The organism is Tannerella forsythia 92A2 (assembly GCF_000238215.1).
GTDB classification, from domain to species: Bacteria; Bacteroidota; Bacteroidia; order Bacteroidales; family Tannerellaceae; genus Tannerella; species Tannerella forsythia.
Map to the genome: position 1 here is coordinate 922,742 of NC_016610.1, position 115,343 is coordinate 1,038,084.

The window sequence follows — 115,343 nt, forward strand, 5'->3', positions numbered from 1 at the left end:
AAGTTGCCGACCATCCGCAACAGCGGACGTACAACAGTAAACATCATCAGGATGTACACGGCTGCGGAAACGATATTATAAACTGCGCTCAGCATCGTACCGGCCTGTGCCACTGCCACCACGATAGCCAGCAGACACCACGCCGTAACATCGCCATTGGCTGCGCTGGCCAGCGCCACCGTGCCCAGATGGGTACGCGTCAGACGATGCTCCTGAATGATGCGTGCCAGCACTGGGAAAGCCGTAATACTCATCGTGATGCCGATGAACAGGGCAAAAGGCAGAAAAGGCGTATGCTGATCGGCATACCGGTCATAGACAAGATAGGCGGCCAGCATGCCGAGGAAGAACGACATCAACATGCACGTATAACTGATCATCATCGTCTCCCGCAATTTCTTGCGTACCACTCCCATGTCTAATTCCATCCCGATGGTGTACATGAAAAGCATCAGTCCGAACTGACTGAACAGGTTGATGTTCGATAACGATTCTTTGGGAAACAGGAACTGTGAAAACTCCGGTGTGAAATGCCCGAGCACAGACGGCCCCAGAATGATTCCCGCCAAAATCTCACCGATCACCATCGGCTGTCCGATCTTCTTGAAAAGCACTCCGACAATGCGGCATGTAATCAGAATGACAATGATTTGCAGCAACAACAATCCGAACGAAGAGTGAACATGCTCAGACACCAGTTGCAGAAAAACGGTAAACCCCTCAGCCAGATTCCTCGGCGCATCCGCCTGCACAACTGCCTCCGTCACCCTCTGATGGCTTTCGCCTTCGCGGATGACGACATACATCAACGACCCGAAAACCAAAATCATCAACGCATAAAACGTGAAACTTTTCGCTCCTTTTTTCATCGACGGATGCTATTTTAGGACAAATGTACACGATAATTTCCAAATTCCGTACTTTTGCATACTTCAGAATACAGCATATTCATGACGAAAAAAACGATACAACAATTACTTGACGAGCGCATCCTGATCCTCGACGGAGGGATGGGGACGATGATACAAGGCTTTAAACTGACCGAAGCGGATTACCGTGGCGAACAGTTTGCCAATTTCACCGGAGCGCTCAAAGGCAATAACGACCTGCTCAACATCACGCGCCCCGAAGTCATCCGTTCGATACATCGGCAATATCTCGACGCGGGTGTCGATATCTTCACTACCAATACGTTTAATGCCAACGCCATTTCGATGGATGACTATGGCATGGCCTCTCTCGTGCGTGAGATGAATCTTGCAGCCGGACGACTCACACGCCAACTGGCCGACGACTACATGAACGAACATCCCGAACGTTCCATTTTCGTGGCCGGATCGCTCGGACCGACAAATAAAACCGCCTCGATGAGCCCCGATGTGAGTGATCCGGCTTTCCGAGCCGTCTCATACATGGATTTGTTCCGAGCTTACCATGAACAAGTAGAGGCGCTGATCGACGGTGGCGTAGACCTGATCCTCTTTGAAACAACGTTCGATACGCTGAACGTAAAAGCCGGCCTCGAAGCTGCATTGGACGTGATGCGCACCCCAAACCGGGAACGTCCCATTATGCTTTCCCTGACTTTGTCCGGACAGGGAGGACGTACATTCTCCGGTCAAACACTCGCTGCTTTTCTGGCCTCCGTCCAGCATATTCCACTGATGAGCATCGGGCTGAACTGCTCATTCGGAGCAGCCGATATGAAACCGTACCTCAAAGAGCTGGGCGACATTGCCCCATACTTTATCAGCGCTTATCCGAACGCCGGTCTACCTAACCAGTTCGGACGATACGACGAGACCCCGGAGAAGATGGCTGCGCAAATCAAAGACTTCATCGACGAGGGACTGGTAAATATCGTCGGGGGATGTTGCGGGACAACCCCCGAGCACATTGCCCAATATTCCGAACTCATCCTCCATGCACGTCCGCACATGCCCGTACCTCCACCGGATGCGCTTTGGCTCTCCGGGCTCGAACTGTTGGAAGTCAAGCCGGAAAACAACTTCCTGAATATCGGCGAACGCTGTAACGTGGCCGGTTCACGCAAGTTCCTCCGCCTGATCAAGGAGAAGAATTACGAAGAGGCGCTGACCATCGCCCGCAAACAGGTTGAAGACGGCGCGCAAGTGCTCGACATCAACATGGACGACGGACTGCTCGATGCCGTAGAAGAGATGAAAACATTCCTCAACCTGATCGCCTCCGAGCCCGACATCTCACGTGTGCCCGTGATGATCGACTCATCTAAATGGCAAGTCATCGAAGAAGGGCTCATGTGTGTGCAGGGTAAAAGCATCGTCAACTCCATCAGTCTAAAAGAAGGAGAAGAAGAGTTTCTGATACGTGCCGCGAGGATACGGCAATTAGGGGCGGCAACCGTTGTGATGGCGTTCGACGAGCAGGGACAGGCAGACGTTTTCGAACGCAAAATCGAAGTCTGTGAACGCGCTTACCGTCTGCTGACCGAAAAAATCGGGTTTCCTCCACAGGACATCATCTTCGACCCGAACGTGCTGGCTATCGCGACCGGTATGCCCGAGCATAACGGCTACGGTCTCGACTTTATCCGCTCTGTAGAATGGATCAAAAAACATCTGCCCGGAGCGAAGGTAAGTGGCGGCGTAAGTAACCTCTCGTTCTCATTCCGCGGAAACAACTATGTGCGCGAAGCCATGCACTCCGTCTTTCTCTATCACGCCATTCGCGAAGGTATGGATATGGGGATCGTGAACCCGTCGGCATCGGTCACGTACGAAGATATTGAACCATCGTTCCGGAACCTCCTCGAAGATGTGATCTTGGCACGTCGTCCCGAGGCGGCCGAAGAACTGATTGCCTATGCACAGAGTCATATCGAGCAGGCCTCCGGCGAGCAGGAAAAGACACATGACGCATGGCGCGACCGGTCGCTCGACGAACGACTCGAATACGCGTTGCTGAAAGGAATCGGCGATTTCCTTGAAACAGACCTGAAGGAAGCTCTGCAACGGTACGGACAAGCCGTTGCCATTATCGACGGGCCGCTGATGAACGGGATGAACCGCGTCGGCAAATTGTTCGGTGCGGGAAAAATGTTCCTGCCGCAAGTCGTGAAAACGGCACGTACGATGAAGAAAGCCGTCGCCATCCTTCAGCCGGCCATCGAAGCGCAAAAAACATCGTCCGGTGCGGCCAAAGCCGGCAAGGTCGTCTTTGCCACCGTTAAAGGCGATGTGCACGACATCGGCAAAAACATCGTCTCTATTGTACTGACATGTAATAATTACGAAGTGATCGACCTCGGCGTGATGGTGCCGGCGGAAAAAATCATCGAAACGGTACGTAACGAAAAGCCCGACCTGCTCTGCCTGTCGGGACTGATTACCCCGTCGCTCGAAGAGATGGTACACGTAACCGACGAGATGCAGAAGGCCGGCTTCTCTACCCCGATTATGATTGGTGGCGCCACCACCTCGAAGCTGCATACCGCACTGAAAATAGCACCGCATTACGACCATCCCGTGATTCATGTCGTTGATGCCTCGCAAAATCCACTGATTGCCGCCAAGCTGCTCAACCCCGCCACGCATGATGCATATGTGAGTGAACTGACGGATGAATACGAGCGTCTGCGTCAAGCCAAATCGAACGAGGAGGTAAAACCCCTCTTGCCGTATGCCGAGGCACAGAAGCTCAAGTTACAGACGGATTGGGCGAACTATACGCCTGCCGAACCGAAGAAGAAAGGCTTACAGCTGCTCGCCATCCCTGTGGCCGAAATTGTGCCGTACATCAACTGGGTATTCCTCTTTACGGCATGGCGGATAACCGGCCGTTACGACGATCTGATGCAACTGCATGACTGCCCGGCATGCCGTGCTGCGTGGCTCGAAAAACGTCCGGAGGCGGAACGTGCCAAGGCGAAAGAAGCGCTTAAACTCTATAACGATGCACAGGCTCTCTTGAAGCGGCTGATAGCAGGAAACGCTTGCTGTAAGGCTCTTTATGAGATTTTTCCATCGGCAAGCGAAGGCGACAATATCCGCATTGCCGACACAGTCATCCCTGTCTTGCGCCAACAGTTGCCGAACGACAAAGGACAGTGCCTCTCATTAGCCGATTATGTCATGCCGGCTTCGGAAGGACGGAACGATTATGTCGGTGTATTTGCGGTAACGGCTGGTGATTGCATGGAAGAGTTGCGTGCACGGTATGAACAGGAAGAAGACAGTTATCACCTGATGTTGCTCCAGACTCTCTCCGACCGGCTGGCCGAAGCATCCGCCGAATATCTGCATACGAAAGTGCGTCGTGAATATTGGGGATATGTACCGGACGAAGAGCTTTCCGTCGACGAGATGTTTCGCGCCCATTATCGAGGCATCCGGCCGGCTGTGGGATACCCTTCCCTTCCCGATCAGGGATTGATATTCAGTTTAGACCGATTGATCGGAGTCGACCGCATCGGGATCGCCATCACCGAGAACGGAGCGCTCTCACCCACGTCGTCCGTGGCAGGCTTCTATTTTGCACATCCCGAATCTCGTTACTTCATGATCGGTCGCATCGGAGAGGACCAGCTGACAGATTATACGGCTCGCCGGGGTGAGACAGTCGAACATATCAGGAAATTTCTGGGGAAAGTAACGGAATGAAGGAAACGGAAAAACCCAATCCTTCTCCGTCCCGCTTACTTTACGATCCGCATCTCACAACGCCGACAATCGAACTCAAGCCTTAAAGAGGTGTCTTTATATTTGAGGTAGAAAGGTTCTCTATACGGCGATTTCCGTTTGTGATGCACCGGACACCAACCCATGCTGTAACGCAGGCAATGTTTGGTGTACATCAGCGGAACGCCGTCAAGCGGTCTTTCTTCGTATGCACGCTCAAGCCGCTGCACGCCGTGCCGGCGATAAAACGCTTCGGCTTGTGCGTTATAAATGTTCGCCGTATAATCGAGCGTCGTGGAAGGGAATGCAACGGTTTCATTGCACACCGGACGCTTGGCATACCGACGGGGATAGCGAATCCGACGCACGGCGAGCAGTTTTTCTACCGCCTCGCGACGCATCTCGCCCAAAAACGATGAAGGCACGAAATAGTTTTCGCGCATCGTCACCGTAATATCTTCGGCCTCGAACGGTGTCTCTCCGAGTTTCGATAACTGCATGCGGATATTGTCGGACTGCGGCTTCCGTGCCGACTCATGCGCAAACGGCCGAACGACGGTTACGCAAGCATCCGTCTCGTCCGTTATCGTCAAAGCAAACCCTGCGGGACAATCGCTCCATTCCATCGTGACCTTGATCTTACGTTCGGCCGACGGCTTCGCCAGCACCGCCTCGAAATCATGATCGAAATTGCGGTATAGAACCGTCTTCGATCTTACGGACGGCATCTGAGCGGGAAAGATGCGATGAGCTTCCGTTCGGTTCACGCGAAATCCTTCCAGCTCGCCCCGTGCATTGAGGAAGACAAGGCCGTCGCCGTTATGTAAAGGCTTCAATCCCGATACGGTCAACGAACGTCCCTGCACCTCTTTCACCGTTCCGACCGGTTCACCGATCGATTTAGGCGTATCAAACGACGTGATCTCCGCCTCCCGACCGTGCAGAAAATATCCCGTAAAGCTCCGGTTGAAACTCTTCTCCGGACATGGTTCAAACGTGAAAGACGAACGTCCGGCAGAAGCGCGGAAGAACATCGGATACTTGGCCATGATGACATCTAAGCGGCGACGGTAAAATGCCGTGATGTTCTTAACATACGACATATCTTTCAGGCGTCCCTCGATCTTGAACGACGTAATGCCGGCATGCAGCATCGCTTCGAGATCGTCCGAGCGGTTCATATCGCGCAGTGAAAGCAAGTGCTTACCGGATGCGATCGTCTTGCCATCCGCATCAACCATCGTATAAGGCAGGCGACAACATTGTGCGCAGGCACCACGATTGGCGCTGCGCCCCGTAAGCGCCTGACTCAGGTAACAGCGACCACTGTAACTGACGCATAATGCACCGTGCACAAACGCTTCGAGCGTCACGTTCGGGGCATGCGCGGCAATCTCCCGTATCTCTTCGAGCGTCAACTCACGCGCCAACACCACCTGCTCGAAGCCTATACGGCCGAGAAACGCCACTTTTTCAGGAGTACAGTTATCCATCTGCGTACTCGCATGCAACGGAATCGGCGGGATATCGAGACGTGTAATCCCCATATCCTGCACAATCAAAGCATCTGCACCGGCATCATAAAGCCGATGGATCATCCGTTCCGCATCCGTCAACTCCCCGTCTCTAAGGATCGTATTCAGAGCAACGTAAATCTTTACATTATATATATGAGCAAAGTCACACAGCGCACGGATGTCGTCGAGCGAATTACCGGCCGCCGCACGCGCGCCGAACTTCGGCGCACCGATATATACGGCATCGGCCCCGTGAAGCACAGCCTCCTTCCCACAGTGCAGGTCTTTGGCCGGCGCAAGTAATTCTATCGGTTGAGCGATCATCATTCAGGCATTAGGGCACGACAAATCTCCGAGCCGGCCGATGTCGGCAGCGCAAAAAGGAGTCTCCTGATAGACATAGTAGTTCAGCCAGTTGGCAAACAGCAAGTTCGCATGCCCGCGCCAACGCACCAAGGGGGGCTTCGACGGATCGTCGTCCGTATAATAACCGACAGGCTTTTCAATAGGTAATCCTTTGGCCACATCGCGCTTATATTCGCCGTCGAGCGTATCGGGCGCATACTCCGAGTGACCGGTAATGAAGAACTCGCGTCCTCCGCGTGCCATCATCATGTAAACACCGGCTTCCTCACTCTCGGAAAGGATTTTCAACTCACGAACTTGCATGATATCTTCGCGTCGCACCTCCGTGTGGCGACTGTGGGGGACGTAGAACTCATCGTCAAAGCCCCGGAAAATGGAGAGAAACGGATCATTCAGGGTGTGACGGAAAATACCGAATTGCTTCGCGGGCAAGTCATGCTTCGGTACTCCGTAGAAATGATACAAGGCCGCTTGTGCCGCCCAGCATATATATAAGGTAGAAGTAACATGTGTCCGAGCCCATTCGAGAATCTGCGTCAACTCATTCCAGTAGGTAACCGCCTCGAAAGGCATCTGCTCGACAGGAGCGCCGGTGATAATCATCCCGTCATAAAAACACTCGCGCATCTCATCAAAGTCTTTGTAGAACTCACGCATATGCTCGATCGGAGTATGTTTCGGGGTATGTCCCTTGATCTTCATAAGCTCCAACTCGATCTGCAAAGGCGAATTGCTGAGCAATCGTACGAGATCGGTTTCCGTTGTAACCTTCAACGGCATCAGATTGAGCACGATCACACGCAACGGACGAATATCCTGCTTCGTTGCCCGTAACGAATCCATCACGAATATCCGTTCTCTCTTCAACAGCTCAATGGCCGGTAAGTTAGGAGGTAAGTTTAACGGCATAAAATATTGAATGAATTATATAAACGGTTATATCGGCAGAGTCCATTGACGCTATGGTTGACGATCTCTCATCTCGTTCAACAGCATAAGCAGAGACATGTTCACTGTCCGGCGAATATTTTGATCACGAACGTTCGAGAAACGAAATTCGTTGGAAACGACATCGTCTCCGTGAGCGACAGCGATCCATACCGTTCCAACGGGCTTCTCCGCCGTACCGCCTCCCGGCCCCGCAAGACCAGAAGTGGCCACCGCATAATCGCAGCCCAAAACCCGCAAGGCTCCGCGTGCCATCTGCTCGACCACCGGCCGGCTGACAGCCCCGTACCGCTCCAGATCCGTTTCGGAGACATTCAGAAGTTTATGTTTCAATGCATTCGAGTATGACACCACACCGCCCACATAATAGTCCGAACTTCCGGCTACAGATGTCAGCGCCGCGGCAATGGCACCGCCGGTACAACTCTCAGCCGTTCCGACCGTCTGTCCTCGCGCACGCAGACGCTCACCGACCAGGACTTCGATATCCTTGTCTCCTTCCGGATTGATCTGTCCGTGCAATCTCTGTTCAAGCTCTTTCCGCAAAGCCGCAAGCGTTGTTTCCGCTTCTTCCGACGTCCGGCTATATGCCGACAGTCGCAGACGGATGATACCGGCCTGCGGCAAATAAGCGAGTTTTACAAACGAAGGCAGACGCTTCTCAAAATCGGCCAATTCAATTGCCAAAGCCGACTCGGTATACCCCGTCACCCAACATGTATCATGCTTGATATACAAATCTTGACGGAATCTTTTTTTCAGACGGGGAATAACTTCATGCGTCATCAACCACTTCATCTCGGCCGGAACACCGGGCATCGAAACAAAGACTTTGCCGTCGCGCTCGAACCATGTGCAGGGAGCTGTCCCTGCTTCGTTCCGAATCACAGTCGCTTTGTCGGGCACCAGAGCCTGATTCCGGGTCAGTTCGTTCATCGTCAAATTCCGACGTGAGAAAATCTTTTCAATATGGACATACACCTCTTCCGAAAAACGTAACGATGCGCCGAAACAGTCGCATAGAGCGTGCAATGTCAAGTCGTCCGAGGTTGGCCCTAATCCTCCGGTAATCAAAATCACATCGGCACGACATCCTGCCGCATTGACGGCTGATACGATATTCTCTGCCTTATCGCCTGTAACCGTCTTATGTACCACCTCGAATCCGTTATCATTCAATAGCGAACCCATCCATGCCGAATTCGTGTCTACCACCTGTCCGATAAGCAGTTCATCTCCGATCGTTATAATCTCTACAGTCATTTCTTTGTACAATTAAGATTTCGCTTCCCCGACTACAATTCCACCCGCGCGAATGGCGTAGCATCCATCGGACAAAAGATCCGATCCCAATATTTAAAATATCCGGTCATGGCCACCATCGCCGCATTATCGGTCGTAAAAGCGTTCGGCGGCAAGTAAATCTTCCAGCCAAACCGACGGGCATGGTCATGAAACGCATCGCGCAGACCCGAGTTGGCCGAAACCCCTCCGGCCACAGCAACCTCATAAATGCCGAAATCATCGACAGCCTTCCGCAATTTGTTCATCAGGATGTCGATGACCGTAGCCTGAAGCGAAGCGCAGAGGTCGGCTTTCCGTTGTTTGATAAAATCGGGATTCGTCTTCAACTCATCACGTAACGTATAGAGAAACGATGTTTTCAATCCGCTGAAACTGTAATCGTATCCGGGAATATGCGGCTTGCTGAAAACAAACGCTTTCGGGTCGCCCTCATTCGCCAGCCGATTGACGACCGGCCCGCCCGGATAACCCAGCCCCATCACTTTGGCACATTTGTCGAACGCCTCTCCGGCAGCATCGTCGATCGTTTGGCCCACCACTTCCATCCGGTCGTAGGCATCCACCTTGATAATCTGCGAATTTCCTCCGGACACCAACAGACAGATAAAAGGAAATGACGGGTGATCGTGATCTTCGGGAGACTGCTTGATAAAATGTGCCAACACATGAGCTTGCAAATGATTGACCTCAATCATTGGAATCCCCAGCGACAAAGCCAGTCCTTTGGCAAAAGAAGTGCCTACTAATAACGAGCCTAACAAGCCCGGCCCGCGCGTGAAAGCAATGGCGCTCAATTCCGATTTGTCAATGCCCGCCCGTTTGATCGCTTCCGAAACGACCGGTACAATATTTTGCTGATGCGCCCGCGACGCAAGCTCCGGCACAACACCGCCATACGCCTCATGTACTGCCTGACCTGCAATCACATTCGAAAGCAGCACCCCGTCACGTATCACGGCGCATGATGTATCGTCGCACGAAGATTCAATCCCCAATATCGTTACATTATTATTTGTCATACTAAAGTCTTCGGTTTCGCTTAACGAAAATTAGGGTACAAAATAACAAAATCTACGGCGATAATGATTAGTTTTGTGAGTTAAATTTGATTTTCAGGCCGTTCATATAAACAGATCGCAATATTAAAGCTTTAAAATACATCGTTATATCAGCACTCATCATCGGGTGGATAGGCTATGCGTTTCCCGCATTGCTACTGCATATCCCGATGGTACAGGAGAGGATTGCATCGGAGGCGGAGAAAGAACTCTCCGCCCTGCTCCACGCGCCCGTTACCGTAGGCAGAGCCGATATCGAATGGTTAAACCGTCTCGTGTTGGGAGATGTTTCAATCGACGATCAAAACGGACAGAAGATGTTTGAAGCTGATCATATCTCGGCCGGATTCAAAATCTGGCCGTTACTCCACGGACAATGGGTTTTCACGACTGTCCGCCTGTTTGGTTTCTCGCTGAACATCGAACGGGAGACGCCCGACAGTCCTTTAAACCTTCAATTTGTTATGGATGCCTTTGCATCAAAAGATACGCTCTCCAAAACGAGTATAAACCTAAAAATCAATTCAATTATGATTCGTCGGGGGCGACTGAGATATGATGTGCTTAATGTACCCTTTCCGGATAATCGATTTAGTACCGGACATATTCATTTAGACGACATCAACGGAAAAATAGTATTGCCGACCTTGCACGCTCCGACCTTTTCGGTAGAGATTCATAAACTCAGTATGAAAGAACGATCGGGATTCCGGTTGAATAAGTTATCCGCTTTCGTAACCGGTAACCAGGACAGTGTTACTGTTCGTCAGTTAAAGATACTCTTGCCACAGACACAATTGCATATTGCCGGCGCTTCCGTCCGAAGCAGCATCGACCGACTGCTGAAAGGACAGACAGAAGCCCCCTTAGCGATACAAATCGAACCTTCTCAAATCAGTCTCAGAGATTTGTCCGCATTTGTGCCGGCCTTTCAACATGCTTCGGAGCCTTTCCGGCTGTCGGCTTCCGCATCGGGAACAGTCGACAATCTGACAATTAACAACTTAACAGTAACGCAGGGCCGTACCCTATCGCTGAAAGCACAGATGAACCTGAAAAATATCCGGCATCCGAAAAAAAGCTATTTATTCGGAAAGGTAAGCAGCTTACAACTGGCGTCAGAAAACTTAGGACGGCTCATCCATAACTTTCAAGAAACGCCCGTCTCGCTTCCTGCCCCCATCAACCGGCTCGGGATGATCCGTTTTACCGGAGAAATTTCCGGATTTATCGATCAGTTAGTGGCTTTCGGGAAGCTGTCTTCCAACATCGGATCGCTTGAAATGGATCTGCTCGTCGGACAGCAGAAGGAACACCGATCTGCGACGTATCTGAAAGGTAAAATCGCATCTTCCGAATTGGATATCGCACCTCTGTTCAACGAAAATAGTCCCTATGGAAAAGTTCAATTCAATGCGGAGTTGGATGCCTCCAAGCCGGCCAACGGTGCATTTTCCGGCACCGTTCAGGCCAAAATCGACCGGTTTGAATACGAGAAGTATACGTACGCAAATATCTCACTTTCCGGGGGCTTCCGTCCGAAAGAGTTCAACGGTACCATCCGCATCGATGACCCGAACGGAAAACTTCATGCCGAAGGGCTCTTCAAAAGCAACGGAGAACAGTCAGAATTCAATTTCTCCGCCACGTTGGAACATTTCCGTCCGGACAAACTGCACCTCATCGAAAAATATGACTCGCCCGAACTTTCGTTTCGAGTAAACAGCAACATCATCGGCAACCATATCGATAACTTCCAAGGACAGATCACCATCGACAGTCTGACGTTCCTGACACGTTCCGATACTTTTCTGCTGAATACGGCACGCATTCAGGCCTCAGGAGTATCCTCCGAACGGAAACTGACGGTCTCTTCGGACCTTTTGGAAGGAGAAATCACCGGGTCCTATTCTTTTACTCACCTTCTTCCTTCCATAGCGAATCTTGTTCGTCCTTATCTTCCTTCGCTGAGCACGGCCTTCCCACCAAGCGCTCCTACCAGAGTAGACAGCTATTCCTTTACGATGAACATTGAGAATACCGAGCAACTCTCTAAAGCGCTGAAACTCCCGGTCGCCTTGTTAGCTCCGTCGCACATCTGCGGGCGCTGCGATAGCCCAAATGGTCGGTTTTATCTTGATGCTTCATTGCCTCGGCTTAAGATTTCCCAATCGATCTTCGAAAACGGCTCAGTCGTGTTAAACAATCCGAATGGGGCTATGGAGGCAGAAATACGAACGACTCAACTGCAACAGAAAGGCTCTCGGAATCAAATCCACATCAAGGCCGATGCCGCCAACGACCGATTGAGGACTTCTTTTACACTGGAAAACAACCGGAAAGACGGAGTTAAAATAGCCCTCTCTTCTTCCACGCAATTTTCCATAACGGAAGAAGACGGAAGCCAAAGGCTGCTTTCGAAAATTTCTATCGAACCAAACAGAATCATCGTCAAAGATTCCACCTGGGATATCCGGCCGGCCTCCATCACCATTGATAAAGAAAAGATATTCGTAGACAACATTCATCTATCTAAAGGCGATCAGTACCTCCGAATCAACGGGACAATCTCTTCTTTCAGCCCTCAGGAAACCCTCACACTCGATTTGAACGACATTGAGTTAAGCTATATTTTCGACATTGTCAACATTCCCGCTCTGCAATTCGGCGGACGGGCTACCGGAACTTTCCGCCTGAATGATCTTTACGGAAGCCGCATCATCAATACCAATCTTGAAGTGCACGATTTTTCGTTTAACCGGGTCGTGCAGGGGCGCCTGAATCTTTTCAGCGAATGGGATAACGACCAGAACGGCATCCTGCTGCTGGGCACCATCTACAAAGACCGGTCTACATGGACGGATGTGAACGGATACATTTACCCTGTCGGCGAAAAAGAGGGACTTTCTCTTTATTTCGATGCAAAAGATTTAGATATCGGTCTGTTACGTCCATACCTCAGCTCTTTCACCCAAACCTTTGAAGGCAGTTGCTATGGGAACCTCCATCTATATGGACCTTTCTCCGACCTCTCCTTCAAAGGAAAGGCGTTGATCCGGAATGGCCGTATTGGAGTCGATTTTCTTCAAACGGCATATTCTTTTTCCGATTCGATATTTCTGACTCCGACCACCATCGAAGGCCGAAATATTGTTATTCACGATAAACATGGAAATAAGGGAGCTGTCGACTTTACCGTACAACACCATCACCTTCGGGATTTCGGTTTTTCAGCCGACATCAAAGCAAACAACCTGTTGTTATACGATGCTTCGGAAAGAATAAACCCCAACATTTACGGAGTCTTATACGGAACGGGAAATGCCAGTCTTCGAGGCAACGAACGACTTATCCATATCAACGCCAATATGCGAAGCGACCGCAATACGAAGGTCGGCTTCAACTTTGCCAATGGGTCCTCTGCCGAAGAGTACGATTTTATCCGCTTTAAGGATAATCCGGCCGTAAAAGACAGCGTCCTTACGGGAGCCATTGCACCGTCTGCCAATGAAGGTGACAATGAAGGAACGGAAATACGCATCAACATCGTTGCCGACATAACCCCGGATGCCAAATTGGAACTGATAATGGACCCTGTCAGCGGTGACAAAATAAAAGGCGACGGAAACGGAAATCTGCAAATCCAATACGGAACAAGCAGTAATTTGACCATGTATGGAGGATATACGATCCACGAAGGAAACTACAATTTCAGCTTGCAACAGTTAATCCGCAAGGACTTTAAGATTCGGGAAGGGAGCCGGATCGATTTTCGTGGCGACCCGCTGAATGCACTGCTCAATCTGGATGCAAGCTATCACGTGAAAGCCAATATCCAGGATTTGGATGAACGATTGGCACTGGAAAGCGGCACTCAACGCAACATCCCTGTAAATTGTCTGCTGAAACTGAACGGACGACTACAAAACCCGACGATCTCGTTCGATATGGAGTTTCCGAACTCAAGCCATGAGCTGGCGAGGCAAGTACGTTCCTTCATCGGTACGGAAGATATGATGACGCGGCAGATCGTCTACCTGCTTGTGCTCAACAAATTTTACACTCCGGACTACTCGAAAAATGCGTATCGGTCAAATGAGTTCAGCGCCATGGCGTCTTCGGCTTTGTCGTCGCAGCTCTCCGGCATCCTGAACAGTCTGACCGATAAGGTGCAGATCGGAACGAACATCCGCTCTCGTCAGGATGGTATTACCGACACCGAAGTGGAAATGCTTCTTTCAAGTCAGTTATTGAACAACCGGTTGTTGTTTAACGGGAATCTCGGTTATCGCGACAATTACATTCAAAATAATGCTTTTGTCGGAGAATTTGATCTGGAATATAAACTGACTCCTTCCGGCGAAATACGTCTGAAAGCGTACAGCCATGCCAACGACATGTATTATCGGTATAATATGAAGTCACCGACCCGGCAGGGGGTGGGGCTGATGTTTCGCAAAGATTTCTCTACGCTGCCGGAGATTTTCCGGAGACGAAAAAAGCATACCGCAAATACGTTTTAAGTAAACAAGCCTTCTGCTCTCTTTTAGAACAGAATCCCTACCGACATGCTCAGCCCGTTCAGGTATTTGCTGATACGCATCGCTGAGGCTTTCTCCCTTCCCCCCGAATGATATGAAAACGGATCGAAATCAGAATGCAAGCGATTCAGGCCACATTCATAGCCGATATCGAAAGTCAGTTTGCCAATCAGTACTTCCATCGCCGTGTAAGCCGCCCAATGATAAGGAGAGGTGTCTCCGCGATATGAAAAAGAAGTATGCGGACCGTTCGCCGTAAACTGTATGTCGTAGTTATATTTTAACTTGACTCCCCCCATGAGGCTGAATACATACGGATGTTGTTTAATCAAATGATAGCCTACCACCACAGGCACTTCAAACGATTTGATTTGCATCGTCATCGACTGGGGAAATTCCACGGCTGATTCGTTTGTCTGCTCCGATGCGGGACGAATCACATCGAACCGTATGTCTCCGCTCGAATAATTCCAGAAGGCAGACGGCTGAATAAAAAAACGGTCGACATTGACCCGTATCAGAAAACCGGCCATATAACCTACATTGTGTTTGAGGTGGATATCTTCGAGCCTGACCTCATCCATGTCAATCGATGAAATATCCGACTGTAAAGCCCGCAACCCGACCTTTACTCCCATATTCACCACCTTATGATCCGGCTTGATAAGTGACTGCGCCAGTGCCGAAACACAATACATCACACTCAAGATCAACAGGATAAACACCTTCATGTGCTTATTTTTTCTTTTTTACCGACCAACCGAAGAAGCCGAGCAAGTCTCCCATTCCATAGTATTTACCATGCACATACGTCAGTAAATCTGCCTTCTGCATATCGAAAGCACCGGTCTCGGGATGAAGGTATTTCTCATCGGCCTTCACATTGACTACCTCAGAGATAAACATGTCGTGCGAGCCAAGTCTCATCACTTCTTTGACCCGGCATTCGATGCAAAGCGGCGATTCCTCGATCAACGGAGCCCGAACGATAGAAGCCCGTCCGGGAGTAAGTTTCATCTCCTCGAATTTACAATGGTCCTTCCCCGAAACAACGCCGCACCAGTCTGTTGCAAATGCCATATCACGAGTCGTCAGGTTAATCACGTATTCCATATTCTTTTTCAGAATGGGATATGAAAAGCGTTCGGGACGCACCGAGATGTAGCACATCGGCGGGTTCGAGCAGATTGTTCCCACCCAGCTTACAGTCAAAATATTATATTCCGACGGATCACTTCCGCACGAAATCATCACCGCCGGTAGCGGATAAATCATAGTTCCCGGTTTCCAGTCCTGTTTCATAATCGTTTGTTTTACAGCAAAATTTCCTCGCAAGCCGGCATCGACTTACTATTTAATTGTAATTTCTTCCTGATTCGTTTTACGTTCACAATAACGGCATTTGACGGCGCCTGTCTCTTTATCTGTCACATAGAAATGTGATTTCATCGGTTCATTGTTCGTGATACATTTAGGGTTGTTGCATCGGATGATATCAATCAGTTCATCGGGCAGACGAACACATTTCTTTTCTACGACTTCATAATCTCGGATGATGTTGAGCACAACATTCGGTGCAACAAGTGCGATTCGGTTGATCTCGTCTTCCTCAAAAAACTTATCCGCAATCTTAATCATGCCCTTGCATCCCATCTTCTTACTTTCAAAGTTGTTACCGATCGTAATGCGGTTGTCCATCTTATCAAGTCCAAGCAATTCGGCCACCTTAAACAATTGAGCCGGGGGGATATGGTCTATCGCCGTACCGTTTTCAAGTGCGGCCACCTGCAATTCTTTTCGTTTACCTTTGTTTGACATCTTTATCTCTGATTAATTGTCGATTTTCGTCTTTATATCAATGCCCAGCACATCGCAGATAATCGCCTCGCGGGTAAAAAGACCGTTCCGCGCCTGCTGGATGTAATACGCCTTCGGATTACCATCCACATCGTAAGCGATCTCGTACACGCGCGGCAGCGGATGTAATACGCGCAGATTCGGACGCGAATGTTCGAGCATCCTGTTATGCAGAACATAAACATTTTTGACCCGTTCGTATTCAACAAGATCTGTAAAACGTTCCCGTTGTACACGCGTCATATAAAGAATATCCGTCTGGTTGATAATATCTTCCGAAAAGACGGTATGTTCATGAAACCCGATGTCGTGTGTACGACAGAAATGCTTCTGTTCTTCCGGCATCTTCAATTCCTCCGGAGCGATAAAATGGAATGTCGGATGGAAGTGCGACATGCCGACAATCAGCGAATGAATCGTACGTCCGTATTTCAGGTCGCCTACCATCGTGATGGTCAGGTTATCAAGTGTCCCTTGCGTCTTTTTGATCGAATAGAGGTCGAGCAGCGTCTGCGAAGGGTGTTGATTGGCGCCGTCACCGGCATTGATGATAGGTACCTTCGTCACTTCGGAAGCATAACGGGCAGCCCCTTCAAGATGGTGGCGCATGATGATCACATCAGCATAATTGCTGACCATCAGAATCGTGTCTTTAAGGGTCTCCCCTTTCGACGAGCTGGTGGTCGAGGCGTCCTGAAAACCGATAACACGTCCTCCCAAACGATTCACCGACGTCTCGAAACTCAGACGTGTACGTGTCGAGGGTTCGAAAAAGAGTGTGGCCGCGATCTTACCTTCAAGCAGGCGGCGGTCGGGATTTTCTTCAAACTTCCGGGCGTTCTCAAGAATACGCAGAATATCTTCTTTCGTACATTGATCAATCGATACTAAACTTTTATTCAACATAACGGGATGATTGTATGACCACAAATGTAAGAAAAAAAAATGATCCGCTGCGAAGATGTGAAAATAAGTTTCTCGTATGCAAAAATACGTGCCTCATTACGGATATATGCCCAATGAAGCCGTTTCTGACAATCCGACGCCTTCCCAAGCATCGGGAACCGATGAGGAAGACTGTTCTTCGTCGGGTATCTTCCAGTAAGCTTCCATATCTTCATCCGGTTCTTCGTCTTCGCCTTCAAAAGGATCGGGTGGAGGCGGCGGGCCCCAACGACGTACATAGATCGCCAGAACAATACCCGAGACCAAGCCGGAGAAATGTCCTTCCCACGAGATGGTTGTATGCCTGTAAAGCGAAGGAAAGAATGCCCATACGAATCCACCGTACAGAAAAGCGACTAACAGGGCGAAAGCCATCTGCCGGGGTACTCGCCGGATCATGCCGGTCACGAAATGGAACGCCGCCAAAGCATAGATCACTCCACTGGCTCCGATATGGACGGAACCGGCCGAAGCAATACTCCACGTGAACAATCCGCTCATCAAATAGAGGTAAGCAAAAATCGTCCGGCTTTTTTCACGATAGAACAAAATGAGTCCGAAAGTGAGCACCCATAGCGGCGGCATGTTGGAGAGCAGATGATCCCATCCCGCATGCAGCAACGGCATCGTAAGAATGCCGGACAATCCTCGAAGATCATGCGGGGCCAGCCCAAAACGTTGCAGCCGCAGCGAGAAGCACGCATTGACGATATGTACCACACAGGGTACAGCGACCAAAAGACTTGCATACAACGCGGCGCGTCGTGTTTCTTTCTTATCGTTACCTTCCTTCACGAATGTACCATTGTCTCCCACCACGGAACAAAGATACGATTTCCGAATCTATTCTCGCTACGATCACAAGTGTGGGACAAGGCTCGCGCTATTGTACATTGTGCATGGCCGAAAATTGTTTTTTCTTTTGTTTATGTACCGCATGCGGTTATTTCCGTTGAATCGTTTATTTTTGCATCCGGAATTTAAATACAAGAATAAAGATGAGATTGATACGGGCAGGCGGTCTGTTGTTAAGCATTGCATGGTGCTCCTGTTCTGCAGCAACAGCGCCGGATGAGCATGATACGAACAGGGTCTCCGAAGAGGAAAGTATCTCTGTTTTATACAAGCCTCTGAATGGCTTGTATGCACCTGCTATGCTGCTTAATCTTAGGATTTGGACGTTTTAGTCACTTAGGCAGTATTTTTTCTTTGTTATTTATCGATGCAAAACAGGGTTATTTTATTGACAGACAAATTAATAAGAGCGTTTTTGCCATACAAAAGCCCTACATATGTTGTATAACATATTTATATATTGAAGATATATGCATTAAAAGAGTATTTTTGCAAAAAGATTTTTACTAACCAATAAATTGTTGTATTAATATGGGGAAAAAGAAGATTTTGAGCAAGATTAAACTGAATCAGCTCGGTAACAATGAAATGGATAGGCGTATTATGAATATGCTAAAAGGTGGAAAATGCAGTTGTATGGGTGGAGGAGGAGCGCGTGAGTATTGGTGCAAAGCAGTACCTGCAAGCAAGTAATTTTATGCAGCACGCCTTCATGAGTATCCACTTTAAGATTTAAACGGGTAATTATTATCGTCAATTGGTAATAGAAATTGTCGATTGGCGATAATTTTATAACATTCATATCATGATACAAACATTTATTCATTCTACAGAGAATAACAATTTCTATATTTATGATGATCAAAGCAGATTATCAATGTTAATACACCCAGAATTACAAAAAGCACATATGGGAGAAGTTGATGTTTGCTTATATTACTCAAAAAAATACGCATATTTAAAAGAACATGGCTTCTTTAATAAGGCTAAGCATCCTCATTTTGAAAGACTAAAAGAGGCTAACGTAATGGAAAGCATCATACAAACCACTCAGATTGTATTTGAAGTGACGGATGTATGTAATTTAAAATGTGAGTATTGCGGGTATGGCGATTTATACCAAGTAACTGATAAAAGAAATCATAACAAGATAGATGTAGATAATGCAATAAAATTACTCAAATACATTTTTGATCTCAAAATTAAAAGCAATAAAAATAAACTAATGATAGGTTTTTATGGGGGTGAACCTCTTTTAAATATTGATTTTATAAAGCATATCGTAAAAGAAGTAAACCAATTGAATTTAAAAAAGAACCTTGATATTGAATATTCGATGACCACTAATGGAACTTTAATAAACAGAAATATTGACTTTTTAGTATCTAATAAAGTACATTTGGTGATTAGTATAGACGGTAATGAAACCAATCATAGCTATCGGAGTTGGGCCGGAAGCAAAAGAAACTCCTTTAAAGAAGTGATTAAAAACATAAATTACATACAACAAAATCATCCTATTTACTTTGAAAAATATGTAAATTTTATATCCGTTCTACACGACAGGAACTCTGTAAAAGAAATTTACGAATACATTCACACATATTATCAAAAAATCCCTGCAATCATAGAATTAAACACAACAGACATTAAGCCTAACAAAAAAGAGAGATTCAACAAAATGTTTTGCAGCAAGCGGGAAAGTGAAAACAAGTATCAAAATGAAACTATATCTAAAATACCTGCAACGCGATATGAAACCTCTTTTTTTCGCGAATTAATAGAGTTTGTAAAATATTTTAATATTAATCACTACATCTCAAATAAGGTATCATTATTTAATCATGATGAAAAGTTCTTTCCTACTGGAACCTGTCTACCGTTCTCTCTCAAAATCTTTTTAACCACTCAAAACAAGTTATTACCATGCGAAAAAATAAATTTTAAATATGCATTAGGAAGTATCGACAAAAACATACAACTAAACATTCAAGAAATAACAAAAAAGTACAACAATTATTTTGATCATTCCATAAAGATTTGTCAAGATTGCTATAATTACAAATTTTGTGGAGCTTGTGTATTTCATTTTGATAATTTAGATAAATTGGAAACAGAGGATTTGATTTGTGCTTATTTTCAAGATCAGCAGAGTTTTGGGGAATGTCTGCGTCGTAAATTTTCTTTTTTTGAACAAAACCCAAATGATTTTTTCCATATATTAGAAAGTGTAGGAAATCTTAATAAAGACACAACTATATAAATGATTGATTTATGGAGCTAAAAGACTCTTCCATTAATTATTGGTTTACAATAGAACCTTATGTATTTGTCGGCTTTCACGAAAACAAGGCATTGTTGTACAACACATTAGATGGGTCCATTTTAAAATCTGATAAAACAGAAGTAATAAAATTATTATGTGAAACCTTTCAAAAAGATAATTGCGGTGTTGTTTTGTTAACCAATGAGAGGTACAATCAAAAGGATATTAATCTATTTATAAATCAACTTCGTGATAAGTTTATGGGTGATATTATAGATATAAATTTATCTAAAGGCAAACCTGTTCAGCTATTCCCCTATTATAATTATTTGGATAAAAAAGTCACATTGAAAAGTATCTATTCTAGTGAAAACAAAAATATATTAGAAAATTTGTTTGAAATCAGTTTGCATTTTGACTCTTCAACAAAAACAATGCAACTTATTTCTCTTATACGATCAATTCCTAATATGGCGGTTTTTAATCTTGTTGGAAAGATTAAGGATATTATAAAACATCGTGAACTGTTGTCATCTTTAGGGCATCTATCTGCAAACAAATATATATTCTGTTCATACAAAGATATCGTACCTATCCAACTTGTTTTAGAAAACACATTCGCATATAAAATAGTAGTCCGATTTCCAATAGATGCAAAAAAATGGAAAAACACAAAAGAAATATTACTCAATCAACATTTGTCATATGAATATGTGTTTGAAGTTTCTTCTGATGAAGATTGTTTAATTACTGAAGAATTAATAGAAAAACACCAAATAAAAAAATATAAGTTAACTCCAATTTACAATGGGAATAATATTGTTTTTTTTGAAAAAAACGTGTTTCTTTGCGAAGAGGATATTTTATCTTCAACTATATCTATTAAAGATTTTTTCATCCGCCAATCAATGAACATTTATGATTTTGGTAAAATTACTATTATGCCAAATGGCGATGCCTATGCGAATGTGAATCAGCCTATGTTAGGTAATATTTTTTCACACAGCATTTACGAGATAGTACAAAAGGAAATGGATGAAGGAAAATCTTGGTTTCGTATCCGAGATCAAGCCCCTTGTAATAGGTGCATATATCAATGGCTTTGTCCCTCTCCATCTACTTTTGAAATAATCCTTGGTCGCTCAAACCTCTGTCATATTAAACCTCAACCATAATAGATTGAATGGTTTAAGTAGATGTTGAAAATTAATTTATATGAATATCCGTATATTTGCCCAGAAATAATTATCTTTGCAAAAAAATAAGGCAATGACACTGATCGATTTTTTATCTCACTTTCCGGACGAAGAAAGTTGCAAGCAAAAGTTTAAGGCATATCGCGACCAAGTAGGAGTTGTTTGTTCCAAATGCGGAGGCACGGATCATTATTGGAAAAAAGACAAGGAGCAATATGAATGCAAACACTGCAAAACGCGCACCACGCTAAAAAGCGGAACGGTAATGCATAAATCGAAACTTCCATTTCGTTATTGGTTTATAGCCATGCATCTGCTCACGTCAACGAAAAAGACATTTTCGGCCAAAGAAATCCAACGTCAATTGGGACATAATCGTTATCATCCTATTTGGCATATGGTTCACAAACTTCGCGAGGCCATGGGTAAAAGAGATGATGAATATGTCCTTGCGGGTTGTATAGAATTGGATGAGGGTTATTTTTCCACAGAGATGAGTCAAGAGGAAAAAGATAAGCCCTTGAAGCGTGGACGTGGCAGTCAAAAGAAAAGCAAAGTTTTAGTAATGGCAGAAAGTGAAATGGTTGAATTTCCGAAAACCGGTCAAAAACCACGAAGAGTCGGCTATTTGAAAATGAAAGTAATCGATGACTTGAAGAAAGAAACGATCAATAAGGCGGTTAAGGAATTAGCCTCAGATGTGCGGGAAGTTGACACGGATCATTCTACCTCTTATGTGGAATTGAAAGATTTTGTACCTAAAGACACCGCTCTCAGGTTATCCCCAAAGAGAAAGTGGGCGAGGTCTTGCCCTGGGTCCATATCGCCATCAGCAATGCCAAGAGACAGTTGATAAATACGTTCCATGACATCAAACCCGAATTCTTACAAAATTACTTAGATGAATTCTGTTACAAGTTTAATCGCCGATATTTGGGAGAAGCTCTCTTTGGAAGATTGCTCGTAGCTTGTGTAAGCTATAGAAATGAGTTTAGGTATAAGTGCGGATAATCATATTAATTTATATCAGAATTTTTGCGTATCTATGCATAAACACATAAAGAAACACCACTATCGCAAAGATCAAAGTTATAGAACTGACAGACAACCAACGTCTGCAATTGGAGGAAGGCTTTCACAAAGGCAAGAGCCACGCATTCTGTATGCGCTGCCGCGCCATACTCTTGAAAGCCGACGGTCTGACATCCAAAAAAGTTGGGGAGCAGACCGAAATGACACATATATCCGTGAATTCCTGGGTCAAGCGGTTCGAGACCGAGGGTATCAAGGGGTTGGAGACACGTCCCGGACGAGGTCAAAAGCCGATAATGGACTGTTCGGACGAGGACGCTGTACGCAAAGCCATCGAGAACGACAAGCAGAGCGTGAGGAAAGCGAAAGAGGCATGGCAACAGGCTTCGGGCAAGGAAGCAAGCGAAAGTACCTTCAGGGCTTTTTTATCCGCCTTGGCGCGAGATATAGACGCATAAGGAAACGTCCCAAGGGGAAACCCTCGCCGCAACTCTATGCGTATAAGACCGAGAAGCTGCAGGAACTCGTACAACAGGAGAAAGAGGGTCTCATCGGCCTTTATTATGGAGATGAAAGCCATATCTGTACCGAGGGATATGTGTCATATGGATGGCAGTTCCGCGGTGAAGATGTTTACATCCCCTCCGAAAGAGGTCTCTGGCTCAACATATTCAGGATGATAGACAGCAAAAATAGATATGAGGGATTCACTATGACTAAGAATATGACTGCCGATAAGGTTGCTGACTTTCTTGACCGTATGTCGCTCCGTATCCGCAAAAACACGTTTGTAGTCCTTGACAACGCAAGCGTACACAGATGCAGGCTTATGCGAAAACTTCACCCCATATGGGAGAAACGCGGGCTGTTCCTTTTCTTTCTCCCTTCTTATAGCCCACATCTTAATATTGCTCAGACTCTTTGGCGTATTCTCGGGGGGGGGGCAAATGGCTCAGGCTGTGGATTATCTCTCCACAGACTCCCTGCTTTATGCAACCAACCGAGCCTTGGCGGCTATCGGGGATGAACTCAATATCAATTTTGCCCATGTGGCTTAGTATAAATTATTTCTTACGAACTACTTAACAAAATTAGTTTAAATGATAACATTCAGCCGAAATAAGCGTTTTTCCAATATTAATAGCAACAAGATACATGGGTACATGGAGTATCTTTTGACATGGCTCCACCGCAATCATCAGGAATACCTGAACCTGATCGTCGAGACTTCGACCGCCGAGACTCTAAGGGGCTGAAGCCACAAGATAGAAAACTGTTCACCACTGTGCTGAAGATGTATCACCAACAAAAGGAGATGTTCTACTACGACGAGCACCGGTGTCCGGAGCAGATCGTCAGCATCTTTCAACCGCATAAGACCTATAGTCAGAGGCGAGGCCAAGGTGAAGTTCGGGGCAAAGATTGGTGCAAGCATCATGAAAGGTTATACCTTCATCGACTGTCACAGCCGCGAAGTCTACAACGAATGTGAGGATCTGATGATACACCTGAAGAATTACAAGAGGCGTTTCGGTTTACTGCCCAAGAAAGTGGAAGCGGACAAGATTTACTTCAACCGAAGGAACCAGGTGATATTGAAGCTGTTGAAAATAAAGATAAGCGACAAACCTCTCAGATGGCCGCCAAAGGAACAATAAACTGCAGCACATCAAGAACAAATGGCTAAAAATGTTGGGGAGCGCAACAAGATAGAAACCACCTTTGGCACGAGTAAGCGGGTTTACAGGGCAAACAATAACAGGGCAAAATGCCTGATACGGAAGCATCGTGGACTGCAGCATGCTATTTTACGAAAAACGTGATGAAGTTTCTAAGAAAGTTTCTTCATTCTCTTATCCAAAGGATGCTGACCGTTATTTTTGGAGACGGTATACATGAGGAATATGAAAACAAAGAACTCCGGGTTGACAGAAATGAATTTTTTACAACTCTTTATAGAGTATAATTCAGTGAACCCTAATCAATAACATACATTCACATAAACTAAAAAAAGAAAAAGAATGAGCTCTTTTCCGACATTCATTCAACTTGATTCCATGGACTGCGGTCCTACCTGTTTGCGCATGATAGCCAAGCATTACGGGAAGCATTATAGTCTGGAAACGCTCCGTCAACATTCGTTTATTACACGTGAAGGAGTTTCCATGTTGGGTATAAGCGATGCTGCGGAATATATCGGGTTTCGCACATCGGGAGTAATGATTTCATTCGAACAATTGGTGGAAGAAGCCCCGTTGCCCTGCATCGTACACTGGAATCAGAACCATTTTGTGACGGTCTACGATGTTAAAAGAAATAAAAAAGGATATCGTATCCGTGTTGCAGACCCCGCGTTGGGATCAGTTACATATCATGAAGCGGAATTTAAAAAATGCTGGCTGAGTACAAAGAAAGAGAACGAAGATAAAGGAGCTGCTCTGCTTCTGCAACCCGGGCCGGAGTTTTACGATCGCGAGGATGAAAAAGAAAACCGTAATCGCAGTCTCCGGTATTTCCTACGATACTTGACACCTTATAAGAGTGAGCTTGTTCAACTAATACTGGGAATGGTTGTGGTGAGTCTTCTGCAACTGATTTTTCCATTTCTCACTCAGTCCTTAGTGGATATCGGTATCCGTGACGGTAACATGAGTTTTATCACGCTGATTCTGATTGCTCAACTCATTATTTTTATCGCCCGCCTTTCCGTGGAGTTTATCCGCAGCTGGATATTGCTGCATATGAATACACGGATAAACATCGCCTTGATTTCGGATTTTTTAGCCAAATTGATGAAATTGCCTCTTCGCTATTTCGACACAAAAATGACAGGTGATATCATGCAGCGTATCGGTGATCACGGACGTATCGAATCGTTTCTTACGGGCAATTCCATCAGTACGCTTTTTTCATTTGTCAATTTCTTTGTGTTCGCTTTTGTATTGGCTTATTATAATTTAGTTGTTCTTGGTATTTTTCTTGTCGGTAATGCCTTGTATGTGGTATGGATACTCTCTTTTATGAGGTATCGCCGCGAGTTGGATCACAGACGTTTTGCCCAATCCGCCGGAGAACAGAGTAATATCATACAGCTAATCACCGGCATGCAGGAAATCAAGCTGAATAATTGTGAGAAGCAGAAACGATGGCAATGGGAACGAATCCAGGTAAAGCTGTTTAAGATAGGTGTTAAAGGGTTAGCTTTGGGACAAATGCAACAAGTCGGCTCAGTCTTCTTTACTCAAACCACGAATATCATTATTTCGTTTATTGCAGCCAAAGCTGTTGTGGATGGACAGATGACACTCGGTATGATGATGTCGCTCACTTACATTATCGGCCAGTTATCCTCTCCGGTGGAACAGTTTATCGGCTTTGCCCGTTCATTCCAGGATGCTCAAATCAGTTTAGAGCGGTTGAATGAGGTACATGGAAAAGAAGATGAGGAGGAAACTATTGAAAATAAACTGACGATTTTGCCGGACAGACGCGATATTACATTGGAAAACGTGTCGTTCAGTTACGACGGTGCCGACCGTGATTATGTATTGGACGACATCAGTCTGCATATTCCACAGAACAAAGTTACGGCTATTGTGGGGGCCAGCGGCAGCGGGAAAACGACCCTCATTAAGCTCTTGCTGGGTTTCTATGAACCCAATAAAGGGAGCATTAAAATCGGTGAGACCCCGCTGACCGTTATCAATCCGCACCTCTGGCGCAGTAAATCGGGCTCGGTGATGCAGGACGGATTTATATTCTCCGACACCATCGCACAGAATATCGGTGTGGGCGACGATTATGTGGATATTGAGAAACTGCGTCATGCGGTTACCGTAGCCAATATCCGGGACTTTATCGACTCTCTGCCGTTGGGATACAACACTAAAATCGGGATGGAAGGAAACGGCATCAGTCAAGGACAGCGTCAACGTATCCTGATCGCCCGCGCCGTGTATAAGAACCCCGAATTTATCTTTCTCGATGAAGCCACCAACGCGTTGGATGCCAATAATGAAAAAGAAATCATGAAACACCTGCACGAGTTTTACAGGGGTAAGACGGTTGTGGTGGTTGCGCATCGATTAAGTACCGTAAAAGATGCGGATAAGATCGTGGTGCTTGATCAAGGTAAAGTAGCTGAAGAAGGTACACACGAAACATTGACGGCATTGAAAGGGAAGTATTATGAATTGGTGAGAAATCAGTTGGAGCTGGGGAGATAACGAATGGAGTATGGAAAAGGAAGAGAAGAAATACAAAGAGATCGAGCTTCGTAGCGAGGAGGTGCAGGAAGTTATGGGCGAAATTCCACCGTGGATTCTCCGATGGGGGATTACCACACTTTTTGTTATCGTGATGGCTCTGTTGACCGGCAGTTGGTTTTTCAAATACCCCGACACCATAAAAGCAGAAATAACGGTAACCTCGTCCGACCCGCCCGTCAGCATTATTGCCCGCTCTTCGGGGAAAATAGATGATATCTTTATCAAAAACAATGAGGCGGTTGAATGTCAGGCGATATTGGCAGTGATCCAAAATCCGGCAAAAACCGAAGACATGCTGGAACTGATAAGTAGGATGAAAGCATGGAATATCTACGGATATTCGGAAGAAACCGTGCGAAGATTCTTTAACGGCCCCTCCTTGTCATTAGGGAATATTCAGGCTGCTTACGCCTCTTTTTTAAGCAGTTTAAATGATTATCGAAACTACAAAACGCTGAACTATTATCCTCAAAAGATCGCATCCCAAAAAGAGCAGTTGGTTACTCAAAGAGAATATTATAATCGCATTCTCAAACAGGCGCCTGTCATGAGCGAACAGTTTCGGACATCAAGGAATATCTTTGACAGGGATTCTATTCTTTTGTCTAAAAACGTTATTTCGGAGAATGAATATGACATCTCCAAAAACAGTTTCCTGCAGAACAAACAGTCTTATCTCTCCTTCAGCGCTTCATTGAAACAGTCGGAAGTTCAATTGATGAAGGGAGAAGAGAATTTGCTCGATTTGCAGCAACAGGCAACCGAGTTGGAACGGAAATACCGGCTATCGCTCCAAAATGCCGTAGAAGCATTGAGTGCGCAAATCAAAACGTGGGAGCAGAATTATTTGTTGGTAAGCCCCATTGCAGGTACGGTTAATCAAATGGGCGTGTGGAGCAACAACCAGAACGTAAATACGGGAGAAACCGTTTTCACGGTTATTCCCGCACGACAAGACCAACCCAAAGGTAAAGCGTTGCTACCCGTTCAGGGAGCAGGGAAAGTAAAAGTCGGTCAACGGGTCAATGTGCGCATCAACAATTTTCCCGACCAGGAGTTCGGTTATCTTATCGGGAGAGTGGAGAGTGTTTCAAATGTCCCTACGGCAGAGGGGTTTTATGTGGTGGAAATAGATTTTCCGAAAGGAATGGATACGAATTACGGAAAGACGCTGCCCATCACCCGCCAGATGTTGGGAAGTGCGGATATTATTACCGAAGATTTGCGGTTAATCGAACGCCTCCTTATGCCGATAAAGAAATTATTAAAAAATCAACAATAACATGGAAAAACAACGTGAGTTCTTAAAGAATTATACCGATCGTCTGATAGAGAAAGGAAAATGTTTCCCCAATATCGGCCTTTGGGACGGTAAAATGGGGATTGCCGTTTATCTGCTGCATCTTGCCCGGATAACGGGAGAGGAGAATTACGAACGTCAGGCAGATGAATTTATGGATACGGTTTACGAACAACTGGCCGAACGAACCTCTTTCTTTTACGGTGACGGATTGTTGGGGATCGGATGCGGTATCGAATATATGATCGAACACGGATTCATCGAAGGAGACAGTGATGAAATTCTTGCGGAGATAGATATTGTCGCACGAAATATCGTCGACAGAAGACCGATAGAATCCCTCCCTTTGCAAGACGGCGTTTGCGGTGTGGGATATTATTTATACCGGCGACTGAAGAACAAACCGGACAATGACGAAAGCATGCTAACACTTAAATTCAAAGAATACCTGATTTATCTGATCGATTGGATAGAAGAGTTATTGCTGAAAACGAAAGAGGAAGATGACTATAACGATGCCTATTTCCTGTTGTGCCGATTGCATCGGTTGGATGTATTTAACCACAAGATAGAGCGGATGATGGGGCTTTGTCTTCGGAAGCTGATTGATTTTAACTGTCGCATATCCGATCCGTATGAATTATTGGGAATAGAATCACTGAAAATTTTAAAGTCATGGATATAACCTCGGAACTTACGATTGTCATTCCCGTACGTATGGATAGTAAGGAACGGGAAGAAAACTTGAGAGCAATCCTGCCTTATCTTATTTCCTATACCTATGCAACAATCTTGGTTATGGAAGTAGATGAAGAGCAGAAGTTTTTTCTGAAGAACACAGATAAGAGAATAAAATATTATTTCCAAAAAGATACGGATGTCATTTTTCATTATACCCGGTACAGAAATGAATTACTTATACGATCGGAGACGAATATCGTTGCGATTTGGGATGCGGATGTTTTTCTGACAGTATCTCAGCTAAAGGCAGGGATTGAGTGGGTGAAGAAAGGGGTTACGATGTGTATACCATACGACGGACGGGCATTTTATTTATCTCCGGAGGATAGCATAAACGCCCGAAAGAATCTATATCGTTATATCAATAACTGTGAAGAAGAGAGCTTAATACCTCTATTGGGCCGTCCCTCTGTCGGAGGAGTATTTATCATAAATAAACAGCGTTACCTGCAAGCCGGCGGTGAGAATGAAAACATTTACGGATGGGGGCCTGAAGATGCCGAACGTGTCAAACGCATGGAGATTCTGGAGGAACCTGTGAAACGGGGCTCCGGTCCTCTGTTTCATCTATACCATCCGAGAGGGATCAATTCGACCTTCGGATACGATGAGAGAGATCGAAATAACGTGAATGAACTGATAAAAGTATGCCGGATGAGTACCGAAGAACTTCGCAAATATATCCAAACATGGAAGTGATTATGGATATCGATACCCCGGATGATATGGCAAAGTTCCAATTCCTTAAAGAATATTTTACCTATTGAGCATTACACAAATCGTACATGTTAATAAAGAATCATTGCTGTCGTACATTTGCACTATTACTGATTTTAACGTGAGTTCGATCTAAGCGGTCATCAATCTTGAGTTATCCATAATCTCCTGATAGAGGTTTATGGAGGGTTTCTTCTCAAAGAAAGAAATTGTCAAGTAACTGTCTTTTATTTCTTTTCAAACAATTGCAGCAGAGTTTTTCTCTACGGTACTTCTACGGCGAAAGTGCCCATGCCATCAAGATACGGATATGGGTTACCCTTATAGCAAATCTTCTGCTGATGGTCATACAAAAGCGTATCAAACGCACATGGGGCTTCTCCGAACTGGCGACAATGGTGAGGATTATGCTGATGTATTATGTGAACTGTTACATTCCTTGAAAATCCCGAAAAAGATTGGGCAAAAATGCTTGAAGGAGTAAGAGATGTGTCACCTGATACGCAACTATTTGACTAAAAGATACTTACTTTTTGAAAAACATATCCGCAACCAATAGTATCCTTATTTTTTGGGGGGGAGGTATGCGAGTTCTTAGTCCGGGAGTGGAATAGCTCCGAGACTATCAACTTTTGATTTTCGAGAGATGTTTGCCTCAACTTTCCCAACAAAAATCTTACACAGGACAGGCTATGCGTCATTACTGAGCTTATATCTTGAATGGTACTCCAAATAGAAACCACTGTATGTGAAACCATATGTACGGTGATGTGAGAGGTCGGAAAACGAACGTGAAAAGAAAACTGCTTCGTTTTCCTCCTGCCTAACCAATACCATATTTATAAAAAAAACACAATAAAATAAAAAATCAAAAAAAATGGAAGCTCTGATAAGAAAAAGTTTTATAACTTTGGAGGTGAAAAAATTGCATTTACATCTTTTATGCTTCGATGGACTTTTCGGCAAGATAGCATATTTTCTCAACACAATGAGAACTTATAAAAAAGTAGCAATAAAAGAGTTACATTGCAAACTAAATTTTTTATTGATATGAACATGAATCTATTAAGACAGTATTTAAAAACAGGTTTTCGTGTTTTTTTGAAATATAAAATACAATTATCTATCGCGATTTTGGGACTCGCCTTTAGCTTGGTATGTTTTATCCCGACTGTTTATTGGCTACATTACGAAACGACCTACGATCGTTTTTATTCGGATGCAAAGGAAATATACCGCATATATGCTGTCGAAAAAGGCTCCGGTAAAGTGAATGAACAGGTACCCGGGCTTTTAGGCAACGAGTTACTCAAATACTTTCCTATATTGGAGGCTACTGCCGGTTTTGTCACGGAACAATTAGATTACCAGACAGAAGAAAACGATTATATCCAGTTAAAGACACTATGTGTTGACAGCGCCTTTCTAAACGTTTTTCAACAGCCGTGTGTTTACGGAGACATGAAGCAAGCGTTACAGATGGCGGGAAATATCGTTTTAACCGAAACTGTGGCTTCGCGTTTATTTGGCACTGCAGAAAAGGCGATTGGACAAAAACTGGAGCATTCTTTATCCAGAATTTTCGGTCCTTGTACAGTAACGGCCGTCGTTCAAGATTCGCCGGCAAATACGAATCTGCCATTCGATGCCATTTTTAATTTTCCCGCCTTACAAGATGCATCTATGATCATGAGCACTTCCGAACAATGGCAATATTACAATAACAATCTATACGTGAAGTTTTATCCTCAAGCAAATAGCAAAGGGTTTGAACAACAGCTTCGTAATTTCACTTCAAGAACAAACAAGAATACCGATATTGAGCTAAGGATGCTTCCGATTAGCGATGTTCGTCACAAACTAAACAGCGACCAGCTTTTTACCTTGAACTTCATACGATTGCTGGTGATTTCAAGCATCTTGTTAATGCTCAGCGCACTCTTCAATTTCTTAAATTTGTATCTTGGCCTTTTCCGTCAACGTATCAATGAGTTCCGTCAACGCATGATTCATGGAGCTACAAGCCGACAAATTATCACGCAAATGATGTTCGAGTTAACTTGTGTTGTATTGTCGGCATTACTGATTGGAACTTTCTTCATTTTCCTTACTCGACCTGTCGCATCCAATCTATTAGGAATAGTCATGCCTACACCGCAATTGATTTATTTTTCTCTGCTTTCCGGTCTGGGCATAATGCTGTTCGTATTGCTTTTCAGCCTGATCCCCTGTTGGAGGATGAATCAGCTGATTACAAGAAATATGGCAGAAAGAAAAGCGTCTAATCAACCTATGTTACAGCGAATCGCGATATCTTTTCAACTCGCAGTCAGCATCGTTTTTATTATTGCCGCTTCGGTCACAATGATGCAAATGCGTTTCATCAATCAAAAAGATTTGGGATTCGACCGGGGGGGAATCATTCAATTATATAGCGAAAACATGAAGCTGGATGAACATAAAGCTACCATAAAACAACGCCTTGAAGCAATCCCTCAAATTATGAACATTTCTGCTACGGACTATTCTCCCGATAAAAATGCGACCGTGACAACCGAGGTAGAATGGCCGGGAAAACAGTTGCACAAAAAACCTGTTTTCCAATGGCTCTTTGCCGATGCTAATTTTGCTAAGACTTTCCGATTAAAACTGATTGCGGGTCGATGGTGGGAAGAAGGTCAAAACGAAAATCATAAAGTCGTTCTTAACGAAGAAGCGGTCAAGGTTATGGGGCTTAGTGAACCGATAGGTTCCATTATTCGAATGAATCCTTTTTTGATTACTAATGATGGCGTTGCTCCCATGGAAGAATATGAAGTGATAGGTGTGGTAAACGATTTTCACTCTCATTCTCTTCGAAGTCGTATTCATCCGACGATTATTAGAACCGGTTTAGAAAACATCTGGTATATCCGTGTCGTGCCCGGACAAGAGCAGGAAGTGATGCAGCGAATATCTTCGATACTGACAGATATAGATATCCGTTTGACGGATACTCGTCTGACTTTGCTTGATGAAGTATACGACCGGTTAGATTATTCGGAACAGATCGGTTTAAAATTATTTTTCATATTGGCGATCGTTTGTCTTTCAATCTCTTTGTTCGGAATTTATGCCATAGCAAGATCAACGACTCAAAAGCGTCGCAAAGAAATAGCGATTCGCAAGATATTTGGAGCTGATATACAAAATGTTGTTCGCATGTTTGTTTGCGAATATTCTCTATTGGTTGTTTTTGCAGCCGCAGTAGCTCTCCCGATCGCTCATTATGTTATGTACCGCTGGCTGCATGGATATGCTTATCACACGAATATTCCATGGTGGTTACCGGTAATGGTGTTTACGGGTAGTATTACGCTCGTATTATTTACAGTGTTAGGACAAGTGCTAAAAGCAGCCGGCAGTAATCCTGCAAAAGTCATAAAAAGTGAGTAAGCTTATATTATTAGAGTTTACGTAAATTAGTTTCTGTATGTCCACGGTTCGATTTTCATCCTCAGATTATGCAACACAGCACATGTAGCAAAAAACCGTTCAACGAAAGAGTTTGTTCTGAGCCTGCATTCATCTTTGACAATCCTCATGAACTTGGCTCTGCCGATGACATGTTCCACCCGTACCCTGATACGGGAAATCTCTCTATTGAACGCTTTCGGGTCATCAGAAAGCGCCTTTCCCCTGCTTTTCTTGACAGGTTGTATAATTGTGCCCCCTTGGAAAGTATATCCCTGATATCTGGTGTCCTGATACAAAGTGCACGGAACCGGAAAGGAGTACATAGTATCGGCCATCTTCTTGTCATGTGTCTTTCCGGAAACGCTCCGACTGACAAAGAGAATCTGCAGGATACAGTGATGATGACTGCATTCTTTATCGTATGCCGCTTCTTTTTCCCACTGTATTGCTTTTTCTGTTCATCGGTAGTCTACTGGATGAGGAATCTCCCTTTCTGTCCCGTCATGAAGCAATATGGGCTGAATTTCCTCTTAGGAAAGTCCGACAAGCGTTCGGAAAGTTCCTTGTCGGTCTGTGCGGGGATAAGGCCCATTGTTTTATGGCCGGAACGAAGAATATGCGTCAAGCAATGCACGAAAGTATTGCAATGCTTCTAACCCATCCCGAAACAAGCCGTATGGTACTCTTGCATAGGGTTATTCTTCAGATAGACAAGGATAAAGAAAAGACGTTCGGTAACATCCGGCAAAGGACTGTTCTTGTAAATACAGAAACTGCAACGGTTGGTGTGGAGTTTATCAGTCATATCATATTCAGACAGATAGTCATAATGAGCAGCCTCAAAGTAAGAAAGAAGACGAGAGAACTGAACATGGCTCAAGCCGGTGAGCACACGGAAACTCATGGGATTATCTCTATGTTCGTTGTAAGCCATGCGACAAAGATACACGCATACGCGATATATAACAAATCTAATTTACATTAACTCTATTATAAATGAAGGCATATGTAGAAGAACTAAATAAAAGACTTTTGCAATCAATAGATGAGTATTATCCTGTTGGTTTGGCTCAAGGTCAAATAGGAATAAGTATCTATTTCTACCATTTATTTCGAATAGAAAAGAATGAGAATTATAAAGTGATTGCGGACCAACTATTAGATAATTCATTAGTTAGCATATCATTGGATTCATCTATTTCTGTTGAAAATGGTCTTGCTGGAATAAGTTTGGGTATTATATATTTGATAAAAAAAGGCTTTGTAAAAGGAGATTTAAATGAATTGTTGGAGAATATCGATAATGTTATTTTTAAACATTTAGCCTTTACTCAATCTAATTTGTCTTTCCAAAGAGAAGAGTTGTTGCATCTTATTTATTATTTATCCGTAAGGTTACGTGACCAAAAAGAGAAAAATGATATTTATATATATCAAGAACTTATTATTAAAACCATCAACATTTTTACTGATAAATTAAGTGACAATTTTTTCAATGAAGGATTTTCTTTTTCAGTATACAATTTTCACTTGCCTTTATTCACTTACATCTTATCATGTTTATTGAAGCTAAATTTCTATAATAATCGCATTTACAAAATTTTGGAAGAGTTTGAGTACTCTATCTTATCTAAAATACCAATACTACATGCTAATCGGTTATTCATGCTTTGTGGAATACTTCCACTTGTTCCTTATATGAAAAATCCAAAATGGGAACTACATGCGCAACTACTCCATAGAGAAATAAATTTGCAAGTTATTTTCAACAAAGAAATAAACAACAAACATATATTTGTCGGAAATGGATTGCCTTTAATATATTTACTGCTTTATTATTTGGAAAATTATCACCCAAAATACAAAATATGTTACAACCCTCAAGATTTTCAAGATAAAATTATTTCTTCTGAAGCTTGGGAATCGCTGTTCGCACAAAATAACTTTTTTGAGGCTCATCAAGGACTATTAGAGGGCTTCCCAGGAGTACAATTAGTCCTTTCACATATTCAAAAACGAGGCATATGAAAACTGATTTAAACGATACAACATTTATAATTCCGATACGTTTAGACTCTATTATTCGTTTGGAGAATCTAATACTTACAGTTGATTGTATTCAAAGTTTTTTTAATACTAATATTATTATTTTGGAAGCATCATCATATAGAAATGATATAATACCATCTCTATGTAAGAATATCACTTATTGGTTCATAGAAGATAAAGACCCCATTTTTCATAGAACCAAATATTTAAATAAAATGACAGAAAAAGTAAAAACAGAGATTATTTCAATATGGGATAGCGATATTATCTTGGAAGCTGAACAAATACAAGACTCTGTGTTGCAATTACGTGAAAACAGTTACAATGTGGCTTATCCTTATAATGGAGATTGTTTAGATACCTCGGATATTTTAAGAAATCATTATTGGAAATATAGAGATATTCAGTTTTTAAAAAAACATAAAGATAAGATGACCCCTCTTTATGCAAATAATGGGAGGGGGGCAGTTGGTGGTGCAGTCTTATTAAAAACAGAAGACTATGTAACTTCAGGGATGGAAAATGAAGATTTTTATGGTTGGGGATTAGAGGATGGGGAGAGGTACTGTCGTTGGGTAGAATTTAACTTTAAAATTTATCGAAGTAAAAATTGTATGTTTCATTTGTCTCATCCACGTGACAAAAATGGTATGTTTCATTCGATGAATCATAAAAATAAAGCAATGCATAATTTTTATGAGATTGTTAATCTTGGAAAAGAAGAACTTAAACGAAAAATCACAAGTTAATTCGGCATTGTTAATTAGATTCAATCAAGTATCCATCTGCCGTTGCTTAGGCGTATTTGATAAGAATAATTTGCAACAAATCCCTCTCCATGAATAACGACCGGTGTGTTAATTGTTTTAAAAGGAATAAAAATTTCCCGGGTAATGCTTCCATTCTGTTTTGATATAATCATATGGTATGATCCGCCTCTATCTTTTCCTTTACTATGATAGTCCGACATATCATAACAAATCAAATTATATTTGTCATAATCAAAAACGGACGAAACGTCCCGATCAAGATCCAAATATCTTATAAATGTTCCGTAAAGGTCGTATACGACAATTTTATTTCCTTGCGACTTTACAAATATTTCGCCATTGCTTTCATCAAGAACAATCTCATTAATCCTTGTATATTCTTCGGGACCTTGCCCCTGTCGGTTTATCTTCCTTAATCCTTTACCGGTTTTTCTGTCAAAAACAAAAATATTCCCATCACTATTCTTGTTTTTTAACAGCAAGTATTCTTTCCCTACATCTTGTACCAAACCTTGAGTAACAAACTCGTCGGTTGTTTCCAAGGGAATATACTCTACACTCATAAAATCCTGAAGAACGAGTTCTTTTTTAGGGTAGCTTCTCGAAACATCAACGATAATTAAATCTTCGTTTGATTGTTTGTTTCCTTCACACGCCACCAATAGCACAAACAATATGACCGTTAGAAATACATTTGTTTTTTTCATTATCTTATTTTTTTATGTGACAAAGATTACTACGACCAATATTTATTTCATAGTCAGACGGCGATGGGCAAAACCACTGATAGACATAACTATTACATATAAGTAAAATGCAATATTATATTATAGAGTATAGCTTCCGCCATCAGACGAATGCACCGCATTTGATTGCTGTGGGCCGCTTGCAGTATTTACGCCACTACTACTTCCAGCACAATAACAACCAATACAAGCACATGAGGATCCCCCTCTTAACAAATCCAACCTTCGTTGGTCTAATTCACTCATGCTGATTTGATTCAGCCTAATTTTTTTTCAAATTTCTCATTGTTGTAAAATTTAAGTAAATACAGGGAACAAAAATAGTTGCCCTAACATCCTTCTCCAAAATATTAATCCACTTTTCTAACGAACGGTAGCATTTTTCCTAATAAACGGTATATTTACCCTTGACTGCTGTTTTAATTAACACAAACACAAGCTGCCTTTATCCGGAATAAAGTTACGTCGTAAACCTCTTTACAAGAGAATGGATATTATTACGTGAGTTCGGGATAAAAATTGACCTGCACACATGCCTCACGCAACTGACCCTTGAAATAGGATGACTTGGACAGAAACTCATTCATAAACAAAGTGCTATCCGACATACTCTTGTACTTTTGTCATACATGTCTTCTCCGTTATGGAGCAACAGGAACCCGGTTCCACCCAAAAACACCGAGGTACCGCATGCGGTTATTTCCGTTGAATCGTTTATTTTTGCATCCGGAATTTAAATACAAGAATAAAGATGAGATTGATACGGGCAGGCGGTCTGTTGTTAAGCATTGCATGGTGCTCCTGTTCTGCAGCAACAGCGCCGGATGAGCATGATACGAACAGGGTCTCCGAAGAGGCGATATCCGCTTTCTTTGCCGACCGTCTGGCAGGTAAAACAGCCACTTTCGCAGGAGAGAAAACTATGAACCTATGGGAGGTCGAGCAGCAGCGCCAATGGGTGTGGGAGATATGGAAAGCAGCCAACGAAGCCTTTGCCGAAGAAAAACTAATCGACTTGAAGCCTTTGTCGGAAACGTCGTTGGGGCGCTGGGTATTACCCGAAAACCTGGAACGTGATGCCGTCATGCCCTACTATTGGGGAACAAAAGGAAACAATAAGCCCAAGGACGGTTTTCCGCTCTACCTGTATCTGCACGGTTCGGGCGATAAGCATCAGGAATGGGCAACAGGGCTGACCCTTTGCACCCGGTTCGACGATGCTCCTTCGGCCTATTTCATCCCTCAGATACCGAATGAAGGCGAATATTATCGCTGGTGGCAAAAGGCCAAGCAGTTCGCATGGGAGAAGCTGCTGCGACAGTCACTCGTATCGGGGCAGATCGATCCCGACCGGATGTATATCTTCGGTATCTCCGAAGGGGGATACGGCAGTCAGCGGCTCGCATCGTTCTACGCCGACTATCTGGCCGGCGCCGGACCGATGGCGGGAGGAGAACCGCTCAAAAACGCTCCGCCCGAGAACTGCCGTAACATAGCATTTTCCTTACTCACAGGCGCGGACGACAAGGGTTTCTACCGGAATACGCTGACATCGTATGTGCAAGAGGCTTTCCGACAACTCCATACGCAAGACCCTGAACATTTCATGCATCGCATCGAACTGATTCCCGGCAAAGGACACAGCATCGACTACCGTCCTACGACTCCGTGGCTAAAACAGCATGTACGAAACCCGCATCCGAAGCATGTGACGTGGGAAGACTATGAGATGGACGGCCGGCACCGTCCGGGCTTTTACAACCTTTACCTTCCCGAACGGGCAGATAATGCCGGACGGAAACGTTACGAGATGAATATTACGAACAACACGATCACCCTGCAAATCGACGATGTAACCTATGAGACAGTTGAGACCGATCCGCACTGGGGCATCGAAATGAAGTTCAAGAAACATTATACCCCTTCGCGTAACGGGAGACTGATACTCTATCTGTGCAACGAGCTGGTCGACCTGAACCGTGAAATAACCGTAACGGCAAACGGCGAGCAAGTATTCAAAGGTACCGCCACACCCGACCTGAAACATTTAATAAACAGTTGTGCCCGATTCTTCGATCCTCACCGGCTCTATCCCGTTGCGATCGAAGTAGCCTGGTGATCCCAAAGCGAACGGGAAGTATAATCTGAAAAAAAAGGATTATTTTTGCGGCACGGTTTCCCGACGCAAACGGACATGGACATACGGACAAAAATCATCTCTCCCTTTTTTGCACGACGACAACACGCAATCGAATCGTTCGGAAAGCGGACTGTCGACATCCAGCGGCAGCAGTTGCGTTACCTGCTCGGCAAGGCACGCAACACCACTTGGGGGAAGCGTTATGCTTTCGCGGAGATCTCGGGATACGACACCTTTCGCGAACGTATCCCGCTTCAGAGTTACGAAGACTTGCACCCGTTCATCGAACGGATGATTAACGGAGAGAAAGACGTGCTGTGGCCCTCGACCGTGCGATGGTACGCCCAAAGCAGCGGCACAACGAACGACCGCAGTAAATACATCCCCGTCACGTCCGACATCCTGCGCCGCTGCCATTATGCGGGAGGCTTCGACACCGTTGCGCTTTACCTGCATAATTGCCCCGACACGCGTTTCTTTTCGAAGAAAGGGTTGATCCTTGGCGGCAGTCACAGCCCGTCGCCCCTGAACAGGCGGGCACATTGCGGCGACCTCTCGGCCGTGCTGCTGCAAAAACTGAATCCGCTCGTCAACCTGATACGTGTGCCGCGCAAAGAGATCATTCTAATGGACGAATGGGAAAGAAAGATCGAGGCGATTGTGGAAAATACATGGAAGAAGGATGTAGTCAGTCTTTCCGGCATTCCGTCATGGATGCTTGTGCTGATCAAAGCCGTTTTGCAGCGAGCAGGCAAACAGACACTGCCCGAAGTATGGCCGAACCTCGAAGTCTTTTTCCACGGCGGGGTCGGGTTCGAACCGTACCGCACACAGTACGAACGACTGATACCGTCGGACCGAATGCACTATATGGAGACGTACAACGCTTCGGAAGGATTCTTCGGGTTACAGGACGACCCGTCGGACAAAAGCATGCTCCTGATGCTCGACTACGGGGTGTTCTACGAATTTATCCCCACGGGCGAATCCGGGCGTCCGGACGATGGGATCGCTATCCCGCTCGAAGCGGTCGAGACCGGCGTGAATTATGCGATGATCATCACCACAGCCGGCGGACTGTGGCGCTACCGCATCGGCGACACGGTGCGCTTCACGTCTACCTTCCCGCACAAATTCGTGATCACGGGACGTACCCGTTTTTTTATCAATGCTTTCGGCGAAGAGTTGATGGCGGACAATACCGAGAAAGGCATCCGAAAAGCTTGCGAAAAAACAGGCGCCTTAGTGAGGGCGTATACAGCCGCCCCCTTGTTCCTGCTCGACAAGGCAAAAGGACGCCATCAGTGGGTGGTTGAGTTTGAGACACCGCCGCCCTCCATCGAAACATTCGCCACCGTGTTGGACGATGCTTTGCAGACACTTAATTCCGACTATGCCGCGAAACGTTACAAGGAAATCTCCCTGCAACCCCTCGAAGTAATTCCCGCCCGCGAACATTTGTTTTACGACTGGCTCAAGAAACGCGGCAAATTGGGAGGACAGCACAAAGTACCTTGCCTGAGCAACAGCCGGGACATATTGGAAGAACTCTTGTCGATGAACGGCTAATCACGAAAAGAATATCTCACATAAGGTCGGAAACTATCCGTATTCTTCGAGTAGAGTACGAATATAAGCCATTTTGTTCTCCTGATCCCACGAATAGGTTTTGCTGTTCTGTTGCAAAAATTCGAGCAGAAGCAATGCTTTCTCCAACAGGTCGTAGCGCAGGGAACCCTCTTTTTTGATCAGTGCGTCACGATAGAGCAATTCCGAGAGCATGCGCATTTTGGCTAACGCTTTCTGTTCACTGTTTTCCGTCCACAGGTCGTTAAGCAGGTCTTCTTTTTCGATTTCATAGAAATGATGTGCCGGACAACGGAAAAAATGCTCGTAGATGGCATTATAACGCGCCTGCATGTCAGCCGTAGCAGCCTCGTCATCCTCATCACTGCGCCGCACCACTTTGGCGATGGCCTCGAAGAACTCCTGTAAGATCTTCAGGATGTAATCTTGTTCTATCATTGTCCCTGTCGTTTATTTTATCTACCGAAACACAAAAATATGAAACATGGTAAGATTTGCCAAATCCCGGTACGGCAAATCGGTTTGCCCATATTGGCATGTCCTGCCGCTCTTTGCAGGACGAAACACGATACAGTCAAATGCGAAATACCGTATTTTTTCTACCTTCGTTGTAGCAAATCGCCCTTTGCCTCGTTATAGGGATGAACAGTCAAACGAATGGATAACGAATATAAGAACCTCGTCGATGGCGTGCGAAGATGCGAGCAACAGGCGCAGATGGCTTTCTACGACCGCTTCTTCCGTCCGGTTTATCAGAGTGCCGCAGCTGTTGTCGGCAATCGCGACGAAGCCGAAGAGATCATGCAGGACACTTTGCTGAAGATCTTCGTCCGTCCCGAACTGCTCAACGACGATCCGCAGGCGATGGAACGCATCCTGCGACGGATCGCAACAAATGCGGCCATCGACACCGTACGAAAGCAGAAGAACTTTTACACTTCAATCAACGAAGAGCAGGTGTCGGAACCGGCCGACGAAGACGAGCCGGCCGATGAGCAGCCCGACATCGATGAAATACGTACCGGCATCGGACGCTTACCTGTCGGTTACCGAAGCATCCTCAGCCTGCGTCTGTTCGGCGATATGAACTTCGCCGATATCGCCGCAAGGCTACAACTTAATCCATCCACCGTGCGTGTGCAGTACACGCGGGGATTGTCCCGGTTACGAAACTTATTGAATCAGCCCCAACGGATATGAACAAGAAGAATAACATATTAGAACATACGATCAAAACGCATTCGCACGAAATTTTTGCCAGTGGCGAACCGAAAGACGGACACCGCGAACGCTTTGCCCGACGACTCGAAGCGTTGCATGCCGAAACGATATCGGAAGTCGAGACGGATATATACGTAACGCACGAAGCGAAAGCGAACAACGGACGGAATCGCGTCTTGCGTGTCCTTATCGGAGCCCTCACAACGGCTGCCGCCGTGATGACCGCCTTCTGGCTGTTCACTTCACGACCGGAGATGACCGAACCGATCTCACCGGAAGACTCGCCGGCCGATGTGCAAAACCATTATGCCATGCTGTTTGAAAACGAATTGGAAACAACGAAACAAATGCTTACCTTAATGAACGGAAGCGAACGCTCTAAAGTACTCCAAGAGTTAGAGACGATGAAAACGGAGCCGGTACCGGAAGTCCAGATGCCCGATGAAAATAAGATTACATTGATCGTCAGCATCTATTCGTCCAGAATTAGTGCTTTGCAGCAAATACAAATGAATTTAATAACCTCTCAAATAGAAACATCATGAAGAAAATTCTGTTTATTTTGGCCATCACCTTGCTGGCAACCGAAGCTTTCGCCGCGCGGAAAGAGTATAAAAGAGAAATCGTCAAGGAGTTTACCGTCGGCGACAATCCCATTCTTTCCATCGAAAACAAATACGGCAACATTCGGATCATCGAAGGAACGAACCGCAAAATTACGTTCAAGATCGAGATCAGAGGCGAAGGACGCACCGAGGAGGCCGCCCGAAAATATGCCGAGAGCGTATCGGTCGATTTTTCCCACAGCGGCAATCAGGTTTTGGCCCGGACCAAGTTTGAACCGCTCAACTGCAACAACTGCGGGCGTTCGGTACATTATATCGTTACCGCTCCTAAGAGCGTCATTCCTCTGCTGGAGAACAAATACGGGAATATTTACCTCGATAACTTCGTGCAGCCGCTCACCGTCGAATTAAAATACGGAGATCTTTTCGCAAACGCCCTCAATAAAGCGACGATCGACATCAGTTATGGCAAAGTGACGATGAACAAATGCAAAAATCTTTCCATCGAGAGCAAATACTCCGGGATCAAAATCGACGAAGCCGGGCAAGTTGTAGCCGATTCGAAATACGATAACTACCGGATCGAATCAGTGAGCGACTTCGAAATCGAAACCGGCTACACCGATGTGCGAATCGGCAAGTTGAACAAACGCCTGACGGCCGATCGGTTGAGATACGGAGGGTTGAAAATCTCCGAAGTAGCGAAAGATTTTTCGGAAATCCGGGTCGACGCGGCATACAGTAATGTAAAACTCGGACTGACCGAAGAGCATGCCTTCAAAGCCGCTCTTTATACGAACTACGGAAATATCGACACCGGCAACCTTACATTCCACAACGTATCGTTGAAGAAGAAAGGATGTATCGTCGGTACGGCGGGTAAAAGCAATAACCCGAACGCTTCCGTCAATATTTCCGTCTCGTATGGAGGAATCGTATTTAAATAAAAATGAATATCCGTGTTTGTACCTAAAAACTCCATTAAACTATTTAATAACAATAATTTGGATGCATGGATTGGAGTAAGAAATAAATTTCTGTAGATTAGCAATATATAATTAATTTTAGGCATATATACGGACATTCATATAAATAAATTGTCACACCCATCGACTTACCGCTCTCTAATAATCGCGTATATTGATTTTTATATCGAGCTGGCCGTCCGTAATCATTTTGATGATTCAGCTGGTTTTATGTTGTTATTTTAGGAATATCCCTATGTGAGCCGCTAAACCGATACGGCACGATACAGACCGGGCGGATACCGTTACTGTATCGTGCCGTCGATAAGGTCGGTGCCGGAAAGCATACAGTTATTCGTTGCGGGCGTGGACGACCTTATGTGTCGCCACGGCCTGTCCCGCTTGAATCCGGACGAAGTAAACACCCTTTGCTTCGTTGCCGAAAGGAATCCGGGTTTCGTAACGATTCTGTTGCTGTTGCGCCACAAGCATTCCCTGCGCGTTGAAGACAGCCACATCGAACATGCGGCCGTCTTCGAGCGATACGGTCAGCTGCCCCTCCGCAAACCATACTTTAGCCTCCGATAAGCCGCCTGTGATGATTACGTTGGATACCTTATTGCCGTTGCAATCTTTAAACGCCGGATTCCGGTACAGCAATCGGTTGTCTACATGGCAACACATGAAAGTAGAAAGTACCCCTTCCATTGTCGGTATTCCCGGAACAAGAATAAAGGACAAGCCTAACTGGTCATTACCCAACCCTTCGATATAGCTGTAATGTTCCCCGACGTGTATCCGCTTGTGTTTATGGCCGTCTTCGAACATGACGGAATCGATTTTCGTAATTTTTCCCGACGGAACAAGACCGGCCGAAGGGATACTTTCTCCTACCTTCAGCGAGAAATCGTAGATAACGGTTTCTTTTTGTTTTCGATAATCCTGATGTACTGTGTTTTCATATCCGGGATATGGAGTGAAGAGTACTTTATCTCCTTCGGTACGAATCAATCCTTTCAGAACGATCAGGCAATTGGATTGCAGAATCTTCCACTTTTTCCCATCTACTACGGTATCTCCATGCAAAATTGTTTCACAAAATTTATGGGTGTTTTCGTTATAACATTTCCAAACCACGGAATCTGCCTTAAAGGCATTCACATACTTGCCGCCGAAAGCGTTTTCTTGCGGCCAAACTCCTGCCGATACCAACAGCATCAGCGAAAATGATAAAAAGATACTTTTCTTCATGATTATACTATTGAACAGTTCATTTTTTTCGAAAGTCGATATATACGGAAAAAAGAAAATTTCTACCCCTATTATTTTACCGAGAACCATACATGGCATCGGGAGCAAAAGAGAAATGCCCTCCCGAAGCTATATCAAGATTTTTGCAATATAATTTAGATCGACTATCAATGATTAATTTACCACCGGGCTCAACTGTGATTTTTTTAGCCGAAACATCTAACGTAGCTCCATTGGTGATACGTAATGTCGCTCCGCTTTTTACGATGATATCTCGATCGTATTGCCTGTCCGAATGGATGTTTACCGTACCGGTAATGACGACGTCTGTCGGAACACTGTTTATTTCCCGAACCAGGAAAGATGCTGCTGCTTGGAAATGCGTATGTTCTTGATTCGATGCCGGCATATAAGACCTCATAAATTTTGTTTTACCTGCTTGATGAAGATTCTGACCGGTTAGCCTGCTGTTCAATTGACTTTGCCAGTCTGATAATGCTAACGCACTTACTGTTGGAACAAAAGAAAAGTAATTCTTCAACAACAGTCCGTCGGGAATTTTGCCTGCAACGTTGCTGACGTTGTAAATCCCAGCCGGGGCACCATCTAATGGATATACGAAAGCATTGCTGTCCATGCTTTTTTCTGAAATATCCAATTTTATATTTATTAAAAATAGAATTTTTTTATGTATCCGTATCCTGCCCCAATAAACATTCGATGTATTTCTGTTTGGTGCCGCATGGATTTTTACATCACTGACGACATCTGCACTTCCTGGTATTTTCAAAACAAACAGCTTCGGAAAATTCGTCAGAAGAAAAAACTTTCCATAATAATAAGTCAATAAATGCATCCAGATGGAAAATTTATATGTTTCCCGATGGTCAACCAACATCGTACCTGGCTCCATCACTTTCGTTCCGTTTCCGGTACCGTTAGTTATCGCCACATTTTCGCATTGCAGGGGAAATCCTACATTATCATACTCTGTTTGAAATGCATTATGTTCGTTACCGTCAATTTGCAAACGACTGTCTACATGATAAACCAGCATCTGTTTGGCTGCTTTGCTGTCTAATATTTCGAGCCCTTTTTTAATCATATCGATATTCTTTGCCTGAAAAATCTTGATGAAGGCTACCGAGAATTTTACGTCGGCAAGATGACGAAGCATTGCCTGCATGCCGATCGGAACATTGGCTCCTTTATGAGGAGAATCGACACTGATAAATTTCCATGTATCATGTTTTCTGTTTTCCAATTCCATCTTTCTCAAAGCATATCTCGCCACAAGTCCTCCCATGCTGATTCCCATAACGACATTGGGAGAGGCTCCTTCCTTATTTCTATTGACATAGTCGATTACTTCCTGAAAAAGAACTGCGTTTCTTCTGATATCATCCAATCCGTCATTATAATCCAAATAAATGATATCGAAAGAACTTATGTTTTCCCATATATTAGGATTGCCAATATTTAAAGTTCCAATACCTTTTTTTCTAATACTTAGGTTGGTTATATCCATATTCGTTGTTCCCAGCACATGGCTCGGGTCAAATCCTTCGGCTATAATCAACGGTTTTCTTATTTTCTGCGAGGTGTTGCCTTCCGCATATTTTATCTGTATCTTCCCTCCGGAATGTCGGGAAGAAGCGGGTATATCCGATGTCAGGTCGGCTGATTTTAATGTGACGGGCGGCTCTTCCCCTATGGATATTTTCGTTCGGCATGTATATGTCGTATTATCTGTATACGTTATTCTGAAGTAAATATCTTTAATGCCGGTCGATGAAAATGTATGGGTAATGTCGTTGTTCCACGACGCCGTTCGATATCCTCCCTCGTTGTTGAAGTTGACCTGGAGGTTTTTAACGACTCTGCCCGTATTGTTTACGAATAAATTCGAACTGAATTTAAAACGTATGGTTTTACCGTGGTAATACTTTTCTTTGGGAGCGACGGCGAAGAGCATCTTCTATTCGTATGGATTCTTGCCATTGACGTCATAAATCTGTTCATTGACAACTTTTACCGAACCGGAACCGATGGCATCCTTACGATACATATCATATCTAAGATGTATAACTGCAAGTGATGTGGCTCCCTCACTTGAAATTCGGGCATTCATTTGGTCCGGAGTCGGCAAAGAGATATTGCCGTTTACTTTCGAGCTGTACATCCCCCCGTAAAGAGCGTTCCATATTTCCATATCGATATAGTTTTCGTCGGTCAATGCCACCCCATCATAATATACCGGGTCTATAAGATGCAGTCCGTAATCATACAGTAACCCCGTGGTTACTCTGCTTTTGTCGACATGCTGAAACACCTTGCTTATTTTAGCATTATATTCGGCAACCTCCTGCGCAATCAGGATATAAATTGGGCTTATTGCCATTATTATTATGGTACGTACCCTGTTTCTTATTCTTTTCATCCTATTTTTCTTAGTCATGAATATTAATTTTGATATCGAACCGTCCGTCCGTAATCATTTTGATTTCACCGGTTTCTGGATTCTTTACACTGAAAGAAAAAGTCCCGCTTATAATACCATTCTCTTTGTCGAATTTCAACAAACAATATTCGCTCGGCAGGTCTTTGCATAAACGGTAATACCTATTATTATCTTCATACATTGCACTGGATATTTTATGCTTAAATCCGACTTTTACGATGCTGTCCGTAATGCTGATAAAGCGATCCTTATTAGCGTATGAATAAAAACCTAAATATTTTCCTCCTTCACTGTAGTAGCCGCTGATAGGACTGTGTCCCAACACGCCGCTGCCACGGGTATATACAAACAATTCTTTGTCTACATAGCAACCGAACGTATTTTTGCCGGAAGTCGAAAATTCCGGCAGTTCGAATGCTTCTTCTTCTTCGCAACGAGGGAAAAAGAATCCTAAAAGAAGCATAAAAAAGAAACAGTAGTTTTTCATAGTTGCCGTGTTTTCATTTGTTCATCAATTTCCTCCTGCGTAACCAGGAAAATTGGGCTTATTGCCATTATTATGGCACGTACCCTGTTTCTTGTTCTTTTCATCCTATTTTTCTTAGTCATGAATATTAATTTTGATATCGAACCGTCCGTCCGTAATCGTTTTGATTTCGCCGGTTTTCGTATGCTTTACACTGAAAGAAAAAGTCCCGCTTATAATACCATTCTCTTTGTCGAATTTCAACAAACAGTATTCGCTCGGCAGGTCTTTGCATAAATCGAAATATCCATTATTGTCTTTATACAATGCGTCGGATACTTTATGCTTAAATCCGACTTTTACAATACTGTCTGTAATACCGATGAAGCGATCCTTATTAGCGTATGAATAAAAATCCATATATTTTCCTCCTTCACTGTAGTAGCCGCTGATAGGACTGTGTCCCAACACGCCGCTGCCACGGGTATATACAAACAATTCTTTGTCTACATAGCAACCGAACGTATTTTTGCCGGAAGTCGAAAATTCCGGCAGTTCGAATGCTTCTTCTTCTTCGCAACGAGGGAAAAAGAAGCATAAAAGAAGAATGAAAAAGAAACTGTTGAGTCTCATCCCTATATTTTATTTATTCACCAATTTTTTTGTTCCCACTACGACACCATTGGCGATCAGTTTGTAGATATGCAGTCCGGAGGCGAAATCGGCTGAAGAAACGGTTATCGAGCCTTTTCTGCCATGTACGTCGAGCGGTATGTTTTTTACTTGTGTTCCGTTGATCGAATAGAACGTGATAGCTGCGCTTGTTGTTCCTTCGGGCAAGGTGTAATCGATTCGGGCGTTACCGTTTACCGGATTGGGCACATTCTGCGACAGATACTCCTCCGTATCGAGGATTTTTTCATTGGTTGTCGTCGCTTCACCGCTCTTGAAAGATATCTGTCCCTGATTCTCTAACGTTTCCACTCTGGCCTGAAGTTCTTTGATCGCTTCTACAAGTACCGGTATCAGTCCGGTATAATTTACCGCATAGATACCCTCGGCATCCTGCTCTACCAATTCCGGGAAAAGCTCTTTCACTTCTTGGGCAATAAAACCGAATTCTTTCTTATATGCTTTGCTCCCCGACAGATTGAATGGTTCTGCCAATGCGCTTTGGGCATTTTCCTTACTGATTTTACCCTGTGCAATCATGGTTTCCACCTCCTTGCGTCGGTCTGCTTCGGATGCAATCTGTTTCTCGTAAAATTTACCGTGGAGGCGTTTGAGTCTACTCAGATATGAACTGTTGATATTGATAATGTTCCTTTTGAGTCTCTCATCCGAAGTAATCAACAACCCTTGTGTGGTCCAAACTTGTCCGTTCACTTCGAGGGCATACGTGGTCGGCTTCCGCCCGATACCGATTTTGCCGGTTTGATCAATAAACAGTTTGTAATTTCCCCAATTTGAAGATCCATGTGGTCGCCAGATATTTAATCCGCCTTCGGAGAATTCCATGCCCCAATTGGGACCGATGTATACTCCGGGGGCACTGCCGACACTATTCCAGTTATTCGGCTTCTGACCGATGAACAGATGGCTGTCCTGATAAAACAACTGTGCCTTTAAAGAAGGCATCCAACACATCGCCAAAACTACGACTAAAGTCGTCCGTAAAGTAAAAATTTTTTTCATGATTTCAAATTCTTTGATTATTATACGATAGCAAACGTAAATAAAATAATTTTGTTACAGTTTTTTTATTACAAAAGATTAACTTTTATTATTATGGTTGGTTTTATGAATAAATGATTAAAGTTTACGCTCTTTTTCGGACGTGTATCGGCATGTACAAGTTGTATCATCCGTATACGTTATTCTGAAGTAAATATCTTTAATGCAGGTCGATGAGTTCGCTCGACAGCCCTATACATAAACGGTAATATTCATTATTGTCTTCATACATTGCACTGATGTGTTTTTGATATTCCGAAAAATAGCCTACTTTTGTAACTCAAAAATCAAACATTAAAAACAACGTATACTATGAAACAACGTATTTTTTCTACATTTCTGTTTTTACTTCTGGCAACTGCCTCGTATGCCCAAAAGAAGCCCCTTGATCATTCGGTCTATGATGGCTGGAAAAGTCTTTCGAACATCCGCATCAGCAAGGACGGTAAAATCCTGACGGCACTGATCCAGCCGCAGGAAGGTGATACAACCCTATGGGTTAAAAACTTATCAAAGAATCGAGCGCTCACGATCGAGCGGGTCAAAACGTATGTCGTCTCGCCTGACGGAATATTTACGGTAGGACTTGTAAAAGCTCCCTTTGCCGAACGGCGCGAGGCGCGGATTAAAAAGAAAAAGAAAGAAGACCTGCCGAAAGATTCACTCGTTATCGTAGACAACCGGACATTGGCCGTACGGAAGATTGCGGGAGTGAAAGCATTCAAGGTGCCCGAAGAGATGAGCGGTCATATTGCTTATACCGTTACAGCGCCGAAAGATACGGCCAAGAAAGACAAAAAAGAGAAAGACCTGCTGATTCTCCACAACCTGATTACACAGTACGAAGATACGATTCGCAATGCCAAAGACCATCTATTCAATAAATTCGGGAACGCTTTTGCCGTGAACACCGAGCCGGACAAAAAAGATACGACCCGAACACCCGAGGTCCTTTTCTTTGATCTGAAGAATGATGTACGCCAAACCATCTCGAAAGAGAAGGCCGAATACAAATCGTTCGCGTTCGACGAGCAAGGAAAACAACTCGTTTATCTCGCCACGAAAGATACGTCAAAGATCGAACAGAAAGCATTCGAGGTGCGTTATTTCAAAAAAGGCGCCGACTCGGCAGTAGTGATCGCCGGAAAGAACGTTGCGGGACTGCCCGCAGGATGGATATTCAACGAGTTTTCAACCCCGCGTTTCAGTAAGAATGGCGAACGGATTGTGATCGGGGCTGCCCCGAAGCAGGCAGCCAAAGACACGACAATCATCGACTTTGAAATGGCAAAACTCGATATCTGGCATTGGAAAGACCCGCTCATCCAGCCGCAGCAACTTGTAGAACTGAGACACGAACAGAGCCGTACCTACACAGGAATCATCGACCCGAAAAAACCGAATGCTTTCCTTTCCGTAGCAACCGAGGAGATGCCTTTCTGTAGCATCGCCAACGAGAATAACGGCCGCTTTGCACTTCTCGGATCCGACAGACCCTACCGGCTGGAAACGCAGTGGGATGTATCGCCCCGGTTCGACGCGTGGACATACGACTTTGAAACCGACCGTCTGCAACCTGTGGCACGTGCCATGGGAGGCCGTCCGACGCTCTCGTCGCAAGGAAATTATACGATCTGGTGGGACGCCGCTCAACGTCACTGGTTCGCTTTCGACAATCACGCCCGCACCACGGTAAATCTGACCAAAGACATCGGCGTGAATTTCTGGAACGAAGAGCATAATACGCCTTCTCTGCCCGGTTCATACGGACTCGTAGGATGGGGCGAAAACGACGAATACGTACTGCTCAACGATGCATTCGATATCTGGAAAATCGATCCGAAAGGCATCAAAAAACCGGAAAACTTTACGCTCGGAAAAGGACGGAGCAACTCCCTCGTGTTGCGCTACGTGCGTACCGACCCGGAAAAACGTTTCTTCGCACCGAACGATCTGCTGCTGCTCTCGGCCTTCGACAAGCGCAGCAAAGAAAACGGATTTTATACGCTGAAGACAGGTCGGCGAAACCTGCTGCAGAAGCGACTCATCGATACGTATACGTTCCCGTCGGTCGTGAAAGCCAAAGAAGCCGATGTGTTTGCTTTTCTGAAAGGCAACTTCCAAACATCGCCCGATCTATACGTTACGAGGGACTTCTGGAAATCGACCGACAAACTGACCGACATCAATCCCCAAATGCGTGATTACAGATGGGGCACGGCCGAACTGTTCGCGTGGACGTCTTTCGCCGGCATCCCCTTGCAGGGCCTCGTCTACAAACCCGAAGGTTTCGATCCGCAGAAGAAGTATCCGGTCATGATCTACTTCTACGAGAAACATTCCGATGAGCTTTATCGCTACTATCCTCCCGCTCCGAGCCGTTCCATTATTAACATTCCTTTTTTCGTCAGCCGGGGATACGTGGTTTTTGTTCCCGATATTCACTATACGGTCGGCCATCCGGGCGAAGACGCTTACAACGCCATCGTCGCGGGAGCGGAAGCGCTGGCACGGAACGTGTGGATAGACAAAGCAAACATGGCCATTCAGGGACAGAGCTGGGGCGGCTATCAGGTCTCTTATTTAGTGACGCGCACCGATATGTTTAAGGCGGCCGGTGCAGGTGCGCCCGTGTCGAACATGACGAGTGCATACGGCGGCATCCGCTGGGAGTCGGGACGCAGCCGCCAGTTCCAGTACGAGCAGACACAGTCACGTATCGGTGCGACGATGCAGGACTCATTGAATCTGTATATTGCCAACTCGCCGGTGTTCTTTGCCGACAAAGTGCGCACACCGTTGCTGATTATGCACAACGACAAAGACGGCGCGGTGCCCTGGTATCAGGGAATCGAATATTTCATGACACTGCGGCGTATGGGCAAACCCGTGTGGATGCTCCAGTACAACAACGAGGCGCACAACCTCCGCGAACGCCGTAACTGCAAAGACCTCTCCATCCGTCTGCAACAGTTTTTCGACCACTACCTCAAAGGCGCTCCCGCTCCGGTATGGATGACAAAAGGACTCCCGGCCACCGAAAAAGGCAAGTCGTGGGGCTACGAATTAGATACGGACAAGTAAGAGCAATCGATTCGGACGATTCGGAGGATGTGCCGGAGCTTCTCGTTCCGATACATCCTCCGATGGTCTGTAAAAGTGTGAAGAATGTCCGGCGAAGAGAAAGAACTGACCGCCTTAAAGAATGGCTCGTATCAAGCGTTCGAGGCCATTTATAAACGGTATGCGGGCAAGCTTTACAACTTTATCATGACTCTCTCGCACGGCGACTGCTATATGGCAGAAGAGATCGTGCAGTCGGTTTTTATCAAATTATGGGAAGTGCATCGTGAGATCGATCCCGAAAAATCTATTCTTTCTTTCCTTTCCGTGATCGCCAAAAACATGCTGATAAACAAATATCAGCGACAGACGATGGAATACTTGTATCAAGAATTTGTGCAGAATGAAGAACCTGCCTGCGATACCATCATGGAAAAGGAAATCGACGCCAAATGGCTCGAACAATTTATCGACGAGCTAATCGAACAGTTGCCTCCGTCGCGCAAAAGAATCTTTATCCTGAGCCGGAAAAAATATCTATCGACCAAACAAATCGCCAAAATCATGCAGATTTCCGTAAGTACGGTAGAAACGCAGCTATGGCTGGCGGTCAAATTCATTCGTAAGCATTTTGAAAAGAACTTCCATCGATTATTTCTTCTCGGCCTCATTCTGTTAATTTAGTATAATTGTATGATATCGCATTCGGGGAATTGGCGTCATCGATTGTACTGTGTATATCATCATATAAGGAAAAATGAAAAAAAACGATTATATCCGTCTATCTGAAAAATATATCCGCGACGAAGCCACGGAAGAAGAAAGAGAACGTCTCTTCGACTGGATTCGGCACAATGAAAAGATCAACCGGTTAATGCTAAAGCGGCTGGAGCAAGCGGCATGTGACGTAGATCACGACACGGAAATGCGGATGTACGAACACATACGCACGTCCATTCTGCCTAAGAACAAACAGGTATGCCTTAATCGTTCGTGGCGTAAAACGATTCGACAGGCTGCCGTATGGTTGCTCCCGATCTTATCCGCGTGGTCAGTCTACCTCTTTACTTCTCGCCCTTCATCCGAAAACGATCTGCTAACCATCACCGCACCTCCAGGAGAAAGAGCCGAAGTGGTGCTGACGGATGGAAGTCGGGTCTGGATCAACTCCGGTTCAACGCTCACCTGTGACGGGACCTTCAACCACAAGGAGCGAAGAGTTTTTCTGAAAGGAGAAGCCTATTTCGAGGTTCAAAAAGACGCGCGATGTCCTTTCATCGTACATGCCGGTGAGATGGAGATAGAAGCACTCGGTACGTCCTTCAACGTGAACGCATATCCCGATATCAATCACGTTTCTTCCGTTCTATTGGAAGGAAGTATTCGGGTCAATGCAGAGGGAGAAGAACACATCCTTTCCGAAAACGAACAGATTATTTTCGATCGTTCGAGCCACACATTATCGACCGGTAAGGTCTATGCGGCCGACTTCATCCAGTGGAAAGAAGGGAATCTATACTTTGAGAACCGTTCGTTCGACGAGATTGCCCTTACGCTCTCGCGCGTTTTCAATGTCGAAATCCGGTTCGCCTCCGAAGAGCTGCGTGCCGTCCGGTTCTCCGGCACACTGGGCGGAGGAAGTATCCGGAACGCGCTCGACATCTTATCGCTGACTTCTTCGATGTGTTATGAAATGAACGGTACGACCGTAGTGTTGTATTGTAAATAACCGTTTGTGGCGGAATCTCTCTTGCATTCCATAACGGGAGAACTGCTCTCGGGCCAGCCGTATGCTCTGATCGGCAGCTTGGATAAAAAAGCTGTTTGCACCGATACGGAAACGGTCTTGAGTGATTACAGCCTGACTTGAACGCTTGCCATGATGCTCCGCCCACGTATGTTATACGTGTAACCCGTTTCGCTCAACAACCCATAGTTCGCATAGTGGTATGCTCTTCGATTCAGAAGATTCATACCCGTCAAACTGAAATCGGTACGCTTTGACACGGTCCACCTTACCGACGCATCGAGCAATACGAGATTCGTTGAGTTGCCTGAACTGAATCGGGTATAGTAATGTTCACCCCCTATACCGATTTGCCAGGCTTTGTCAGGTATAATCGTAAAAGCGAGATATTGCTTCCATACATCATGAGCGCTCTTTCCGGAAAATTCAATATCCATCGTATTCCTTGTATACAGTAAACGATAATCCATCGACAACCCATTGGTGAAAAAGCCTTTCAGATACGGTTGTACAAAAGTCTTTGTCAATACATACGGTGCTTCTACATGCTGCTTCATGGAAGTAGTCCAAATCCGTACATGGCCGGCATCAAGTCCTAAAGTCAGTTTACCCGACATCAATCCTTTGCTTATGCTTCCATTTACCGCTAAATTTCGGCTCTCATTCTTTATCGGAACGAACGAGTGAAGGATATAATCCCCCATAAATAATTGACTCCTCATTGATGGATAACGATTCCAATCCAGTCTTCCCATCCCATGAAAAAACAACGAAGTAATGGGATTCCGATATCTGACGTTTAAGGTTGCGGTACGTTCTTCTCTGTATTCGGAAACATCTTCGGGTACAGTTAAATTTCTAAAATCATTCATCATGACATTCCGGAGATGCATATCTGCCTTAGGCGGGCTCAGGGAATACTTGAACTGTGCCGCCATATCCATCTTCGCACTGATTTGATGGCGGAGAGAAAATGCCGGAGCCACGGAAGCATAATGTTCCGTACCACTCTCATCAGTCAGCTTATTTCTGATGTGATGCAAATGATAGCTCACAGGAACAGATAAGGTAAACAACCATCTGCTTGATCGATACGAAACGTCCGGAGAGAGGTAGGGACTCAACAAGGAGAAATCCATCTCGTTCCGTGTGGGATAAGAAAGCGCTATTCCGTGCAAATCTGCGTCTATGTTATGATGATTGAAATCTATTCCTCCGCGGGCGGACACCTTCCATCGGTTGAACAGCCAACCGTAGCGAGCCTCCGTAACGGAGCGATAATCTCCCGTCGTCACCTTCTGTATGGCGGAATTGTCTGCCGTTATATGCAAGGATTGAGGTTTATAAACATAGCTGTTTCGTGACGAAAACGTGAGCAGACGGTTGTTTATCCGTTTTACTACCTGCACATCATTCGTAGCACGGAAAGACGGCGTTTCGGCATTTTGCAGAAGAGAACGTGTACCGCCTATCGTCGAAGTCGCCTTATCCCAATCGGCATCGAGGTACAGATTGTCTTTCAGAAACAGTGCGGGACGATTGACCTGCAACGCCCAATGACCGCCCAGACGGTGCGTCTGCGTCCGCATCGCCTTTCGTTCGATGAATGACGGGACCTTTTCATCAAAATAATTCGTTTCATACGCCGTCAGATAATCCAACTTGTCCCCCTCGTATGTCAGGTTGAATTTTATATCTCTGCCTTCACCTGTACGCCACGAGTTTGAGGTATGGGCAAGCATGGAGAAGTTATCACGGGTTCTCTGCTCATCGATCGGCGAAGACAACCGCCCTGCTGTGACAGGATCGTCCCAAAGCTGACCGGCATACCCGTTGCCCGAAAGGCTGCTTTCGATCTGTCGCCGGCTTTGTGAGGCCGGATTCCATCCGGTACGGTTGATACGAACCGTTTCCATATTCTGCCACTTGCCGGCGATACGCATGGCAAATGCGGAAGCATCGTATAAAAACGGTGACATCCCTGCCCCTCCGTGAAGTATGGCGATCCATTTATGGCGCGCTTCTTCCTTCAGCTTTATATTCAGTCCTGCCCGTTGAGAAAATTCCAGTCCCTTCAGCACCTGAACGGGTTGATGATTCTCCAGAACGTCGACACTCGCTACATCCGAAGGAGAGATGTTTTCGGTTGCCAATCCGTAACGACCGTCCATAAAATCGGAACCGTCAATATAGAATTTATTGATCGGCTCACCATGGTATTTGATTTGCCCGTTCTCTTCCACCTTTATTCCCGGCAGGCGTTTAAGGACATCCGAAAGGTTCTTATCTGCCGGTGTGGCATACTTATTCATATAGTAAGTCAGCGTATCGCTTCGCTGTTCTATGTCCGGCGCCGTGACGGTTACATCCTTGAGTTGCATGGGCCGGGGTACGAGATATACGGTCAAAGGCGAAGATGACACGCCGATCCTGATGGTTTGAGAAGCATAACTCATACATTGAAATCTTAAAGACAAGTCAGGGACAGACGTAGGATATTTTATGCCAAATTCACCCTGATCATTCGTTATGGTGTATGAATATGGATGATCTGATGAGTCTTTAACCTGTACGATAACCCCGGCAACAGGAGATTGATCGTCCTTATCGAGCACCACGCCACGAACTTCCTTCGTCTGACCATAAACGACAGACAGGCTAAAGAATGCTGCAAATATCGCTGTTATGATTCTCATAAGCCTATTCTTTAATCCTTCCGCCAGTCTGTTTCGATATAATCGTAAGTTAATCCGCGGGGCTTAGCCGGATCGGTTCTCGTTTCTCCGTTATTCGTTACATTCACCTTGATGCCGCTGACCGTTTCAAGATACCCCAGCGGATTGATGTCATACGTATATTTCGTCTGATAAAACTTCACACGCGAAGTCTTGTTATAAGGTACGTCCGGCATCGTGATACGACGATCGGACTTGGAATTTATTCCCACACAAACAAAGGAATAATGGCTCTTGGCATCTCGCACTTCCATGATAAAGCCGGGAAGCCCGCCGAACTTCCATGGGCCGTCGGCTACCGGTATCTCATCGGTATAATAAGCGATGTAGTCTCTGCCCCTGAAAGCGCATCTTGCACTTTTACACTTGTAGCCAAGCACCTCTTTGGTCTCCTCCGTCATCGTCCATGCTTGCACGGGAACCGGTTCTTCAATAAGAAACCAGTCCGTAGCGATCTTGTCCGTCGTCGTGAACTTGCCTGCCGGATAGTTCTTATAGATCGAATACGTCTGCCCTCCGATATAGCGTCCGGGGTCTGCTTGTATCTGGTCGGCAGTAGACATCCGAATCAATGAATCGACCTGCATGGTGCGATAACTGGAAAACTTGGATAACCCCTGCCCCACCTGCAAGATCATACGGTCTGTTACAGCCGGCGACATCCGGGTTGTATCACGCAAATACCTGTAATCGAACATAAATTCCATAACCGCTTTGCCAATCTCTTTTTGTTCAGCCGATACGACGGAGTTTGCCGACATTTGCCCCCCCTCCACGCGAATCACCTGCACCTTCTGTGCATAACCTGCGACGATAACACTCAGGCTAAGCGTCATCATCCATACCATTTTTTTCATACGCTATACATTTTGTTATTGATTTAACTTTTCCGCAAAACTACGGGCGATTCTTTCGCGAAAGAAAAATAATCCTTACTGCAACATTGACAATTATTACTAAATTATTACCGAAGTCGCTATTTGCCTGTTCATCGATTCTCCCAAACGAGAAATAGTTTATTTTTGCAGTATGGAGAAGAGGATTAAAATACTGCATGGGCTAACGATAGGAGCCATCCTTGCATTCTGCACGATGCAGAGCTACTGGCTTTATCATCGTTATTCATATACACTGGAAACCCACGAGAACGAATTATATGAAACGGTTCTCGAGGTGATGCAAGAAGAACGGGAGGTAAGGAAATTTAAGAAAAGACCGGATATAAACATCCTGACCAATACGAAAATAACCGCATCGACCGAACCGGGAAAAGCTGGCATCTTAAGCACCGTATTCGACATTTATGCGGTTGACTTAAAGAAAACCGAACGGAAGGATATCACCGAGAAAGACATCAAAAACATCATCCGTATGTATCGAACGGCCCAAACAGAAGGCATCACGCATTATCGTTTCAACATAACCAATCATCCTAAAGATCCTAACGAATATGACGCATTGGAACGCTTTATCATCGATTTTCGCAGTCCGTTCGAAATCGCACGAGTAGATTCTCTGCTCCGTCAAAGAGGGATTACGGCAAAAGATATCCACATAGAACGAGCTGATTCGATGGTTTGGTTGCCTCTGAGATTTAATCATACCTCAACGTTCAACCCGCACATCACCATATCATACCCATACGATATATTTGAAAGGGAGATGGTGAACATTACGTTACCGGTCGAATTATCTCCGGTACTATCCCAAATGATGAATTTATTACTCTTATCGATCGTTCTTTCCGTTTTTCTCATCAGTTGCCTTGTGGCACAGATTGCAACGATACAAAAACAGCGCAAAGTGGAAGAATTGCGGCAGGACTTCATTCATACCATGATCCACGAACTGAAACGCCCCATATCGACTTTAAAGATGTGTATCTCTTTTATGCGTAACGACAAATTGATGGAAGATAAAGAAAGTAAAGAGGCTGTTCTTGCAGATTCCCGTCATGAACTGAATAACCTGTCGTCCTATTTCTCGAAGTTACGAGACCTCACCTTCAACGATGTAACGGAAATACCGCTCACGTTGTCGGCTTTCGACTTGCGGAGTACCATAACCGACTGTATCGAAAAGCTCAGCATCCCGAGCGGAAAAACAGCCGCCATCCATCTCCTTTCTGACACAAAATTGACGGTAACAGCCGATAAAATGCACCTCAGCCATATCATCAGCAATCTATTGGAGAATGCGATCAAATATTCGGAGAAAAAAGTGGAAATAAAAATCGGCTACTGCGAGAATAACCACGAATCCATTGCAATCTCTGTTCAAGACAATGGCTTCGGCATTTCAAAATCAGACCGCAAATACATCTTCGACAAGTTCTTTCGCAGCCCGTCCATCACAGACAGGAATATCCCGGGCATGGGACTGGGGCTGGCCTATGTCAAACAGTTAGTGACAGCTCATAAAGGTTCGATCGAAGTGGAAAGCGAAGAAGGAGCCGGCACCGTTTTCACCATTAAACTACCGCAATGACAGACGCTATACACATTTTATTGGTCGACGATGACATCAAAAATTCCATGCTTCTGAAAAAGTTTCTGGAAGTTGAAGAGTATCGTGTAACCTACGCCAACAATGGAGCCGTAGGTTGGGAACTGTTGCAAACCGTTCGTCCCGATTTAATCCTGCTGGATATCAATATGCCGGAAATGAATGGCTTTGAACTTGCCCGCAAAATACGGGAGGTGAATCAGAAAGTGCTGATTTTTTTCCTGACAGACCGCACAGAGAAGAATGACAGACTGAAAGGATTCAGTCTCAAAGGGAACGATTACATCCCCAAACCCTTCTATCCCGAAGAACTTATCGCAAAAATCAAAGAGCGTTTTGAACATAGAGCGGTGGAAACTCAAAAACAGTTCATCATCGGAAAAACATCGTTCGACAGCAATCTTTCTTCTGTTTCGTATCAGGGCGTCTCACACGTATTAACCGCCAGACAGACCGACATCCTTCTCCTGTTAGCCCAGAATATGGGAACGACGGTTGAACGTGAACATATTCTCAAAACCGTCTGGGGAGATGACAGTCATGCAAACTCATTGGCTCTGAATGTTCAAATCACCTATCTGAGAAGAATACTTGAAGACGATCACAGTATTTCCATCATCTCTTTGAAAAAGAAAGGGTATATCCTTCAGGTCAGCTTGTAAAAACCCGACTTGCCGTGTAATCTCTCCGAAAATCGGCTGAAGAAAAAGAACGTCATCATTCCGATAAAACAGTGCATTTTTGTTCTTCCTTAATTCCGCAACTTTATTATAATCCTTGATATAGTAAAGCACTAATTAAATTTCATAGTATTTTATCAATTTCCTTGTATGATAAATCGCTCATTTATTTGCAGACGCCATAGCTTCCCCTTACCCCACCAAGCGTTTAAGGGGAGGGCTGCGCATGATATTCCCACAAAAACTGAAGGCTTATCCAAAATCAAACTTGAAGATAGAGGCGTATGCGTGTTGGCTTGTGTATATGTTCAGCATATTTTGCCTTGCTGTCTTTATCCTTTTAGCAGGTACTGTGATGAATTTGAATACGAAGGTCTTAATCCTGCTTGTATGCTTCAATCCAAACGCCTTGATGTCCTCGTCCTGCATGAGAAGTTTGTAGAAGTTTCGTATCATGGCGGTAAGAATCAGGAAGACGGCGTTTTCTGCCATGAAGGACTTAGGCAGATGGTTCCAACAAATGTTGGTGTGTTCGTTTGGCATCAAACTTTTCCGCTTCAAGAAACTCATGGTCAAAATCTATAATATAGTCCGTATTGGTATCTAATTGTCCCGATTGTAATAATGTATCCAGAGGAGAGGCTCATTTACTTTCTCTGCGGAATTAAAATTATAAGACTTGTTCAAAGAGTGGACTCATAGGTAATATTGTCTGTCTTGAGCTCATCTATCGCCCTGAGTATAGTATCGGAAGAGCAAGTTCGCAAGGAAGGATGAATTCAGGCGGGACAGGCCGTGGCGACACATAAGGCCGTCCACCCCCGCAACGAATAACCGTATGCTTTCCGGCACTGGCCTTATCGACGGCACGATACAGTAACGGTATCCGCCTGGCCTGTATCGTGCCGTATCGGTTTAGCGGCTCACATAGTCGTCGAAGTATTTGCAGTATGTACAGGCATCTTTGTAGAAGGCCGTTTCTTTATACTGCACAAGCTGATTGAAATAATTCACCGTTTCGGCGGGTAAACCCGCGACACTTTATGAACAGAAGATGCTCTTCGCCGTCGCTCCCAAAGAAAAGTATTACCACGGTAAAACCATATGTTTTAAGTTCAGTTCGAACTTATCCGTAAACAATACAGGCAAAACCGTTAAAAACCTCCGGGACAATTTTCATCATATTGTATTTGCTGATTGACTCTACCCTGCCCTAATCAAAAACCGGGAATTGGTATATCGGAAAGAGTTACGTATATTTGTCGACTTTAAAGATTTATGTTTATGGAACGTTTCAGTGAACTATGTTATCCGATTTTTGAACAGGCTACCGACGATTACCATTTGACAGACGATGTGGATGCCGTGATTCGAAATCCTTATCCGCAAGAGAACATTGAATGTTATCTCTATTTAAAAAATTGGATCGATGCCGTGCAGTGGCATCTCGAAGATATTATTCGCGATCCGAAGATCGATCCTTCCGAAGCTCTGGCTATCAAACGGCGTATCGATCAATCCAATCAGGATCGCACGGATTTGGTTGAACGAATTGACAGTTACTTTCTCGATAAATATAAAGATGTACGTGTTTTACCTGATGCGACCATCAATACGGAAAGTCCTGCATGGGCGATAGACCGTCTTTCGATTCTGGTATTGAAGATTTATCATATGAAGGCTGAGGCAGACCGTACGGATGCCGAGGCTGGTCATCTTGATGCGTGTCGACGGAAACTGAACGTATTGCTTGAACAGAAAAAGGACCTTTCCACCGCGTTAGATCAGCTATTAGATGATATCCGTCAAGGACGGAAGTATATGAAAGTCTACAAACAAATGAAAATGTATAATGACCCGTCGCTTAATCCTGTGTTATACGGTAAAAAATAAAGCTTCGGTATGAAACCGCAAATTACGATTAAAAGAGCGCTGGTAATCCGTTTTCGCCGAGTGGGAGACTCTGTCTTGGCTGTTTCGGTATGCAGGAGCCTGAAAAAAACATTTCCCGGAGTTCGGGTCGATTTTGTTCTGAATGACCATATCGCTTCTTTGTACGAAGGGCATCCGGATATAGATCGGATTATCACTTTTAGTGACAAAGAAAACTATAACCTACCTAAGTATTTGAAACGTGTCCATCGTTTGATGCGTGATACGCATTACGATGTGATTATTGATATGCGTGCTACGGTTAAAACTCTTTTTTTCAGTCTTTTTTCGTTACATACTCCTTTTCGTATAGGAACGAAAAAAGCGTATAGTCTTTTTCTGAATAATTACCGAGTACCTAATCGGGATGACGCATCGTTAGATATGGTACAATCTAATTTAAGGTTGTTGAAACCTTTGGAAAGAGTTGCCAAAGTAAAATATGACAGTTCGTTTTGCTTGTTTGTTCCCGATGAAGAGAAGGCCGTTTATCGTTCGTATATGGAGTATCAAGGGATTGATTTTAAGCGAACTGTAGTCCTTATGGCCGTTACTACCCGTATTGAAGGGAAAGGCTGGGATATGGAACGTATGAAAGTCATTATTGAAAAAACGATCGAAGCCTATCATCCGCAGATCATTTTTAATTATGTCGGCGAACGTGAGAAACGGATTTGTTATCGGTTATATGAAGACTTGGGCAAAAATTCTCATATTTTTATGAATATAGAAGCGAACTCGCTTCGAGAATTACGTGCGCTTACTTCGCTTTGCGATTTCTTTTTTGGAAACGAAGGAGGCCTTCGACATATTGCACAGGCCTTGGATGTACCTTCTTTTGCCGTTTATCCTCCCGGGATAAGTAAAACGCTTTGGCTTCCGGGACATCATGTGCGTTTTCAGGGGATAAGTCCGGATGATATTCTTCCGGACGACGGAACAATGACGAAAGAAGAACGTTTCGGATTATTGACGACTGAACGTGTGTGGGAAGAGCTCGATAAGATGTTAAGCACCTATCTCTTAAAATAGGATATGACAGACTCGTAGCATAGCAGTTGATTCATTGTTGTTTTTCGGGGATCATAATTTTATTCGCACGATTCCGCCATAGGGTGTCAGGTTACGGAGGGCTTCTTCGGGAGGGAGGGCTTCTGCGTAAATCCGGGCAGACATCAACACGCCGCCATGCGTAAAGACGGCAATCCGCTCGAAAGGCAAACGGCGGACCTCGTCGAGAAACGACGCGACACGGCCGAAGAGTTCTTGATATGACTCGCCGTTCGTCGTGGCGACATGGAGGTAATCGTCATACCATTCCTGCATACGCGGATCGGTAATCGCGTCGAAACGCTGCATCTCCCAGTCGCCCATGTGTATCTCTTTGAGGCGGTCGTCACGGAGCGCCTCCGGGTATCCGCAGTAGGCAGCCAGCCTCGTGCAACGGCTTAGCGGACTGGTATAGACGGCGTCAAACGCATAGCGGTCAAGCTCTTTTTTGACTGTCGCGGCTTCCGCTTCGAACGAGGGTTTCAGCGGCACATCCGTTTGTCCGTAGCATGTGCCGGCGGGCACATCGACCGACGTGTGCCGTATCAGATAAATATCCATATCGTGTTTAAGGTGATGAAGTAAGATAATTCGCAAAGAAGGAAAGTCGCGCCGCAGCAGTCGCCCGTGTATCCGCCGATGCGGCGTCTCATGTACTGCACGAGCCACACCATGACGCTGTTCGGGACAGAGGCGGTCACACATATCCATAGAGCCATGTAAGGCGTTTCTTTCAGGAAAAGGACGCATCCGAGCATCGGTACGAGGGCGAACAGCAGTCCCACGGTAAAAGTTCGGGCCGACATCCGGTCGTAGACCTTTTTAATCTTGCAATCTTCTTCGTTACGGGCATAGGGAAGGAGATTGACAATTTGTGAAGCAGACCACTTAGACCATACATCGGCGAAAAGGAGCAGAACGATCGGCAGGTTGGCCGAACGTTGCGCGAGGGAAACCGTCGAGGTCACCCAAAGAGCTACGTAGACGACAAGCGCTAGCACGCCATACGTTCCGATATGCGAATCTTTCATGATGGTAAGCACCTGTTCCCGCGACCGTCCTCCGCCGAATCCGTCGAAAAAATCCGCCAGCCCGTCTTCATGCAAGGCGCCCGTCAGCAATAACCGTCCGGTGAAAACCAACAGGATAGCTAAAACAACAGGCAGATGAAAGAATAACGCTATTCCGTAGATAGCCGTCATCACGCCGCCTGTCACCCAGCCGGCGACGGGCCAGTAGCCGACGATGCGTTTGAAACTGTCTGCCGGCACACGCCGGAGCTTCCACCACGGCAGCCGGGTGAAGAACATCAGCGCGGCAAAGATATCGTCGATCATCTTCAGAAGTATTTCGTGATTCTGCCTTTCCCGAACGAGTCCATCTCGTTGATCATCCGTACGGCTGACTCAATCAGCGGATAAGCGCAAATTGCGCCCGTACCTTCGCCCAGACGCATCCCGAGGTCGAGCAGGGGACGCGCTCCCAACGCCTGCAGCACCAGACGATGCCCCGCTTCGCCACCACAGTGCCCGAAGACGGCATACGACAAGACATCAGGGTACAGACGCGCCGCGGCCAGCATGCAGTTCGTCATGATGAACCCGTCTACCAGAATCAGCATCTTGGCCTCCGCTGCCTGCAACATCCCACCCACGGCCATCACCATCTCATACCCTCCGAACCGGCTCATCACCTCTTCCGTCGAACGTTCGCCGCGAGCCTGCTCCAATGCCCGGCGGAGCACGTCGTACTTGTGCCGGATGCCGGCGCTGTCCAGCCCTGAACCGGCGCCGACGCATTGCTGTAAGGGAATATCCGTCAGGCAGGTCATCCATAGCGATGACGACGAGCTATTACCGATTCCCATCTCACCGAAGCTGACGACGTTACATCCTGTAGCATGCACGTCGCGTACCACGGCAGCTCCACACTCCACGCACAGTTCCATCTCCTCACGCGTCATTGCCGCTTCATGCAGGTAGTTACGTGTGCCTTTGCGCACTTTCCGATCGATGATACCCAGTCCGGGCGGAAAATCATAATCTACTCCCGCATCGATCACTTTCAGCATGAAGCCGTGCTGACGACAGAGGAAATTGACGCCTCCTCCGCTACTTTTTATGAAGTGAATGCATTGCTGCCAAGTTACTTCCTTGGGCGATATGCTGACACCCTCTTCCGTAATGCCGTGATCGGCCGCAAAAATAAGGTTGAAGGGACGTCGCAACGAGGGGCTGAGTGTCTGCTGAATCAACCCTGCTTGTAATGCCAACTCTTCGAGACGCCCGAGCGAGCCTTTCGGCTTCGTCAGGTCGTCGATTTTTTCCTGTAACGCTTCACGGATATGCTCGTCAGGCTTTTGGATATGGAATTGCTTCATGATGGAGATCCTTTATCTGCAACAAATTTACGCAAACAAAAAAGAATTGTCGTTATAAAACGATCGGAAGTTACCATGACTGTGCAGCGCTCATCGTTTGTTTACAGAATTCGCCCCGTTAAACGAAACGAAAGAACGGGATAGACGACCCATTTCTGCAACGTGTGCGAAAACTCAGGCCGGTTGATGTCTGCCTTGCCCAGATTCGTTCCGTGCCTGTCATAAATATCGGGCTTACCTTGTACCATCGCTCCCAACTCCATCCGGAAGCCGACTCTTCGCACGGGAATGGCACGTCCGTAGCCAATGGCCGCATACGGCTTAAAAACGCTCGCGCGCACTTCTGCCTCGATTCGTCCATGCTCCGCCGGAATGATGTAACCATCCCATTTCAGATCGCGGTCCGACTTTCCGTTCAGTTTAGCAATCGCCCTGTTTCCAAGATAGAAACCTCCCGATACGAAAAATGCCGAACGGGTCGGATAGAAATCGAGCAATATCTTGCTGTTCACCATCCGGACCTCGCCGTTTATATCGGTTCTATTGGCGTATTCTTTCCCATGATCATACAGATTCATCTTTGCGGTGAAATCTACCGCAAGCGCTGATACGCCGCCCCGCAGCATCCATTTCGGATGCAGCGAAGTGACCAGCTCCGCATCGATCCCCGTCGTACCCATCGAGAGTCCTGCGCCCAGCGATGAGAAAGTCCCTCCGCCTTGCGCTGCCGTATGCATGGATACCATCCATCCGCATACCATTAATAATACCGTAATCTTTTTCATCTCTTTTTCAAACTTGCAACAAAAATACAACAGCTTGTGATGATTCCGAGTTGAATTCGTTATTTTTCTCGTTTTTCTTGCATGTTACCTATCGGTAACGTAACTTTGCGGTTACTTATCGGTAACATTACAATTGAGAAGGAGACATGAAAGATAGAGAACGTACGGAGAAAAAGATTCTCGACGCAGTCGGAAGCATTATCGCGGGCGACGGCTTCGAAGGGATAGGGATAAATGCCGTAGCCCAACAAGCAGGAGTATCTAAGATGCTTATATATAGGTATTTCGGAGGGTTGAACGAGCTGATTTCCAGTTATCTTCTCCAAAAGGATTACTGGGTAAACACAAACATCGATTTTAGGGAATCGTCCGACATCGGCGAAAGTCTGAAACGACTGTTCCGTGAACAGATCCGGCAGATGCGCGGCGATATTACACTGAGACGATTGCACCGATGGGAATTGTCCACAGCGGATCAGACGGTCCGCCTGTTGAGGGAAAGAAGGGAACGGAACGGCTGTGAGCTGGTAAAAGCGGTGGGTGAGCTGACCCATTCGCCCCATGCGGAGGTCGCCTCTTTGGCAAGCATCCTTTCGGCATCCATCAGCTATCTGGTCTTGATGGAAGAACAGACGGCCGTGTATAACGGCATCGATTTGCAGAGCGACACGGGATGGGAGCAGGTCGCGCAAGGAATCGACCTGATGATTGATTTATGGATGAAACATGTACGACAATGAGAAAGATAGTATTCATCGTTTTATTTTTAGGAATAATGAACCGTATATTCGCACAAAACACAGATTTTCTGTTCATGATTGAGCAGGCAGTGAAAGCTCCTTCGGGACACAACACGCAGCCGTGGCTGTTTAAGACAGGAGAAACAGAGATCGAGATCCGTCCCGATTTTACCAAATCGTTGCCGGTCGTCGATCCCGATAATCGGGAACTGTTCGTCAGTCTCGGATGCGCCGCGGAGAACCTTTGTATCGCGGCGTCGCACAAAGGATATCGCACAAAGGTTGCTATCGAGGAAAATGGAATTATCCGCATCATCCTTTCCAGGGAAGAGGAGGACATTCCTTCTCCGCTGTTCTCTCAACTGTCCGTCAGACAAACGAACAGGAGTATTTATAACGGAAAGATCATCCCTGAGGACAGCATCCGACGCCTGAAATCCATCGCGACGGAGCCTTGTATAGGCATTCATTTCTTCCAAAACGGCTCCTCGGAGTTTGAGGCCATTTCGGAACTGATTTATGAGGGAAACAGTCGGCAGATGCGAGACCAGCACTTTCTGGCCGAATTGCGGCAATGGATGCGCTACAACAAGAAGCATCAGAACACGACAAGAGACGGGCTGAGTTATGCCGTATTCGGTGCGCCCAATCTGCCGCGTTTTATCTCAGAGCCTATTATCTCTCAAGTGATCAATGAGAAATCTCAAAACAAAAATGACCGGAAGAAGATCGCCTCCTCTTCTCATTTTATCCTGTTTACCACCCGAAACAATACGATCGAACAGTGGGTAAACGCAGGCAGGACCTTGGAGCGCATCCTTCTGACAACTACAGCTATGGGGATTGTTCATGCGTATATGAACCAACCCAATGAGATTCCGGAACTTTCACGAAAGATGGCCGAAATGCTGGGTATGACCGATGAATACCCTACCGTCCTGATACGCGTAGGGTACGGAGAAAAAATGCCCTATTCCTTAAGAAAAAGCATAGAGGAGCAGATGGTTAAGGAGTAGTCACGGAGCAACGCGCATTCCGATAATCGCTCTTCTTGCTGCTCAGAACGAATTGCTCGGGACTTTTCTGTGATTTCTGATCAAAAAGACGTACCTTCGAAGTCTGAAAAACATTATGTCTCATTTAAAACGCAATCGTCATGAAAAAAATCGTTATTCTTACAGGAGCCGGAATGAGTGCCGAAAGCGGAATCTCTACGTTTCGCGACTCGAACGGATTATGGGAAAATTATCGGATTGAGGACGTGGCTACGCCCGAAGGGTTCATGAAAAATCCGCAGTTGGTACTTGACTTCTACAATCATCGCCGGCGCGAATTGCTGAACACCCAACCGAATGCCGGACATCGTGGTCTGGCTGATTTGGAAAAAGATTTCGAGGTACATATCATTACACAGAACGTTGATAACCTGCACGAACAGGCAGGCAGTACCCATGTTACTCACCTGCATGGGGAGCTGATGAAGTCTTGTTCAGTCAAGAACCTCAATCGTCCGTACGATATTTCGCCCGAGCAGCCCGATCTGCATGTCGGAGACAAAGCGCCCGACGGCGGACAGCTGCGTCCCTTTATCGTCTGGTTCGGTGAGCCTGTGCCGAAAATTGAAGAGGCGATCCGATACGTCGAGGATTGTGATATTTTCGTCGTGATCGGCACCTCGCTCAACGTTTATCCTGCGGCCGGATTGTTGAACTATGTCCGTAAGGAGCAGCCCATCTTCCTGATTGATCCGAAAGAGGTGAAAGCGTATCGCGGCGATATCGAATTTATCCGGTACGGCGCTTCGGAAGGTGTAAAGCGACTCACCGAACGGCTGAAAACGATGCGGTAAAAAAGTTGTAACAAAATATGCGCTGCTCCGTCTTCTCCATGACGGGGCGGTCTTCCGATCGGCCGAGGAAAGCTGTCCTGTCTTTGCAATAAATTACTATCTCATTATTCTGTTTTACAGCCTGTTTATTTCTTCCAGCAGGAAATCTTCGATGTTGATGTACCGCACACCTCGGTCGTCTGTCCATGGCAGGATATCGTCGCGTACCACGACGATTTTGGTATAGGAGTCGTCGGTGCGGTTGAGGGAATTGACCTCCTGCCGCCGTTTTTCTTCATCGGCCACGGTCAGGGCCGACTGGATGTAGTAACGTTTGTCCGTCAGATTGACCACGAAATCAATTTCGAGCTGCGTGCGTACCTTCTTCCCGGCGACGGTGTGGTTATACTCGACCACGCCGACATCCACGTTGAACCCCCGTGCCGTGAGTTCGTTGTAAAGGATGTTCTCCATGATATGGTTTTCTTCCTGCTGACGGAAGTTCAGGCGGGCGTTGCGTAACCCTATGTCCGTGAAATAGTATTTCAGAGGCGTGTCGATATAGGAACGCCCCTTTATATCGTAGCGGTACGATTTACCCAGAATGTACGCATCGATGAAGCAGTCGAGGTAGGCGGAGACGGTTTCGTTCTTTATCTTCAATCCCTTGACCGACCGGAACGTATTGGACAGCCGAGTCGGGTTGGTAAGCGAGCCCACGGCGGAAGCCACGACATTGAGCAGCTCGTCAAGGGTCTCCGCATCGGCGCGCAGACGGTTGCGCTCGATAACGTCTTTGATGTAGGTAAGCCGGAAGAGGTCTTGCAGGTACTTGGATTTCTCCCCGTGGGTACTTTTCTGCATGACAAGCGGCATTCCCCCGTAGGTCACGAACTCACGCCACGCGAACCGTTTCTCCTTGGGGTAGGCGGCGTGAAACTCATCGTAGGTAAGGGGCGTGATATGTATCTCCTCGCCCCGGTCGCGGAAAGCGGTAGCCACGTCGGAAGATAGCATCTTGGAGTTGCTACCCGTTACATAGACATCGACGTTCGACAGACCTTTAAGCCCCAGAAGCACATCTACGAAGGTGATTTTGGAACCGGAGTTTCCAGGCAGATAGGGATTGTCTACCTCCTCCACCATCTGTATCTCGTCGAGCAGGACATAGTAATCTTTCGCGGTGTCACCGACCAGCTGCCGGAGGTATGCCCCCAGTTCCAGCGGATTGCGGTAACGTGCGTTGATGTCGTTGTCCAGTTCGAGCATAACAATTTGCTCCGGCGCGATGCCCTCCTGCAGGAGATAGTCGCGGTAGAGGACGCCCAGCAAATACGACTTTCCGCACCGTCGGATGCCCGTTATAATCTTTATCTGACCGTTCTTGCGGCTTCCGATCAACCGCCGAAGGATTCTTTTGCGTTCTATTCTCATCTTTGTAAAGGCTGTTTTTGCGGTTGTCCGCACTTTTACCCTGCAAAAATAGGAATAATATCCATAACTCGGTTGTAATCACCCGGTAATTTTTCGTCTATCCCGTTTCTGTTTCGGCAATTCCCTGATTCTACACCGCTGGCGTCGGCGCGACCGGTTTCGCCCTGTCCCGTGTTTCCGGCTGTCTCCGCCTGCCGCATCGCCTTGTTTACGGATGTTTTCTACGTTGTTTCCCTTCTGTTTTACACCTGTTCCGAAGCCATTGCCGCGTCGCTTCCCATGTCTTACTTTGCAGCGCCTTCCCCTTCGGGAAGCGACATTGACAACACGAGTATTTACTAAAAAAAGGCGCAGGGATGGAAAGCATCGGCCACTCCGGCATATCCGTACTGGACAGGCAAGCGGAACGGTCTGCTTTATCGCTCCGATGATGCAGTGTTGAAAAAGAAGTGAAAATCTCTGAACTAAAACGTTTCACAAATGCCAGACCGCCTCACTCCGTCCGACTCTCCTTTATCTCATAAAGTCCGTCCGTTATTTTCTCTATTCTGCTTTCCGATTCGAATTGTTTGAGATACGATTCAAGACGAAAGCTAATGGTAGGCACCAGTATATATTTCATTTCCTCTGCCGGCAGACTTTGGCAAAAAGCCTTTACATCATTCACGAACTGCCACTGCTCTTCCCACCCCCTATCAACCAACCATACGGACAAACGTCTATCTTTATCCTGAATTGTCAACAACCTTTTATCACTATCATAGTAAACATCTTGCCCCTCTGTTAAACACATAGATGCTATTGGTGCCCATGTTGCCCAGCTACATGCTATGATATTTGAAGAAGAAGGGAAGGTTTCAATAGCTCTTTTTTGATTTTCACAGTCAGTTTTCAATTCCGACTTAAGGGAATGAATATACCATGGATAGAAGATATGCCCGGAAGCAAGGCACAGTTCATCTGCGGTAGCTACATACTGCCCGGCCCCTATGCCAAGAGACAACGCAGCACCTGATGAAGAGAACGAAACAGAACAAATGTCAAGAACAAGACCTTCATTGTATCTCCTATCTTCATACGTGTATGACAGATTCGGATTCGGAACCCATAATCTTACCGACACCGTGTAGTAACCAATCACACACACCACCACAGCGTATCTCAATAACCTGCGGTTCGAGAATGTGCGGCAAATCCATGACAACGCCCTGACGCCTGCTATAATTACAAAAGGTGCGATGTAGAGATAGTGTTTGCTAGCGCAGCCCATCTTGCGAAAGAAAAAATGCAGAAGCAGAATGGGCAGCAAAACGAGAAAGAGCTCTCTCCACATACGCTGACTGCACAGTCTGCATATTCCAAGTGGAAGCAAGAGCAGATATGGAAGGGAGTAGAAGCCGAAAATGGACATCATATTCTGTGTCAGCGTAATTATACCATTCCATGCTTCATAACTATTTGCAGAAGAAAAGAAGTCCGCTTTAAGAAGCCGGAAGAAAAAGATATCTACTGTAACAACTGATGCGGCATAGACAATCGAAAGGATTATGCTTTTTTTCGAAGTCTTGCCCTCGAACAGGAATAAGGGGAGAATGGCGGGATAGGCTATCATGACATCCGCCCGCAGCAATGGGGCCGCACACATAAGCAGGCCGGCTGTCCAGTACCGTTCCTTTGTCAGGCATATCATAGCCCAGACAAAACAGGCGGCGGCCGGAATGGCGGAATTAGGATACATAGCTATGGCATACATTTCAGGCAGGAGCATTGCGGCAATCAGCACATTTACCCGCCTCCCGTTTGTGACGTGACGGGCAAACTCAACGCATCCGATTAGAAAAATAAGACTTGAAACAGCTGTCACAAGACAATATATCTGCTCGCACGTCAGGATGGGCATCAGGTGTTTCAACGCAACCACCATAATGATTGTCAGCGGTTGCATATAGTACGCGTAACTAATGACAGGGGGAAACTCCAGCCCATGACTGTACGCATAATCGCATCCGAGTATAAGCTGCAAACTATCAGTTTCATAGCATGCAAGCGGAAATACACCTAAGGCACACCATACTATGAATACCGACATCAATATAAGGTAGGCATGTCTGTTGGTAAAATTCCACCAAAAGGAAAATAATTTCATAAATTATTTATATGTTTCTGTTTATACATTTTGTAGGCTTCTTTCAGCATATCTTCATCGTTGTAGCGGGGGGCCAGTCCAAATCAGCAACTGTGTCGGAGATGTCCAGCACATATCCCTCGTCGACAATCATATACTGCTCTTTGTACATAATGAGAATACCGAGCGAGGCGAATATCCCGAGCATAGACTTGACAAGCCCCCCGGAGTAGGCAGCACGAATGAGCGAGAGCCCGCATCCCGAATCACGCCCCGCAGCAGATGACAATACACATTCATCTTCTTCATTTATAATTTATAAAGTAGTGTTCATCTGCGTAAGAAAGCATCTCTCTGTCGCCTCGGCTGTCGCCATATGCAATCAGACGGTACTCCTTCCGGTCGGGATATGCCGATTGCAGCCGCCTCACCTTTTCTGTGCCATAGCAATTCGGTGTAGAGAACCGTCCTGTCAGTACGCCGTTCTCGGTTTCGACCTCGGTACACAGCAGCCGGGTGAATCCGGCGGTTTCCGCCCACGGACGAATCCAGCGGTCTATCGATGCGCTGACGACGCACAACTCATATTTCCCGCCGGTATACTCTCTTACGGTCTGCAGCAACTGTTTTCTGAGCATTCGGGGTAACCGGTCTCTGCAAAAATCCTCACAATATGCGTCGAAGCGTCCGACAGACATCCCTTTAAAAAAATGGGAGAATACCCTTTGCTTGGCTTTCCAGTTGGGATAAAACCCTCCTTTCATCGCCACCAACATCGGGGCGAAGAGGGCAAGTCCCACCGCGAAACGCCAAAAGCCGAGGCTGAAGCGGATAAATGCAGGGAATGTGTCCCGCGTCGTCAATGTCCCGTCGAAATCGAAAGCTACCACTGTCCGCATGACCTCACAGATAAATGATTATACAGAACACCGCAATCCAACCTGCTATGGTGCATTGGATAAAACGATCCTCCATCAGAATCCGCGTCGGAGAGCCGCTCGCGCCATCTACCAGAATCCGCTGCAGATAGCGAAGTATCCCCAAAAGCACGAAGACACTCGTCACATACAAATGCTCCGAATTGAGCCGGAGTATTACCTCCGGACTGACGGTGTACATAATATAGCAGACCAATGTCACCGAAGCGATAATGACGATAGCAGCATTGAGAAAGGAGAGGTTGAAACGGGAAACCGTCTTGCGTACTTTCATTCCGGTCTCATTGTAAATCAGCACATCGTCTCTGCGCTTGGCAAATGCAAGGAAGAGAGCCAGCAGGAAGGTCATCAGCACAATCCAGTTCGACAACGGGGTTTGAGTCGCTGAAGAACCCGCTACAAGCCGGAGGACGAAGCCCATGGATACGATAAACACATCGGCAATGGCAACTCTCTTAAGATAAAGACAGTAAGCGATGTTGAGAAGGATATATACGGCAATAACTGACAGCACACTACCCGAATGTGCCCCTCCGGACAAGAGTTCGATTGCTGCGGACAAAAGCAGGAGAGAGCACATGATAGCCCAGCCGATGTTCCTTGACAGGATGCCGGCAGCAAAAGGTCGCTTGCATTTTCGGGGATGGGCACGGTCTGCCTCAATGTCCACGATGTCGTTAAGGCAATAGATGGAACTTGCCGCGAAAGAAAAAGAGAGAAATACCGAGAGCGTTACGGTAAAGTTCGCTATGTCGAACAGACTGCCGTTGAAAAACAAAGGGAGAAAAACAAAGGCGTTCTTTACCCACTGCTGCGGCCGCAATATGCGGAAAACGGCAAGGATTTTCTGTATGTACATAACCTGTATTCATGCGACCCCAGTTCCTAAGACCAATTATAATAAAACAGAGAGCGTGGAACTTGTATGTGCCACGTCTTAACGAGAAGATGATAGGAAAAACCTTTGTAAGCAGATGTGGATTAACAGTCCCACGCGGATGTGTGGAGACCATTACACCATTCTCTTACTTACGTGAGTTAAGTTTCCTAGGCTTTTCTCGTACAAGAAGAAGACATAACGCCTCTAAATATTCTGTCCGAATATAGCTTGTGCCAAATTCGTTGCAAAAGTAATGTTTTTTTTATTGAGATTTATACCTTTATACGGATTTTTTCTTACTGGCACATCTCTTTTCAAACCGTCAGACTCCCTCCCCCGTTTTCCAAAGGATTTTGTCCTCTGCCTGTTGCACCAGCATTTGCAGATTCGCGTTCTCGGCCGGTCGATAGTCAATAATCGCATTGATTCTGTCGACTTTTTCAGAAAAACAATTCCCTATCGCAAATTGTAACCATTATGTTACCTAACCACTCGAAAACACAATATAACAGATTGATAATGCGGATGATATAAATTTATTTGGCATATCAGCCCATCTTCCTGATTGATCCGAAAGAGGTGAAAGCGTATCGCAGCGATATCGAATTTATCCGGTACGGCGCTTCGGAAGGTGTAAAGCGACTCACCGAACGGCTGAAAACGATGCGGTAAAAAAGTTGTAACAAAATATGCGCTGCTCCGTCTTCTCCATGACGGGGCGGTCTTCCGATCGGCCGAAAGGATCGCCCTGCCATTGCAATGAATTAAAAAGAAGAACAATGAGAAAGAATGTTTTAATCATGCTGGCAGTAGTCTGTATGTGTCAGGGCTGCTTGCCGAAAGGAAAGAAAGAAATAGCCGAACACACGAATAGTCCGGTAGAACAGCTATTCCGTGATTTTGCGAATGAGAAAGGCGCTGTGCGCGTCGGTGTCGGAGGGATGATGATGGCGTTTGCGCGTTCATTTGCCGATACGAAAGGAGTGACGGACGTGAAAGTCTATTCGTTCGGCGAGTGCAATCAGGAGGTAAAAGATCGTCTGAACGAAGCGATCCGCTCGTTAAAAGACGATACGTATGAGACGCTTGTCTCGACGAGTCAGGACGGAGAGCGTACGAAAGTGTTGGTTAAGATCAAAGAAGATCGGATTCGTGAGCTTATCGTTATAACCGGCGGAAACGATCCGGCACTCGTACAGATCAAAGGAAACATCAAACCGGAAGATATTGAAAGCCTGATAAAAGAGCATCCATAAGCTTCGCATACGATGACGGCAGAGAGCTTTAAACAGCGCTACTTTTCTTTGCATCCGAGGCTGTACCGGGTCGCGTTCACGATCTTGAAGAATGAAGATGATGCGGCCGATGTGCTACAGGATGCGTACTGTAAACTTTGGGACAACCGTGAGCGATTAGGCACGGTCGATCATCCGGAAGCATTCTGTGTTACGATGGTAAAACGCCTCTGCCTCGATCTGCTTCGGTCGCCGAAATCGGCACAGAAGAGTGCGGTGGAAGAAGCATTTATCATCGATGATCAGACGCCCTGCGAAGCATTAGAGCAGAAAGAGATGCTGGGAAAAGTCAGGATGTTGATGCAACGACTGCCGGAAAAACAACGCCGCGTACTTGAATTGCGAGGATACGCCGACTGCTCATTGGAAGAGATCGGGCGCATCATGGGCGAGACTTCCGCCAATGTACGGGTGTTGCTCTCGCGGGCACGAAATACATTAAGAATGAAAATAACGAACTGAACGATGGGAGACCGAAAAGAAATAAATGAATTGCTGGCCGCTTTTTACGCGGGTACGACAACACGTGAGGAAGAGGTGCGACTGAAAGCATTCTTCGACGATGCAGACCTGTCCGAACGATGGCATGCCGACCGCGATATCTTCCGCGCCCTCTACGATCCCGCGGACATCGTACTGCCGGAAGGCCTCTCCGACCGACTCGAACAGGTGCTCAACCGATATATCGGAGCTCCGCATCGTCCGAGGAAGCAACCGAGCAGGATCAGGAGACTCTATGTCGCGGTCGGGAGTGTGGCGGCCGCCGCATTGCTTTGTGTGACGCTGTTCTTTATCGGAGAGCATCGACAGCCCGTGCCTATTACGGCCGATACGTTTACCGACCCACACGAAGCGGAGCTTGTAGCGACGGAAGCCTTAGCGCTTGTCTCGATGCATCTGAACAAAGGGCTGTCTCCTTTCGAGAAGGCGCGAAAGAATATGGACAAAACGAATGAAGTACTTGAAAAACTAAATTTGAAATGAGATGAAAACGAAATATCTACTGTTCATCCTGTGCATCGTATACAGCGGATGGGCTTCGGCTCAGCGACACAGCCTGTTCGACAAATATGCCGATCAGGACGATGTGACCGTCATCAACATCTCGAAAGCGATGTTTAAGATGATGGGGGGCAGCTTCAAGAAAAGTTCTAATGCCAAAATCGATAAGGTCGATATAACCGGTATTGTCGATAAAATAGATAACCTGACGATTCTAACCTCGGATAAGAGCGGGCTGAAAGAGAAGATGTACGCCGACTTCAGCGCGATGATTGCCAAAGATCGCAACTATGAGGAGTTGATGAGAATCAAGGACGGCAAGTCGCGCGTGACGTTTAACATCAAAAAGCGAGGGGCGCTGATTAACGAGCTGATTATGCTTGTCAATGATGAAAATGATTTCGTCATTATTCAGATCGCAGGAAGTTTTACGCTGAAAGATGTGCAGAACATCACCTCACATGTACAATAAAACAGGGCCGGACTACGTTCAGTCTACAACATGATTCCGGAAATATGAGAAAAGACAAAATACTTTGGGCAGACGACGAGATAGATTTGCTGAAGCCTCATATTCTCTTCCTCGAAGAGAAAGGCTATGAGGTTACGCCTGTTATCAGCGGGCAGGATGCCATCGACAGCTGCAGGGAGCAGACTTTCGACATAATTTTCTTAGATGAGAATATGCCCGGTCTGACCGGCCTCGAAACACTCTCCACCATTAAAGAAATCGCTCCGACAGTGCCGGTCGTGATGGTCACCAAGAGCGAAGAAGAAAGCATTATGAATCAGGCTATCGGGAACAAAATCGCCGACTATCTGATCAAGCCGGTCAACCCGAATCAACTGTTTCTTTCGATCAAGAAAAATCTGCATAAGGACGATATCATCACTTCCGCCACAACGGTTAGTTACCAACAGGAATTCGGACGTATCGGGATGCAGATCGGCGACTCATTGACGGCCGACGACTGGATGGAAATCTATAAGAAGATCGTCTATTGGGAGCTGGAGCTGGAAGAGAATCAGGTGCAGATGCAAGACATGTTGATCATGCAGAAACGGGAGGCCAACAATGCTTTCGGTAAGTTTATCAAAAAGAACTATTTGGATTGGATACGCTATCCCGACCAGCGTCCGCTGATGAGCCCGGACTTGTTTAAGAAGAAAGTATTTCCGTTATTGGACGAAGAAGAGAAAGTCTTTTTTATCCTGATCGATAACTTCCGGTTCGACCAGTGGCGGGTGGTGAAAAATCTGTTGTCGAGCTTCTTTACCGTCGATGAAGAGATGTATTACAGTATCTTGCCGACTGCCACACAATATGCGCGGAACGCGATCTTTTCAGGCCTGATGCCGGCGCAGATCGAGGAGATGTTTCCCGAACTGTGGGTCGACGAAGAGAGCGAAGAGGGGAAGAACATCAACGAAGAGCCGCTGATCCGTACACAGATCGAGCGATTCCGGAAAAGATATTCGTTCTCGTACCACAAAGTATATGACTCGCATTTCGGAGAGAAATTGCTGAACAACTTGAACGAACTTATGCACAACCAACTCAATGTGATTGTGATTAACTTCGTCGATATGCTTTCGCATGCCCGTACGGAGAGCAAGATGATTCGTGAACTGGCGCAGAGCGAGGCGGCATACCGCAGCCTGACACGCTCGTGGTTTCAGCATTCTACTACGCTCGACCTGTTCAAAAAACTGGCGGACAAAGGGTATAAAGTAATTGTTACCACCGATCACGGAACGATTCAGGTCGACTCGCCGATTAAAATTACCGGAGATAAAAATACGAGCACGAACTTGCGTTATAAGCTCGGCAAGAACATGTCTTGCGATTCCAAGTATGTTTTCGAGATCAAAGATCCCGCCAAGGCCGGACTGCCTTCTCCTCATCTGAGTACAAGGTATGTCTTCGCAACGAACGAGTTCTTCTTTGCTTATCCGAACAACTATAATTATTACGTTCCTTACTATCGGAATACATTCCAGCACGGAGGCATTTCGATGGAAGAGATGATGATCCCTTTCATAACGATGCAACCGAAATGAAAACGCTTCATATCTCAGACCTGAGCGCCATCCGTGAGGCGGCGAGAGAATTTATCGGCGATATGAAGACATGCGGCCGCGTTGTCTTCGCCTTTTACGGAAAGATGGGCGCCGGAAAAACGACATTCATCAAGGCCGTTTGCGAAGAACTTGGGGTTAAAGATGTGATTAACAGCCCCACCTTTGCCATTATCAACGAGTATGCTGTCCCTGCATCCGGACAGTCGATTTATCATTTCGATTTTTACCGTATCAATGAAATCGGTGAGGCGCTCGACATCGGAACGGAGGATTATTTCGACAGTGGAGCATGGTGCTTCATCGAATGGCCGGAGAAGATCGAACCGCTCCTGCCCGACGATACCGTCTGCGTGACTCTTACCGAACAAGAAGACGGTACACGCACCGTAGCTTACTGAACCACCTGAAAGAACTCGCGGATTTGCTCTGTGATGTAAGCCTGCATTTCTTCCGTCAGTTCCGTATGCATCGGCAACGACAATACCTCGCGGCTTAGCCGTACCGACTCCGTCATATCGCCGGAAGTGCGGGCAATCCATTTATACGCTTCCTGCTCTTGTACAGCCATCGGGTAATAAACCATTGAGGGGATGCCTTTTTCTTTCAGGAAAGCTTGCAGGGCATCCCGCCGTCCATTCTTCACTTGCAGCGTATATTGATGATAGACATGCGTCGAGAAAGGCGACCTTACCGGGATGCAAACACCGGAGAGCGAACTCAACTCCTTATCGTAATATTGCGCCGCCGTCTGACGCGCTTCGGTAAAACTATTCAGATGGCGCAGCTTGACGTCTAAGACAGCCGCCTGCAACGTGTCGAGACGCGAGTTGCATCCGACGATGTGATGATGATACTTTTGACTTTGGCCATGATTGGCGAGCATCCGGACGCGTTCCGCCAATCGTTCGTCGGAAGTGATGACGGCACCTCCGTCGCCGTAGCACGCCAGCGGTTTGGTCGGGAAGAAGGATGTTGTACCGATATGTCCGATCGTGCCGGCTTTTTTTACCGTTCCGTCGGAGAAAGTATAGTCGGCGCCGAGCGATTGAGCATTGTCTTCAATCACGCCGATTTTGTATTTCGCGGCGAGCTTCATCACCGGCTCCATATCGCAGGTCTGTCCGAAGAGATGAACGACGACTATGGCCTTCGTTTGTCGCGTAATGGCTTGTTCGAGTCGTTCCACATTCAAGTTGAAGCTGTCGGGACACACATCAACGAGGATCGGCGTGATACCTAACGCGGCGATCATCTCGGCGGCTGCAATGTAAGTAAACGCAGGGAGGATGACTTCGTCTCCGGCCTGTATATCCCATGCCTGTAGGGCCAGACGGAGCGCGTCCGTTCCATTCCCGCACGGGATTACGCAGGACACTTGCAGGTAATCGGCCAGATGCCCGCAAAATGTCTGCACTTGAGGACCATTGATAAAGGCCGTGGAGTTCAGTACCTCTTTTACCGCTTCGTCGATTTCAGCTTCGATCCGCCGATACTGGCTTTTCAGATCGACCATTTGTATCTCCATCACTTCACTTCGCTTCCGGGTTCAACTGCTTTCTGGGGCATCACGACGGACAGACTTCCGTCGGCGTTTTCGGCCGAGAGAATCATCCCTTCGGAAGGGATGCCTTTGAGCTGCCGCGGGGCAAGGTTGGCGATAAAGCATACCTGTTTGCCGACCAGTTCCTCGGGCTTATAATGTTTGGCGATACCCGATACGATCGTGCGCCCGCCCAATCCGTCGTCGATCTTGAATTGCAGGAGCTTGTCCGCTTTGGGCACTTGGGTACATTCGAGCACTGTGCCTACGCGGATATCGAGTTTGGTGAAGTCGTCGAACGCGATGGTGTCGCGTATCGGGGCGGCACGGCGTGCGGCTGCTTCGTTCGCTTTTTTCGTATCGAGCAGTTTCTGTATCTGCCGGTCAATAACGGTATCTTCGAGCTTCTCGAACAGCAGTGCGGACTTGCCGAGCTGATGACCGGCTTCGAGGAGATCGACCGAGCCTAAGCGTTCCCAATCGAAACGGCCGATGTTCAGCATCCGGTTCAGCTTCTCCATGCTGAAGGGTAAGAAAGGTTCGAAAACGATGGAGAGGTTGGCCGTGATCTGGAGCGCGATATGGATAATCGTCTCGACGCGTTTCATATCCGTCGCGGCGAGCTTCCACGGCTCGGTATCGGCCAGATACTTGTTACCGATGCGTGCCAAATTCATCGCTTCGCGTTGTGCGTCGCGGAAATGGTACGTATCGAGCAATCGTTCGACCGTTGCTTTTACATCGGCAAACTCGCGGAGCGTTTCGCGGTCGTAGTCGGTCAGTTCGCCGCAGGCCGGCACTTTCCCGCCGAAGTATTTCTCTGTTAAGATAAGGGCTCGATTGACGAAGTTGCCGAGAATGGCGACCAACTCGTTATTGTTGCGTGCCTGAAAATCTTTCCACGTAAAGTCATTATCTTTCGTTTCAGGAGCGTTCGCCGTCAGGACGTAGCGCAGGACGTCCTGCTTGCCGGGCATTTCTTCCAAATATTCGTGCAGCCAGACGGCCCAGTTGCGCGAGGTAGAGATTTTATCGTTTTCGAGATTGAGAAACTCGTTGGCCGGTACATTCTCGGGCAAGATGAACGAGCCTTCGGCCTTGAGCATGGTCGGGAAGACGATGCAATGGAAGACGATGTTGTCTTTGCCGATAAAATGTACGATCTTTGTTTCGCGGTCTTTCCACCACGTTTCCCAATTGCCGTACTTTTGAGGATCGGAGTCGCACAACTCCTTCGTATTGCTGATGTATCCGATGGGAGCATCGAACCATACATACAGTACTTTCCCTTCGGCGCCTTCGACGGGTACGGGGATTCCCCAATCGAGGTCACGACTGACGGCCCGCGGCTGCAGACCCATGTCGAGCCAGCTCTTGCACTGCCCGTACACGTTGGGCTTCCACTCTTTATGGTCTTCGAGAATCCATTGACGGAGGAACGGCTCGAAACGGTCGAGCGGCAGATACCAGTGCTTCGTTTTGCGCATGACGGGCGGATGGCCGCTGATCACCGACTTCGGATTCTTCAGGTCGGTCGGGCTGAGCGAGGTACCGCAACTCTCGCACTGGTCGCCGTAGGCATGTTCGTTGGAGCAATGCGGGCAGGTGCCGGTGATGTAGCGGTCGGCGAGGAACTGTCCGGCTTCCTCGTCGTAGTATTGTTCGCTTTCTTTTTCGATGAAAACGTTGTTCTCATAGAGTGTCCGGAAGAAGTCGGAAGCCATTTTCCGATGCGTATCGGAAGTGGTTCGCGAGTAGATGTCGAACGATATTCCAAAGTCCTCGAACGTTTTCCGGATCAGGCTGTGATAGCGATCCACAATATCCTGCGGCGTGACGCCTTCCTTCTTGGCGCGCAGCGTAATGGGCACGCCATGTTCGTCTGAACCTCCGATCATGAGCACATTCTCGCCTTTGAGGCGAAGGTAACGCGCATAAATGTCGGCCGGAAGATATACGCCTGCCATGTGGCCGATGTGTACCGGTCCGTTGGCATAGGGAAGCGCTGTAGTCACCAATGTTCTTTTGAAATGCTTTGTTTCCATCTTTTTCTTATCTTCGGGACGCAAATTTAGATAAAATCCTCGAGATTTTACACCGGGCAGATAAAAACACAAGGCCGACGCTCTGTTTTCTGTCCCCTCCTCTGCGTGTTCTTAGCCACAATTTTACTATCTTGGAGGAAAAAAATTCATAAAAATAATTATGAACAGAAGGGGAAATTGAGCAGGAATGTAAAGAATCCAACAAAATACGTTTTAGAGGAAAGGTAGTTAAAAAAGAACGAAGATGAGGAAGAGGCGGCGGAAATTTACGACCGTCCGCGGTTCTTACGGCGCGAGGACGCTTGTCGCCATGGCTTTTCGCGCCCCGGACGGCGTGATGCACCGCCTCGGCTGCTGGGTTGTTCGGTTTTCCGTTCTTTTCGTCGGCCTTTCCCACCGTTCGCGGAATCGTTGCCACGAGTCAGCTCCACGAAGATGGGGCGTCCGTCGACTTCATACTGATTCATGCTGTCGACTACCCGTTGTGCTTCGCCTTTGTCGACCTCGAAATAGGAAACCTTCTCGCGCAAGTCTATACGGCCGATCTCGACCTTGCGGCCGGGCACGCATCGGTTGATGAGTTCGATGACTTGGGCCGGGAAGATACCGTCGGCCTTTCCGAAGTTCAGGGTAAGGCGTTTGAAGCCGTTCTCGGCTTTCTGTGCGCGGCGAGCGGAGCGTTCGGACTCTTTTTTGCCACGAGCCGAGGGTTCGTCTACGTCTTCAATCTCTCCGGCGTCGCGATAATAATCGATCATCCGGTTAAATTCGAGCGATATCAGGCGTTTGATAATATCTTCCTTTTCGAGCCATTCGAGTTTGCGGAACACGGAGGGCATGAGCGAGGCGATCTCATCTTCGTTTACTTTCACTTTTTCAAGCTGGTCGATGAAGTAGAAGAGTTGCTTTTCGCAGATGGCGTTGCCCGAGGGCAGCGTACCTTTTTCGAATTGCTTGTTGACGATTTTTTCAATCTGCCGTATTCTGCTTTTCTCGCGGACATGGCAGATCGAAATAGAGATACCCGTTTTTCCGGCGCGTGCGGTACGTCCGCTGCGATGCGTGTATGATTCCACATCGTCGGGCAAGCCGTAATGAATCACATGGGTAAGATTGTCTACGTCGAGGCCTCGCGCCGCCACGTCGGTAGCCACAAGCAACTGCAGGTTGCGGAGGCGGAACTTCTGCATCACGTAATCGCGTTGCGCCTGACTCAGTTCGCCATGGAGCGAGTCGGCATTGTAGCCGTCCTGAATAAGTTTGTCGGCGATCTCCTGCGTCTCTTTGCGGGTGCGGCAGAATACGATCCCGTAGATGTTGGGATAGAAGTCGACGAGCCGTTTAAGCGCGAGGTACTTGTCTTTGGCATGCACCATATAATAAAGGTGGCGGATGTTTTGATTCCCTTCGTTTCTGCGTCCGATGATGATTTCTTTCGGGTCACGCATGTATTCTTTCGTGATCCGCGCAATCTCCTGCGGCATGGTGGCCGAGAAGAGCAGCATGTTACGCCCCTCGGGTACTTCGGCCAGAATGGCGTTGATGCTTTCGGAAAACCCCATGTTGAGCATCTCGTCGGCCTCGTCGAGGATGACGTGCTTAATCTCTTGCAGGTTTACCGTCCGCCGGTTCATCAGGTCGAGCAGGCGTCCGGGCGTAGCCACAACCACGTGTACCCCTTTTTTGAGTGCTTTGATCTGACTGTCGATGCTTGATCCCCCATAAACGGGCAGAACCTTGAGCGCATCAATGTATTTGGAGTAATCGCTCAGGTCGCCGGCAATTTGCAGACACAGTTCGCGGGTGGGGCAGAGGATGAGAGCCTGCGGTGTCTGTTTGTGTATGTCTGTTTTTTGCAGCACGGGCAGACCGTAGGCCGCGGTTTTTCCCGTACCGGTCTGTGCCAATGCGATGACGTCGTTATCTTCTCCCAGCAGAAAAGGAATCACTTCCTCTTGTACCGGCATGGGGGCTTCGTAGCCCATCTCGCGGATCGCCTTCAAAACAGGTGAGGCAATCCCTAATTCTTCAAATGTTTTCAACTGATTTCTTTCTTGATAAGGCCGCAAAGGTACGGATTAATTCGGAATATCAGGGAGAAAGACAACGTATTTTGCATTTTCCCGAAAAAGGAGAGGTGCGGATCATTGTTTCACATCAAAGCCCGAATGAAACAAGTCTCAACATTCGTAACCGATAATCTATCCCCCTCCTCAAAAAGCAATAAACACCTGATATTCATATATAATCATCCGGAGGAAATATCCTGAGACTTAAACAATATGCCAGATTTCGAGGCATACTGCCGATACAGTTCGTTGAGTCGGCTGTCGGGGGCGATATATCCGAAGACAATCTCATCGGCGAGCTCTGCAATGTATCGGTTTCGCTCGTCGGCAGCTGATTGGCTTACTCGTGTCGCTCTCGGTGCGGTGCTGACGATAAGCAGTCGTCCCGCGTCCATCGCGGATTGCAGTTCGGAGGCAAGGACGGTATACATTCGCCGAGCAATAACCACGATGAGAGGTTTCTGACCTTGTAGCAAAAAATGAAGCACGTCTCGCTCTATTCGCGACTGGAAGCCGCTTACGACCACACCGTCGGATCGACACGCCTCGGTCGCCCAGTCGTAACAGCGCAGCACCGCCGGACTACTCACCCTTCGTGAGCAGAGAAAAGCCGTCTTGTGTGCCTCGAGCAACTCACGATTGCCAAGATATTCTACTTTGATCTGCATAGATTATTTCTTTATGGCTTCTCCGTCGTCGCCTTTCTTTCTATTGTTCGTGTGTGCTGCTATACGTTTAAGGTCTTGGTCGAGCTGCTTGATACTCTCGAAGTGTTCTATTTGCTGCTGTTGCTCTTTGTAGGCGATATACTCCTTAGTGGCTTTCGCTACAGCCATCTCGTGAGAAATTTTTCCGGCATGTTCGAGTATACTCTTCTCGTTCATAGTAAGCACAAGGCGGAGTTTCTGAATCCAATCACGCATATACATCGGTTTCTCTGCCAAAGCCTGAGCCTCGGCATAGGCAAGGAACTGCTCTACAATGAGTTTTAGTTGGCTAATCTCTTTCTCATTCAAGTAGTTCTTACCTATCAGAGCATCGCCCTTGGTAACCTTTCCCTCCTTCTCCGTAGAGGTAAGTCCCATCAGGGGCAGAGAGGCATTGGCACGATAATACATAAGTTCGGCGGCAGTCTTGCCACTGACAGCCCAAAGCAGCTTGTTTTGCACCTTTTTGAAGAAAGCCAAGGTCGTCTCAGCAGAAGGATCGTAGTCGATACTGGTGGCATAAATATCCTTTATCTGCTGATAGAAAACCTTTTCCGAAAGGCGTATCTCACGAATACGCCCTAAGAGTTCCTTAAAATAGTTGTAGGAAGACCCCGTCTTGAATCGCTCATCGTTTAGAGCAAAACCTTTGATGATATATTCTTTCAATCGTTGGGTAGCCCAGATGCGAAACTGTGTGCCTTGCTGAGACTTCACCCGATAACCTACCGAGATGATTACGTCGAGGTTGTAGAACTTTACAGGCTTATCGGAATTTGCAATGTGCAAAATTTGCACATTGCTATTCTCATCAAGCTCTTTTTCTTCGAATATGTTCTTTACATGCTTGGTAATTACACTACGCTCGCGACCAAAGAGCACGCACATCTGCGACTGTGTCAGCCACACCGTTTCGCTCTCGAATCGGACATCTATCTTTATCTTGTCATCTGCCGACCTGTAGATGAGCATATTATCGTCTATGTTTGCTTCCATCATGATTATATCTTTTATTCTTCATTTAGCCCGCCACCCGTGCAGTTTATTTATTGTATCTTTTGGACACGTTTTGAACATTTCCAAACGCCTTTATATCAGACAATTATTCAATAAAAAGGTCTCAAAACACCCATTATAAGATGTTTTTTTGGACACGTTTTGGACATTTCGTTCATCGTTGAATTTCTCCACGTTTCTTCATTTTCTCATATAAAAGCAGCCTCGTCTTTCATCTGGGCGGAAAGGCGACGAAGCGTAAACTCATCTTGCTTCGTTGGCATACCTAGCTGAAGCTGGCGTCTGAAGCTGCGAGCTATTTCTAACTTGCACTTATTCACATAATTAACATCGGGTAAAGGTTGCTCTGTATAAAGCTCTCTTATTAGCTCTTCCGCAGGACGATGCATACCAATCAATAATCGACATTTCCGAAAAATACGTTTGTTGTTTTCATCGACATAATCACCCGGCAATGTATCTACTTGGTCGACTACAAGGTTCCAGCCTCGCAGATTGAAATAGCCTACGCAAAAATCCACACGCTTTACCCTATCATTGGTAATAATCCCTTGCAGCCCTTCGGCAAATTTAGTTTCTATATTATCGTATATTCTTGCCATACTTGATCTGTTTATCTCATTTTCATGTCTGCGTTTTGGCCGGTATGATCCGTTTGTGGGCATTCGCGTACGATTTTCCCCTCAAAAAATAAATAAGACATACTCGTTTAATGGTCATCTTCGCCTTTTTTTGCAAATGCCGGTTACGGATACATATAGTTCTATCCGCTATTTGAGTACGAAAGTGCGCAGAATTTCCCTTCCGGCCGATTGTGCGGGATTATCGTCCGCGATTACATAGCTGAAAGCGAGCATGTATGCTTTTCCATTTTTTACCCAGATATATAGTTCGTTTTTGGTCGTGAACTTCTCCGGAAAATTTTGGGTATAGACGACCATTTGGCAGTCGCGTCCGGCACGTTGGATGCGCTTGCTCTCAATGATGTTTTCCCGAAGCATCTTCAGGGCGGCCTTGACATACTGGTCGAGGTCATATCCCGTGCCTTTCAGGTTCTCGGTAACGAGCGAGATATTTTCCCGGAACTGATCGTCGGCATCTGTTTGCGGAGAATAGATGAAAAACTCCGACCCTTCCACATCGGTTTTCCGCATCCAGTCTTTCGGATAACGGATGGTGTAATCTTTTTGGTCGATGACTTTCCAGTCGGTGTACAAAGAACGTAATCCTTCGTCGGACAAGCTCGTCGAATCTTGCTCGGCCGCGTTGTCCTGCCTTGCTTTGCCCGTTTTCTGGTTGCAGGCTGTGATCATGCAGAGTGTACAGATCAATAAAAAGTACTTTTTCATACGGTTTGGAATAATAAAGGGCGGTAAAATCCTTTTTCAAGATTTCGCCGCCCTTTGGGTATAAAAACAAAACGATTATCGAATCACGTCTATAAAGGCCGAGTTTGTTGCGTATTTCGCAAATTCGAGATCGTTGGCTGCCTCTTTGGCCAGCGACTGTTTTTTACCGATCGCGGCTTTCAGATTGTTGATCACGCCATCCGTATCGTTGGTACGCGCGGCTACGACGGCTTTCAGATAATCCGTTACGGCATCCGGGCGCGTCACCGCATTGAGTGTTTGCGAAGCCTTGCTATAATCCTTCGTCATGAGTTGAGCCAAAGCGGCGTTGTTCGTCTTGGCTGCACCGAATGAGCTGACCGCCTTCGCATAGTCGCCCTGTTCAAGGTAAAGGATGCCCAGCGCTTCGCCCAGCCCGGCTACGTCCGAAGCGCCTCCGATCAGTTGCTGAGCTTTTTCCTTCTCTCCTCTCGTGAGGGCGATGAGACCGAGGTTGATGTTCGCCTCACTGTTCGGCTTCACGCTGTTCGATTTATTAAACATCTCTTCTGCTTTCTTCAGGTCGCCCGCATAGAAACGCTGCATCCCGATATTGTTCCATGTACGGTAGTCGTCCGGAAATTGCTGGCTGGCTTTCGTATAGATGGCTTCCTTATCCGTATCGTTATCCGTCAGGGTAGCGGCATACAGCAGCTCTTCCACATTCAGCGCTTTGGGGTCTGCCTGAGCCAGACGGCTGATTTCTTCGTCCGACTTACCGATGATTTCGATATTGGCCGTCAGACGTGAGCGGCGCAGTTGCGGCAGGATCTCGTCGGCCAGCGATTTGAATACGGACGAGATGTTCTTGATCTCGCGTTCACGTTCTTCCGGATCTTTGTACATCGACAATACGCGGAGGACCAAATCCTTGTCCTGCAAGTTCGATTTTGATACCAGCTCCTTGAAGCCTTCCCAGTCCTGAGCCGTGTAATTGGCATCAACAGGGATGTCAATCTTCTGTTTTTTCAATTCACCTTTCACGTAGCGGGTCGTATTGGCTTCACGTTTCTCAGCCAGTGTTTCGTTCAGTTTCAAGCCGCCATCAGGCGATGCATAAGCAGAAACTTCAACCGATACATTCTGGTTGGGAGCGTCATTGGCACTTTTGATCCGGTCTTTCCAGTCACTCAGCTCGTTCTTTTTCAGTTCATTCGAACGAAGTTCGGCTTGTTGAATCAGGAACAGGATATTTGCGTTGTGAGCTTCTTTGATGATGCGTTGAAACTTGTCTGCTCCGACTACCGGATTAGCAGTTGCCGCATTGGCAAGCGCCGATGTGGCTATAATCCCGTCGGCAATCTTGATGTCCGGCAGACGTACGACCTTATTTTTAATCTTAGCATCGAATGTCAGGTACAGCGCCGACTTTTTCATCTCCGGTTTGTATTTGAACGACGACTTCATCGTCACATTCCCTCCCGTACCGTACCGTATCATCGGGTTATTAGCTCTTACCTTTTCCCCTTGATAAGTATAAGCCGTCCCCCAAGTCTCGCCGGTGGCATAACGCAGTACCGGCGTAATCGTCACCACGGCGTTTTTGTTAAACCACTTCGCCGGATAAGCAATGTTGATGGTGACAGGCACCTGGCCACCCACTACTTCGAGCGGCTGAGGGTCAGCTTTGATATAATCGGTGGATAACGGCTTTAACTTCCCCGAACAGGAAGTCAATGCAAAAATTACGGCCATTGCAAGGAATGGCGAAAAAATCTTTTTGTTCATGATGCGTGTTGTTAAGTTTGTATATTTGTTTATATGTCTTCCTATAGATTTCGTCACATCTTTTTTCCCATGCGTCCTGAATACGGACTGCAAAGCTAAAATAAATTCTCGGGATTCACATTCTTTAGAGGCTTAAAAGTGCGGATTTAACATGAATTAAACAAGTCGTTCCTTCAACATCTGCTTCGTTTTCGATCTCGTTACGAAGAATTGTGTAATTTTGCGGTCGATTATGGATTTAACAGTCAAAGCCTCCAATAATATCTGTGCAACGATTTTCCTGCCGGCCTCCAAAAGCATCAGTAATCGTGTGGCGATACTCAATGCTTTATCTCCCGTTCCGCAGCCGCTGTACAATCTTTCCGACAGTGATGATACGGCTGTGATGCTCGATGCGCTATGTACCGACCGCGAGACCGTAGACCTTCGGGCTGCCGGCACTGCCATGCGCTTTCTCACGGCCTACTTCGCTTCCCGACCCGGTCAGCGAACGCTCACCGGAACGGATCGGATGCGTAACCGGCCTGTCCGCGCACTGGTCGACGCCTTGCGTACGCTCGGTGCGGAGATCGATTATATGGAAAAAGAAGGCTTCCCACCGCTGAAGGTTACCGGAAGACGCCTGCCTGGCGGGGAAGTAACCCTTGACGCAGGCGTCAGTTCGCAATATATCTCCGCGTTGCTGATGATCGCTCCCTCCATGACGCGCGGAATATGTCTGCACCTGACGGGTACGCTTGTTTCCGAACCGTATCTTCGGTTGACTGTCGCACTCATGCGACAATTCGGGATCATCGTCGAAGAAGAAGGGCAGACGTTTACCGTCCGTCCACAGACTGTTCGTCCCATACCGTTTACGATTGAAGCAGACTGGAGCGCTGCCTCTTACTGGTACGAAGTAGCGGCCCTCTCGCAGATGCCGGTCGAAATCGAACTGCCCGGATTGCTTCCCGACAGTTTGCAGGGCGATGCAACCATCGCATCACTCTTCCGATCGTTCGGTATACACACCGACTTTACATCCGAAGGGCGTGTCAGGCTTACGCGACGTGGTATGGCCCTACCGAACCGTTTCGACTATGACTGTGTACGCATCCCCGATATGGCTCAAACGCTTGCGGTGACTTGTGCCATGCTGCATGTCCCGTTCCGGTTGAGCGGGTTGCAGAGTCTGAGGATCAAAGAAACCGACCGGTTGAAGGCATTACAGACGGAACTGCGTAAACTCGGCGTCGTGCTCACAGAGCATGACGGCAAGGTTCTTGAATGGGATGGCAACCGATGCGACGCCGAACCGGAACCGGTCATCGCCACTTATGACGATCACCGGATGGCCATGGCTTTTGCTCCCGTCGCACTGCGCCGAAAAGGCGGGATCAGCATCGCAAACCCCGAAGTCGTGTCGAAAAGCTATCCCCGCTTTTGGGACGATCTTCAAACCGCCGGATTCCAAACAAACCCTTAACCGAACAAACAAAAGAAGTAAAATGATGATTATAGGGTATATTCTGCTAAGCATCGTCGTGCTGGGATTGATTGCCGCAGGACTGGGACAATGGGAACGGTATGTGCGCCGCCGCAGATATGAGCGCGGCGAAATTGAGCATGTTGACGACGATGAGCCGTCGGCTGATGTCGCAGTTTCCTCAGAATGCTGCGGGCAGCATGAGTTATGTGAACGGGAGAGCCTTCTGGCGGCCGTCAGCCGGGCTGTCGAATATTATAACGATGAAGAGCTGGACGGCTATCGCGGTACACCGTCGGACGCCTATTCCGATAATGCTGTGGAAGAATTTCGAGAAGTCCTCTACACACTGCGTGAAGATGAAGTCTCCGGCTGGGTACGCAGTCTCCAATTGCGAGGCATCTTTCTCCCTGACGCAATCAAAGATGAAACCTTCCTGATCGTAGGCGAACGAAGAAAATAACGCAAGGCCAGCCTCCAGTTCTCCGACAGACAAATACGGCAAAATCAACCTGTGCCTTCAAAAACAAATCAGAAATAGAGAAAAATTTCTTTAATTGAATCGTCTATTCCGAAAAATCATCGTACTTTTGTAACCTGAATAAGGAAAAGGTTATCATTCCTGACAAAAACAAAGCAAAGAAACAAAGAGCATTACATATTTTAATCAATTAATTCTTAAACGCAAAATGGCAAATTTAGATTTAAGCAAGTACGGCATCAAGGGCAATTTTGAAATTGTACACAATCCGTCGTACGAAGTATTGTTTCAAGATGAGATGAATCCGGCCAACGAAGGATTCGAGAAGGCAAAACTTACCAAAAGCGGCGCTACCGCGGTTTATACCGGTAAATTTACCGGTCGCTCGCCCAAAGACAAATATTTTGTAAAAGACGACGTAACCAAAGATACCCTCTGGTGGGACGGCACCATCAACCGCCCCTGCACGAAGGAAGCATTCAATTACTGCAGAAGCCGCGTAGTAGCCCAGCTCTCGAAAGCGAAAAAACTCTACGTGGTGGATACCTTCTGCGGAACGAACGAAGATACCCGCATGAAAGTGCGTTTTGTGATGGAAGTAGCCTGGCAGGCTCACTTCGTAACCAACATGTTCATCCGTCCTTCGCACTACGAACTTGCACACTACGGTGAGCCCGATTTCGTTTGTCTGAACGGTTCCAAAACAACCAACGATAAATGGCAGGAGCACGGACTGAACTCCGAAAACTTCACCCTCTTCGACCTGACAGAAAAGATGCAGGTGATCGGTGGTACCTGGTACGGCGGCGAAATGAAGAAGGGAATCTTCTCGCTGATGAACTACTACCTGCCGTTGCGTGGCATTGCCTCGATGCACTGCTCGGCCAACGTGGGCAAAGACGGCGACGTGGCCATATTCTTCGGCCTCTCCGGAACGGGTAAAACGACGCTCTCGGCCGATCCTAAACGCTACCTTATCGGCGATGATGAGCACGGCTGGGACGACCACGGCGTGTTCAACTACGAAGGTGGCTGCTACGCCAAGGTGATCAACCTGAGCGAAGAGAACGAGCCGGACATCTGGCGCGCCATCCGTCGCGACGCCCTGCTGGAAAACGTCACCGTAGACGACCAGGGCAACATCGACTTTGCCGACGGTTCGACGACCGAAAATACCCGTGTCTCCTATCCGATCTATCACATCAACAAGATCGTGTTGCCTTCGCGTGCCGGACATGCCGACAAGATCATCTACCTCTCGGCCGACGCTTTCGGTGTATTGCCTCCGGTATCGATCCTCGACAACAATCAGGCGCAGTATCACTTCCTCTGCGGATTCACCTCGAAGCTGGCCGGAACCGAGCGCGGCATCACCGAACCGCAACCTTCCTTCTCGCCCGCATTCGGCGAAGCTTTCCTCACGCTTCACCCCACGATGTACGCCAAACGTCTGGTGGAAAAGATGAACAAGCACAACGCCAGAGCATACTTGGTGAACACGGGATGGAACGGTACCGGAAAACGGATCTCGCTGAAGGATACCCGTGCCATCATCGATGCCATCATCGACGGCTCGATTGAGAAAGCGGAAACAAAACACATTCCGATTATGAACCTCACCATTCCGGCTAAACTGGAAAAGGTATCCGATATCCTCGACCCGCGTACGACCTATGCCAACGCTGCCGAGTGGGAAGCCAAAGCCAAAAAACTGGCCGCAATGTACATCAAGAACTTCGAGCAGTACTGCGACAACGATGCCGCCAAGGCATTGATCCCTTCAGGACCGCAGTTAGACTAATCCGTCCGTCTGCCTGAAGCAGCGTAAAAAAAGGGCGTTCTTGCAAAAGAGCGTCCTTTTTTCAGTTCATCCAGCACAGGTATCAGCCCTTGTAAAACTTACGGTTTATCTGACCGCTGATCAACTATTCACGTGAAACGGTTTTGAGCTGAAGGAAATATTGTCGTTGCGGTTCGGGGTAATGTTCTATGGCATATCGTAAAGCGGTACGCGGCATCCGGAGCGCATGTTGTTCGAGGAAGCCTGTCAAAGACTCCCGGTCACGTTTGCCGACTTCGCGCAGCATCCATCCGACGGCTTTGTGTATCAAATCGTGCGGATGAGAAAAGAGTTTCTCGGCTAATGCGAACGTATCGGCAAATTCATTGTTTCGGATAAACGAGATTGTCGAAACGATTGCGATGCGCTGCTCCCACAAACACTCGCTTTTCGCCATTCGATACAGGATATCACGCTCTTTATCGAGCAGATACAGACCTACGATGGTAGGGCAAGTCAAGTCTACCAAGTCCCAATTATTCGCCCGGTCGGCATGCTTCAGGTAGAACTTGTAGATTTCCGAGCGTTCTTTTTCGGAAGCTTTTTTGAATCGTTCCGTCAGGATCAGCAGGGCGCAAAGACGCGCCTCGTGATAATCGCTTCGCAGTAATCTGTGCAGCTCCGACACGGGCGTTCCGAGATTAGCCTTGGCAATGCTGCGGATATGCGGCACAACGACCCCGATAAATACGTCACCTTCACCGTATTGACCGGGGCCTGTCTTAAAGAACCGTTGCAGATGCACGGCCTTGGCCGGTGTGCCGACAGACTGTAATTCCGCAATGATGAAATCGGCGGTCATGGATGCAATACGCGGCTGACGGGACGGTCGTCCTCAAAGAATCCGATGACGTTATCACTGACGGCGCGCGCCATCTTGATGCGCGAATACGTAGTCTGCGTACCGATATGCGGCGTGAGCACCACATTATCCATAGTCAGCAGCTCGGGAGACGGACGGTCGTTGAACTCGAAGACATCCAACCCGGCTCCGTAGATTTCTTTATTCTGCAATGCTTTGATCAACGCCTTTTCGTCCACCATAGCGCCGCGTGCCGTATTGATCAGGATAGCTGTAGGCTTCATCTTCTTCAATTCCGCCTCACCGATGATATGGTGTGTCTCGGGAGTGTACGGAGCATTCAGCGAGATAAAATCCGACTGGGTAAGTAATTCGTCCATCGTAACGTATGTTGCCTCGGCCGTTGTTTCTTCATGGAGGTCGAGCCGGCGACGGTTGTGATAGATCACCTCCATGCCGCAGGCTCTGGCACGTTTGCACAACGCTTTCCCGATACGTCCCATCCCGATGATGCCGAGCGTCATGTCCGTCACCGGCATTCCTAAGTTTTCGAGCGTACCTCGTTTCATTTGGTCGCCGAATAGGCGCACTTTACGGTCGCATTCGGAAATGCGGCGAGCCGTATCGAGCAGGAGTACGAGTGCGAGGTTGGCTGTCGGCTCGGTTGTCGGCGCCGGCGTATTGGTCACCGTAATCCCTTTCTCCAACGCATACGCAACATCGATGTTATTGTATCCCACGGCATAATTAGCCACCAACTTCAGGTTGGTTGCCCGATCGATCAATTCCTTATTGACGGGAAAATCCAACATGGAACAGAGCACATCGTACTCCGGAATCATCTCCATCACTTCATCATACGTAAAATCTTTGCCTTTCGGCGGGAAGGTCACGTCATACCTGCTTTCCAGCTCCGCAAACCCCTCGCGGAACATGTCATACGTAATTAATATCTTCTTCATGATCATTCAAAAAAACGGTTTACTGTCGGACAAAAATACGCAACATCCGTTGAATCCCATGAAGTTTTACTAATTTTGTGCCCTAAAGAAAGAAAAAATGGCATTGAACTACATTTGGATCGGATTTATCTTAGTGGCTTTCGTGGTTGCTTTGTGTAAACTGATTTTTCTTCAGGACACCGATGTTTTTACACAGATTATCTCTTCGACTTTCGATTCGGCACGAATGGGGTTCGATGTATCCATCGGATTGACGGGCATTCTCTCTCTCTGGCTCGGACTGATGAAGATAGGTGAAAAAGCGGGCCTGATACATGCTTTTGCCCGGATTGCCTCACCCGTTTTCGGGAAACTGTTTCCGGAGATACCGAAAGATCACCCGGCCGCGGGGTCTATTTTTATGAATATCTCGGCCAATATGTTGGGACTTGACAACGCCGCCACGCCGATCGGACTGCGTGCCATGCAGCAGTTGCAGGAGCTGAACCCGAAGAAGGATACGGCCAGCAATGCCATGATCATGTTTCTGAATATCAACGCTTCCGGCCTGACGGTCATCCCGATTACGATCATGATGTATCGTGCCCAATACGGCGCAGCCAATCCGTCGGATATCTTTCTGCCGATTTTGCTTACGACATTCGTCTCTACGCTCGTGGCTATTATAGCTGTCGGCATTGTCCAAAAGATTAACCTCTTCCAACGTAATTTATTACTCTTCTTTCTGGGCGCTTTCACCTTTATCGGCAGTCTGGTATGGTTCTTCCGCTCACTTCCGCAAGAGAAAGTATCGTTATACTCGACGTTGTTCGCTAACGCGCTGCTTTTTTCCATCATCTGCGGATTCATCATTTGCGGAGTACGGAAAAAATTGAATATTTATGACGCTTTTATCGAAGGCGCGAAGGAGGGTTTCCTCACCGCAGTAAAAATCATTCCCTACTTAGTCGCGATTTTAGTGGCCATCGGGGTGTTCCGGGCATCGGGAGCAATGGATTATCTCGTCGAAGGGCTTCGCTGGTGTGTAACGTCAGCGGGCTTGGATGCCACGTTTGTAGGAGGCGTGCCGACCATGCTGATGAAACCGTTGAGCGGCAGCGGAGCACGGGGCATGATGTTGGATGCGATGGGAACATACGGTGCCGATTCGTTCGTGGGACGGCTGGCCTGCGTGGCGCAAGGCTCGACGGATACGGTCTTCTACGTGGCGGCCGTGTACTACGGCAGCGTTGCCATCCGCAACACACGACATACGATTTCGTGCGCGCTGCTGGCCGATCTGGCAGGGGCGCTCACCGCAATAGCCATGACGTATTTATTCTTTTCAGTATGATTACATATAATACGGAAGACGTAAAAATGCCTGTATTCCCCAAGCGGAAGACAAGTGCCTGGATTAAAAGCGTAGCAGCTCTTCATGGCAAAACGGTAGGAGATATCGCCTATATTTTCTGTTCGGACGAGAAGATTCTCGACGTAAATCGCATGTACTTACAGCACGATTATTATACCGACATCATTACGTTCGATTATTCCGAAGACAACATGATATCGGGCGACCTCTTTATCAGTCTGGACACGGTTTGTACCAATGCCGAAAAATTCGCCGTGGCATACGACAGTGAATTGTATCGGGTGATCATCCACGGCGTCCTGCATCTGTGCGGGATCGACGACAAAGCGCCGGGCGCCCGCGCCGTGATGGAACGATATGAGAACGAGGCGCTGCAACTGCTCGACACGCCGGCTACTTGAACAGTTTACCGAGATTAATGATGGGAGAAACGTCGTAAACGGTTCTCCATTTGCCCTCGAACGGATTAAACTCCCGGCCGACCGTACCATAGAATCCAAAGATATCGTTGAACATCGTTGTAGCAGAGACCCCATAGCCGGTATGAGGAACGAAAGGCGAAGATAACATGGAGCCATGTTGCGCATTATGGCTCGCCCCCATCGAGTATCGGCCGTAAGCTCCGAGGGTAAACCATGAGTTTACCTGATACGACGTCATAAGGAAACTTATGCCGTCATAGTACGGGCGATAACCGAAATTATGGGTATATCGCATCGCGTAAAAACCGCTCTGAAGAAGAAACGACTCGTTGATGTGGGCTTGAACGCCGCCGCCGGCCTTATATACGTCACTCACCCCCGGCGACAATTCCCTGCGGTTATACAGAAAGAGTCGGAGCTTCCGGTCTACGGGATACGAAGTCACATGGAAATCGTCCGATAGATTCATCGTACTTAACAGACGATAATGAGAATACTCCCACCGATGATCGGGCAGATTGAGTTTCATCTTTATCTCTCTTTCTTTTTCCATCTCCGGCGGAACCGGCGCTCTCAGATTCAGTTTGCGCTCCTCTTCCTGTGCATGTGACCCGGAAAACAGGAGAAAGAATAGGCACCCTGCCCCCAAAAACTTCCGAAACGCCCCCACCAATGGTAGAATTGAACTCTTGCTTGCTTTCATCCTATTTCCGATCGTAAACATGTTCTTACTTTTACGCTTTAACATATTAACACCCCAAAAGTAAGCAAAAATCTCGAATCGCCTGTTCGCATCGCCATTTTTTCCCCGATTTTCTTTCGGGCTAATGCACGGTCGGACTATTGTATTCCTCCTTTACTTCTCTTAACCCATTCACCTTGTTTTTAAAAGCGACTGTGCGAAGTTTAAAGAAAATCATATAAATTTGCAGCAAAATTAAGAATTATATAAAAAACGTTTAATGGTCGGTTACGCGCCGTATGAGTTCATACGGCAGACGGTTAACCGAATCAAACAGTGAAAGTATGGATTATACATTCAGGGAAATCGAGAAGAAATGGCAGGCACGGTGGGTCGCAGATAAGACTTACGAAGTAAAGGAAAATGACCGTAAGCCCAAATATTATGTATTAGATATGTTCCCCTATCCTTCGGGGGCGGGATTGCACGTAGGCCACCCGCTGGGATACATTGCTTCGGATATTTACGCGCGCTATAAACGCCTTCAGGGATTTAACGTACTTCACCCCATGGGGTACGATGCGTACGGGCTCCCGGCCGAACAGTATGCCATTCAGACCGGTCAGCACCCGGAGGTGACGACGGAAAATAACATCAGCCGTTACCGCGAACAGTTAGACAAGATCGGGTTCTCGTTCGATTGGAGTCGCGAAGTACGTACCTGCGAACCCGGCTATTACCACTGGACGCAATGGGCCTTTTTGCGGATGTTCGACAGCTATTACTGTAACCGCACCCGACAGGCACGTCCCATCGAAGACCTTGTGAAAGCATTCGAAACGGGTGGCACGGAAGAGCTGGATGTAGCCTGTACGGAGGTGTTGACGTTCACAGCCGGCGATTGGAAGGCGATGAGCCGGAAAGAACAACAGGAGACCTTGATGAATTATCGCCTGGCTTACCTTGGAGATACGATGGTCAACTGGTGTCCGATGCTCGGTACCGTATTGGCCAACGATGAGGTGAGCGAAGGTCTCTCGATACGCGGCGGCTATCCGGTAGAGCAGAGAGTGATGCGTCAGTGGTGTCTGCGCGTGTCAGCCTATGCACAACGACTGCTCGACGGATTGGAGCGGATCGACTGGACCGAATCGCTGAAAGAGACGCAACGCAACTGGATCGGACGAAGCGAAGGGGCTCAAATGTATTTCCCCGTTGCAGAAAGTGACAAAATGATCGAGATTTTTACGACACGCGCCGATACGGTTTTCGGAGTCACCTTTATGGTCCTTGCCCCCGAAAGCGACTATGTATCTGCACTTACGACCGACGAACAGAAGCCGGAGGTAGAGGCTTACCTTGAGTCCGTCAAACGACGCACCGAACGCGAACGCATCTCCGACCGACGCATGACGGGCGTCTTCTCCGGTTCATACGCTGTCCATCCGATGACCCAAGAACCCATTCCCATCTGGATCAGTGATTATGTGCTGGCCGGATACGGCACCGGAGCCATTATGGCCGTTCCCGCGCACGACAGCCGCGACTATGCCTTTGCCAAACAGTTCGATCTCCCGATTATTCCGTTGATCGAAGGTTGCGATATCTCCGAAGAGAGTTTCGACGCCAAGGAAGGCAAAATGATGAACTCGCCGATGCCGGGTAAGGAGCTGCCGGATGGTCTGGTGCTCAACGGACTCGATATTCCCGATGCCATCGCAAAAGCAAAGCGGTATATCGAAGAGAAAAAATGGGGTTATGTCAAAACCAATTACCGTCTGCGCGACGCGATCTTCAGCCGCCAGCGTTACTGGGGTGAACCGTTCCCGATATACTACGATGCCGAGGGCATGCCGCAACCGATCCCCGAAGAGTGTCTGCCGCTCAGACTGCCCGATGTCGATAAGTTCCTGCCGACCGAGACGGGCGAACCTCCGCTCGGACGGGCGACGACATGGGCCTGGGATTGCGAAAAACGGCAAGTCGTAGAAAACACGAAAATCGACCGCCGTACCGTATTTCCGCTCGAACTGTGTACCATGCCGGGGTTTGCAGGCTCATCAGCCTACTATCTCCGTTATATGGACCCGCACAATGACCGGGCGCTCGTTTCACGGCAAGCGGGCGAATACTGGCGCAATGTCGACCTCTATATCGGAGGAACGGAACATGCTACGGGACACCTTATTTACAGCCGTTTCTGGAATAAATTCCTGTACGATCTCGGCGTTTCGTGCGAGGAGGAACCGTATAAAAAATTGATCAATCAGGGAATGATACAGGGACGATCCAACTTCGTCTATCGCATTGTCGGTACAAATCAATTCGTTTCACTCCATCTGAAAGACAATTACGAAGTGACGCCGATCCATGTAGATGTGAATATCGTTGACAACGATCTTCTGGATATCGAAGCCTTCCGCAACTGGAATCCCGAATATAAGGATGCCGAATTTGTGCTCGAAGACGGCCGGTACGTTTGCGGATGGGCGATTGAGAAGATGTCGAAATCGATGTTTAACGTCGTCAACCCCGACCTTATTGTTGAGAAGTTCGGCGCCGATACGCTGCGTCTCTACGAAATGTTCCTTGGTCCTCTTGAACAGTCGAAGCCGTGGGATACGAACGGTATCGACGGGGTTCACCGCTTCCTGAAAAGACTGTGGGGGATCTTTTACTGCCAATCCGGCGAATGGGGGGTCATCACCGATGAATCGACGGCTGACGAACGGAAAGCGCTTCATAAACTGATCAAAAAAGTAACGTACGACATCGAACATTTCTCCTACAACACCTCCGTCAGTGCATTGATGATTTGTTTGAACGAACTGACGAGCCTGAAATGTCACAAACGCGCTATTCTTGAGCCGCTGTTGATCGTCCTCGCCCCGTTTGCTCCGCATATCACCGAAGAGCTCTGGCATGCCCTCGGCAACACGACGAGCATCTGTGATGCGGCATGGCCGTCGTACGATGAGCAGTACCTGGTCGAAAGCTCGGTAACATATGCCATTTCATTCAACGGAAAGACACGGTTCAGTCTTGAACTGCCGGCCGATCTGTCGCGCGAAGCAGTGGAGAAGGCAGCATTAACCCATGAGAACTCTGCACGATGGATCGAAGGGAAAACACCCCGAAAGATCATTGTCGTACCTCATAAAATTGTAAATATCGTACTATGAAAGATTCGATTCGAAAAATTTATTATCCTTTGAAGGATTACCTCCTGATCTGTCTCGGTACCGCCATGTATGGATTCGGATTCAATGGTTTTATCCTCTCTAATCAGGTGGTTACCGGAGGATTGAGCGGTATTGGCGCCTTAATTTATTTTGCAACGGGCATCCCGGTTTCCACTTCTTATTTCGTAATCAATCTTCTTCTGCTTGCTATTGCATTCAAAGTATTGGGACTTAAATTCTTGTTAAAAACGATCTTTGGCGTAGTCGCTCTGTCGTTCTGGTTCTGGTTCTTCGAACAGCTGTTAGGCGGTAAACCCATCATGGAGAGCGGTGAAGTCTTTATGTCGATCATCATCGGCGCTTTAATCTGCGGTACCGGCATGGGACTCGTGTTCTCGGCCGGCGGCAGTACGGGAGGCACCGATATCATTGCGGCAATCATCAACAAATACAAACATGTATCCATCGGTGCGGGAATGGTCTTGTTAGACCTTGTGATCGTGAGTTGTTCGTATTTTATTTTCCAAAATGTCGACAAGATTGTGCTTGGGTTCGTGGAGATGGGAATCAACTCGTACATGCTCGACCGCATTCTCAATGCCAATACCCAGTCGGTGCAATTCCTGATCTTTTCGCGCAAATATGACGAGATTGTGGAGCGCATCATCAAAGACCTCGGACGGGGATGTACCATCCTCAACGGCGAAGGCGGCTATTCACACAGACCGATGAAAGTGATCGTGCTTATTGCCAAGCGTCGCGAGAGCGTAACGATCTTCCGTCTTATCAAATCAATCGACAGCCAGGCGTTTATTTCGCAAAGTGTCGTACGCGGAGTATACGGTGAAGGTTTTGAACCCATAAAAGCATAGCCATACAATTTTACGATTTTGATTGCGTTCTTTTGATAGGTGAACATTTGTTGAAAGCCGGATGTTTTAAAAAAAAGAAGAAAAAGCAGTGAAAACATTGGTATTTGCTACGAACAACGAACATAAGCTCCGGGAGGTGCGCGCCATGATGCCACCGGAGATCGAGGTGCTCGGTCTCTCGGATCTGAAATGCTCCGACGAGTTGCCCGAAACGTCATCTTCACTCGAAGGTAATGCGATGCAGAAAGCGCGCTACGTGAAAATGAAGCTCGGATACGATTGCTTCGCTGACGATACAGGGCTGGAGGTCGATGCGCTGTGCGGTGAGCCGGGGGTTTATTCGGCACGCTATGCCGGTCCGGAGTGCGACAACATTGCCAACATTCGCAAACTGCTCGGGAACCTCTCCGGGAAGTCCAACCGTAATGCACGGTTTCGTACCGTGATTGCACTAATTATCGAGGGCAATGAGTATCTGTTTGAAGGCATGATTTACGGACGTATCACACAAGTCATGCGGGGTACGAATGGCTTCGGGTACGATTCCGTATTCGTCCCCGACGGGTACAAACAAACCTTTGCCGAGCTGGACGAGGGTGTCAAAAACGGAATCAGTCATCGTGCGCGTGCCGTACGTAAACTGACCGGTTTCTTGAGCGGGCTGTAAACGGCAAGACCCTGTTATACGAAAGAAAGAGCAAGACCCATCTCTTTAACAAACGAAAAACAATCAACAGCAATGAATATCCGACATCTGATTCTTTTCCTGCTGGTTATCAGCACTTCCATCCGCTCACAACAGCATGAGAGATGGCGCACGTATCTGGCGAGTTACAATACGACAGCCGTAGCCGAGGCGGAAAACGACGTGTACGCCATGGCCGACGGTGCACTCTACGGCTACGGCAAAAACGACAACAGCGTGAAGATGTACACGAAGTTGAACGGATTGAGCGATTCCGACATCAAACTGATCCGCTACAACATGGATGTTCATATGTTGATGGTAGTCTATTCCAACGGAAATATCGACTTGATGAATCGCGACGGGATGTATAACCTGCCTTATCTTAAGAATGCAGGGAACATTCAGGATAAAACCCCGAACGAAATCAATTTCGTCGGAGAAAAGGCGTATCTGTCGACTCACTTCGGCATCGTGGTGATTGACATGAAAAAGAAAGAAGTTTTCGAGTCTTATAAGTTAGGCATGAAAGTGTATTCCTCATGCCTGCGCGGAGAGATGATCTATGCTTCTACCGAACGAGGCCTTTACACCGCGTCCACAAAAGATAACCTGATGGATTTCAATAACTGGAAGCAGCTTCCTATTCATGATGCAGACCTTGATAAAAAGAAAATCGTTCGCATCGGTATCTTTCAGGATAAACTCTGCCTCTGCATTCCAGGTGCCGGTCTCTACTACCGGAACGACGACGGACAAATCATACCGTTGGTGAAACAGATTTATATCGAAGGAATGACGATTCAGGGCGACCGTCTGTTGGCTCATACGGGTGGCGACCTTTACATCTACACTTCGCTCGAAAGTCCTGCCGAGACCGTTTCGCCCGGAGATGTCAAAGATGTATCCGCACTTAAGAATACGAATACCTACTGGATTGCATCCGGCACGAAAGGACTGATCGGCATCCGGCGAAAAAATGCGAACTCGTTTGAAACAATCGTTTCAGGGTTGAATATCGAGGGCCCTAAACGAAACTATAATGATCTTATGTTCATAAAAAAAGGAAAACTGCTCATTGCCGGAGGAACATATACTCCTACGGCGCGAGGGTATAGAGCAGGGACTCTGATGTCTTATGAAAACGGGAAATGGACAAACTTCGACGAAGGAGCTGCAGCAAAAGCGATCGGTTACGATATTCGTGATTTCTTAGACATTGCCGTCGATCCTGACGATGCGAATCATTACTTCGTTTCATCCTTTGGCGAAGGAGTCATCGAAATAAAAGATAATGCCTTTGTGCAATTATATAATCATAAGAACACACCGTTGCGACCAGCTCTTGAAACGGAGCAAGAACATTACGTGCGTGTTGGCGGTATTTGTTTCGATAAGAATAAAAATTTATGGATGACAAACTGTAGTGCCCCCAACGGTATTGTTGTACGGACTGTTGACGGGACCTGGAAGTCGTTATTCTTCAAAGGCGTAAGTAATGCTACTTTTATCGGTCGAATCATGATTACCTCCAAAGGGCACAAATGGGTCAATGTTCCGCGCGGCAATACAGGGATTCTTGTATTCGATGATAACGGTACGCCGACAGAACCTTCCGACGATAAGTCGAACTTTTTTGGCACATTAAAGAACGCTCGTGGAGAGGCGCTGAATCTAAATAACATTTATTGTATGGCCGAAGACCTGAACGGTGGAATATGGCTTGGCACAGATCAAGGGCCGATCATATGCTCTGCACCCGAGAATGCAATCAAAGACCCGAAAAACTTTTTTGGGAGTATGATTGTACGCCCCAACGATGACGGATCGAATGGTCTGTTCCTGAGTAGTGAACAAATCAATGCGATTGCGGTGGATGGCGGAAACCGTAAATGGATCGGAACCGGTAGCTCCGGGATATTTCTCATTAACCCCACCGGAACGGAAACCATCGAACACTTTACGGCCGATAATTCTCCTCTCCTTTCCGATAATATCCTGAGTATTGCCATCGATCATAAAACGGGCGAAGTCTTTATCGGCACCGATAAAGGCATCATCTCCTATCTCGGCACTGCCACCGAAGCCCGTTCTAACTACTCCGATGTGTATGCCTTTCCAAATCCTGTTCGCCCTGATTTCGATGGAAGTGTAACGATTACCGGCTTGATGGCCAACTCGAACATCAAGATTACCGATCTGAACGGGAACCTGATTTATCAGACAAAATCGGCCGGCGGCCAAGCTACATGGAACGGCCGTTCACATAACGGTCGACGTGTCGCCGCAGGGATCTACCTTGTCCTGGCCTCTACTCCGCAAGGCGCTGAAAGTGTAGTCACGAAAATTGCAGTCGTTCAATAAACGATTTTTTTAAATAAAGCGCAAAACATGGAAAAAACGGAGCCGCATTCTTAGGTTTCGTGTGTTTTTAACCGGTAAAGACCGAAAACGAAATCGCTGCGATGTTCTTTCAGATAGTCATCTTCGAATTGGAAAAGGCTTTCTAACAATTCACGACTTCTCCTGTCTGGAGTTGCAAAATGAAAAGCAATGTCTTTTAGCGCAAAAGCCAAGATATTGCCGCCAAACGGCTTCTCTTCTATCGTATGATAATATTCATGCACGGCAGGCATGATATTGGCCGAATCTACCGCTTCCGACGGATCAGCTAAGAAAACTCGAAGCCAACCGGTTCCGTAATAACGCTTTTTATACAACGACGTCTTGTAACGACGGCGATACGGTTTGTCTATCAACCGTATCGCCTTATTAATCGCTTGTATTTGCATACGAGAAAACTGAAATCGTGTCGCCCCAACATATTCGTTAATCAGAAGCATTCCTTCCGGCTTCAGACATTGCTTGATCTTTTTCCCCAATAACGTCCGGACATCACGAAAGTGATGGAGTGAATTGTTGAACATAACCATATCGAATCGCTCGGAAGCAAAATCATACTGTTCAATACTTTTACAGCAAAAGCTCAGATTATGCAGTCCTTTTTCCTTAGCTTGAGCAGCCGCCTCATCCAAATTGCCCTGATTGATGTCAAGGCAAACGATTTCCCTGAAGAGCGGACAGGATGCCAACACCAATTCATGCTGACAATATCCTGATCCCAAAGACAGGACACGCAATGGCGATTGAGCACCGGAAAGATATTTATTAATGAAATACGATTTGAAATCAATTTGTGAATCACCGGTTATCATTCGATTCCATCGTTCTTTTATTAATGGTATTTCCCACCAATTGGAAGTTCCTCCCAACGAAGCATCGAAAGCGCTAATGGATTTCTTTGTGCTGTTGAACGTCAGTTTGGACAAAAGAAAACGAATGCCCCGTTGATGCAACTTTACATACACATCAATCAAATCTTCCCATGTAATCCATCGTTTCATCTCTCAGTATACAAAACAGTTAAGATTAAAAACACGGGACAAATATATAAATAAATTTGTAGCAATCCGATTTTCGAACAAAAATTAAGTCAGAAAACAATATTTTTCTTTCAATGCGATTTATAAGTAGTAAGGTCATCATCATCTTCACACACGGTTCTCGATGCCTTGGCAGGAAAACCGTCATCCCGATTTTTATGAAAAGACCGTTTTTTTGTGTAGATTTGTCCGTTTCAAAAGCAAGAATAAAATAATGAAAGCAGCGAATTACCATTTTGCAGAAATGATATACCGTCAAGCCGAGAAATACGACGATCGGACGGAATTACTTCATCGTGAGCCGAAGAGTGGCAAATGGCTCAAAATTTCATGGGCAGAACTTGCCGACAAGGTCCGTTTGACTTCACAAGCCATGATCGAATACGGGATCGATATACAGGAGAATATCGGGATCTATGCGCAGAACATGCCGGAATGTTTCTTTACCTCATTCGGCGCTTACGGCATCCGTGCGGCTGAAGTGCCGATGTATCCGACAAATTCACCCGATCAGATCGCATACATTATCCGTGAAGCCGAGATACGTCTCCTCTTCGTCGGAGAACAGCAACAATATAACAATGCTTTCAAGGTACAGCAAGAAATGGGCAATACGCTGAAGAAACTCGTTATCTTCGACCGCAATGTGGTACGTTATCCCGAAGACCGGACATCGATCTACTTCGATGAATTCATCCGTCTCGGCGATAATGCGCATGCCGAGACCGGCACCAAAATCCGCCGCAACGAAGCCATCGATGGCGATATTGCCTTGATTGTCTACACTTCCGGCACGACGGGCGAACCGAAAGGCGTCATCCTCACCCACGCCAATCTGCGCGAAATGATGCGTATCCACGACATCCGCCTGCCGATGGTCAACGATCACGACTTGTCGATGTGCTTTCTTCCGCTCGTACATATCTTCGAAAAAGGCTGGGCTTGCTTTTGCCTCTACAAAGGCGTACGGATGGCGATCAACCGATATCCGAAAGAGATTCAGAAAACACTTCCCGAAATACGCCCGACCCTGATGTGCAACGTTCCGCGGTTCTGGGAAAAAGTATATAGCGGCGTACAGGAAAAGATCGAACAGTCACCGCAAATCACGCAGTGGCTGTTTCGCGATGCGATCAAAACGGGACGGCGTTATACCTTCGACTATCGGAATAGCGGCCGGAAACCGCCATTAGGACTGATGTTGAAATATTATCTCTACGATAAAACACTCTTCATCATGCTGAAAAAAGCCGTCGGGCTTCAACGCGGAACGCTCTTTCCCGTTGCCGGAGCCCCTTTGGCCGACAATATCGCCACGTTCCTCCTGTCGGTAAACATTCCAATCATCTATGGATACGGTCTCTCCGAAACAAGTGCCACCGTATGTTGCTATCCGACGAAGGGATATATTGTCGGGTCTATCGGCACCATCATGCCCGGCCTCGAGGTACGGATCGATGAAGCCACGAACGAGATTCTCGTCCGAGGTAAAACCGTCACTGCGGGGTATTACAAAAAACCGGAGGAAACGAAAAAGGCTTTTACCGACGACGGCTTCTTTCGTACCGGTGACGCCGGCCGGCTCGAAGGCAAAACACTCTATTTCCTCGAACGTATCAAAGACCTGTTCAAAACGTCGAACGGGAAATATATCGCTCCGCAGGCCATTGAAATGAGCCTGAGCGGCAATACTTACATCGAACAGTGCGCTGTCATCGCCGACGAACATAAGTTTGTCAGCGCTCTTATCGTACCGGCTTTTCCGGCACTCGAAGCCTACGCCCGCAAGAAAGGAATTGCTTACGGCGATCATCGCGAACTGATCGGGAAAGAAGAAATCGTACGTCTCTTTCAATCGAACATCGAAGAGTGCCAGAAACATTTTGCTTCGTTCGAGAAGATCAAACGCTTTACCTTGCTTTCCGAACCTTTTTCGATGGAGGAGGGCGAACTAACCGATACGCTTAAGCTGCGCCGCGGCGTAATCGCCCGTCGCTATGCAGCCCAGATCGCCGCGATGTATAAAGAGTAAGCAGAAAAGTGTACCTTTGCAAACAATTGGCTCATTCAATAAAACAGGCAGAAGGTCGGTGTTGGCAAAGCACCGGCTGTAAAGAACGATGATTGAACTTTTCTATACGGGTGTGATTATCGGTATTCTGGTCTCGGCTCCGATGGGGCCTATCGGGATGCTGTGTATCCAGCGAACCTTGTCGAAAGGACGATGGCACGGGTTTGTCAGCGGGCTGGGTGCGGCGCTGTCCGATGTCCTTTATGCGGCCTTTACCGGTTTGTTTATGGGACTCGTTGTGAACTTCGTGGAAGCTCATCAGCAGCCGCTCCGGATCTTCGGAAGCATTATGCTGGGCGTCTTCGGATATTACATTTTTCGCAGTAACCCGGTGAAACAGTTGAAGAAAAACAGGGAGCATAAGATGTCTTTCGTTCAGGATTTCGTATCAGCTTTTCTACTGACATTCAGCAATGTGTTGATTGTGCTCCTGTATATCGGGCTGTTTGCACGGTTTGCTTTTGTCTTTTCGGCCAGCGTGTGGGATGTACCGAGCGGGTTGGGAGGCATTGCCGTAGGAGCAGTCCTCTGGTGGTTTTTCGTCACCTATATCGTCTCCAAGCTTCGGCGCTGGTTTAACATCCGCGGTATCCGTATCCTGAACCAGATTGTGGGAAGCGTGATCCTCGTGCTCGCAGTCGTCGGAATTGTCTATGCCTTTATCGAATAAGTAAAACTTCTTAAATATCAGTACCCTCCATCAATTGGTTTAAATGATTTCGTGCTTTTGTGCCCATAATGGGACAAGTAAATACGCCGATATTCATCCCTTCAAAGCCAAGAATTAGAGCAAAACTTCAAGCACGTCTTTCGCATGCCTTGCCAAAGCATATCAATCAGAAGATAAAAAACGTGCTCCCCGAAAAGGAATCAATCAAGAAAGCTATGGATTAAGCATTTTCACGCGCTCGGCTACTTCTTCCATCAACCATTTGGGAGTGGATGTAGCGCCACAGATACCTACGCTACGGATATCCTCCGGAAGCGGCTCGGCAATATCGGCTGCCGAGGTGATAAATACCGAATGCGGATTGGCCTGAAGGCACTGTTCGAACAGCATTTGCCCGTTCGAGCTTTTCTTGCCGGCCACGAAATAGATACAATCATGTTGCAGCGCAAAATCGCGTATGTTCGGCAAACGATTGGCCACTTGCCGGCAGATCGTGTCGAAATATTGGAATGTTACGTCGGACGAAATCCTCGCGCGTATGCCTTCCACTACTTTCCCGAAGCCGTCAAGAGGTTTGGTGGTCTGTGAAAAAAGTATTATATCTCTATGAAAATCAAGTTTTTCGATATCGTCAAGCTTCTCAATCACGATGGCTGTCCCTTCTGTTTGTCCGACAAGCCCATTCACTTCGGCATGTCCTTTTTTGCCGTAAATCACTAATTGTGTTCCGTATTCTTTCGTTTCCTGATAACAGCGATGGATGCGTTTTTGCAATTGGAGTACAACCGGGCAGGTGGCGTCGATGATTTTAATCTGATTCTTTTGGGCAAGTGCGTAGGTCGAAGGCGGTTCACCATGTGCACGGAGCAGTACGGTACGGTTACGCAGATGTGCCAGATCCGCATGCCCGATCGTGTGAAGTCCCAATGCCTTCAGGCGCTCCATCTCGAGGCTGTTATGCACCAGATCACCTAAACTGTAAAGCTCATCGGTTTGCTTCAGCTCGCGTTCGGCACTTTGAATGGCTTTTACGACACCGAAACAAAAGCCCGATCCGCGATCTATCGTTACTTCTACCATGGTTTATTTTTCCGTTGCTTTACGAAACTCACGCATCAACCATGCTTGTTGTTCGGCGATGGTCATGTAAGTGTTATCTAATTCGATTGCATCGTCTGCTTTGCGAAGCGGGCTTTCGGCACGGGTCATATCCAACTTGTCACGTCCCTGTACATTCTTCAGAACTTCATCGAACGAAACGGGCTGTCCCTTCTCATTCATTTCTTTTACCCGTCTCTGTGCACGTATCTCGGCCGACGCGATTACGAAAATCTTTAGTTCTGCCTGTGGAAAAACGACCGTCCCGATGTCGCGGCCGTCCATTACGATGCCTCTTGCCTCTCCCATGGCTTGTTGTTTTGAGACAAGTGCATGACGAACAAACCCTAAAGCCGCAACCCGACTGACACGGTTCGATACTTCCATGCTACGAATCTCGGTCTCCACCGGTTCACCGTTCAGGAATGTTTCCGACATTCCCGTTTCGGGGTTCGGCCAAAAGGTAATATCTACGTTATCCATCGCTTGTTGCAATGCCGCTTCGTTTAGTGTGTCGCCATGAAAAAAGCCTTGACGTATCGCATATAGCGTCACTGCTCTGTACATCGCGCCGGTGTCGATGTAGGTATACCCGACGGCCTTGGCGAGCGCTCTTGCCATTGTACTCTTACCGCACGAGGAGAACCCGTCAACGGCCACAATGATTTTTTTCATATGCTCTGTGATGACTATACATTATATATTAAGGGTTCATTTCAGAGAGTGACATCGACAAACTCACCATTAGCGAAAGTGCCGACGGATGATAACGTGCCACCGATGCACCGATATCGAATCGGGATACATGCAAGCCGGCGCCGATCGAAAAACCGCCCAATCTGTTTCCCCCCTCTTTCAGCTTCATGTCCATGTTGGCCTTCGGATTATATCCCAGTCCGACCCAAAAATTGTCGGAGGGCAGAAAATCTACGCCGAACACGAGATGTTTGGCCAGTGTTTGAACAAAACTATCCTCGAGATTCTTTTCCGCCAGCGTCTCGTCTACATATTTGAACTTCCATTGCTTCAGATGCATGGCCGTTACGGATACACGGATCGGAGCATGCGCCATTCTTTTGGAAATTCCCATCTGAATGTCCCAAGGCAACTGCCTGCGTTCCGAATCGTATGCTTTCAGTTGTGCCCCGATATTTTTCAAGGCCACCCCGAAAGAGAGACCCTTTTCTTCGTCGTAATAGCTCAGCCCGGCATCAACCCCGATCCCGAACGACGAATATTCAGCCAGATGAGAGTATAACATCTTCATCGAGAGCCCCCCCCTCCATTTATCCGAAAGATCGTACGAATAAAAAGCCTGTACACTCATGTCTTTAGCCGAGAATTCTCCTTTGATCATCCGTGACGCATCGACTTCTTTAAAGTTGCCATAGCTGATGAAGGACCCTCCGATTCCCCAAGCACCTCGCTCGCGGTGGGCTTTGGTATAGATCGCACTGCCTACATGAATATCGCCAATATAACTCATGTAATTCAGGTTCACCATGCCGTCCATCTCTCCACCTAACAGGGCCGGACTGTGAAAAGCAAGCGACGGGTCAGCTTCGATCAGTGATACGGTATGCCCTCCCAAAGCATTGGCTCGTGCCGAGGTCGGAAAACGTAAAAACGTAAACACTTCGCCACCTTCCTGCGCCGTCAGAAACCAGGGTAAGAGGCACAGTAGCCCTCCGATTAATCGTATATTTCTTTTTCTCATTCTTTCAAAAGCGTGTGCAAAAGTACACAATTTTACCACTATGGTAATCTTTTCATACCACGATAATCATAACGGATAAAAACAAAAAAAGGTATTTGAAGGCTAACTTTTTTTCCGGGAATCAAAAAAAAAGCAAAAAAGCAAGTTTTTTTTCCGCTTTCACATGCAATCTGTAATTTTTTTGTCTATCTTTGCCTCCACGAGAATCAAATTAAGAGTAATCATTACTTAAAGAAGATAGCTATGGAAATCAAGAAATCGCGTAAAGCAGACCTTGAAGGAGGCAAAGGATTAAGCATCCTGATGGGGATAGTCGTTGGTTTAGCTGTGCTGTTTGTCGGTTTTGAATGGGGTACACAGGAAAAAACCATTCAGAAAGACGAAGGCATAGCCGATATCATCGCAGAAGAAGAAATTGATATTACAAGGCAAGAAGAAACGCCTCCGCCCCCTCCGCCTCCGCCCCCTGTGGAGCAAGTTGCCGAGGTGTTGAATGTGGTGGAAGACGATGTTGAAGTGGAAAATACCGATCTGTTGTCGTCAGAAGACAATCAGGCAGAGGCGCAAACGCAGACGTATGTTCCGCCTGTGGTAAAGGTGGAAGAAGAGGAAGAATCTTCTCAGCAGATCTTTATGGTGGTAGAGGAGATGCCCGAATTCCCCGGAGGGCAAGCGGCGTTGATGAGTTTTATTGCCAAATCGATTAAATATCCGGTGGTTGCGCAGGAGAATGGTATTCAGGGACGTGTTACTTGTTCCTTTGTGGTGAATAAAGACGGATCAATCGTGGACGCGGAGGTTATTCGCGGTATTGACCCTTCTCTAGATAAGGAGGCGCTCCGCGTAATCAACACCATGCCCAAGTGGAAGCCGGGTAAACAACGTGGAAAGCCGGTGCGTGTAAAATTTACAGTTCCGATTAATTTCCGTTTAAATCAGTAAGAAGCACATATACAAGCAGTAAAATTCTTTTTTCATTTCACAAAAAAGGTCGCCCTCTGAAAAAGCGGCCTTTTTTTTCATGTCTAAAATATGCTATCATTTGAAGATACGCTGCCGATCATTGAACATGCCGTTCGAGAGCTGCGGTTTGATGACCCACCACAGAGCCTTTTTGATCCGATTGTTTATACGCTTTCGTTGGGAGGTAAGCGCATTCGTCCTGCTTTCACCTTGATGGCGTGTAATCTTTACAGCTCTGAAGTAGAGCAGGCAATCAAACCCGCTCTCGGAATAGAAGTGTTTCATAATTTTACGTTGCTGCACGACGATCTGATGGATGAAGCTCGAAAGCGTCGGGGGCAACCGACGGTGCATGTCAAGTGGAACCGGAATACGGCGGTGCTCTCGGGAGATGCCATGCTCATCACGGCGTATCGTCTTATCGGGGAGACATCATCCGAACTGCTAAAAAAAATACTGGATTTGTTTACCCGGACAGCCTTGGAGATATGTGAAGGGCAACAGTATGATATGGAGTTTGAATCGAGGCCGGACGTGACAGAAGCGGAGTATCTTGAAATGATTCGTTTAAAAACGGCTGTACTGCTGGCTTGCAGCCTGAAAACAGGGGCGCTTATCGGCGGCGCTTCCGAGCATGAAGCGGATATTCTCTATCGCTTCGGCATCTATATCGGGTTGGCCTTTCAGTTACAGGATGATCTGCTCGATGTGTATGGCAGTCCGGAAACTTTCGGGAAAAATATCGGCGGAGATATTTTGTGCAACAAGAAGACATTTCTATTGATTCATACTTTGGCAAGCGCCTCGCCCGAACAAAAAGAACAGATTGTCTATTATCAGCATCCGGATAAAGCGGCATGCTATACGGCCGACGAAAAAATTAAGGCGATTACTTCTATTTATGATCAATTAAACATAAGGGAGCTGACACAAGAGCAGATGAAGCATTATTATAATCTTGCGATGGATGAATTAGCACTTCTGAAAATCCCTCAGGAGCGATTGTCCGAGTTACATCGTGTATGCCGTAAATTAATGAACCGCGAAAAATAAGTTTCCGGATAGCATGATGAAATGGATCGATACCCATACTCATATTTACGGAGAAGAGTTTAACGAAGACCGTAAAGAGATGATCGAACGGGCAAAAGAGGCTGGCGTTTTTGCTGCTCTGCTTCCGAATATCGATGCACAAAGTATTCCTGCTTTGTTTCGTGTTTGTGATGAATATCCGGATTTTGCTTATCCCATGATGGGGTTGCACCCGACAAGTATAGATGCTCGTTATGTGTCGCAGTTAATGTCGGTTGAGAAGGCTTTGACACGACGTGATTACTGTGGTATTGGGGAAATCGGGATCGATTTGTATTGGGATCGTTCGTTTCTGAAGGAGCAAAAACAAGCCTTTGAAGAGCAGTTGAGATGGAGCATCGACTTGGGACTTCCGGTCAGTATTCATACTCGTGAGGCGTATGAAGAAGTTTTTGACAGTATATATAAGGTGGGAAGTGATTGCTTGAAAGGGGTGTTTCATTGTTTCTCGGGGACATGCGAAGATTTGGAAGAGATTAAACGTCTGAAAGGTTTTAAGATCGGAATCAACGGGGTGCTTACATTTAAGAACTCCGTTTTGCCCGAAATTATTCGGACGGCGCCTCTCGAAATGTTATTGCTCGAAACTGATGCTCCTTATTTGGCACCGGTCCCTTACCGCGGAAAACGGAATGAAGTGGCTTATTTATGGGAGACGGCTTGCAAGACCGCCGAGATATTCGGAATCGATCTTGAAGAGCTTTCGGTTCATACGGAAAAGAATGCGTTAGAATTGTTTAACATTCCGATCGGCATTCCCGGTTTGAATGGCAAATAACACAAGTACAGCCTTTTCTGAATTGTTTTCGGAATACTTTCGTCTTTTAGATCACTGCTCCTGCCGACAAAAAAGTTTGCATATCATATTTTTTTCGTACTTTGCACTCGTTTTTGAAAGGCATACGATTCTGGAGAGATGCTCGAGTGGTTGAAGAGGCACGCCTGGAAAGCGTGTATACGCCAAAAGCGTATCGCGGGTTCGAATCCCGCTTTCTCCGCAGGCCCAATGGGAAATTCGCCAGAAGAAAAGTATAACGCTTATAAAATAATAGAATTTATTAACAAACAAATTAAAAATAACAAAAAAGAGAATTATTAATTTTAAATTAGCATCACTATGAAAAAGTTGTTTACAAAAGCAGTCTTAGGCGTTTGCGCCTTGGGAATCTCTACAGTAGCATTCGCTCAAGAAGCTGCAGAAGCTGTGGCTCCTGTGGAAGGGAGCATGCATCAAGCGTTAAAAACCAAGTTTATCGAAGGTGATGCCGGCTTCATGAGTCTGGTAGCGATCGCTTTGATCTTGGGTTTGGCATTTGTTCTGGAACGCATCATTTACCTGAACCTGGCTGACGTGAATCCGAACGGCATGTTGAACGATATTGAAGCTGCTCTTGACCGTGGAGATGTTGAAGGCGCCAAAGCGATTGCACGCGATACCAGAGGTCCGATTGCTTCGATTGCTTATCAAGGCCTGATGAGAATGGATCAGGGGATTGATGTGGTAGAGAAGTCGATCGTGTCGTATGGCGGTGTGCAAAGCGGTTTGTTGGAGAAGAACTTGTCGTGGATTACCTTGTTTATTGCGATGGCTCCTTCTTTGGGATTCTTGGGAACGGTGATCGGTATGATTATGGCGTTCGACAAAATCGAGCGCGTAGGGGATATCAGCCCGACGGTTGTTGCCGGTGGTATGAAAGTGGCCTTAATCACGACGGTGGGGGGATTGATCGTAGCCCTTATCCTCCAGGTGTTTTATAACTATCTGCTCAGCAAGTTGGAAGGGATTCTCAATAAAATGGAAGACGCTTCGATAACGTTGCTCGACATGGTTATCAAATACAATGTAAAATACAAAAAATAAGATCAGGCTATGGCAGTAACTAAAATAAGAAAGATGTCAAGTTGGACATTGCTGGGCGTCATGATTGTCAGTGTAATCGTCTTTGCGATGTTCTACTTTGGTGGAGTCGTTGATTCTGCTGCTGAGAAAACCGAACCGATCAATACTTCCTTGTTATTATATTGGTGCTATGTCGTATTTGGCATTGCCGTTGCGCTTTTATTGTTGTTCGGTTTGGCACAATTTCTTACAACGCTCAAGTCAAAACCTAAAGCAGCTGTCAGTTCTTTAGCGGTACTGATCGCTTTTCTGGCGATGTTGGGAATTACTTATGCAATCGGAGATGTAACTCCACTGCCCGGCATCAATGCAGATTCAGCTCAATATAATGTAGCGAGTTGGCTGAAAATATCGGACATGTGGATCTATTCCATTTACATTCTGTTGGGATTGTCCGTTTTAGCCATCATAGGAGGCTCTGTTAAAAAAGTATTCAGCAAGTAAAACGCATAACAAGAAAGAAAATGGGTAAAAAAAGAAAAGTTCCGGGAATTAATGGATCTTCTTCTGCCGACATCGCTTTCATGTTGTTGCTCTTCTTCCTTTTGACGACCTCGATGGATACCGATATGGGATTAGCGCGAAGGCTTCCCCGTCCTCCTGAAAACAGGAACAGGATCAAGAAATTGATATCAAAAAGAGGAATATGCTTGTCGTGCTGATCAGTTCCACGAATCAAGTATTATGCGGAGACGAATACATGGATGTGAAACAGATTCGGGCAAAAGCGAAGGAGTTTATCGCGAATGTGAATAATGATCCAAACTTGCCGGAAAAAGAAGAAATTGATGTGCCGTTCTTTGGCAAAATGATGGTGACGAAATCGCACATTATTTCATTAAAGAATGACCGCGGTACGCAGTATCAGGCTTATATCAATGTGCAGAACGAATTGGCTGCGGCCTACAATGAATTGCGTGACGAAATATCCAAACAGAAGTGGAATAAAACGTTTGCGGAATTGA

General features: G+C 46.7%; 102 protein-coding genes, 1 tRNA gene and 5 pseudogenes (2 of these 108 running past the window's edge). 58 read left to right on the plus strand and 50 right to left on the minus strand.

Going from position 1 to position 115,343, the window contains the following annotated elements; translation table 11 throughout:
• Nucleotides 1-869: the start of a cation:proton antiporter gene (locus BFO_RS03700; RefSeq protein WP_014224270.1), read on the minus strand. 1,426 nt of this gene lie to the left of the window's left edge; 869 of the gene's 2,295 nt are visible here — the first part of the coding sequence; it begins with the start codon at nt 867-869; its stop codon lies off the left edge, out of view.
• Between the two features lie 81 nt (nt 870-950).
• Between BFO_RS03700 and metH the strand changes: the two genes are divergently transcribed.
• Nucleotides 951-4,640 (plus strand): methionine synthase, encoded by a 3,690-nt coding sequence (gene metH / locus BFO_RS03705; protein ID WP_014224271.1) that lies wholly within the window; start codon nt 951-953, stop codon nt 4,638-4,640.
• Between the two features lie 35 nt (nt 4,641-4,675).
• Here the strand turns inward: metH and BFO_RS03710 are convergent, their stop codons facing one another.
• The 4 genes from BFO_RS03710 to tsaD are packed head-to-tail and all read right to left on the minus strand — an operon-like array spanning nt 4,676 to nt 9,813.
• Nucleotides 4,676-6,502: a peptidase U32 family protein gene (locus BFO_RS03710; protein WP_014224272.1), complete on the minus strand. Its 1,827-nt coding sequence runs from the start codon at nt 6,500-6,502 to the stop codon at nt 4,676-4,678.
• Nucleotides 6,503-7,450, minus strand: a complete 948-nt coding sequence (gene metA / locus BFO_RS03715) for a homoserine O-acetyltransferase MetA (RefSeq protein ID WP_014224273.1) — start codon at nt 7,448-7,450, stop codon at nt 6,503-6,505. It abuts the gene before it with no gap.
• Nucleotides 7,451-7,501: 51 nt separating this feature from the next.
• Entirely contained in the window at nt 7,502-8,752 is a 1,251-nt protein-coding gene (locus BFO_RS03720) for a competence/damage-inducible protein A (protein WP_041590646.1), read from the minus strand.
• A gap of 32 nt (nt 8,753-8,784) precedes the next feature.
• Complete coding sequence (gene tsaD, locus BFO_RS03725; protein ID WP_014224275.1) at nt 8,785-9,813, minus strand: tRNA (adenosine(37)-N6)-threonylcarbamoyltransferase complex transferase subunit TsaD; 1,029 nt, start codon at nt 9,811-9,813, stop codon at nt 8,785-8,787.
• A gap of 209 nt (nt 9,814-10,022) precedes the next feature.
• Between tsaD and BFO_RS03730 the strand changes: the two genes are divergently transcribed.
• Nucleotides 10,023-14,375, plus strand: a complete 4,353-nt coding sequence (locus BFO_RS03730; RefSeq protein ID WP_041590647.1) for a translocation/assembly module TamB domain-containing protein — start codon at nt 10,023-10,025, stop codon at nt 14,373-14,375.
• A gap of 23 nt (nt 14,376-14,398) precedes the next feature.
• On the opposite strand, the gene BFO_RS03735 is transcribed toward BFO_RS03730, so the two are convergent.
• The 5 genes from BFO_RS03735 to BFO_RS03755 form a co-directional block, all read right to left on the minus strand.
• A complete protein-coding gene (locus tag BFO_RS03735) occupies nt 14,399-15,124 on the minus strand; it encodes a porin family protein (RefSeq protein WP_014224277.1) in 726 nt (241 codons plus the stop codon).
• Between the two features lie 4 nt (nt 15,125-15,128).
• Complete coding sequence (locus BFO_RS03740; protein ID WP_014224278.1) at nt 15,129-15,695, minus strand: flavin reductase family protein; 567 nt, start codon at nt 15,693-15,695, stop codon at nt 15,129-15,131.
• A gap of 48 nt (nt 15,696-15,743) precedes the next feature.
• Nucleotides 15,744-16,211, minus strand: coding sequence for an aspartate carbamoyltransferase regulatory subunit (pyrI, locus tag BFO_RS03745; protein ID WP_014224279.1), 468 nt, complete (start codon nt 16,209-16,211; stop codon nt 15,744-15,746).
• Between the two features lie 12 nt (nt 16,212-16,223).
• On the minus strand, nt 16,224-17,156 hold the full coding sequence (pyrB, locus tag BFO_RS03750; RefSeq protein WP_014224280.1) for an aspartate carbamoyltransferase: 933 nt from the start codon (nt 17,154-17,156) through the stop codon (nt 16,224-16,226).
• Between the two features lie 96 nt (nt 17,157-17,252).
• Entirely contained in the window at nt 17,253-18,014 is a 762-nt protein-coding gene (locus BFO_RS03755) for a rhomboid family intramembrane serine protease (protein WP_052299226.1), read from the minus strand.
• Between the two features lie 624 nt (nt 18,015-18,638).
• Here BFO_RS03755 and BFO_RS16565 point away from each other — a divergent pair.
• The 6 genes and pseudogenes from BFO_RS16565 (at nt 18,639) to BFO_RS14835 (ending at nt 23,571) form a co-directional block, all read left to right on the plus strand.
• The gene (locus tag BFO_RS16565; protein WP_394330000.1) at nt 18,639-18,743 is read left to right on the plus strand and encodes a hypothetical protein; all 105 of its coding nucleotides are present in this window, start codon (nt 18,639-18,641) and stop codon (nt 18,741-18,743) included.
• A 112-nt stretch (nt 18,744-18,855) separates the two neighbouring features.
• A complete protein-coding gene (locus tag BFO_RS03760; RefSeq protein WP_014224286.1) occupies nt 18,856-20,313 on the plus strand; it encodes a radical SAM peptide maturase in 1,458 nt (485 codons plus the stop codon).
• A gap of 11 nt (nt 20,314-20,324) precedes the next feature.
• Nucleotides 20,325-21,491: a TIGR04150 pseudo-rSAM protein gene (locus tag BFO_RS03765; protein WP_014224287.1), complete on the plus strand. Its 1,167-nt coding sequence runs from the start codon at nt 20,325-20,327 to the stop codon at nt 21,489-21,491.
• Between the two features lie 94 nt (nt 21,492-21,585).
• Nucleotides 21,586-22,523: pseudogene (locus BFO_RS13995) on the plus strand (IS1595 family transposase).
• A gap of 110 nt (nt 22,524-22,633) precedes the next feature.
• Nucleotides 22,634-23,002 (plus strand): helix-turn-helix domain-containing protein, encoded by a 369-nt coding sequence (locus tag BFO_RS03775; protein ID WP_244262944.1) that lies wholly within the window; start codon nt 22,634-22,636, stop codon nt 23,000-23,002.
• Entirely contained in the window at nt 22,918-23,571 is a 654-nt protein-coding gene (locus tag BFO_RS14835) for a transposase (protein ID WP_244262945.1), read from the plus strand. The genes BFO_RS03775 and BFO_RS14835 overlap by 85 nt, the downstream gene beginning before the upstream one ends.
• Nucleotides 23,572-23,742: 171 nt before the next feature.
• Here BFO_RS14835 and BFO_RS14350 read toward each other — a convergent pair whose 3' ends face one another.
• Nucleotides 23,743-23,982: a hypothetical protein gene (locus BFO_RS14350; protein ID WP_052299227.1), complete on the minus strand. Its 240-nt coding sequence runs from the start codon at nt 23,980-23,982 to the stop codon at nt 23,743-23,745.
• On the opposite strand from BFO_RS14350, the gene BFO_RS14355 reads away from it, so the two are divergent.
• The 7 genes from BFO_RS14355 (at nt 23,981) to BFO_RS03815 (ending at nt 33,005) form a co-directional block, all read left to right on the plus strand.
• Entirely contained in the window at nt 23,981-24,202 is a 222-nt protein-coding gene (locus BFO_RS14355; RefSeq protein ID WP_052299228.1) for a hypothetical protein, read from the plus strand. The two genes, BFO_RS14350 and BFO_RS14355, sit on opposite strands and share 2 nt — an antisense overlap.
• A 363-nt stretch (nt 24,203-24,565) precedes the next feature.
• Nucleotides 24,566-26,770, plus strand: coding sequence for a peptidase domain-containing ABC transporter (locus BFO_RS03790; protein WP_014224290.1), 2,205 nt, complete (start codon nt 24,566-24,568; stop codon nt 26,768-26,770).
• A 10-nt stretch (nt 26,771-26,780) separates the two neighbouring features.
• Nucleotides 26,781-28,094: an HlyD family secretion protein gene (locus BFO_RS03795; protein WP_014224291.1), complete on the plus strand. Its 1,314-nt coding sequence runs from the start codon at nt 26,781-26,783 to the stop codon at nt 28,092-28,094.
• Between the two features lies 1 nt (nt 28,095).
• Nucleotides 28,096-28,797 (plus strand): lanthionine synthetase LanC family protein, encoded by a 702-nt coding sequence (locus BFO_RS03800; protein ID WP_014224292.1) that lies wholly within the window; start codon nt 28,096-28,098, stop codon nt 28,795-28,797.
• Complete coding sequence (locus BFO_RS03805) at nt 28,788-29,552, plus strand: galactosyltransferase-related protein (protein WP_014224293.1); 765 nt, start codon at nt 28,788-28,790, stop codon at nt 29,550-29,552. The genes BFO_RS03800 and BFO_RS03805 overlap by 10 nt, the downstream gene beginning before the upstream one ends.
• Before the next feature lie 263 nt (nt 29,553-29,815).
• Entirely contained in the window at nt 29,816-30,013 is a 198-nt protein-coding gene (locus tag BFO_RS03810) for a hypothetical protein (RefSeq protein ID WP_041590650.1), read from the plus strand.
• 613 nt (nt 30,014-30,626) lie between these two features.
• Nucleotides 30,627-33,005 (plus strand): ABC transporter permease, encoded by a 2,379-nt coding sequence (locus BFO_RS03815; protein WP_041591103.1) that lies wholly within the window; start codon nt 30,627-30,629, stop codon nt 33,003-33,005.
• Between the two features lie 26 nt (nt 33,006-33,031).
• Here the strand turns inward: BFO_RS03815 and BFO_RS16570 are convergent, their stop codons facing one another.
• Nucleotides 33,032-33,361: a transposase family protein gene (locus tag BFO_RS16570; RefSeq protein WP_052299229.1), complete on the minus strand. Its 330-nt coding sequence runs from the start codon at nt 33,359-33,361 to the stop codon at nt 33,032-33,034.
• Nucleotides 33,362-33,678: 317 nt separating this feature from the next.
• On the minus strand, nt 33,679-33,930 hold the full coding sequence (locus tag BFO_RS15485; protein WP_143596664.1) for a hypothetical protein: 252 nt from the start codon (nt 33,928-33,930) through the stop codon (nt 33,679-33,681).
• Nucleotides 33,931-34,022: 92 nt separating this feature from the next.
• Between BFO_RS15485 and BFO_RS03825 the strand changes: the two genes are divergently transcribed.
• The gene (locus BFO_RS03825) at nt 34,023-35,054 is read left to right on the plus strand and encodes a glycoside hydrolase family protein (protein ID WP_014224298.1); all 1,032 of its coding nucleotides are present in this window, start codon (nt 34,023-34,025) and stop codon (nt 35,052-35,054) included.
• On the plus strand, nt 35,051-35,824 hold the full coding sequence (locus BFO_RS03830) for a galactosyltransferase-related protein (RefSeq protein WP_014224299.1): 774 nt from the start codon (nt 35,051-35,053) through the stop codon (nt 35,822-35,824). Before BFO_RS03825 ends, BFO_RS03830 begins: the two co-directional genes overlap by 4 nt.
• 26 nt (nt 35,825-35,850) lie before the next feature.
• On the opposite strand, the pseudogene BFO_RS03835 reads toward BFO_RS03830, so the two are convergent.
• Both BFO_RS03835 and BFO_RS16575 read right to left on the minus strand, forming a co-directional pair.
• Nucleotides 35,851-36,552 (minus strand): annotated as a pseudogene (locus tag BFO_RS03835) (6-bladed beta-propeller); the annotation flags it as partial.
• A gap of 120 nt (nt 36,553-36,672) precedes the next feature.
• Complete coding sequence (locus BFO_RS16575; RefSeq protein WP_143596665.1) at nt 36,673-36,837, minus strand: hypothetical protein; 165 nt, start codon at nt 36,835-36,837, stop codon at nt 36,673-36,675.
• 505 nt (nt 36,838-37,342) lie between these two features.
• On the opposite strand from BFO_RS16575, the gene BFO_RS03840 reads away from it, so the two are divergent.
• Both BFO_RS03840 and BFO_RS03845 read left to right on the plus strand, forming a co-directional pair.
• Complete coding sequence (locus BFO_RS03840) at nt 37,343-38,710, plus strand: carboxylesterase family protein (RefSeq protein ID WP_041590651.1); 1,368 nt, start codon at nt 37,343-37,345, stop codon at nt 38,708-38,710.
• A 75-nt stretch (nt 38,711-38,785) separates the two neighbouring features.
• The gene (locus BFO_RS03845) at nt 38,786-40,300 is read left to right on the plus strand and encodes a GH3 auxin-responsive promoter family protein (RefSeq protein WP_041590652.1); all 1,515 of its coding nucleotides are present in this window, start codon (nt 38,786-38,788) and stop codon (nt 40,298-40,300) included.
• A 33-nt stretch (nt 40,301-40,333) separates the two neighbouring features.
• Here the strand turns inward: BFO_RS03845 and BFO_RS03850 are convergent, their stop codons facing one another.
• A complete protein-coding gene (locus tag BFO_RS03850) occupies nt 40,334-40,756 on the minus strand; it encodes a hypothetical protein (RefSeq protein ID WP_014224304.1) in 423 nt (140 codons plus the stop codon).
• A 219-nt stretch (nt 40,757-40,975) separates the two neighbouring features.
• Here BFO_RS03850 and BFO_RS03855 point away from each other — a divergent pair, with 219 nt between their 5' ends.
• Genes BFO_RS03855 through BFO_RS15495 form a run of 3 tightly spaced genes read left to right on the plus strand, consistent with a single transcriptional unit; the run spans nt 40,976 to nt 43,052 of the window.
• On the plus strand, nt 40,976-41,518 hold the full coding sequence (locus BFO_RS03855) for an RNA polymerase sigma factor (protein ID WP_014224305.1): 543 nt from the start codon (nt 40,976-40,978) through the stop codon (nt 41,516-41,518).
• Nucleotides 41,515-42,084, plus strand: a complete 570-nt coding sequence (locus BFO_RS03860) for a hypothetical protein (RefSeq protein ID WP_014224306.1) — start codon at nt 41,515-41,517, stop codon at nt 42,082-42,084. The genes BFO_RS03855 and BFO_RS03860 overlap by 4 nt, the downstream gene beginning before the upstream one ends.
• The gene (locus BFO_RS15495) at nt 42,081-43,052 is read left to right on the plus strand and encodes a DUF4097 family beta strand repeat-containing protein (protein WP_014224307.1); all 972 of its coding nucleotides are present in this window, start codon (nt 42,081-42,083) and stop codon (nt 43,050-43,052) included. The genes BFO_RS03860 and BFO_RS15495 overlap by 4 nt, the downstream gene beginning before the upstream one ends.
• Before the next feature lie 369 nt (nt 43,053-43,421).
• Here BFO_RS15495 and BFO_RS03870 read toward each other — a convergent pair whose 3' ends face one another.
• The 6 genes from BFO_RS03870 to BFO_RS03895 all read right to left on the minus strand — a co-directional run bounded on the left by BFO_RS03870 (nt 43,422) and on the right by BFO_RS03895 (nt 48,943).
• Nucleotides 43,422-44,321, minus strand: a complete 900-nt coding sequence (locus BFO_RS03870) for a T9SS type A sorting domain-containing protein (RefSeq protein WP_157755285.1) — start codon at nt 44,319-44,321, stop codon at nt 43,422-43,424.
• A 76-nt stretch (nt 44,322-44,397) separates the two neighbouring features.
• Nucleotides 44,398-45,900, minus strand: coding sequence for an esterase/lipase family protein (locus tag BFO_RS03875; RefSeq protein WP_157755286.1), 1,503 nt, complete (start codon nt 45,898-45,900; stop codon nt 44,398-44,400).
• A gap of 399 nt (nt 45,901-46,299) precedes the next feature.
• Nucleotides 46,300-46,761: a hypothetical protein gene (locus tag BFO_RS03880; RefSeq protein ID WP_208854695.1), complete on the minus strand. Its 462-nt coding sequence runs from the start codon at nt 46,759-46,761 to the stop codon at nt 46,300-46,302.
• 10 nt (nt 46,762-46,771) lie between these two features.
• Nucleotides 46,772-47,269, minus strand: coding sequence for a hypothetical protein (locus BFO_RS03885; protein WP_014224309.1), 498 nt, complete (start codon nt 47,267-47,269; stop codon nt 46,772-46,774).
• A gap of 114 nt (nt 47,270-47,383) precedes the next feature.
• A complete protein-coding gene (locus tag BFO_RS03890; RefSeq protein WP_014224311.1) occupies nt 47,384-47,881 on the minus strand; it encodes a hypothetical protein in 498 nt (165 codons plus the stop codon).
• 9 nt (nt 47,882-47,890) lie between these two features.
• Nucleotides 47,891-48,943, minus strand: coding sequence for a tail fiber domain-containing protein (locus tag BFO_RS03895; protein WP_014224312.1), 1,053 nt, complete (start codon nt 48,941-48,943; stop codon nt 47,891-47,893).
• 351 nt (nt 48,944-49,294) lie between these two features.
• Between BFO_RS03895 and BFO_RS03900 the strand changes: the two genes are divergently transcribed.
• The 4 genes from BFO_RS03900 (at nt 49,295) to BFO_RS16380 (ending at nt 53,915) form a co-directional block, all read left to right on the plus strand.
• The gene (locus BFO_RS03900; RefSeq protein ID WP_014224313.1) at nt 49,295-52,066 is read left to right on the plus strand and encodes an alpha/beta hydrolase family protein; all 2,772 of its coding nucleotides are present in this window, start codon (nt 49,295-49,297) and stop codon (nt 52,064-52,066) included.
• An 84-nt stretch (nt 52,067-52,150) separates the two neighbouring features.
• Complete coding sequence (locus BFO_RS03905; RefSeq protein WP_014224314.1) at nt 52,151-52,729, plus strand: RNA polymerase sigma-70 factor; 579 nt, start codon at nt 52,151-52,153, stop codon at nt 52,727-52,729.
• Between the two features lie 73 nt (nt 52,730-52,802).
• Nucleotides 52,803-53,774: a FecR family protein gene (locus BFO_RS03910; RefSeq protein WP_014224315.1), complete on the plus strand. Its 972-nt coding sequence runs from the start codon at nt 52,803-52,805 to the stop codon at nt 53,772-53,774.
• Nucleotides 53,775-53,780: 6 nt separating this feature from the next.
• Nucleotides 53,781-53,915: a hypothetical protein gene (locus tag BFO_RS16380; protein ID WP_014224316.1), complete on the plus strand. Its 135-nt coding sequence runs from the start codon at nt 53,781-53,783 to the stop codon at nt 53,913-53,915.
• Here BFO_RS16380 and BFO_RS03915 read toward each other — a convergent pair.
• Nucleotides 53,900-56,488, minus strand: coding sequence for a carboxypeptidase-like regulatory domain-containing protein (locus BFO_RS03915; RefSeq protein ID WP_014224317.1), 2,589 nt, complete (start codon nt 56,486-56,488; stop codon nt 53,900-53,902). The genes BFO_RS16380 and BFO_RS03915 overlap by 16 nt on opposite strands.
• Nucleotides 56,489-56,499: 11 nt before the next feature.
• Nucleotides 56,500-57,384 carry a GLPGLI family protein gene (locus BFO_RS03920; protein ID WP_014224318.1) on the minus strand — a complete coding sequence of 295 codons (885 nt, stop codon included), beginning with the start codon at nt 57,382-57,384 and terminating at the stop codon, nt 56,500-56,502.
• A 172-nt stretch (nt 57,385-57,556) separates the two neighbouring features.
• Between BFO_RS03920 and BFO_RS03925 the strand changes: the two genes are divergently transcribed.
• A complete protein-coding gene (locus BFO_RS03925) occupies nt 57,557-59,014 on the plus strand; it encodes a sensor histidine kinase (protein ID WP_014224320.1) in 1,458 nt (485 codons plus the stop codon).
• The gene (locus BFO_RS03930; RefSeq protein ID WP_014224321.1) at nt 59,011-59,694 is read left to right on the plus strand and encodes a response regulator transcription factor; all 684 of its coding nucleotides are present in this window, start codon (nt 59,011-59,013) and stop codon (nt 59,692-59,694) included. Before BFO_RS03925 ends, BFO_RS03930 begins: the two co-directional genes overlap by 4 nt.
• A gap of 270 nt (nt 59,695-59,964) precedes the next feature.
• Here BFO_RS03930 and BFO_RS16580 read toward each other — a convergent pair.
• Nucleotides 59,965-60,228: pseudogene (locus BFO_RS16580) on the minus strand (IS1380 family transposase); the annotation flags it as partial.
• Nucleotides 60,229-60,990: 762 nt separating this feature from the next.
• Between BFO_RS16580 and BFO_RS03940 the strand changes: the two are divergent.
• Nucleotides 60,991-61,605 (plus strand): DUF4254 domain-containing protein, encoded by a 615-nt coding sequence (locus BFO_RS03940; protein ID WP_014224324.1) that lies wholly within the window; start codon nt 60,991-60,993, stop codon nt 61,603-61,605.
• Nucleotides 61,606-61,614: 9 nt separating this feature from the next.
• The gene (locus tag BFO_RS03945) at nt 61,615-62,676 is read left to right on the plus strand and encodes a glycosyltransferase family 9 protein (RefSeq protein ID WP_014224325.1); all 1,062 of its coding nucleotides are present in this window, start codon (nt 61,615-61,617) and stop codon (nt 62,674-62,676) included.
• Between the two features lie 51 nt (nt 62,677-62,727).
• Here the strand turns inward: BFO_RS03945 and cobC are convergent, their stop codons facing one another.
• From cobC to BFO_RS03965, 4 genes are all read right to left on the minus strand, one after another.
• Nucleotides 62,728-63,255 carry an alpha-ribazole phosphatase gene (cobC, locus tag BFO_RS03950; protein WP_014224326.1) on the minus strand — a complete coding sequence of 176 codons (528 nt, stop codon included), beginning with the start codon at nt 63,253-63,255 and terminating at the stop codon, nt 62,728-62,730.
• Nucleotides 63,240-64,031, minus strand: coding sequence for an adenosylcobinamide-GDP ribazoletransferase (gene cobS / locus BFO_RS03955; protein WP_014224327.1), 792 nt, complete (start codon nt 64,029-64,031; stop codon nt 63,240-63,242). Before cobS ends, cobC begins: the two co-directional genes overlap by 16 nt.
• 2 nt (nt 64,032-64,033) lie before the next feature.
• Entirely contained in the window at nt 64,034-65,074 is a 1,041-nt protein-coding gene (gene cobT, locus BFO_RS03960; RefSeq protein WP_014224328.1) for a nicotinate-nucleotide--dimethylbenzimidazole phosphoribosyltransferase, read from the minus strand.
• Between the two features lie 101 nt (nt 65,075-65,175).
• The gene (locus tag BFO_RS03965) at nt 65,176-65,859 is read right to left on the minus strand and encodes a hypothetical protein (protein ID WP_041590656.1); all 684 of its coding nucleotides are present in this window, start codon (nt 65,857-65,859) and stop codon (nt 65,176-65,178) included.
• Between the two features lie 146 nt (nt 65,860-66,005).
• On the opposite strand from BFO_RS03965, the gene BFO_RS03970 reads away from it, so the two are divergent.
• The 3 genes from BFO_RS03970 to BFO_RS03980 all read left to right on the plus strand — a co-directional run bounded on the left by BFO_RS03970 (nt 66,006) and on the right by BFO_RS03980 (nt 68,448).
• Nucleotides 66,006-66,599 carry a TetR/AcrR family transcriptional regulator gene (locus tag BFO_RS03970; protein ID WP_014224330.1) on the plus strand — a complete coding sequence of 198 codons (594 nt, stop codon included), beginning with the start codon at nt 66,006-66,008 and terminating at the stop codon, nt 66,597-66,599.
• Between the two features lie 35 nt (nt 66,600-66,634).
• Complete coding sequence (locus tag BFO_RS03975) at nt 66,635-67,615, plus strand: Acg family FMN-binding oxidoreductase (RefSeq protein WP_041590657.1); 981 nt, start codon at nt 66,635-66,637, stop codon at nt 67,613-67,615.
• Between the two features lie 140 nt (nt 67,616-67,755).
• Entirely contained in the window at nt 67,756-68,448 is a 693-nt protein-coding gene (locus BFO_RS03980; RefSeq protein WP_014224332.1) for an SIR2 family NAD-dependent protein deacylase, read from the plus strand.
• A 114-nt stretch (nt 68,449-68,562) separates the two neighbouring features.
• On the opposite strand, the gene BFO_RS03985 is transcribed toward BFO_RS03980, so the two are convergent.
• The 6 genes from BFO_RS03985 to BFO_RS04005 form a co-directional block, all read right to left on the minus strand.
• Nucleotides 68,563-69,861 (minus strand): ATP-binding protein, encoded by a 1,299-nt coding sequence (locus BFO_RS03985; protein WP_014224333.1) that lies wholly within the window; start codon nt 69,859-69,861, stop codon nt 68,563-68,565.
• A 35-nt stretch (nt 69,862-69,896) separates the two neighbouring features.
• A complete protein-coding gene (locus BFO_RS15505; protein WP_014224334.1) occupies nt 69,897-70,061 on the minus strand; it encodes a hypothetical protein in 165 nt (54 codons plus the stop codon).
• A gap of 293 nt (nt 70,062-70,354) precedes the next feature.
• Nucleotides 70,355-71,806, minus strand: coding sequence for a hypothetical protein (locus BFO_RS03990; protein ID WP_143569576.1), 1,452 nt, complete (start codon nt 71,804-71,806; stop codon nt 70,355-70,357).
• Nucleotides 71,807-72,050: 244 nt separating this feature from the next.
• Nucleotides 72,051-72,275 (minus strand): hypothetical protein, encoded by a 225-nt coding sequence (locus tag BFO_RS03995; RefSeq protein WP_041590659.1) that lies wholly within the window; start codon nt 72,273-72,275, stop codon nt 72,051-72,053.
• 16 nt (nt 72,276-72,291) lie between these two features.
• Nucleotides 72,292-72,885 (minus strand): HAD-IB family hydrolase, encoded by a 594-nt coding sequence (locus BFO_RS04000; RefSeq protein WP_014224337.1) that lies wholly within the window; start codon nt 72,883-72,885, stop codon nt 72,292-72,294.
• A 4-nt stretch (nt 72,886-72,889) separates the two neighbouring features.
• Nucleotides 72,890-73,783, minus strand: a complete 894-nt coding sequence (locus tag BFO_RS04005; protein WP_014224338.1) for a decaprenyl-phosphate phosphoribosyltransferase — start codon at nt 73,781-73,783, stop codon at nt 72,890-72,892.
• 570 nt (nt 73,784-74,353) lie between these two features.
• On the opposite strand from BFO_RS04005, the pseudogene BFO_RS16385 reads away from it, so the two are divergent.
• The 7 genes and pseudogenes from BFO_RS16385 to tsaE all read left to right on the plus strand — a co-directional run.
• Nucleotides 74,354-74,476 (plus strand): annotated as a pseudogene (locus BFO_RS16385) (NAD-dependent deacylase); the annotation flags it as partial.
• A gap of 107 nt (nt 74,477-74,583) precedes the next feature.
• A complete protein-coding gene (locus tag BFO_RS04010; RefSeq protein WP_041590660.1) occupies nt 74,584-75,060 on the plus strand; it encodes a DUF4252 domain-containing protein in 477 nt (158 codons plus the stop codon).
• A 12-nt stretch (nt 75,061-75,072) separates the two neighbouring features.
• The gene (locus BFO_RS04015; protein ID WP_014224343.1) at nt 75,073-75,561 is read left to right on the plus strand and encodes an RNA polymerase sigma factor; all 489 of its coding nucleotides are present in this window, start codon (nt 75,073-75,075) and stop codon (nt 75,559-75,561) included.
• Nucleotides 75,562-75,564: 3 nt separating this feature from the next.
• Nucleotides 75,565-76,083 carry a hypothetical protein gene (locus tag BFO_RS04020; protein ID WP_014224344.1) on the plus strand — a complete coding sequence of 173 codons (519 nt, stop codon included), beginning with the start codon at nt 75,565-75,567 and terminating at the stop codon, nt 76,081-76,083.
• Between the two features lies 1 nt (nt 76,084).
• Complete coding sequence (locus BFO_RS04025) at nt 76,085-76,573, plus strand: DUF4252 domain-containing protein (RefSeq protein ID WP_014224345.1); 489 nt, start codon at nt 76,085-76,087, stop codon at nt 76,571-76,573.
• A gap of 44 nt (nt 76,574-76,617) precedes the next feature.
• Nucleotides 76,618-78,162, plus strand: coding sequence for a T9SS response regulator signal transducer PorX (gene porX / locus BFO_RS04030; protein WP_014224346.1), 1,545 nt, complete (start codon nt 76,618-76,620; stop codon nt 78,160-78,162).
• Entirely contained in the window at nt 78,159-78,581 is a 423-nt protein-coding gene (tsaE, locus tag BFO_RS04035; protein ID WP_014224347.1) for a tRNA (adenosine(37)-N6)-threonylcarbamoyltransferase complex ATPase subunit type 1 TsaE, read from the plus strand. Before porX ends, tsaE begins: the two co-directional genes overlap by 4 nt.
• On the opposite strand, the gene BFO_RS04040 is transcribed toward tsaE, so the two are convergent.
• The 8 genes from BFO_RS04040 to BFO_RS04075 form a co-directional block, all read right to left on the minus strand.
• Nucleotides 78,575-79,708 carry a DegT/DnrJ/EryC1/StrS family aminotransferase gene (locus BFO_RS04040; RefSeq protein WP_014224348.1) on the minus strand — a complete coding sequence of 378 codons (1,134 nt, stop codon included), beginning with the start codon at nt 79,706-79,708 and terminating at the stop codon, nt 78,575-78,577. The two genes, tsaE and BFO_RS04040, sit on opposite strands and share 7 nt — an antisense overlap.
• The gene (metG, locus tag BFO_RS04045; RefSeq protein ID WP_041591106.1) at nt 79,708-81,768 is read right to left on the minus strand and encodes a methionine--tRNA ligase; all 2,061 of its coding nucleotides are present in this window, start codon (nt 81,766-81,768) and stop codon (nt 79,708-79,710) included. The genes BFO_RS04040 and metG overlap by 1 nt, the downstream gene beginning before the upstream one ends.
• A 266-nt stretch (nt 81,769-82,034) precedes the next feature.
• Nucleotides 82,035-83,810 carry a DEAD/DEAH box helicase gene (locus BFO_RS04050; protein WP_046472577.1) on the minus strand — a complete coding sequence of 592 codons (1,776 nt, stop codon included), beginning with the start codon at nt 83,808-83,810 and terminating at the stop codon, nt 82,035-82,037.
• A gap of 206 nt (nt 83,811-84,016) precedes the next feature.
• Nucleotides 84,017-84,505, minus strand: a complete 489-nt coding sequence (locus tag BFO_RS14850; RefSeq protein ID WP_099046120.1) for a DNA-processing protein DprA — start codon at nt 84,503-84,505, stop codon at nt 84,017-84,019.
• Between the two features lie 3 nt (nt 84,506-84,508).
• On the minus strand, nt 84,509-85,540 hold the full coding sequence (gene rhuM, locus BFO_RS04060; protein ID WP_041591107.1) for a virulence RhuM family protein: 1,032 nt from the start codon (nt 85,538-85,540) through the stop codon (nt 84,509-84,511).
• A 209-nt stretch (nt 85,541-85,749) separates the two neighbouring features.
• A complete protein-coding gene (locus BFO_RS04065) occupies nt 85,750-86,163 on the minus strand; it encodes a phospholipase D-like domain-containing protein (RefSeq protein ID WP_014224354.1) in 414 nt (137 codons plus the stop codon).
• A 168-nt stretch (nt 86,164-86,331) separates the two neighbouring features.
• Nucleotides 86,332-86,910 carry a hypothetical protein gene (locus tag BFO_RS04070; protein ID WP_014224356.1) on the minus strand — a complete coding sequence of 193 codons (579 nt, stop codon included), beginning with the start codon at nt 86,908-86,910 and terminating at the stop codon, nt 86,332-86,334.
• Nucleotides 86,911-86,985: 75 nt separating this feature from the next.
• A complete protein-coding gene (locus BFO_RS04075; protein ID WP_014224357.1) occupies nt 86,986-88,677 on the minus strand; it encodes a tetratricopeptide repeat protein in 1,692 nt (563 codons plus the stop codon).
• Between the two features lie 232 nt (nt 88,678-88,909).
• Between BFO_RS04075 and BFO_RS04080 the strand changes: the two genes are divergently transcribed.
• The 3 genes from BFO_RS04080 (at nt 88,910) to pckA (ending at nt 92,424) form a co-directional block, all read left to right on the plus strand.
• Complete coding sequence (locus BFO_RS04080) at nt 88,910-90,142, plus strand: 3-phosphoshikimate 1-carboxyvinyltransferase (protein ID WP_014224358.1); 1,233 nt, start codon at nt 88,910-88,912, stop codon at nt 90,140-90,142.
• Between the two features lie 31 nt (nt 90,143-90,173).
• Nucleotides 90,174-90,605 (plus strand): phospholipase, encoded by a 432-nt coding sequence (locus BFO_RS04085; RefSeq protein ID WP_099046130.1) that lies wholly within the window; start codon nt 90,174-90,176, stop codon nt 90,603-90,605.
• 226 nt (nt 90,606-90,831) lie between these two features.
• On the plus strand, nt 90,832-92,424 hold the full coding sequence (gene pckA, locus BFO_RS04090; protein WP_014224360.1) for a phosphoenolpyruvate carboxykinase (ATP): 1,593 nt from the start codon (nt 90,832-90,834) through the stop codon (nt 92,422-92,424).
• 124 nt (nt 92,425-92,548) lie between these two features.
• On the opposite strand, the gene BFO_RS04095 is transcribed toward pckA, so the two are convergent.
• Together BFO_RS04095 and BFO_RS04100 are read right to left on the minus strand one after the other, a co-directional pair.
• On the minus strand, nt 92,549-93,265 hold the full coding sequence (locus BFO_RS04095) for a DNA alkylation repair protein (RefSeq protein ID WP_014224361.1): 717 nt from the start codon (nt 93,263-93,265) through the stop codon (nt 92,549-92,551).
• Complete coding sequence (locus BFO_RS04100) at nt 93,262-94,227, minus strand: 2-hydroxyacid dehydrogenase family protein (protein WP_041591109.1); 966 nt, start codon at nt 94,225-94,227, stop codon at nt 93,262-93,264. Before BFO_RS04100 ends, BFO_RS04095 begins: the two co-directional genes overlap by 4 nt.
• Nucleotides 94,228-94,324: 97 nt before the next feature.
• Between BFO_RS04100 and BFO_RS04105 the strand changes: the two genes are divergently transcribed.
• Together BFO_RS04105 and ybeY are read left to right on the plus strand one after the other, a co-directional pair.
• A complete protein-coding gene (locus tag BFO_RS04105; RefSeq protein WP_014224363.1) occupies nt 94,325-95,560 on the plus strand; it encodes a nucleoside recognition domain-containing protein in 1,236 nt (411 codons plus the stop codon).
• The gene (gene ybeY / locus BFO_RS04110) at nt 95,557-95,982 is read left to right on the plus strand and encodes an rRNA maturation RNase YbeY (protein ID WP_014224364.1); all 426 of its coding nucleotides are present in this window, start codon (nt 95,557-95,559) and stop codon (nt 95,980-95,982) included. The genes BFO_RS04105 and ybeY overlap by 4 nt, the downstream gene beginning before the upstream one ends.
• Here the strand turns inward: ybeY and BFO_RS04115 are convergent.
• Nucleotides 95,975-96,706 carry a hypothetical protein gene (locus BFO_RS04115; RefSeq protein ID WP_140230616.1) on the minus strand — a complete coding sequence of 244 codons (732 nt, stop codon included), beginning with the start codon at nt 96,704-96,706 and terminating at the stop codon, nt 95,975-95,977. The two genes, ybeY and BFO_RS04115, sit on opposite strands and share 8 nt — an antisense overlap.
• 323 nt (nt 96,707-97,029) lie before the next feature.
• On the opposite strand from BFO_RS04115, the gene leuS reads away from it, so the two are divergent.
• From leuS to porZ, 4 genes are all read left to right on the plus strand, one after another.
• Nucleotides 97,030-99,867 (plus strand): leucine--tRNA ligase, encoded by a 2,838-nt coding sequence (gene leuS / locus BFO_RS04120; protein WP_014224366.1) that lies wholly within the window; start codon nt 97,030-97,032, stop codon nt 99,865-99,867.
• Nucleotides 99,864-100,739 (plus strand): YitT family protein, encoded by an 876-nt coding sequence (locus BFO_RS04125; RefSeq protein WP_014224367.1) that lies wholly within the window; start codon nt 99,864-99,866, stop codon nt 100,737-100,739. Before leuS ends, BFO_RS04125 begins: the two co-directional genes overlap by 4 nt.
• A 145-nt stretch (nt 100,740-100,884) precedes the next feature.
• Nucleotides 100,885-101,406 (plus strand): RdgB/HAM1 family non-canonical purine NTP pyrophosphatase, encoded by a 522-nt coding sequence (gene rdgB, locus BFO_RS04130; protein ID WP_046472633.1) that lies wholly within the window; start codon nt 100,885-100,887, stop codon nt 101,404-101,406.
• 72 nt (nt 101,407-101,478) lie between these two features.
• Nucleotides 101,479-103,788: a type IX secretion system anionic LPS delivery protein PorZ gene (gene porZ, locus BFO_RS04135; RefSeq protein ID WP_014224369.1), complete on the plus strand. Its 2,310-nt coding sequence runs from the start codon at nt 101,479-101,481 to the stop codon at nt 103,786-103,788.
• A gap of 50 nt (nt 103,789-103,838) precedes the next feature.
• Here porZ and BFO_RS04140 read toward each other — a convergent pair whose 3' ends face one another.
• The gene (locus BFO_RS04140; RefSeq protein ID WP_014224370.1) at nt 103,839-104,828 is read right to left on the minus strand and encodes a class I SAM-dependent methyltransferase; all 990 of its coding nucleotides are present in this window, start codon (nt 104,826-104,828) and stop codon (nt 103,839-103,841) included.
• A 253-nt stretch (nt 104,829-105,081) separates the two neighbouring features.
• On the opposite strand from BFO_RS04140, the gene BFO_RS04145 reads away from it, so the two are divergent.
• Both BFO_RS04145 and BFO_RS04150 read left to right on the plus strand, forming a co-directional pair.
• Nucleotides 105,082-106,899 carry an AMP-dependent synthetase/ligase gene (locus tag BFO_RS04145; RefSeq protein WP_041591110.1) on the plus strand — a complete coding sequence of 606 codons (1,818 nt, stop codon included), beginning with the start codon at nt 105,082-105,084 and terminating at the stop codon, nt 106,897-106,899.
• Nucleotides 106,900-106,987: 88 nt separating this feature from the next.
• Nucleotides 106,988-107,608, plus strand: a complete 621-nt coding sequence (locus BFO_RS04150; protein WP_014224372.1) for a LysE family translocator — start codon at nt 106,988-106,990, stop codon at nt 107,606-107,608.
• A 213-nt stretch (nt 107,609-107,821) separates the two neighbouring features.
• On the opposite strand, the gene BFO_RS04155 is transcribed toward BFO_RS04150, so the two are convergent.
• The 3 genes from BFO_RS04155 to porQ are packed head-to-tail and all read right to left on the minus strand — an operon-like array spanning nt 107,822 to nt 110,423.
• Nucleotides 107,822-108,688, minus strand: coding sequence for a 4-hydroxy-3-methylbut-2-enyl diphosphate reductase (locus tag BFO_RS04155; RefSeq protein ID WP_014224374.1), 867 nt, complete (start codon nt 108,686-108,688; stop codon nt 107,822-107,824).
• A gap of 3 nt (nt 108,689-108,691) precedes the next feature.
• On the minus strand, nt 108,692-109,381 hold the full coding sequence (cmk, locus tag BFO_RS04160; RefSeq protein WP_014224375.1) for a (d)CMP kinase: 690 nt from the start codon (nt 109,379-109,381) through the stop codon (nt 108,692-108,694).
• A 28-nt stretch (nt 109,382-109,409) separates the two neighbouring features.
• A complete protein-coding gene (porQ, locus tag BFO_RS04165; RefSeq protein WP_041590664.1) occupies nt 109,410-110,423 on the minus strand; it encodes a type IX secretion system protein PorQ in 1,014 nt (337 codons plus the stop codon).
• Between the two features lie 243 nt (nt 110,424-110,666).
• Between porQ and BFO_RS04170 the strand changes: the two genes are divergently transcribed.
• From BFO_RS04170 to BFO_RS14010, 7 genes and pseudogenes are all read left to right on the plus strand, one after another.
• A complete protein-coding gene (locus tag BFO_RS04170; RefSeq protein WP_014224377.1) occupies nt 110,667-111,365 on the plus strand; it encodes an energy transducer TonB in 699 nt (232 codons plus the stop codon).
• A gap of 90 nt (nt 111,366-111,455) precedes the next feature.
• Nucleotides 111,456-112,439: a polyprenyl synthetase family protein gene (locus tag BFO_RS04175; protein ID WP_014224378.1), complete on the plus strand. Its 984-nt coding sequence runs from the start codon at nt 111,456-111,458 to the stop codon at nt 112,437-112,439.
• Nucleotides 112,440-112,455: 16 nt separating this feature from the next.
• Nucleotides 112,456-113,256: a TatD family hydrolase gene (locus BFO_RS04180; protein ID WP_041591111.1), complete on the plus strand. Its 801-nt coding sequence runs from the start codon at nt 112,456-112,458 to the stop codon at nt 113,254-113,256.
• Between the two features lie 132 nt (nt 113,257-113,388).
• Nucleotides 113,389-113,476: transfer RNA gene (locus tag BFO_RS04185), tRNA-Ser, on the plus strand.
• A gap of 119 nt (nt 113,477-113,595) precedes the next feature.
• On the plus strand, nt 113,596-114,339 hold the full coding sequence (locus BFO_RS04190) for a MotA/TolQ/ExbB proton channel family protein (RefSeq protein ID WP_014224380.1): 744 nt from the start codon (nt 113,596-113,598) through the stop codon (nt 114,337-114,339).
• Nucleotides 114,340-114,348: 9 nt separating this feature from the next.
• A complete protein-coding gene (locus BFO_RS04195; protein WP_041590665.1) occupies nt 114,349-114,822 on the plus strand; it encodes a hypothetical protein in 474 nt (157 codons plus the stop codon).
• Nucleotides 114,823-114,842: 20 nt separating this feature from the next.
• Nucleotides 114,843-115,343, plus strand: a pseudogene (locus BFO_RS14010) (biopolymer transporter ExbD) (it continues 92 nt past the right edge of the window).

What these genes read in the sequence shown, in the direction of transcription:
- metH (WP_014224271.1), top strand. Translation starts at nt 951, where the DNA reads ATGACGAAAAAAACGATACAACAATTACTTGACGAGCGCATCCTGATC.
- BFO_RS03710 (WP_014224272.1), bottom strand. Translation starts at nt 6,502, where the DNA reads ATGATGATCGCTCAACCGATAGAATTACTTGCGCCGGCCAAAGACCTG.
- metA (WP_014224273.1), bottom strand. Translation starts at nt 7,450, where the DNA reads ATGCCGTTAAACTTACCTCCTAACTTACCGGCCATTGAGCTGTTGAAG.
- BFO_RS03720 (WP_041590646.1), bottom strand. Translation starts at nt 8,752, where the DNA reads ATGACTGTAGAGATTATAACGATCGGAGATGAACTGCTTATCGGACAG.
- tsaD (WP_014224275.1), bottom strand. Translation starts at nt 9,813, where the DNA reads ATGACAAATAATAATGTAACGATATTGGGGATTGAATCTTCGTGCGAC.
- BFO_RS03730 (WP_041590647.1), top strand. Translation starts at nt 10,023, where the DNA reads ATGGTACAGGAGAGGATTGCATCGGAGGCGGAGAAAGAACTCTCCGCC.
- BFO_RS03735 (WP_014224277.1), bottom strand. Translation starts at nt 15,124, where the DNA reads ATGAAGGTGTTTATCCTGTTGATCTTGAGTGTGATGTATTGTGTTTCG.
- BFO_RS03740 (WP_014224278.1), bottom strand. Translation starts at nt 15,695, where the DNA reads ATGAAACAGGACTGGAAACCGGGAACTATGATTTATCCGCTACCGGCG.
- pyrI (WP_014224279.1), bottom strand. Translation starts at nt 16,211, where the DNA reads ATGTCAAACAAAGGTAAACGAAAAGAATTGCAGGTGGCCGCACTTGAA.
- pyrB (WP_014224280.1), bottom strand. Translation starts at nt 17,156, where the DNA reads ATGTTGAATAAAAGTTTAGTATCGATTGATCAATGTACGAAAGAAGAT.
- BFO_RS16565 (WP_394330000.1), top strand. Translation starts at nt 18,639, where the DNA reads ATGGATAGGCGTATTATGAATATGCTAAAAGGTGGAAAATGCAGTTGT.
- BFO_RS03760 (WP_014224286.1), top strand. Translation starts at nt 18,856, where the DNA reads ATGATACAAACATTTATTCATTCTACAGAGAATAACAATTTCTATATT.
- BFO_RS03765 (WP_014224287.1), top strand. Translation starts at nt 20,325, where the DNA reads ATGGAGCTAAAAGACTCTTCCATTAATTATTGGTTTACAATAGAACCT.
- BFO_RS14835 (WP_244262945.1), top strand. Translation starts at nt 22,918, where the DNA reads ATGGCAACAGGCTTCGGGCAAGGAAGCAAGCGAAAGTACCTTCAGGGC.
- BFO_RS14355 (WP_052299228.1), top strand. Translation starts at nt 23,981, where the DNA reads ATGAAAGGTTATACCTTCATCGACTGTCACAGCCGCGAAGTCTACAAC.
- BFO_RS14350 (WP_052299227.1), bottom strand. Translation starts at nt 23,982, where the DNA reads ATGATGCTTGCACCAATCTTTGCCCCGAACTTCACCTTGGCCTCGCCT.
- BFO_RS03790 (WP_014224290.1), top strand. Translation starts at nt 24,566, where the DNA reads ATGAGCTCTTTTCCGACATTCATTCAACTTGATTCCATGGACTGCGGT.
- BFO_RS03795 (WP_014224291.1), top strand. Translation starts at nt 26,781, where the DNA reads ATGGAAAAGGAAGAGAAGAAATACAAAGAGATCGAGCTTCGTAGCGAG.
- BFO_RS03800 (WP_014224292.1), top strand. Translation starts at nt 28,096, where the DNA reads ATGGAAAAACAACGTGAGTTCTTAAAGAATTATACCGATCGTCTGATA.
- BFO_RS03805 (WP_014224293.1), top strand. Translation starts at nt 28,788, where the DNA reads ATGGATATAACCTCGGAACTTACGATTGTCATTCCCGTACGTATGGAT.
- BFO_RS03815 (WP_041591103.1), top strand. Translation starts at nt 30,627, where the DNA reads ATGAATCTATTAAGACAGTATTTAAAAACAGGTTTTCGTGTTTTTTTG.
- BFO_RS16570 (WP_052299229.1), bottom strand. Translation starts at nt 33,361, where the DNA reads ATGGCCGATACTATGTACTCCTTTCCGGTTCCGTGCACTTTGTATCAG.
- BFO_RS15485 (WP_143596664.1), bottom strand. Translation starts at nt 33,930, where the DNA reads ATGAGTTTCCGTGTGCTCACCGGCTTGAGCCATGTTCAGTTCTCTCGT.
- BFO_RS03825 (WP_014224298.1), top strand. Translation starts at nt 34,023, where the DNA reads ATGAAGGCATATGTAGAAGAACTAAATAAAAGACTTTTGCAATCAATA.
- BFO_RS03830 (WP_014224299.1), top strand. Translation starts at nt 35,051, where the DNA reads ATGAAAACTGATTTAAACGATACAACATTTATAATTCCGATACGTTTA.
- BFO_RS16575 (WP_143596665.1), bottom strand. Translation starts at nt 36,837, where the DNA reads ATGAGTGAATTAGACCAACGAAGGTTGGATTTGTTAAGAGGGGGATCC.
- BFO_RS03840 (WP_041590651.1), top strand. Translation starts at nt 37,343, where the DNA reads ATGAGATTGATACGGGCAGGCGGTCTGTTGTTAAGCATTGCATGGTGC.
- BFO_RS03845 (WP_041590652.1), top strand. Translation starts at nt 38,786, where the DNA reads ATGGACATACGGACAAAAATCATCTCTCCCTTTTTTGCACGACGACAA.
- BFO_RS03850 (WP_014224304.1), bottom strand. Translation starts at nt 40,756, where the DNA reads ATGATAGAACAAGATTACATCCTGAAGATCTTACAGGAGTTCTTCGAG.
- BFO_RS03855 (WP_014224305.1), top strand. Translation starts at nt 40,976, where the DNA reads ATGGATAACGAATATAAGAACCTCGTCGATGGCGTGCGAAGATGCGAG.
- BFO_RS03860 (WP_014224306.1), top strand. Translation starts at nt 41,515, where the DNA reads ATGAACAAGAAGAATAACATATTAGAACATACGATCAAAACGCATTCG.
- BFO_RS15495 (WP_014224307.1), top strand. Translation starts at nt 42,081, where the DNA reads ATGAAGAAAATTCTGTTTATTTTGGCCATCACCTTGCTGGCAACCGAA.
- BFO_RS03870 (WP_157755285.1), bottom strand. Translation starts at nt 44,321, where the DNA reads ATGAAGAAAAGTATCTTTTTATCATTTTCGCTGATGCTGTTGGTATCG.
- BFO_RS03880 (WP_208854695.1), bottom strand. Translation starts at nt 46,761, where the DNA reads ATGAAAAGAATAAGAAACAGGGTACGTACCATAATAATAATGGCAATA.
- BFO_RS03885 (WP_014224309.1), bottom strand. Translation starts at nt 47,269, where the DNA reads ATGAAAAACTACTGTTTCTTTTTTATGCTTCTTTTAGGATTCTTTTTC.
- BFO_RS03890 (WP_014224311.1), bottom strand. Translation starts at nt 47,881, where the DNA reads ATGAGACTCAACAGTTTCTTTTTCATTCTTCTTTTATGCTTCTTTTTC.
- BFO_RS03895 (WP_014224312.1), bottom strand. Translation starts at nt 48,943, where the DNA reads ATGAAAAAAATTTTTACTTTACGGACGACTTTAGTCGTAGTTTTGGCG.
- BFO_RS03900 (WP_014224313.1), top strand. Translation starts at nt 49,295, where the DNA reads ATGAAACAACGTATTTTTTCTACATTTCTGTTTTTACTTCTGGCAACT.
- BFO_RS03905 (WP_014224314.1), top strand. Translation starts at nt 52,151, where the DNA reads ATGTCCGGCGAAGAGAAAGAACTGACCGCCTTAAAGAATGGCTCGTAT.
- BFO_RS03910 (WP_014224315.1), top strand. Translation starts at nt 52,803, where the DNA reads ATGAAAAAAAACGATTATATCCGTCTATCTGAAAAATATATCCGCGAC.
- BFO_RS03915 (WP_014224317.1), bottom strand. Translation starts at nt 56,488, where the DNA reads ATGAGAATCATAACAGCGATATTTGCAGCATTCTTTAGCCTGTCTGTC.
- BFO_RS03920 (WP_014224318.1), bottom strand. Translation starts at nt 57,384, where the DNA reads ATGAAAAAAATGGTATGGATGATGACGCTTAGCCTGAGTGTTATCGTC.
- BFO_RS03925 (WP_014224320.1), top strand. Translation starts at nt 57,557, where the DNA reads ATGGAGAAGAGGATTAAAATACTGCATGGGCTAACGATAGGAGCCATC.
- BFO_RS03930 (WP_014224321.1), top strand. Translation starts at nt 59,011, where the DNA reads ATGACAGACGCTATACACATTTTATTGGTCGACGATGACATCAAAAAT.
- BFO_RS03940 (WP_014224324.1), top strand. Translation starts at nt 60,991, where the DNA reads ATGTTTATGGAACGTTTCAGTGAACTATGTTATCCGATTTTTGAACAG.
- BFO_RS03945 (WP_014224325.1), top strand. Translation starts at nt 61,615, where the DNA reads ATGAAACCGCAAATTACGATTAAAAGAGCGCTGGTAATCCGTTTTCGC.
- cobC (WP_014224326.1), bottom strand. Translation starts at nt 63,255, where the DNA reads ATGGATATTTATCTGATACGGCACACGTCGGTCGATGTGCCCGCCGGC.
- cobS (WP_014224327.1), bottom strand. Translation starts at nt 64,031, where the DNA reads ATGATCGACGATATCTTTGCCGCGCTGATGTTCTTCACCCGGCTGCCG.
- cobT (WP_014224328.1), bottom strand. Translation starts at nt 65,074, where the DNA reads ATGAAGCAATTCCATATCCAAAAGCCTGACGAGCATATCCGTGAAGCG.
- BFO_RS03965 (WP_041590656.1), bottom strand. Translation starts at nt 65,859, where the DNA reads ATGAAAAAGATTACGGTATTATTAATGGTATGCGGATGGATGGTATCC.
- BFO_RS03970 (WP_014224330.1), top strand. Translation starts at nt 66,006, where the DNA reads ATGAAAGATAGAGAACGTACGGAGAAAAAGATTCTCGACGCAGTCGGA.
- BFO_RS03975 (WP_041590657.1), top strand. Translation starts at nt 66,635, where the DNA reads ATGAACCGTATATTCGCACAAAACACAGATTTTCTGTTCATGATTGAG.
- BFO_RS03980 (WP_014224332.1), top strand. Translation starts at nt 67,756, where the DNA reads ATGAAAAAAATCGTTATTCTTACAGGAGCCGGAATGAGTGCCGAAAGC.
- BFO_RS03985 (WP_014224333.1), bottom strand. Translation starts at nt 69,861, where the DNA reads ATGAGAATAGAACGCAAAAGAATCCTTCGGCGGTTGATCGGAAGCCGC.
- BFO_RS15505 (WP_014224334.1), bottom strand. Translation starts at nt 70,061, where the DNA reads ATGCGGCAGGCGGAGACAGCCGGAAACACGGGACAGGGCGAAACCGGT.
- BFO_RS03990 (WP_143569576.1), bottom strand. Translation starts at nt 71,806, where the DNA reads ATGCAACCGCTGACAATCATTATGGTGGTTGCGTTGAAACACCTGATG.
- BFO_RS04000 (WP_014224337.1), bottom strand. Translation starts at nt 72,885, where the DNA reads ATGCGGACAGTGGTAGCTTTCGATTTCGACGGGACATTGACGACGCGG.
- BFO_RS04005 (WP_014224338.1), bottom strand. Translation starts at nt 73,783, where the DNA reads ATGTACATACAGAAAATCCTTGCCGTTTTCCGCATATTGCGGCCGCAG.
- BFO_RS04010 (WP_041590660.1), top strand. Translation starts at nt 74,584, where the DNA reads ATGAGAAAGAATGTTTTAATCATGCTGGCAGTAGTCTGTATGTGTCAG.
- BFO_RS04015 (WP_014224343.1), top strand. Translation starts at nt 75,073, where the DNA reads ATGACGGCAGAGAGCTTTAAACAGCGCTACTTTTCTTTGCATCCGAGG.
- BFO_RS04020 (WP_014224344.1), top strand. Translation starts at nt 75,565, where the DNA reads ATGGGAGACCGAAAAGAAATAAATGAATTGCTGGCCGCTTTTTACGCG.
- BFO_RS04025 (WP_014224345.1), top strand. Translation starts at nt 76,085, where the DNA reads ATGAAAACGAAATATCTACTGTTCATCCTGTGCATCGTATACAGCGGA.
- porX (WP_014224346.1), top strand. Translation starts at nt 76,618, where the DNA reads ATGAGAAAAGACAAAATACTTTGGGCAGACGACGAGATAGATTTGCTG.
- tsaE (WP_014224347.1), top strand. Translation starts at nt 78,159, where the DNA reads ATGAAAACGCTTCATATCTCAGACCTGAGCGCCATCCGTGAGGCGGCG.
- BFO_RS04040 (WP_014224348.1), bottom strand. Translation starts at nt 79,708, where the DNA reads ATGGAGATACAAATGGTCGATCTGAAAAGCCAGTATCGGCGGATCGAA.
- metG (WP_041591106.1), bottom strand. Translation starts at nt 81,768, where the DNA reads ATGGAAACAAAGCATTTCAAAAGAACATTGGTGACTACAGCGCTTCCC.
- BFO_RS14850 (WP_099046120.1), bottom strand. Translation starts at nt 84,505, where the DNA reads ATGCAGATCAAAGTAGAATATCTTGGCAATCGTGAGTTGCTCGAGGCA.
- rhuM (WP_041591107.1), bottom strand. Translation starts at nt 85,540, where the DNA reads ATGGAAGCAAACATAGACGATAATATGCTCATCTACAGGTCGGCAGAT.
- BFO_RS04065 (WP_014224354.1), bottom strand. Translation starts at nt 86,163, where the DNA reads ATGGCAAGAATATACGATAATATAGAAACTAAATTTGCCGAAGGGCTG.
- BFO_RS04070 (WP_014224356.1), bottom strand. Translation starts at nt 86,910, where the DNA reads ATGAAAAAGTACTTTTTATTGATCTGTACACTCTGCATGATCACAGCC.
- BFO_RS04075 (WP_014224357.1), bottom strand. Translation starts at nt 88,677, where the DNA reads ATGAACAAAAAGATTTTTTCGCCATTCCTTGCAATGGCCGTAATTTTT.
- BFO_RS04080 (WP_014224358.1), top strand. Translation starts at nt 88,910, where the DNA reads ATGGATTTAACAGTCAAAGCCTCCAATAATATCTGTGCAACGATTTTC.
- pckA (WP_014224360.1), top strand. Translation starts at nt 90,832, where the DNA reads ATGGCAAATTTAGATTTAAGCAAGTACGGCATCAAGGGCAATTTTGAA.
- BFO_RS04095 (WP_014224361.1), bottom strand. Translation starts at nt 93,265, where the DNA reads ATGACCGCCGATTTCATCATTGCGGAATTACAGTCTGTCGGCACACCG.
- BFO_RS04100 (WP_041591109.1), bottom strand. Translation starts at nt 94,227, where the DNA reads ATGAAGAAGATATTAATTACGTATGACATGTTCCGCGAGGGGTTTGCG.
- BFO_RS04105 (WP_014224363.1), top strand. Translation starts at nt 94,325, where the DNA reads ATGGCATTGAACTACATTTGGATCGGATTTATCTTAGTGGCTTTCGTG.
- ybeY (WP_014224364.1), top strand. Translation starts at nt 95,557, where the DNA reads ATGATTACATATAATACGGAAGACGTAAAAATGCCTGTATTCCCCAAG.
- BFO_RS04115 (WP_140230616.1), bottom strand. Translation starts at nt 96,706, where the DNA reads ATGAAAGCAAGCAAGAGTTCAATTCTACCATTGGTGGGGGCGTTTCGG.
- leuS (WP_014224366.1), top strand. Translation starts at nt 97,030, where the DNA reads ATGGATTATACATTCAGGGAAATCGAGAAGAAATGGCAGGCACGGTGG.
- BFO_RS04125 (WP_014224367.1), top strand. Translation starts at nt 99,864, where the DNA reads ATGAAAGATTCGATTCGAAAAATTTATTATCCTTTGAAGGATTACCTC.
- rdgB (WP_046472633.1), top strand. Translation starts at nt 100,885, where the DNA reads ATGATGCCACCGGAGATCGAGGTGCTCGGTCTCTCGGATCTGAAATGC.
- porZ (WP_014224369.1), top strand. Translation starts at nt 101,479, where the DNA reads ATGAATATCCGACATCTGATTCTTTTCCTGCTGGTTATCAGCACTTCC.
- BFO_RS04140 (WP_014224370.1), bottom strand. Translation starts at nt 104,828, where the DNA reads ATGAAACGATGGATTACATGGGAAGATTTGATTGATGTGTATGTAAAG.
- BFO_RS04145 (WP_041591110.1), top strand. Translation starts at nt 105,082, where the DNA reads ATGAAAGCAGCGAATTACCATTTTGCAGAAATGATATACCGTCAAGCC.
- BFO_RS04150 (WP_014224372.1), top strand. Translation starts at nt 106,988, where the DNA reads ATGATTGAACTTTTCTATACGGGTGTGATTATCGGTATTCTGGTCTCG.
- BFO_RS04155 (WP_014224374.1), bottom strand. Translation starts at nt 108,688, where the DNA reads ATGGTAGAAGTAACGATAGATCGCGGATCGGGCTTTTGTTTCGGTGTC.
- cmk (WP_014224375.1), bottom strand. Translation starts at nt 109,381, where the DNA reads ATGAAAAAAATCATTGTGGCCGTTGACGGGTTCTCCTCGTGCGGTAAG.
- porQ (WP_041590664.1), bottom strand. Translation starts at nt 110,423, where the DNA reads ATGAGAAAAAGAAATATACGATTAATCGGAGGGCTACTGTGCCTCTTA.
- BFO_RS04170 (WP_014224377.1), top strand. Translation starts at nt 110,667, where the DNA reads ATGGAAATCAAGAAATCGCGTAAAGCAGACCTTGAAGGAGGCAAAGGA.
- BFO_RS04175 (WP_014224378.1), top strand. Translation starts at nt 111,456, where the DNA reads ATGCTATCATTTGAAGATACGCTGCCGATCATTGAACATGCCGTTCGA.
- BFO_RS04180 (WP_041591111.1), top strand. Translation starts at nt 112,456, where the DNA reads ATGAAATGGATCGATACCCATACTCATATTTACGGAGAAGAGTTTAAC.
- BFO_RS04190 (WP_014224380.1), top strand. Translation starts at nt 113,596, where the DNA reads ATGAAAAAGTTGTTTACAAAAGCAGTCTTAGGCGTTTGCGCCTTGGGA.
- BFO_RS04195 (WP_041590665.1), top strand. Translation starts at nt 114,349, where the DNA reads ATGGCAGTAACTAAAATAAGAAAGATGTCAAGTTGGACATTGCTGGGC.